The 113,288-nt window shown below is 67.9% G+C and carries 106 protein-coding genes and 4 pseudogenes (2 of these 110 running past the window's edge); 48 read left to right on the top strand and 62 right to left on the bottom strand.

Annotation, left to right across the window (positions count from 1 at the left end):
- Positions 1–234, top strand: partial view of a DUF1772 domain-containing protein gene (locus tag ACM6LR_RS09580; protein WP_414943595.1) — the 3' end only. The gene continues 258 nt to the left of window position 1, outside the view; the window shows 234 of its 492 coding nt (coding positions 259–492); its start codon lies off the left edge, out of view; the stop codon is at positions 232–234.
- Between the two features lie 33 nt (positions 235–267).
- On the opposite strand, the gene ACM6LR_RS09575 is transcribed toward ACM6LR_RS09580, so the two are convergent.
- The 3 genes from ACM6LR_RS09575 to ACM6LR_RS09565 all read right to left on the bottom strand — a co-directional run bounded on the left by ACM6LR_RS09575 (position 268) and on the right by ACM6LR_RS09565 (position 3,111).
- On the bottom strand, positions 268–537 hold the full coding sequence (locus ACM6LR_RS09575; protein ID WP_414943594.1) for a hypothetical protein: 270 nt from the start codon (positions 535–537) through the stop codon (positions 268–270).
- Between the two features lie 211 nt (positions 538–748).
- A complete protein-coding gene (locus tag ACM6LR_RS09570; RefSeq protein ID WP_414939051.1) occupies positions 749–1,981 on the bottom strand; it encodes an RNA polymerase sigma factor in 1,233 nt (410 codons plus the stop codon).
- On the bottom strand, positions 1,978–3,111 hold the full coding sequence (locus tag ACM6LR_RS09565; RefSeq protein ID WP_414939052.1) for a glycosyltransferase: 1,134 nt from the start codon (positions 3,109–3,111) through the stop codon (positions 1,978–1,980). Before ACM6LR_RS09565 ends, ACM6LR_RS09570 begins: the two co-directional genes overlap by 4 nt.
- 83 nt (positions 3,112–3,194) lie before the next feature.
- Here ACM6LR_RS09565 and ACM6LR_RS09560 point away from each other — a divergent pair, with 83 nt between their 5' ends.
- Positions 3,195–4,217 (top strand): hypothetical protein, encoded by a 1,023-nt coding sequence (locus tag ACM6LR_RS09560; RefSeq protein ID WP_414939053.1) that lies wholly within the window; start codon positions 3,195–3,197, stop codon positions 4,215–4,217.
- 221 nt (positions 4,218–4,438) lie between these two features.
- On the opposite strand, the gene ACM6LR_RS09555 is transcribed toward ACM6LR_RS09560, so the two are convergent.
- Positions 4,439–5,200 carry a TetR/AcrR family transcriptional regulator gene (locus ACM6LR_RS09555; protein WP_414939054.1) on the bottom strand — a complete coding sequence of 254 codons (762 nt, stop codon included), beginning with the start codon at positions 5,198–5,200 and terminating at the stop codon, positions 4,439–4,441.
- Positions 5,201–5,269: 69 nt separating this feature from the next.
- Here ACM6LR_RS09555 and ACM6LR_RS09550 point away from each other — a divergent pair, with 69 nt between their 5' ends.
- Together ACM6LR_RS09550 and ACM6LR_RS09545 are read left to right on the top strand one after the other, a co-directional pair.
- The gene (locus tag ACM6LR_RS09550; protein WP_414939055.1) at positions 5,270–7,987 is read left to right on the top strand and encodes a DEAD/DEAH box helicase; all 2,718 of its coding nucleotides are present in this window, start codon (positions 5,270–5,272) and stop codon (positions 7,985–7,987) included.
- The gene (locus ACM6LR_RS09545; RefSeq protein WP_414939056.1) at positions 7,984–9,144 is read left to right on the top strand and encodes an SWIM zinc finger family protein; all 1,161 of its coding nucleotides are present in this window, start codon (positions 7,984–7,986) and stop codon (positions 9,142–9,144) included. The genes ACM6LR_RS09550 and ACM6LR_RS09545 overlap by 4 nt, the downstream gene beginning before the upstream one ends.
- Here ACM6LR_RS09545 and ACM6LR_RS09540 read toward each other — a convergent pair.
- The 6 genes from ACM6LR_RS09540 to ACM6LR_RS09515 all read right to left on the bottom strand — a co-directional run bounded on the left by ACM6LR_RS09540 (position 9,081) and on the right by ACM6LR_RS09515 (position 13,550).
- Entirely contained in the window at positions 9,081–9,728 is a 648-nt protein-coding gene (locus ACM6LR_RS09540) for a DUF4865 family protein (RefSeq protein WP_414939057.1), read from the bottom strand. The genes ACM6LR_RS09545 and ACM6LR_RS09540 overlap by 64 nt on opposite strands.
- 28 nt (positions 9,729–9,756) lie before the next feature.
- Complete coding sequence (locus tag ACM6LR_RS09535) at positions 9,757–10,188, bottom strand: hypothetical protein (protein WP_414939058.1); 432 nt, start codon at positions 10,186–10,188, stop codon at positions 9,757–9,759.
- Between the two features lie 126 nt (positions 10,189–10,314).
- Positions 10,315–11,934, bottom strand: coding sequence for an acyl-CoA dehydrogenase family protein (locus ACM6LR_RS09530; RefSeq protein ID WP_414943593.1), 1,620 nt, complete (start codon positions 11,932–11,934; stop codon positions 10,315–10,317).
- Entirely contained in the window at positions 11,918–12,523 is a 606-nt protein-coding gene (locus tag ACM6LR_RS09525; protein WP_414943592.1) for a TetR/AcrR family transcriptional regulator, read from the bottom strand. The genes ACM6LR_RS09530 and ACM6LR_RS09525 overlap by 17 nt, the downstream gene beginning before the upstream one ends.
- 32 nt (positions 12,524–12,555) lie before the next feature.
- Positions 12,556–12,999, bottom strand: a complete 444-nt coding sequence (locus tag ACM6LR_RS09520) for a peroxiredoxin family protein (RefSeq protein ID WP_414943591.1) — start codon at positions 12,997–12,999, stop codon at positions 12,556–12,558.
- A gap of 17 nt (positions 13,000–13,016) precedes the next feature.
- On the bottom strand, positions 13,017–13,550 hold the full coding sequence (locus tag ACM6LR_RS09515) for an RNA polymerase sigma factor (RefSeq protein ID WP_414939159.1): 534 nt from the start codon (positions 13,548–13,550) through the stop codon (positions 13,017–13,019).
- Between the two features lie 150 nt (positions 13,551–13,700).
- On the opposite strand from ACM6LR_RS09515, the gene ACM6LR_RS09510 reads away from it, so the two are divergent.
- The 4 genes from ACM6LR_RS09510 to ACM6LR_RS09495 are packed head-to-tail and all read left to right on the top strand — an operon-like array spanning position 13,701 to position 16,400.
- The gene (locus ACM6LR_RS09510; RefSeq protein ID WP_414939062.1) at positions 13,701–14,216 is read left to right on the top strand and encodes a DinB family protein; all 516 of its coding nucleotides are present in this window, start codon (positions 13,701–13,703) and stop codon (positions 14,214–14,216) included.
- 9 nt (positions 14,217–14,225) lie between these two features.
- Positions 14,226–14,993 carry an NAD(P)-binding domain-containing protein gene (locus tag ACM6LR_RS09505; protein ID WP_414939063.1) on the top strand — a complete coding sequence of 256 codons (768 nt, stop codon included), beginning with the start codon at positions 14,226–14,228 and terminating at the stop codon, positions 14,991–14,993.
- Positions 14,990–15,748, top strand: coding sequence for a putative protein N(5)-glutamine methyltransferase (locus ACM6LR_RS09500; protein ID WP_414939064.1), 759 nt, complete (start codon positions 14,990–14,992; stop codon positions 15,746–15,748). Before ACM6LR_RS09505 ends, ACM6LR_RS09500 begins: the two co-directional genes overlap by 4 nt.
- A 10-nt stretch (positions 15,749–15,758) precedes the next feature.
- Positions 15,759–16,400, top strand: a complete 642-nt coding sequence (locus tag ACM6LR_RS09495) for a class I SAM-dependent DNA methyltransferase (RefSeq protein ID WP_414939065.1) — start codon at positions 15,759–15,761, stop codon at positions 16,398–16,400.
- 1 nt (position 16,401) lies between these two features.
- On the opposite strand, the gene ACM6LR_RS09490 is transcribed toward ACM6LR_RS09495, so the two are convergent.
- The gene (locus ACM6LR_RS09490; protein ID WP_414939066.1) at positions 16,402–17,232 is read right to left on the bottom strand and encodes a class I SAM-dependent methyltransferase; all 831 of its coding nucleotides are present in this window, start codon (positions 17,230–17,232) and stop codon (positions 16,402–16,404) included.
- 610 nt (positions 17,233–17,842) lie between these two features.
- Here ACM6LR_RS09490 and ACM6LR_RS09485 point away from each other — a divergent pair.
- Positions 17,843–18,823 carry a tyrosine-type recombinase/integrase gene (locus tag ACM6LR_RS09485; protein ID WP_414939067.1) on the top strand — a complete coding sequence of 327 codons (981 nt, stop codon included), beginning with the start codon at positions 17,843–17,845 and terminating at the stop codon, positions 18,821–18,823.
- Position 18,824: 1 nt separating this feature from the next.
- Here ACM6LR_RS09485 and ACM6LR_RS09480 read toward each other — a convergent pair whose 3' ends face one another.
- On the bottom strand, positions 18,825–19,208 hold the full coding sequence (locus ACM6LR_RS09480) for a hypothetical protein (RefSeq protein ID WP_414943590.1): 384 nt from the start codon (positions 19,206–19,208) through the stop codon (positions 18,825–18,827).
- 66 nt (positions 19,209–19,274) lie between these two features.
- On the opposite strand from ACM6LR_RS09480, the gene ACM6LR_RS09475 reads away from it, so the two are divergent.
- On the top strand, positions 19,275–20,054 hold the full coding sequence (locus ACM6LR_RS09475) for a glycerophosphodiester phosphodiesterase (RefSeq protein WP_414939069.1): 780 nt from the start codon (positions 19,275–19,277) through the stop codon (positions 20,052–20,054).
- A 71-nt stretch (positions 20,055–20,125) separates the two neighbouring features.
- Here ACM6LR_RS09475 and ACM6LR_RS09470 read toward each other — a convergent pair whose 3' ends face one another.
- Entirely contained in the window at positions 20,126–20,797 is a 672-nt protein-coding gene (locus ACM6LR_RS09470) for a transglycosylase family protein (protein WP_414943589.1), read from the bottom strand.
- Positions 20,798–21,067: 270 nt separating this feature from the next.
- Here ACM6LR_RS09470 and ACM6LR_RS09465 point away from each other — a divergent pair, with 270 nt between their 5' ends.
- The 3 genes from ACM6LR_RS09465 to ACM6LR_RS09455 all read left to right on the top strand — a co-directional run bounded on the left by ACM6LR_RS09465 (position 21,068) and on the right by ACM6LR_RS09455 (position 23,831).
- Positions 21,068–22,468 carry an MFS transporter gene (locus ACM6LR_RS09465; protein WP_414939071.1) on the top strand — a complete coding sequence of 467 codons (1,401 nt, stop codon included), beginning with the start codon at positions 21,068–21,070 and terminating at the stop codon, positions 22,466–22,468.
- Between the two features lie 30 nt (positions 22,469–22,498).
- The gene (locus ACM6LR_RS09460; protein ID WP_414939072.1) at positions 22,499–23,257 is read left to right on the top strand and encodes a thymidine kinase; all 759 of its coding nucleotides are present in this window, start codon (positions 22,499–22,501) and stop codon (positions 23,255–23,257) included.
- A gap of 226 nt (positions 23,258–23,483) precedes the next feature.
- Complete coding sequence (locus ACM6LR_RS09455) at positions 23,484–23,831, top strand: RNA polymerase-binding protein RbpA (RefSeq protein WP_005151365.1); 348 nt, start codon at positions 23,484–23,486, stop codon at positions 23,829–23,831.
- A 119-nt stretch (positions 23,832–23,950) separates the two neighbouring features.
- On the opposite strand, the gene ACM6LR_RS09450 is transcribed toward ACM6LR_RS09455, so the two are convergent.
- From ACM6LR_RS09450 to ACM6LR_RS09440, 3 genes are read right to left on the bottom strand one after another with little or no spacing between them, the layout of a single operon-like run.
- Positions 23,951–24,646 (bottom strand): SDR family NAD(P)-dependent oxidoreductase, encoded by a 696-nt coding sequence (locus ACM6LR_RS09450; protein ID WP_414943799.1) that lies wholly within the window; start codon positions 24,644–24,646, stop codon positions 23,951–23,953.
- A 24-nt stretch (positions 24,647–24,670) separates the two neighbouring features.
- Positions 24,671–25,441: a sigma-70 family RNA polymerase sigma factor gene (locus ACM6LR_RS09445; RefSeq protein WP_414939073.1), complete on the bottom strand. Its 771-nt coding sequence runs from the start codon at positions 25,439–25,441 to the stop codon at positions 24,671–24,673.
- 44 nt (positions 25,442–25,485) lie between these two features.
- The gene (locus ACM6LR_RS09440; protein ID WP_244197414.1) at positions 25,486–25,860 is read right to left on the bottom strand and encodes a DUF4406 domain-containing protein; all 375 of its coding nucleotides are present in this window, start codon (positions 25,858–25,860) and stop codon (positions 25,486–25,488) included.
- A 51-nt stretch (positions 25,861–25,911) separates the two neighbouring features.
- Here ACM6LR_RS09440 and ACM6LR_RS09435 point away from each other — a divergent pair, with 51 nt between their 5' ends.
- A complete protein-coding gene (locus ACM6LR_RS09435) occupies positions 25,912–26,676 on the top strand; it encodes a DeoR/GlpR family DNA-binding transcription regulator (protein ID WP_414939161.1) in 765 nt (254 codons plus the stop codon).
- On the opposite strand, the gene ACM6LR_RS09430 is transcribed toward ACM6LR_RS09435, so the two are convergent.
- From ACM6LR_RS09430 to ACM6LR_RS09420, 3 genes are read right to left on the bottom strand one after another with little or no spacing between them, the layout of a single operon-like run.
- On the bottom strand, positions 26,663–27,430 hold the full coding sequence (locus tag ACM6LR_RS09430; RefSeq protein ID WP_414939074.1) for a polyprenol monophosphomannose synthase: 768 nt from the start codon (positions 27,428–27,430) through the stop codon (positions 26,663–26,665). The two genes, ACM6LR_RS09435 and ACM6LR_RS09430, sit on opposite strands and share 14 nt — an antisense overlap.
- A 25-nt stretch (positions 27,431–27,455) precedes the next feature.
- The gene (gene lnt / locus ACM6LR_RS09425) at positions 27,456–29,048 is read right to left on the bottom strand and encodes an apolipoprotein N-acyltransferase (protein ID WP_414939075.1); all 1,593 of its coding nucleotides are present in this window, start codon (positions 29,046–29,048) and stop codon (positions 27,456–27,458) included.
- Between the two features lie 9 nt (positions 29,049–29,057).
- Positions 29,058–30,668, bottom strand: coding sequence for an amidohydrolase (locus ACM6LR_RS09420; RefSeq protein ID WP_414939076.1), 1,611 nt, complete (start codon positions 30,666–30,668; stop codon positions 29,058–29,060).
- Positions 30,669–30,912: 244 nt separating this feature from the next.
- Between ACM6LR_RS09420 and ACM6LR_RS09415 the strand changes: the two genes are divergently transcribed.
- From ACM6LR_RS09415 to ACM6LR_RS09405, 3 genes are all read left to right on the top strand, one after another.
- Complete coding sequence (locus ACM6LR_RS09415; RefSeq protein ID WP_414939077.1) at positions 30,913–32,319, top strand: KamA family radical SAM protein; 1,407 nt, start codon at positions 30,913–30,915, stop codon at positions 32,317–32,319.
- A 1,110-nt stretch (positions 32,320–33,429) separates the two neighbouring features.
- Complete coding sequence (locus ACM6LR_RS09410; RefSeq protein ID WP_414943588.1) at positions 33,430–34,152, top strand: sensor histidine kinase; 723 nt, start codon at positions 33,430–33,432, stop codon at positions 34,150–34,152.
- On the top strand, positions 34,146–34,826 hold the full coding sequence (locus ACM6LR_RS09405) for a response regulator (protein ID WP_414939079.1): 681 nt from the start codon (positions 34,146–34,148) through the stop codon (positions 34,824–34,826). Before ACM6LR_RS09410 ends, ACM6LR_RS09405 begins: the two co-directional genes overlap by 7 nt.
- Before the next feature lie 9 nt (positions 34,827–34,835).
- On the opposite strand, the gene ACM6LR_RS09400 is transcribed toward ACM6LR_RS09405, so the two are convergent.
- The 4 genes from ACM6LR_RS09400 to ACM6LR_RS09385 all read right to left on the bottom strand — a co-directional run bounded on the left by ACM6LR_RS09400 (position 34,836) and on the right by ACM6LR_RS09385 (position 38,184).
- A complete protein-coding gene (locus tag ACM6LR_RS09400; protein ID WP_414939080.1) occupies positions 34,836–35,456 on the bottom strand; it encodes a hypothetical protein in 621 nt (206 codons plus the stop codon).
- Positions 35,453–36,190, bottom strand: a complete 738-nt coding sequence (locus ACM6LR_RS09395; protein WP_414939081.1) for an ABC transporter permease — start codon at positions 36,188–36,190, stop codon at positions 35,453–35,455. The genes ACM6LR_RS09400 and ACM6LR_RS09395 overlap by 4 nt, the downstream gene beginning before the upstream one ends.
- The gene (locus tag ACM6LR_RS09390; RefSeq protein ID WP_414939082.1) at positions 36,187–36,891 is read right to left on the bottom strand and encodes an ABC transporter ATP-binding protein; all 705 of its coding nucleotides are present in this window, start codon (positions 36,889–36,891) and stop codon (positions 36,187–36,189) included. The genes ACM6LR_RS09395 and ACM6LR_RS09390 overlap by 4 nt, the downstream gene beginning before the upstream one ends.
- A gap of 342 nt (positions 36,892–37,233) precedes the next feature.
- Positions 37,234–38,184, bottom strand: coding sequence for a helix-turn-helix domain-containing protein (locus ACM6LR_RS09385; RefSeq protein WP_414943587.1), 951 nt, complete (start codon positions 38,182–38,184; stop codon positions 37,234–37,236).
- A 70-nt stretch (positions 38,185–38,254) separates the two neighbouring features.
- Here ACM6LR_RS09385 and ACM6LR_RS09380 point away from each other — a divergent pair, with 70 nt between their 5' ends.
- From ACM6LR_RS09380 to ACM6LR_RS09370, 3 genes are all read left to right on the top strand, one after another.
- On the top strand, positions 38,255–39,070 hold the full coding sequence (locus tag ACM6LR_RS09380; RefSeq protein WP_414939084.1) for an alpha/beta fold hydrolase: 816 nt from the start codon (positions 38,255–38,257) through the stop codon (positions 39,068–39,070).
- Positions 39,071–40,257: 1,187 nt separating this feature from the next.
- Positions 40,258–41,097 (top strand): NAD(P)H-binding protein, encoded by an 840-nt coding sequence (locus ACM6LR_RS09375; protein ID WP_414943586.1) that lies wholly within the window; start codon positions 40,258–40,260, stop codon positions 41,095–41,097.
- Positions 41,098–41,359: 262 nt separating this feature from the next.
- Positions 41,360–42,634, top strand: a complete 1,275-nt coding sequence (locus tag ACM6LR_RS09370) for an amidase family protein (RefSeq protein ID WP_414939086.1) — start codon at positions 41,360–41,362, stop codon at positions 42,632–42,634.
- Positions 42,635–42,714: 80 nt separating this feature from the next.
- Here ACM6LR_RS09370 and ACM6LR_RS09365 read toward each other — a convergent pair whose 3' ends face one another.
- On the bottom strand, positions 42,715–43,104 hold the full coding sequence (locus ACM6LR_RS09365; RefSeq protein WP_414939087.1) for an iron chelate uptake ABC transporter family permease subunit: 390 nt from the start codon (positions 43,102–43,104) through the stop codon (positions 42,715–42,717).
- A gap of 35 nt (positions 43,105–43,139) precedes the next feature.
- Positions 43,140–43,841 carry a DUF1524 domain-containing protein gene (locus ACM6LR_RS09360; RefSeq protein ID WP_414939088.1) on the bottom strand — a complete coding sequence of 234 codons (702 nt, stop codon included), beginning with the start codon at positions 43,839–43,841 and terminating at the stop codon, positions 43,140–43,142.
- Between the two features lie 202 nt (positions 43,842–44,043).
- On the opposite strand from ACM6LR_RS09360, the gene ACM6LR_RS09355 reads away from it, so the two are divergent.
- The 4 genes from ACM6LR_RS09355 (at position 44,044) to ACM6LR_RS09340 (ending at position 46,186) form a co-directional block, all read left to right on the top strand.
- Positions 44,044–44,403, top strand: coding sequence for a response regulator transcription factor (locus tag ACM6LR_RS09355; RefSeq protein ID WP_414939089.1), 360 nt, complete (start codon positions 44,044–44,046; stop codon positions 44,401–44,403).
- A gap of 86 nt (positions 44,404–44,489) precedes the next feature.
- On the top strand, positions 44,490–45,008 hold the full coding sequence (locus ACM6LR_RS09350; RefSeq protein ID WP_414943585.1) for a hypothetical protein: 519 nt from the start codon (positions 44,490–44,492) through the stop codon (positions 45,006–45,008).
- Positions 45,009–45,456: 448 nt separating this feature from the next.
- Complete coding sequence (locus tag ACM6LR_RS09345; protein ID WP_414939091.1) at positions 45,457–46,056, top strand: DUF1707 SHOCT-like domain-containing protein; 600 nt, start codon at positions 45,457–45,459, stop codon at positions 46,054–46,056.
- Positions 46,057–46,060: 4 nt separating this feature from the next.
- On the top strand, positions 46,061–46,186 hold the full coding sequence (locus ACM6LR_RS09340; protein WP_414939092.1) for a hypothetical protein: 126 nt from the start codon (positions 46,061–46,063) through the stop codon (positions 46,184–46,186).
- 30 nt (positions 46,187–46,216) lie between these two features.
- On the opposite strand, the gene ACM6LR_RS09335 is transcribed toward ACM6LR_RS09340, so the two are convergent.
- The 3 genes from ACM6LR_RS09335 to ACM6LR_RS09325 all read right to left on the bottom strand — a co-directional run bounded on the left by ACM6LR_RS09335 (position 46,217) and on the right by ACM6LR_RS09325 (position 48,766).
- Positions 46,217–47,464: an acetyl-CoA hydrolase/transferase family protein gene (locus ACM6LR_RS09335; protein ID WP_414939093.1), complete on the bottom strand. Its 1,248-nt coding sequence runs from the start codon at positions 47,462–47,464 to the stop codon at positions 46,217–46,219.
- Positions 47,465–47,751: 287 nt separating this feature from the next.
- On the bottom strand, positions 47,752–47,991 hold the full coding sequence (locus tag ACM6LR_RS09330) for a DUF4073 domain-containing protein (RefSeq protein WP_414939094.1): 240 nt from the start codon (positions 47,989–47,991) through the stop codon (positions 47,752–47,754).
- Positions 47,888–48,766 (bottom strand): metallophosphoesterase family protein, encoded by an 879-nt coding sequence (locus tag ACM6LR_RS09325; RefSeq protein WP_414943584.1) that lies wholly within the window; start codon positions 48,764–48,766, stop codon positions 47,888–47,890. The genes ACM6LR_RS09330 and ACM6LR_RS09325 overlap by 104 nt, the downstream gene beginning before the upstream one ends.
- Before the next feature lie 195 nt (positions 48,767–48,961).
- Here ACM6LR_RS09325 and ACM6LR_RS09320 point away from each other — a divergent pair, with 195 nt between their 5' ends.
- Positions 48,962–49,798, top strand: coding sequence for an MBL fold metallo-hydrolase (locus tag ACM6LR_RS09320; protein ID WP_414943798.1), 837 nt, complete (start codon positions 48,962–48,964; stop codon positions 49,796–49,798).
- Positions 49,799–49,823: 25 nt separating this feature from the next.
- Positions 49,824–50,234: a hypothetical protein gene (locus tag ACM6LR_RS09315; RefSeq protein ID WP_414943583.1), complete on the top strand. Its 411-nt coding sequence runs from the start codon at positions 49,824–49,826 to the stop codon at positions 50,232–50,234.
- A 41-nt stretch (positions 50,235–50,275) separates the two neighbouring features.
- Here the strand turns inward: ACM6LR_RS09315 and ACM6LR_RS09310 are convergent, their stop codons facing one another.
- The 3 genes from ACM6LR_RS09310 to ACM6LR_RS09300 form a co-directional block, all read right to left on the bottom strand.
- On the bottom strand, positions 50,276–55,141 hold the full coding sequence (locus ACM6LR_RS09310) for a DUF6531 domain-containing protein (RefSeq protein WP_414943582.1): 4,866 nt from the start codon (positions 55,139–55,141) through the stop codon (positions 50,276–50,278).
- A gap of 46 nt (positions 55,142–55,187) precedes the next feature.
- Positions 55,188–56,798, bottom strand: a complete 1,611-nt coding sequence (locus ACM6LR_RS09305; RefSeq protein WP_414939099.1) for a carboxylesterase/lipase family protein — start codon at positions 56,796–56,798, stop codon at positions 55,188–55,190.
- A 153-nt stretch (positions 56,799–56,951) separates the two neighbouring features.
- Positions 56,952–57,770: a serine hydrolase gene (locus ACM6LR_RS09300; RefSeq protein WP_414939100.1), complete on the bottom strand. Its 819-nt coding sequence runs from the start codon at positions 57,768–57,770 to the stop codon at positions 56,952–56,954.
- Between the two features lie 82 nt (positions 57,771–57,852).
- Between ACM6LR_RS09300 and ACM6LR_RS09295 the strand changes: the two genes are divergently transcribed.
- Positions 57,853–57,987, top strand: a complete 135-nt coding sequence (locus tag ACM6LR_RS09295; protein ID WP_414943581.1) for a hypothetical protein — start codon at positions 57,853–57,855, stop codon at positions 57,985–57,987.
- 26 nt (positions 57,988–58,013) lie between these two features.
- On the opposite strand, the gene ACM6LR_RS09290 is transcribed toward ACM6LR_RS09295, so the two are convergent.
- The 11 genes and pseudogenes from ACM6LR_RS09290 to ACM6LR_RS09240 form a co-directional block, all read right to left on the bottom strand.
- Positions 58,014–58,226 (bottom strand): hypothetical protein, encoded by a 213-nt coding sequence (locus ACM6LR_RS09290; RefSeq protein ID WP_414939102.1) that lies wholly within the window; start codon positions 58,224–58,226, stop codon positions 58,014–58,016.
- A gap of 26 nt (positions 58,227–58,252) precedes the next feature.
- Positions 58,253–58,819, bottom strand: coding sequence for a dihydrofolate reductase family protein (locus ACM6LR_RS09285; RefSeq protein WP_414939103.1), 567 nt, complete (start codon positions 58,817–58,819; stop codon positions 58,253–58,255).
- 154 nt (positions 58,820–58,973) lie between these two features.
- A pseudogene (locus ACM6LR_RS09280) lies at positions 58,974–59,120 on the bottom strand (hypothetical protein); the annotation flags it as partial.
- A gap of 20 nt (positions 59,121–59,140) precedes the next feature.
- Positions 59,141–59,194: pseudogene (locus ACM6LR_RS09275) on the bottom strand (hypothetical protein); the annotation flags it as partial.
- 211 nt (positions 59,195–59,405) lie between these two features.
- Positions 59,406–59,975, bottom strand: a complete 570-nt coding sequence (locus ACM6LR_RS09270) for a PadR family transcriptional regulator (RefSeq protein ID WP_414939104.1) — start codon at positions 59,973–59,975, stop codon at positions 59,406–59,408.
- 40 nt (positions 59,976–60,015) lie between these two features.
- Positions 60,016–60,891: an alpha/beta fold hydrolase gene (locus ACM6LR_RS09265; protein ID WP_414943580.1), complete on the bottom strand. Its 876-nt coding sequence runs from the start codon at positions 60,889–60,891 to the stop codon at positions 60,016–60,018.
- Positions 60,892–60,916: 25 nt separating this feature from the next.
- Positions 60,917–62,290, bottom strand: a complete 1,374-nt coding sequence (locus tag ACM6LR_RS09260; RefSeq protein WP_414943579.1) for an NAD(P)/FAD-dependent oxidoreductase — start codon at positions 62,288–62,290, stop codon at positions 60,917–60,919.
- A 67-nt stretch (positions 62,291–62,357) separates the two neighbouring features.
- Positions 62,358–62,543, bottom strand: a complete 186-nt coding sequence (locus ACM6LR_RS09255; protein WP_414943578.1) for a hypothetical protein — start codon at positions 62,541–62,543, stop codon at positions 62,358–62,360.
- Between the two features lie 482 nt (positions 62,544–63,025).
- Entirely contained in the window at positions 63,026–64,396 is a 1,371-nt protein-coding gene (locus ACM6LR_RS09250) for a diaminobutyrate--2-oxoglutarate transaminase family protein (protein ID WP_414939108.1), read from the bottom strand.
- Positions 64,393–68,457 (bottom strand): Pls/PosA family non-ribosomal peptide synthetase, encoded by a 4,065-nt coding sequence (locus ACM6LR_RS09245; protein ID WP_414943577.1) that lies wholly within the window; start codon positions 68,455–68,457, stop codon positions 64,393–64,395. Before ACM6LR_RS09245 ends, ACM6LR_RS09250 begins: the two co-directional genes overlap by 4 nt.
- Positions 68,454–69,722: an aspartate kinase gene (locus ACM6LR_RS09240; RefSeq protein WP_414939110.1), complete on the bottom strand. Its 1,269-nt coding sequence runs from the start codon at positions 69,720–69,722 to the stop codon at positions 68,454–68,456. Before ACM6LR_RS09240 ends, ACM6LR_RS09245 begins: the two co-directional genes overlap by 4 nt.
- 484 nt (positions 69,723–70,206) lie before the next feature.
- Here ACM6LR_RS09240 and ACM6LR_RS09235 point away from each other — a divergent pair, with 484 nt between their 5' ends.
- Entirely contained in the window at positions 70,207–70,713 is a 507-nt protein-coding gene (locus ACM6LR_RS09235; RefSeq protein WP_414943576.1) for a PadR family transcriptional regulator, read from the top strand.
- Between the two features lie 589 nt (positions 70,714–71,302).
- Here ACM6LR_RS09235 and ACM6LR_RS09230 read toward each other — a convergent pair.
- The 5 genes from ACM6LR_RS09230 to ACM6LR_RS09210 form a co-directional block, all read right to left on the bottom strand.
- Complete coding sequence (locus tag ACM6LR_RS09230; protein ID WP_414943575.1) at positions 71,303–72,754, bottom strand: amidase; 1,452 nt, start codon at positions 72,752–72,754, stop codon at positions 71,303–71,305.
- A gap of 407 nt (positions 72,755–73,161) precedes the next feature.
- Complete coding sequence (locus tag ACM6LR_RS09225) at positions 73,162–74,031, bottom strand: aminoglycoside phosphotransferase family protein (protein ID WP_414939113.1); 870 nt, start codon at positions 74,029–74,031, stop codon at positions 73,162–73,164.
- A gap of 634 nt (positions 74,032–74,665) precedes the next feature.
- Positions 74,666–75,088 carry a hypothetical protein gene (locus ACM6LR_RS09220; RefSeq protein WP_414939114.1) on the bottom strand — a complete coding sequence of 141 codons (423 nt, stop codon included), beginning with the start codon at positions 75,086–75,088 and terminating at the stop codon, positions 74,666–74,668.
- A gap of 305 nt (positions 75,089–75,393) precedes the next feature.
- Complete coding sequence (locus ACM6LR_RS09215) at positions 75,394–75,549, bottom strand: hypothetical protein (protein ID WP_414939115.1); 156 nt, start codon at positions 75,547–75,549, stop codon at positions 75,394–75,396.
- A 199-nt stretch (positions 75,550–75,748) separates the two neighbouring features.
- The gene (locus ACM6LR_RS09210) at positions 75,749–76,630 is read right to left on the bottom strand and encodes an FG-GAP repeat domain-containing protein (protein WP_414939116.1); all 882 of its coding nucleotides are present in this window, start codon (positions 76,628–76,630) and stop codon (positions 75,749–75,751) included.
- Here ACM6LR_RS09210 and ACM6LR_RS09205 point away from each other — a divergent pair.
- Positions 76,564–77,376, top strand: a complete 813-nt coding sequence (locus ACM6LR_RS09205) for a helix-turn-helix domain-containing protein (RefSeq protein WP_414943574.1) — start codon at positions 76,564–76,566, stop codon at positions 77,374–77,376. The two genes, ACM6LR_RS09210 and ACM6LR_RS09205, sit on opposite strands and share 67 nt — an antisense overlap.
- Positions 77,377–77,474: 98 nt before the next feature.
- On the opposite strand, the gene ACM6LR_RS09200 is transcribed toward ACM6LR_RS09205, so the two are convergent.
- Positions 77,475–78,440 carry a GlxA family transcriptional regulator gene (locus ACM6LR_RS09200; protein ID WP_414939118.1) on the bottom strand — a complete coding sequence of 322 codons (966 nt, stop codon included), beginning with the start codon at positions 78,438–78,440 and terminating at the stop codon, positions 77,475–77,477.
- A 46-nt stretch (positions 78,441–78,486) separates the two neighbouring features.
- Between ACM6LR_RS09200 and ACM6LR_RS09195 the strand changes: the two genes are divergently transcribed.
- Complete coding sequence (locus ACM6LR_RS09195) at positions 78,487–79,329, top strand: dienelactone hydrolase family protein (protein WP_414939119.1); 843 nt, start codon at positions 78,487–78,489, stop codon at positions 79,327–79,329.
- On the opposite strand, the gene ACM6LR_RS09190 is transcribed toward ACM6LR_RS09195, so the two are convergent.
- Positions 79,301–80,002, bottom strand: coding sequence for a class I SAM-dependent methyltransferase (locus tag ACM6LR_RS09190; RefSeq protein ID WP_414939120.1), 702 nt, complete (start codon positions 80,000–80,002; stop codon positions 79,301–79,303). The genes ACM6LR_RS09195 and ACM6LR_RS09190 overlap by 29 nt on opposite strands.
- 61 nt (positions 80,003–80,063) lie before the next feature.
- Between ACM6LR_RS09190 and ACM6LR_RS09185 the strand changes: the two are divergent.
- The 3 genes and pseudogenes from ACM6LR_RS09185 to ACM6LR_RS09175 all read left to right on the top strand — a co-directional run.
- A pseudogene (locus tag ACM6LR_RS09185) lies at positions 80,064–80,688 on the top strand (transcriptional regulator); the annotation flags it as partial.
- A 542-nt stretch (positions 80,689–81,230) separates the two neighbouring features.
- Complete coding sequence (locus ACM6LR_RS09180) at positions 81,231–81,632, top strand: hypothetical protein (RefSeq protein WP_414943573.1); 402 nt, start codon at positions 81,231–81,233, stop codon at positions 81,630–81,632.
- Positions 81,633–81,997: 365 nt separating this feature from the next.
- On the top strand, positions 81,998–83,473 hold the full coding sequence (locus ACM6LR_RS09175; RefSeq protein WP_414943572.1) for a trypsin-like serine protease: 1,476 nt from the start codon (positions 81,998–82,000) through the stop codon (positions 83,471–83,473).
- Positions 83,474–83,799: 326 nt separating this feature from the next.
- On the opposite strand, the gene ACM6LR_RS09170 is transcribed toward ACM6LR_RS09175, so the two are convergent.
- Positions 83,800–84,288: a hypothetical protein gene (locus ACM6LR_RS09170; protein WP_414939123.1), complete on the bottom strand. Its 489-nt coding sequence runs from the start codon at positions 84,286–84,288 to the stop codon at positions 83,800–83,802.
- 333 nt (positions 84,289–84,621) lie between these two features.
- Between ACM6LR_RS09170 and ACM6LR_RS09165 the strand changes: the two genes are divergently transcribed.
- From ACM6LR_RS09165 to ligA, 3 genes are all read left to right on the top strand, one after another.
- Complete coding sequence (locus tag ACM6LR_RS09165) at positions 84,622–84,852, top strand: hypothetical protein (protein WP_414939124.1); 231 nt, start codon at positions 84,622–84,624, stop codon at positions 84,850–84,852.
- A 155-nt stretch (positions 84,853–85,007) separates the two neighbouring features.
- Positions 85,008–86,105, top strand: a complete 1,098-nt coding sequence (locus ACM6LR_RS09160; RefSeq protein ID WP_414943797.1) for a calcium:proton antiporter — start codon at positions 85,008–85,010, stop codon at positions 86,103–86,105.
- Positions 86,106–86,159: 54 nt separating this feature from the next.
- Positions 86,160–88,151 (top strand): NAD-dependent DNA ligase LigA, encoded by a 1,992-nt coding sequence (gene ligA, locus ACM6LR_RS09155; protein ID WP_414943571.1) that lies wholly within the window; start codon positions 86,160–86,162, stop codon positions 88,149–88,151.
- A gap of 93 nt (positions 88,152–88,244) precedes the next feature.
- On the opposite strand, the pseudogene ACM6LR_RS09150 reads toward ligA, so the two are convergent.
- From ACM6LR_RS09150 to ACM6LR_RS09135, 4 genes and pseudogenes are all read right to left on the bottom strand, one after another.
- Positions 88,245–88,538: pseudogene (locus ACM6LR_RS09150) on the bottom strand (terpene synthase); the annotation flags it as partial.
- 111 nt (positions 88,539–88,649) lie between these two features.
- On the bottom strand, positions 88,650–90,038 hold the full coding sequence (locus ACM6LR_RS09145; protein WP_414939126.1) for a family 2B encapsulin nanocompartment shell protein: 1,389 nt from the start codon (positions 90,036–90,038) through the stop codon (positions 88,650–88,652).
- On the bottom strand, positions 90,035–91,456 hold the full coding sequence (locus ACM6LR_RS09140) for a family 2B encapsulin nanocompartment shell protein (protein ID WP_414943796.1): 1,422 nt from the start codon (positions 91,454–91,456) through the stop codon (positions 90,035–90,037). Before ACM6LR_RS09140 ends, ACM6LR_RS09145 begins: the two co-directional genes overlap by 4 nt.
- 408 nt (positions 91,457–91,864) lie before the next feature.
- Positions 91,865–92,002 carry a LuxR C-terminal-related transcriptional regulator gene (locus tag ACM6LR_RS09135; RefSeq protein ID WP_414943795.1) on the bottom strand — a complete coding sequence of 46 codons (138 nt, stop codon included), beginning with the start codon at positions 92,000–92,002 and terminating at the stop codon, positions 91,865–91,867.
- 263 nt (positions 92,003–92,265) lie between these two features.
- On the opposite strand from ACM6LR_RS09135, the gene cmtR reads away from it, so the two are divergent.
- The 4 genes from cmtR to ACM6LR_RS09115 are packed head-to-tail and all read left to right on the top strand — an operon-like array spanning position 92,266 to position 94,363.
- Positions 92,266–92,607, top strand: a complete 342-nt coding sequence (cmtR, locus tag ACM6LR_RS09130; RefSeq protein ID WP_414943570.1) for a Cd(II)/Pb(II)-sensing metalloregulatory transcriptional regulator CmtR — start codon at positions 92,266–92,268, stop codon at positions 92,605–92,607.
- Entirely contained in the window at positions 92,604–93,266 is a 663-nt protein-coding gene (locus ACM6LR_RS09125; RefSeq protein WP_414939129.1) for a cation transporter, read from the top strand. Before cmtR ends, ACM6LR_RS09125 begins: the two co-directional genes overlap by 4 nt.
- Before the next feature lie 10 nt (positions 93,267–93,276).
- Complete coding sequence (locus ACM6LR_RS09120; RefSeq protein WP_414943569.1) at positions 93,277–93,888, top strand: class I SAM-dependent methyltransferase; 612 nt, start codon at positions 93,277–93,279, stop codon at positions 93,886–93,888.
- A gap of 43 nt (positions 93,889–93,931) precedes the next feature.
- Positions 93,932–94,363: a hypothetical protein gene (locus ACM6LR_RS09115; protein ID WP_414943568.1), complete on the top strand. Its 432-nt coding sequence runs from the start codon at positions 93,932–93,934 to the stop codon at positions 94,361–94,363.
- Positions 94,364–94,544: 181 nt separating this feature from the next.
- Here the strand turns inward: ACM6LR_RS09115 and ACM6LR_RS09110 are convergent, their stop codons facing one another.
- The gene (locus tag ACM6LR_RS09110; RefSeq protein WP_414943567.1) at positions 94,545–95,126 is read right to left on the bottom strand and encodes a TetR/AcrR family transcriptional regulator; all 582 of its coding nucleotides are present in this window, start codon (positions 95,124–95,126) and stop codon (positions 94,545–94,547) included.
- 69 nt (positions 95,127–95,195) lie between these two features.
- Between ACM6LR_RS09110 and ACM6LR_RS09105 the strand changes: the two genes are divergently transcribed.
- Positions 95,196–96,089 (top strand): NADP-dependent oxidoreductase, encoded by an 894-nt coding sequence (locus ACM6LR_RS09105; protein WP_414943566.1) that lies wholly within the window; start codon positions 95,196–95,198, stop codon positions 96,087–96,089.
- A 6-nt stretch (positions 96,090–96,095) separates the two neighbouring features.
- Here the strand turns inward: ACM6LR_RS09105 and rraA are convergent, their stop codons facing one another.
- A complete protein-coding gene (gene rraA, locus ACM6LR_RS09100) occupies positions 96,096–96,581 on the bottom strand; it encodes a ribonuclease E activity regulator RraA (protein ID WP_414943565.1) in 486 nt (161 codons plus the stop codon).
- Positions 96,582–96,741: 160 nt separating this feature from the next.
- Complete coding sequence (locus ACM6LR_RS09095; protein WP_414939135.1) at positions 96,742–97,341, bottom strand: TetR/AcrR family transcriptional regulator; 600 nt, start codon at positions 97,339–97,341, stop codon at positions 96,742–96,744.
- 61 nt (positions 97,342–97,402) lie between these two features.
- Here ACM6LR_RS09095 and ACM6LR_RS09090 point away from each other — a divergent pair, with 61 nt between their 5' ends.
- The gene (locus tag ACM6LR_RS09090) at positions 97,403–97,642 is read left to right on the top strand and encodes a hypothetical protein (protein ID WP_414939136.1); all 240 of its coding nucleotides are present in this window, start codon (positions 97,403–97,405) and stop codon (positions 97,640–97,642) included.
- Here the strand turns inward: ACM6LR_RS09090 and ACM6LR_RS09085 are convergent.
- Both ACM6LR_RS09085 and ACM6LR_RS09080 read right to left on the bottom strand, forming a co-directional pair.
- A complete protein-coding gene (locus ACM6LR_RS09085; protein WP_414939137.1) occupies positions 97,626–98,246 on the bottom strand; it encodes an NAD(P)-dependent oxidoreductase in 621 nt (206 codons plus the stop codon). The two genes, ACM6LR_RS09090 and ACM6LR_RS09085, sit on opposite strands and share 17 nt — an antisense overlap.
- Positions 98,243–99,145 (bottom strand): EamA family transporter, encoded by a 903-nt coding sequence (locus ACM6LR_RS09080; protein WP_414939138.1) that lies wholly within the window; start codon positions 99,143–99,145, stop codon positions 98,243–98,245. Before ACM6LR_RS09080 ends, ACM6LR_RS09085 begins: the two co-directional genes overlap by 4 nt.
- A gap of 79 nt (positions 99,146–99,224) precedes the next feature.
- Here ACM6LR_RS09080 and ACM6LR_RS09075 point away from each other — a divergent pair, with 79 nt between their 5' ends.
- Entirely contained in the window at positions 99,225–100,109 is an 885-nt protein-coding gene (locus ACM6LR_RS09075; RefSeq protein WP_414939139.1) for a LysR family transcriptional regulator, read from the top strand.
- A gap of 580 nt (positions 100,110–100,689) precedes the next feature.
- Here the strand turns inward: ACM6LR_RS09075 and ACM6LR_RS09070 are convergent.
- Positions 100,690–101,550 (bottom strand): NAD(P)-dependent oxidoreductase, encoded by an 861-nt coding sequence (locus tag ACM6LR_RS09070; RefSeq protein ID WP_414942430.1) that lies wholly within the window; start codon positions 101,548–101,550, stop codon positions 100,690–100,692.
- Positions 101,551–101,560: 10 nt separating this feature from the next.
- On the bottom strand, positions 101,561–102,436 hold the full coding sequence (locus tag ACM6LR_RS09065; protein WP_414943564.1) for an NAD(P)-dependent oxidoreductase: 876 nt from the start codon (positions 102,434–102,436) through the stop codon (positions 101,561–101,563).
- Between the two features lie 83 nt (positions 102,437–102,519).
- On the opposite strand from ACM6LR_RS09065, the gene ACM6LR_RS09060 reads away from it, so the two are divergent.
- The 4 genes from ACM6LR_RS09060 (at position 102,520) to ACM6LR_RS09045 (ending at position 109,780) form a co-directional block, all read left to right on the top strand.
- A complete protein-coding gene (locus ACM6LR_RS09060; RefSeq protein WP_414942432.1) occupies positions 102,520–105,708 on the top strand; it encodes a BTAD domain-containing putative transcriptional regulator in 3,189 nt (1,062 codons plus the stop codon).
- Between the two features lie 148 nt (positions 105,709–105,856).
- A complete protein-coding gene (locus ACM6LR_RS09055) occupies positions 105,857–108,433 on the top strand; it encodes an ABC transporter permease (protein WP_414943794.1) in 2,577 nt (858 codons plus the stop codon).
- Complete coding sequence (locus tag ACM6LR_RS09050) at positions 108,426–109,118, top strand: ABC transporter ATP-binding protein (protein WP_414943563.1); 693 nt, start codon at positions 108,426–108,428, stop codon at positions 109,116–109,118. The genes ACM6LR_RS09055 and ACM6LR_RS09050 overlap by 8 nt, the downstream gene beginning before the upstream one ends.
- Positions 109,118–109,780, top strand: a complete 663-nt coding sequence (locus ACM6LR_RS09045; protein ID WP_414943562.1) for an ABC transporter ATP-binding protein — start codon at positions 109,118–109,120, stop codon at positions 109,778–109,780. The genes ACM6LR_RS09050 and ACM6LR_RS09045 overlap by 1 nt, the downstream gene beginning before the upstream one ends.
- Before the next feature lie 454 nt (positions 109,781–110,234).
- Here ACM6LR_RS09045 and ACM6LR_RS09040 read toward each other — a convergent pair whose 3' ends face one another.
- Positions 110,235–111,878 (bottom strand): tannase/feruloyl esterase family alpha/beta hydrolase, encoded by a 1,644-nt coding sequence (locus ACM6LR_RS09040; RefSeq protein ID WP_414943561.1) that lies wholly within the window; start codon positions 111,876–111,878, stop codon positions 110,235–110,237.
- A 238-nt stretch (positions 111,879–112,116) separates the two neighbouring features.
- Here ACM6LR_RS09040 and ACM6LR_RS09035 point away from each other — a divergent pair, with 238 nt between their 5' ends.
- On the top strand, positions 112,117–113,288 hold the 5' end (the start) of the coding sequence (locus ACM6LR_RS09035) for a GH92 family glycosyl hydrolase (protein WP_414943560.1). Its footprint extends 3,121 nt past the window's final position; the window shows 1,172 of its 4,293 coding nt (coding positions 1–1,172); it begins with the start codon at positions 112,117–112,119; the stop codon falls past the right edge of the window.

Raw genomic sequence — 113,288 nt, 5'->3', positions numbered from 1 at the left:
TGGCTCATCGCGGGGTTCGTGCTGCTGCTGGTGATGCTGATCGTGACCATGGCGATCAACGTGCCGCTGAACAACGCGCTCGAAGCGGGCTTCGACGGGAACAACACCGACTTCGAGGCGCTGCGGGCAAAGTTCGAGGGCGTCTGGGAACGGTGGAACCTGGTCCGGACCCTGGCCGCGATCGGCGGCTTCGGTGCTCTGGTGGGCGGGTTGATCGTGCACGTCCGCGCCTGATCCGCCACCGCGCGTGTGATGAACGGACCTTTCCTAACAAAAATGTGTCAGGAAAGGTCCGTTCATAGTCGGCGGCGAAACCGCCATGGTCACCGGGGAAGTAGGTTGGCTCACCCCGAGAAGACCGGCGGCCAGGACAGCGGCCTCGTGCACGAGCTGCGCGGCCGAGGTCTCCCCGACACCGACGACAATCCGCGTCCTCGACGCCTTCAGCGCTCGTAGTCCGGGGGTGAAACTCCCGATCGCCTTCATCAGATGCACGATGAAGAACTCGAAGTTCTTCGCCATCTCCGGCCGGGACACCGCCTTCCGGCCGCTCGAAACCGGCGGTTCCTCGCTCCCGCTGCCGAGCAGGCGCTGCGGGAGATCCCGCGCGGGTCGTAGGTGATCACCGTGTGGTGCTCGGCGAGCGGGGCGAACATGCCGGAATCGGCTGCACCGCCGGGAACGCACGGCAGCACCGGACCGCTGCCGGTAACGGTTTTCGGGACTTGTCGCCCACCCACGAACGGCGTCAGGAGATTTCGGCGAGTTTCCCCGACAGGTAGGCGCGCTCGGCGTCGGTGCCGGTGAGCGCGAGCGCCTCGCGGTAGGCCTCGGCGGCGTCGGCGAACCGGTCGAGACGCCGGAGGAAGTCCGCGCGGGTCGCGGGAAGCAGGTGATAGCCGGGGAGGTTGCCGTCCGCAGTGAGCTTGTCGACCAGTTCCAGCCCGGCCTCGGGACCTTCGGCCATGGCGACGGCGACCGCGCGGTTCAGTTCGACGACCGGCGAGGGCACGAAACGCAGCAACTCCCCGTAGAGGGCCGCGATCTGGGCCCAGTCGGTGTCGGAGGCGCGGGCCGCCGTCGCGTGACAGGCGGCGATGGCGGCTTGGATCTGGTACTGCCCCGGCACTCCGCGACGGAGCGCGGTCTCCAGCAGTTCGGCGCCCTCGCCGATCTCGGCGGCGTTCCAGCCGCCACGGTCCTGGTCTTCGAGCGAAACAAGGGTGCCCTCGCCGTCGACCCGGGTGGCCCGGCGGGCGTCGTGCAGGAGCAGCAGCGCCAGCAGCCCGAGGACTTCCGGTTCGCCGGACATGAGGTCGGCGAGGACCCTGGCCAGGCGGATGGCCTCCGCGGACAGGTCGGGCCGCAGCAGATCGGTGCCCGCACTGGCCGAGTAACCCTCGTTGAACAGCAGGTACAGCATTCCCAGCACGGCGGACGTGCGTTCGGGCAGCAGATTCGACGGCGGAACGCGGTACGGGATGCCCGCGGTGCGGATCTTCCGTTTCACCCGGACCAGGCGCTGCGACATCGTCGCCTCGGAGACTAGGAACGCGCGGGCGATCTCGGCGGTGGTGAGCCCGGCCAGGGTCCGCAGCGCGAGCGCGACCTGGCCTTCCATCGGCAGGGCGGGGTGGCAGCAGGTGAAGATCAGGCGGAGCCTGTCGTCGCGGACGCCGCTCTCGTCCCACTCCGGCTCGGCGGCCGCGGTCAGTTCGGCGGCTTCTCGCAGCTTCTCCGCGCCGACGGCCTCCCGCCGGATCCGGTCGGTGGCGCGATTGCGGGCGGTGGTGGTCAGCCAGGCACCGGGTTTCGCCGGGATGCCGTCGCGGGGCCAGGTGCGCAGCGCGAGCGCGAACGCCTCCTGGACACACTCCTCGGCCAGATCCCAGTCGCCGGTGACCCGGATCAGGGTGGCGATCACCTGCCCCGACTCCTCCCGGAACGCCTGGGTGATCGCGGCGTCGAGTTCGGCGGTCATCGGAGCAGCCCTTCGAGCAGCGGAACGGTCTTCTCCGGTGGTGGGTACGCGGCGACCTCATCCCGCAGTCGCCTGGCCGTCTCCCGGTAGGCCGGTTCCCGCAGTACGGAGGACACGGCGTCCCGGATGTCGCCCGGTGTCGCCTCGATGACGTCGAGGACCACGCCGAGCCCGAGTTCGGTGACGCGGTCGCCGTTGTGGGGCTGGTCGGCGCCCATCGGCAGCAGGACCATCGGCAGTCCGTGCGCGATCGCGCCGAGCAGGCTGCCCGAGCCGCCGTGGGTGAGGACCGCGTCGCAGTACGGGAGGACGTCGTCCTGCGGCAGGTACTTCGCGAGGTGGATGTGGTCCGGCTGAGGGCCGAACTCCGCCGGGTCGATGAGATTCCCGACGGTCACCACGCAGGTCGCGTCGACCTCCCGCAGGCCGGCCAGCACCCGGCCGAACAGATCGCCGGACTCGGTGTTGAAAATCGTGCCGAGGGTGAAATAGAGCGTCGGCCGTCCCTCGACGTGCCAGCCCGGCACCGGGCCGCGGCCGGGAACGGGTGCGTGGAAGGACTGCGCGGTCGGTGGCAACGGGAAGCGGGGATCGCGGAAGCTCGCGGGGAACGGGGAGAGCACGAGATGGCGGTAGGCCATCTCCAGGTTCCGTTGCGGGGGAAGCCCGTGGTCGGCACGGACCTCGTTGAGCGCGGCGTCGACCAGATCGGGGCGGATGAGGGCACCGGCGGCGGTGACCAGGACGGTCGCGTGGGGAAGACCGAGCTTCTCCGCGACGATCATCGAGCCGTGGTCGGCTTCGTCGCACACGAGCAGATCCGGTGCCCAGTCCTCGCAGAGTGTCGAGATGTCCTCCGCGCGCCGGGGCGCGGTGCGGCGGACGAAACCGTCGCGGAGGTCGGCGTCCTCACGCTCCCGGTCGACGGGGAGCAGCGGGTGCCGGTCGCCCTCGCCGCCGAGGTTGGGGCCCGACGGGAAGGCGGTGAATCCGGCCGCCTCGACGATGGGGACCATCAGCGGCTCGCCGGTGAACGCGATCGTGTGACCCGCGGCGGCGAGCGCGCGGGCGATCGGGAGAAGCGGCCGGAAGTGGCCGTTGCCGCCGGCGAAGCTGAACAGGATACGCACGTGGTCGACCCTATCGGCGGGACCTACGGTTCTTCCCGGCGTTGCCCGCTTCCCACCCCACGGGGCAGCGCTACCCTGCTGCGGTGATCGATACGGACGCCGACGAAGTCCGGCTGTGCGCGTTGGAAGGCTGCGAGAATCCCTTGCCCCCGCCCGCGGTGGACGCCGAGGGGAAACGCAAGGGCGGCCGGCCTTCGGCCTACTGCGGTAAGACGCACGCCGACGCCGCGTCGCGGGCCCGGCGGGCGGCCGCGGTGGCGAGTGTGGCCGATCCGCTGCTCGAGGTCCGCCGGATCGCCGACGAGTTCACCCCGGCGGCGGCGTCGCTCGTGGAGCTGCTGGACACGATGCGCGCCCGGTTCGACGACGCCGCCGGGGCGGCGCTGGGCCGGGTCACCGAAGCCGAGACCGAGGCGGCCACAGCACGGCGCGAGGCCGAGGACGCCCAGCAGGCTGCGGCGAAGGCCGACGCCGCCCGTGCGACGGCGCTGGCCGCGTCCCGGGACGACAAGATGGCCAAGGCCAAAGCGGAACGCACCGCCGAACAGGCCTTGAAGGACGCGGAGGAGACCCGCCAGCGTTCGTGGACCGAGGTCGCCGCCCACGAACGAGCCCGAGGCGCCGCGGAAGCCGCGACCGTCGCGGCCGAACGCGCCCGCGACGCGCTGGTCTCCGATCTCCGGACGCTGCGGGAGGACTTCGCGGCCGTCCGGGACGACAAAACGCGGCTGACCGCGGATCTGGGCGAACGGGACACGGCGCTGGCACGCGCGGTGGCCGAACTCGAAGCCTTGCTGGACCGGCTCGACGAGGCGAAAGCCCGGGTGACGGTGTCCGAAAAGGACTGCGCCGCCGCACGGGAGGAATCCGCCGGCCTCCGGGGCGAGCTGGATCGCGTCCGGGGCGAGCTGGCGCGGGAGCACACCGTCCGCAGCCTGGCCGAGGCGCGGGCGGCGGCGCTGGGTGAGGAACTGGAGCGCGCGCAGGCCCGTGCGGTCGCGGATCAAGCGCGGTACGACGACGTCGTGCGGCAGCTGGCCGAACTCGCCCGCCCGGCGGCCGTCGTGGAGGAAGCTCCTGTGGCCGAGGAGCCGCCGGCCTCGTAAGTGGCGATTCGGGTCAGAGCCAATCGTGTCTCGAATACCTGCCGTCGGGCGGCACGTGTGCTCGAAGGGACGACTCGCGGCGGGACCGGCTGCGTCCGCGTGTCGTCCGTCCAGTCACGCGTGTCGTCCGTCTGATCACACGTGTCGTCCCCTCAGTCACGCGAAACCACCAACTCGCTGCCCTCATGAGTGGCGATCCGGCCGGGAACCTGAATCGCCGCTCATGAGGGCAGCAGCTGCTCGACCCCGTCCAGGATCCGTGCCAGCCCGAACCGGAAGGTGTGCAGGGGCGCGCTCGCGGCACCGTGCGCCGCCCCGGCCGCCTGGCCGATCCGTGCCGCCAGCGGGAACAGTCCCGCGTCGGCCTCCGGGATCTCCGCGAGCACCGGGGCGCTGGCCGTCCACCACTCCAGGTCCGTCAGCCCGGACCGCCGCACGAGGCTCGCCGATTCGACCGATCCGCGTGCGATGCCCTGGACGAACCCGTTGACCATCGCCACCACGGCGTCCATCTCCAGATCGGTGAGCCCGATCGCGTCGACGGCGCCCAGTTCGCGTTCGTGTTTGGCGAAAGTGTTCGGGCCGAGGGGGAGGCGGCTGGTGGTGAGCTGGAGCAGCCACGGATGCCGGTGGTACATCTCCCAGGCGTCCTCGGCGAGGATCGTCACGGTGACCCGCCAGTCGTGGCTCGGCGGCGGGTCGGTCAGCTCGCCGTGTACCCGGTCCATCATCAGGTCGAGGAGTTCGGCACGGCTGGGGATGTAGGTGTAGATGGCCATGGGGGAGACCCCGAGCCGTTCCGCGCCGCGGCGCACCGACAGCGCGGCGATCCCCTCCGCGTCCGCGAGTTCGATCGCGGCGGTGACGATCCCCTCGACCGTGAGCTTCGGCTTGGGGCCGCGGCGAGGCTTTTCCCGCACACCCCAGAGCAGTTCGATGGTCCGCCGTGGATCGCCCGTCCCGGTGTGGTCCGCGTCGCTCATCCCGCTTCTCTCTACAGTGTACAGAATTGTGTTATCCTGAAATGTACACCGTACAGAGATTGGGGCTGAGTGACGTCTCACGACGGTTTCGACAGTGTCGTGTTCGAACCAAAGAATCCAGCGCGGACCAGCGGATTCGTCTTCTGGAACGCCGACGGGCACATACCGGCCGCCGAGGAGGTGACGGTCGCCCTGCCGGAGATCCGGACGGTGCCGTGCGTCCGGCTCCCGATGGCCGAGGCGCTCCCCGCGCTCCTGCGGCTGCGCACGAGTGACGACCCTTCCGCGTGCTTCTGGAGCACAGCGGCCACGGCGGCTTTGAAGCTCGCCGAGGCGGGCAGGCTGCTTCCCGGCATCACGGAGTCCGATGTGGACGCCTGGCGCGCGGGGCCCTTGGAGCCCGCCGATGCCTACTGGCTGCGCGAGCTGTCCGAGGCGATGCCACCCACGGCACGAGCGATCCCGGGCGAGGGAAATCTGTTGCCCGCACGGTATCCGCTGCTGCGCGCGTTCCTCGACGCCGTGGCCGACACCCTTCCCCGGACACCCGCGGCCGCGCAGGCGGCCGGCGTCAAGCCCTTCGCCGCCCCGCCCTCGCACCGCGTCCCGCAGCTGCGGGACTGGGCGGCCGAGGTCGCGGCCGGGCTGGACTCCGGCGTCCGGGTCTCAGTGCGGATCGAGGCACCCGGAGACGACTTCACCAGCGGCCGGTTCAGCGGGGTCGTCCAGGTGCACAGCCTCGCCGATCCGGGTGTCCTGATCGACGCCGCCGCGTTGTGGTCGGGTGACGACCGTTTCGGCCCGCGGGCGCGGATCGACGTGATGCTGGCTCTGCGCCGCGCCGCCCAGCTCTGGCCACCGCTGGAACCCCTGCTCGGCGCGGCTGTCCCCGACGAGGTCGGACTCCGCGACACCGACGTCACCGAACTGCTCACCACCGCCGCGCCGCTGCTGGCCACCGCGGGCATCGACGTCCATTGGCCCGCAGAGCTCGCCCGTGACCTGAGTGCGAAAGCCGTCATCGGCGGCGGTGCCGCGCCACCGGACAACCTCCCGGCGTTCTTCTCCGGCGGCAAACTGCTGCAGTTCGACTGGCAGCTGGCACTCGGCGGTGCACCGCTCACCGCCGCCGAGATGGATACCCTGGCCGAGGCTCACCGTCCCGTCGTGCGGTTGCGCGATCAGTGGGTACTCGTCGACCCCGCACTGGCGGCGAAGGCACGGGACCGTGCCCTGAAACCGCTGACACCGATCGACGCGCTCGGCGCCGCCCTGAGCGGGACGGCCGAGGTCGACGGCGAACGCGTCGACGTCCTCACCGACGGCTGGCTCACCGCACTACGGGAACGGCTGCTCGCGCCACCCGAACCGCAGGCGCCACCGCCGGGTCTGGCCGCGACCCTGCGTGACTACCAGATGCGTGGCCTGCAGTGGCTCACCGCGATGACGTCGATCGGGCTCGGCGGCTGCCTCGCCGACGACATGGGGCTTGGCAAGACGATCACGCTGATCTCGCTCCACCTGCATCGCGCCGAAGGCCCGACGCTGGTCGTCTGCCCCGCCTCCCTGCTGGGCAACTGGGAACGCGAGATCACCCGGTTCGCCCCCGGCGTCCCGGTCCGGCGGTTCCACGGCACCGAACGCTCGCTCGACGAACTCGGCGACGGCTTCGTCCTCACCACCTACGGCACCTTGCGCGTCGACCCGGAACCACTGGGAGGCATCCACTGGGGACTGCTGGTCGCCGACGAGGCCCAGCACGTCAAGAATCACCGCTCCGGCACGGCGAAGGCGTTGCGGACGCTGACGTCGTCGGCCCGGGTGGCGCTGACGGGCACACCGGTGGAGAACAACCTCGCCGAGCTGTGGGCGATCCTCGACTGGACCACCCCCGGACTCCTCGGCACGATGGCCGATTTCCGCCGGGTGTGGGCGAAACCGGTCGAGTCCGGAAAGGACCCCGACGCCGCGGAGCGCTTGTCCCGGCTGGTCCGCCCCTTCCTGTTGCGGCGGCGCAAGTCCGATCCGGGGATCGCGCCGGAACTGCCCGCCAAGACCGAGACGGACAGGCCGGTCACGCTCACCACCGAGCAGGCTGCCCTGTACGAGGCGACCGTGCGCGAACTGATGGCCGAGATCGCCGTCAGCGACGGCATCGCGCGCCGCGGCCGGATCGTCAAGCTGCTCACCGGGCTCAAACAGATCTGCAACCACCCGGCGCAGTACCTCAAGGAACCGTCGGAAGCGGTGCTGGACGGCCGGTCCGGCAAGCTCGAACTGCTCGACGAACTCCTGGGCACGATCCTCGCCGAAGACGGCGCGGTCCTGGTGTTCACGCAGTACGTCGCCATGGCGCGGCTGCTCGAACGCCATCTCGCGCAGCGCGGGATCACCACGCTGCTGCTGCACGGCGGCACCCCGGTGCCCAAGCGTGAGGACCTCGTGCGCCGGTTCCAGGCCGGTGAGGTGCCGGTGTTCCTGCTGTCGCTCAAGGCGGCGGGGACCGGGCTCAACCTGACCCGCGCCGATCACGTCGTGCACTACGACCGCTGGTGGAATCCCGCGGTGGAGGACCAGGCGACCGACCGCGCGTACCGGATCGGGCAGACCCGCCCGGTGCAGGTGCACCGGCTCATCGCCGAGGGCACGGTCGAGGACCGGATAGCGGCGATGCTGCGGGAGAAGCGCGCGCTCGCCGACGCGGTGCTCGCCGGTGGCGAGGCCGCCCTGACCGAACTGACCGACGCGGAACTGGCCGATCTGGTCGAGTTGAGGAGCCGCCGATGAGTACGCCCGACGATCGCGTCCGCGGCTTCCCCGCCTTCGGGGCCCAAGGCGCGCGAGGCCAGTTCGCTCGCTCGTGGTGGGGCCGCGCGTGGGTCAGCGCGATGGAGGACACCGCACTGGACCTGCGGCAGCTCAAACAGGGCCGTAAGTACGCCGCGGCGGGCCGGGTCGGCCCGATCACGGTCAGCCCCGGCCGTATCGCCGCCGTGGTCGACGACCAGGATGGCCAGTACCGCACCGAGGTCCGGCTCGCGGAGCTGACCGGTATCGAATGGGACCGTTTCCTCGACCGGGTCGCCTCCCGTGCCGGGCATCTCGCCGCCCTGCTGGACCGGGACATGCCGCACGACCTCGTCGAGGCCGCCGATGACGCCGGGGTGCACCTGCTGCCAGGGATCGGCGACCTGGACCCGGACTGCGACTGCCCCGGCTGGGAACTGCCGTGCCGCCACGCCGCGGCGCTGTCGTTCCAGGCATCGTGGCTGCTCGACGCGGATCCCTTCGTGCTGCTTCTGATGCGGGGCAAGGGAGAGCGGGAACTCCTCGACGAGTTGCAGCGGCGCAACGCGCCTCGGTTCGTGCGCACCGGTGACGACGACACCCCGGCCGAGCAGGCCTACGCCGACGAACCGGGCCCGTTGCCGGATCTCGCCGGGTTCGTACCCGCCGGGGGCCCGACCGTGCCGGACGCACCCGGTATCCCGGCGGAGACCTTCGCCCTGCTGGCCGCCAACGCGAGCCAGGCTGCCGAGGCACTCCTGACGTCGCAGCCGAAGCTCACCCGCAAGCAGGACGCCGTCCGTCTCGCCGCGACCCGGCCGGAGACCGCCGACAGGCTGCGCCCGGCGGAGAGCGGGGAGAACTTCGACCGCGCGGTACAGGCGTGGCGGCACGGCGGCCGAGCCGGTCTCGAGGTCCTGGAGACCGTGTGGACGCCGCCGTCGCAGGCGATGGGCCGGGCACGAGCCGCCTTCACCGAAGTGATGGACGATCCCGGCGAGGGCCTGGACGTCGAACGCAACCACTGCAGCGTCCACGGGACAGGCGTGCAGGTGCGGCTGGGCAAGGACGGGCTGTGGTACCCGTACCGGGATCAGTGGCCCGACGGCCCGCCCGAAGCCGATCCCGCCGCGCTGTTCGCCGCGCTGCTCGGCTGATCCCACTGCCGTCCTCGCCGCAGTTCAGACAGTTGCGGCGAGGACAGGTGGAGGATCCGGTACCGGATCTCGTCCGACTCCGGCGCCTCGTCACGCCACAGGCTGTAGCGCACTATTTCCCACCCACGTGGATCGACGGCCAGCGCACCGGAATGCGCGCCGTCCTGCCGCAGGTGCTCGCGAAGCCCGTCGAGCGCTTCGCCCAGGAAGGCGACAGGGTCGGTCTCGGCGGGGATCCGCTCGACGTGTTTTCCCGCCGCCACGGGGGGAGTGCCGAACGCCGGTCCCTCCTCGAATCCGAGCACGGTCCAGTGCTGCACCGCGGGACGCCCGAACGAGTCGATGATGCCGCTGAACGGCCCTCCGAACAGGAAGGCGTTCATCCCGTCCTGGTCGTGCCACAGGTAGAAGGGCGCGTACTGGTTCAGCGTCGAGCCGTCGACGCCGCGCTCACGGATCCCGTACACCTTCAGTCCCAGGCCGCCGAAGTCGTCGAGCAGATGCCCGCGCGTGGTGACGCGTTCGCGGATGATGCCCATGTCGTAGTCGGCGGGGAGGGTGATCTCGTACTGCATCGCATGCATGCCGTACATACTAGTAGGTACAGAACTGTCATTTCCTGCTGAGCCGGACGATTCCTTCCCCACCCTGCACCGCGACGACGACGATCACCTGCCGGTTGATCTGGTGCGCCATCCCCGGCGGACCGGACACCGCCCCGCCCATCCCACCGGACGCGGGGGCCAGACCCACCTTCCCCGCCTGGACCGTGACCGCCAGCGGCCCGGCCCCGCCGTCGTTGGGAATCTGCTCACCGGTCCGCACCAGCACCTCACACTCCCCGTCGGAGCAAGCTCTCAGATTCCGCCCGTCCGCCGCGACGAACGGCGCACCGGACGGGGCCGCGACCCCGTCCAACGGCCCGTTCTCCACCGGCGGGCTCGAACTCACCGCGGCGAAGATCGGCGTCGGCTGGGCCGTCGCACAACCGGCGGCGAACAGCGCCAGGGGAACCAGGGCCAGGCATCTTCGGCGATCGACCATGACCGACGAACGTAGCCGACGAACGCGTCGCTGGATGCACCCGAATTCCGCAATCCAGCGGCCGTTTGCACTGTTCAGCGGCCCGGCCGGAGCACCACGTGGTCAGCCGAGCACCGAGTGTCGAACTCAGACCTCCGCACGGGCGATGATTGCCCGCGTGTCCACACCGGACGGAAGCGTCCCGAACGCGACACCCCAGTCGCCGCCCAGCCGTGACGCGCAGAACGCGTCCGCCACCGCCGTCGTCCCGTGCCGCACCAACAACGAGCCCTGCAACACCAGCGCCATCGACTCGACCAGCCGCCGTGCCCGGTACTCGATGTCCGACAGATCGGACAACTCCTTGCGCAGCCTGCCCACCGCGTCGTCCAGCCGCGCGTCGGCACCGGACGCCTGCTCGACCTCCGTGAAGTACGCCGCCACCGTCTCCGGCTGCTTCGCCATCGCCCGCAACGCGTCCAGCGCCGCGACGTTGCCCGAACCCTCCCAGATCGACATCAGCGGAGCCTCACGGTAGAGCCGCGGCATCCCCGACTCCTCGACGTAACCGTTGCCACCCAGGCACTCCAGCGCCTCCACCGCGTGCGACGGACCACGCTTGCACACCCAGTACTTCGTCACCGCCAGCCCCAGCCGCCGGAACGCCTGCTCCTGCTCGTCACCCGGCTGGTCGGTCGCCGCCGCCAGCCGCATCCCGACCGTCGTCGCCGCCTCGGACTCCACGACCAGGTCCGCCAGCACGTTGCCCATCAGCGGCTGATCCACCAGGTTCGCCCCGAACGCCTGACGATGCCGCGCGTGGTGAATGGCCCGCACGGCGCCGTACCGCATCCCCGACGCACTCCCGACCGCACAGTCCAGCCGGGTGTTGTTCACCATCTCGATGATGGTGCGCACGCCGCGGCCCTCGTCGCCGACCAGCCAGCCGATCGCGTCGTCGTACTCGATCTCCGACGACGCGTTGGACCGGTTGCCCAGCTTGTCCTTCAGCCGCTGCAACCGGATCCCGTTACGCGAGCCGTCCGGCAGGACACGGGGGAGGAGGAAACACGACAGCCCACCCGGTGCCTGGGCCAACGTCAGGAACATGTCCGACATCGGCGCCGAGGTGAACCACTTGTGCCCGACGATCACATAGCTGCCGTCACCCAGCGGCCGCGCCGTCGTCGTGTTCGTCCGGACGTCCGACCCGCCCTGCTTCTCCGTCATCGACATCCCGGCGATCAGCCCGCGCTTCGTACTCGGCTCGCGCAACCCGAAGTCGTACTCCGTCGACGCCAGCAACGGCTCGTACCGCTCGGACAGCTCGGGATTCAACCGCAACGCCGGCACCGCCGCGTACGTCATCGAAATCGGGCAGGTGTGGCCTGCGTCGACCTGACCCCAGACGTACATCTTCGCCGCCCGCGCCGCGTGCGCACCCGGCCGGGAATCCCGCCACGGCGCCGCGTGCAGCCCATAGGACACCGCGACGTCCATCAGGTCGTGCCAGTGCGGGTGGTACTCGACCTCGTCGATCCGATTCCCGACCCGGTCGTGCGTCCGCAGCACCGGCTCGTTCTCGTTGACCAGCCTGCCCCAATCCTGAACGTGTTCACTCCCGGCCAGCCTGCCGAGGGCGTGCACCTCCGCCACCGCCCAGCCGGCGCCCGCCCGCTCCAGCCCCTCCAGCAGAGCCGGATCAGCGGCGACGTCGTACTCCGCCAACGGCGGCACCTGGTTGGTGACCTCATGAGTGACCGGCATCGGAACCTCCCAAAGAACGCAGGACGAAAGTGCGCAGCCCGGACACCTCGTCCGCACTGCCGGTGGTCAACGGGCCGATCAGCACCTCGGCCGCCGCCCCGACGAGCGCCGCCGCGGTGACCTCCGCGTCCTGAGCCGGGAGCACCCCGGCACGGACGCCATCAGCCACGTGCTGGGCCACCACATCGCGGAACGCGCGCCGGAACACCAGCCGCTCGGCCTCGATCGGCGCGTCGACAGGCTCGGCCAGCAACGCGTACGCCATCCGCGGGGTCTTCAGCGCACGGCTCGCGAAGGTGTCGAAGACCGCCACGACCCGCTCCGCCGGTGTGCCAGGCCGCTCCGACACCGCGCGTACCGCCTCGACCTCACGCGTGACGACCTTCCGGAACAACTCCACGACCAGTGCGGCCTTGGTGGGGAAGTGGCGGTACACACTCCCCACCGCCACCCCCGCCCGCTCCGCGACCGCCGACACCGAACACCCCGCGTAGCCACGCTCGGCCAACTGCTCCATGGCGGCGGCGAGGACGGCGTCGCGCTGGGCGTCCAGTCGCTCCTGGACCTTCGGGGTTCGGCGGTACGGCACTCAAGAAGTGAAGCATTGATTCACACCTTCAGTCAACGAGTCCGCACGAGGTCCTCCAGAGCACCGGCGATGCCCTTCCGGTCATAAGCGCCGGTGGGCATGGTCGCGGAGTGGGCGTGCCGGACCACTCCATCCCGGTCGACCAGCAGGCTGCCGGACTGCTGCAAGGAACCGAACACCTTCTTCGTCAACCCGACAGCCTCATGCGGGGAACCACTCCGACCTGTCACTACCTGCAGCGACAGCCCACGCTTCGCCCGCCAAGCCGCAGCTTCCACCCGGCCCTCGGGAACGGCGACCAGGACCCGCACACCAGCGAGCTTCGCGAGGTCCCTCACATGGCTGTTGCAGACAGGACACGTGGTCGAGCGCATGAAATACAGCAGCAGATTGTCCGTGCCGCGGTGATCCGAGAGACGCACGACCTGCCCGGCAGTGTCCTCCAGGGCAGGGACCGTGGAACCGATTTCGAACATGACGACTCCTCGAGAGATCAGGGAACGGGGTTGCCGAGAAGGTCACGGACCGCCGCCCGCGCCCGATGCAGCCGGGACTTCATCGCGGCCGTACTCAAGCCGAGCGCGTCGGCGACCGCCCGGCCCGAATACCCCTGGATGTCACGCATGATCAACACGCGACGCTGGTCAGCGGGCAACTCGGCGATCACCGCCGCCACCCGCCGCGCCTCCAGCCGCCGCAGGACGTCGTCCTCCGCCGAGACCACCGCGTCCGACCACCCCAAGTCGTCCCCACGCAACGCCCGCCTCGCCCGGCGCAGGCATTCGTTGCGCACGATCCGGAACATCCACGACGCCAGCGCACCGGAAGCCCGCAAGGTGCCGATCCTGCGATACAGGATGATCAGCGCCTCCTGCGCGGAATCCTCCGCGTCCTCCGGCGAGGCACAGAGCGAGCGCGCGAAACGCTGCACATGCGGATGAGACCCCGAGACCAAAGCAGCGATGGCGGCCTCGTCCCCGCCCTGCGCGGCCACGATCAAAGACTCCCTCGGCCACTCGGCCTGCACGGCGACCTCCTCAAGCACCGGGCTTGTCCCGACCCCTACAAGAGCAGCCATCCAGGCCAAAGGATTCAGCCGTACACACGTGACCCCGCTCACGCCCCCAACACGCGACTCACCACCAGCCCGACGCCACCCGATGGCATGATCGCCGCTATGACATGGACCGCCCCCGAGGTGACCCGCCCGTCCGGCGACACCGCCGCCGACGAGCGCATTCTCCTGCCATCGCTCCTGGCCTGGCACCGCAACACCTTCCTCGGCAAACTCGCCGGCCTCACCGGAGAACAACTCGCCCAGGCGTCGGTCCCGCCCTCGAACCTCACCCTCCTCGGCCTCATCCGCCACCTCGCCAAGGTCGAACGCACCTGGTTCCGCCTGCGCTACGCCGCACAGGACATCGAACCCCTCTACGACCCCTCCCTCGGCAAGGACCACGACTTCGAGGTCATCGACGCCACCAAAGCCGAAGAGGCCTACAACACCCTCCTCGAGGAAATCCGCCTCGCTGACGAAGCCGCCGCCAACGGATCCCTCGACGACACCCTCGACCTCGACGGAAACCCGTTCTCGCTCCGCATGCTCTACGTCCACATGATCGGCGAATACGCCCGCCACAACGGCCACGCCGACCTCATCCGCGAACGCATCGACGGCACCACCGGCGCCTAGGAAGTGACCATGGAATACGGATTCATCGGCGCGGGTGAGATCACCGCCGCCATCGTCGAAGGCCTCAGCAAGGACATCGCCGACCCGCCCTCGATCTACCTCTCGCCACGCAGCCGCAGCGTCGGACAAGAACTCTCGGCACGCTTCGCCAACGTCAAAGTCTGTGACAACAACCAAGCCGTCGTCGACAGCTCCACCACGATCATCCTCGCCGTCCGCGCGCCGATCGGCGAAGAAGTCCTCCGGGACCTCACCTTCCGGCCCGAGCACGTCCTGATCAGCGCACTCGCCGGCGTCCGTCTCGACCAGCTTCGCGACTGGGCCGCACCAGCAGGCGACGTCGTCCGCAGCATCCCACTGCCCCCGGCCGCCCGCCGCCAAAGCCTCACGGCCATATACCCCGACAACACCGAAGCCCGAGCCCTCTTCGACAGCATCGGCGGCAGCGTCGTCCCCGACGCGGAAAAAGACCTCGAGATCTTCAGCGCCGCCACGGCCACCTTCGCCGCCCACCTCGACTACCTCGGCACCATCGCCGCCTGGATGACCGACCAGGGCATCGAAGACACCACCGCGACCACCTTCACCAGCCACATCTTCGGACAACTCGGCCAATCCCTGCTCTCGCAGACCGGCTCCCTCGAAACCCTCACCGGCAAACACATGACCCCCGGCGGGCTCAACGAACACTTCCTCACCGACCTGCGCACCCACGGCGTCCCCGACACCGTCCGGAACGCCCTCGACGGGATCCTCACCAGACTGCGCGACAAATGACGATCGTCGACAGACTCCGCGCAGCCGGATGCGTCTTCGCCGAAGACGAAGCCCGGCTCCTCAGCACCGAAGCCCGCACACCCGCCGAACTCGACGCCATGGTCCAACGCCGCACCGACGGCGAACCCCTCGAAGTCATCCTTGGCTGGGCCGAATTCCACGGACTCCGCATCGCCGTCGAACCCGGCGTCTTCGTGCCACGCCAACGATCCGAACTCCTCGTCCGCCACGCCGTCACCCTCGCCGGCCCCGGAGCGGTCGTCCTCGACCTCTGCTGCGGCACCGGCGCACTCGGCGCCGCCATCGCCGCCGAACTCGGCGAAATCCGGCTCTACGCGGCTGACATCGAACCCGCCGCCGTCCGCTGCGCCCGCGCCAACGTCGCCAAAGCCAGGGGAGAGGTTTTCGAAGGCGACCTCTACGAACCCCTCCCCGCGTCGCTACGAGGCCACGTCGACCTCCTCGTCGTCAACGCCCCGTACGTCCCCACCGACGCCATCGCGATGATGCCGCCCGAAGCACGCGACCACGAACCCCGCATCGCACTCGACGGCGGGCAAGACGGCGTCGACGTCCATCGCCGTGTCGCCGCCGAAGCTCCACAATGGCTCGCACCGGGCGGGCACCTGCTGATCGAAACCGGGGAGAGCCAGGCCTCGAACACAGCGGAAGCCATGGCACACAACGGATTGACCCCCGAAGTGATCACCGACGACGAGCTGTACGCGACGATTGTTGTCGGTGCCGGGGGATAGGGTCCCCGCCATGACCGACTACGTCCACATGACCCGCACCGCCTACGACACGGTCGCGGCCGACTACGCCGAACTCCTCCGCGGCCACCTCGCCGGATCCATCTGGGACCGAGCCGTCCTCGGCGCGTACACGGAACTCGTCCAAACCGCGGGCGGCGGACGCGTCGCCGAGATCGGCTGTGGACCCGGCCGCATCACCGAACACCTCCACGGACTGGGGCTCGACATCCACGGCGTCGACCTCTCGCCGGAGATGATCGCCGTCGCCCGGAAGTCGTACCCCCACCTGGACTTCCAAGTCGGGGAGATGCCCGGTTTGTCCATCGAGGACGGTGCGCTGGCCGGCGTCGTCGCCTGGTACTCGATCATCCACACCCCACAAGAGCGGCTGCCGGAGATCTTCGCCGACTTCCACCGGATCCTCGCCCCGGGAGGCCATCTGATGCTGGCGTTCCAGGTCGGCGACGAGATCCGCCACATCGAGCACGCATACGGACACGACATCTCGTGCGACGCCTACCGGCTGGCACCGGACAAGATCGCCGGACAGCTGGGGGAGGCGGGGTTCACCATGATCTCCCAACTCGTCCGTGAACCATCCGAAGAGTTCGAAAGCACACCGCAGGCGTACCTCATCGCCCGCAAGCAGTAGGTCATGGACGCCGAGCCTCGACGAGCCAGGCCGCCGAGTCGTAAAAGACGCCTCGGCCGGTCTGGTGCTCGGCGAGATCGGCACGCAAGGCCTCGATAGCCTTCGCACGCGGGGCCTCGTCCAGATCGCTCAACCGCCCGCCGTGCTGCTCGATGACGAACTCGGCCGCGTCATCGACGTCCCGGCCGAAATACATCGGCTTGTTCACCGCGGTCGACCGGACATCGGTGTACCCGGCGGAGGTCAGCAGTTCTTCGGTTTCGAGCGGGTCGCTGAGCGCGAGATTCGAGGACGGCGGCACCTCACGACCGGCCGCGAAGATCGTCCGGAAAGTGGTGATCCATTCGTTGAGCCCCAACGGTTGCCAAATCAGCAGTACGAGACGGCCGCCAGGACGCGTCGAACGGGCCAGGTTGGCGAACGCGGCCAGGGGAGTACCGAAGAACATCGATCCATGCCTGCTGATCACCACATCGAAGCCCGCCTCAGGGAACGGATGGACCTGAGCGTCCAGCTGTTCGAAGGCGACGTTGGGAACACCTTCCTGATCGGCGAGCCGACGAGCGAGGCCCAGCATCTCGCTGGAGAGGTCCACACCGAGCGCCGAACCGGCAGAGGCTTGCCGCGCCACGTCCCGCGTCGTCTGCCCGGCGCCACAGCCGACGTCGAGAATCTTGTCGGTCGGCTGGATCCCAGCCGCGGCGAAGAAGGCGTCACGGTAAGCGGCGACGCCGTCGTTGATTCGCTGAGCGCGCTTCGCCCACAGCGCGCCGTCCTCACCGTCCCACGCCTTCAGCATCCGCTCGTTGGACGGATCGACGTACACAGACATTTCGGCTACCCCCAAGTTTGATCTCGGGGAAGACCCTAGCGCAGCCCGTCCTGACACTTACTTGACATAATGTACATTATCGGCACTTTGGTCGGCCTGGACAATGAGCCTCAAGAGGGGTCTCTGGCAGGGTGCTGAAGGGGCCTTTCGTCGCATGTCATGAGGGGAAAGCTCCCTTCGTCGCGTGACATGCGGGCATGGTTCCCTTCAGCTCTCCCTGGACCAGCGGCCCCTTAGCCTCCCGAAGCGGCCAGGACGCCCCCGGCGACCCGAAACAGATGGTCCGATCACCCAAGCTTATTATGTCACCGTGACGAATCAATCCAGGCGTTCTTGGTCGTTGATAATCAATGGAGGCTTTCAGCTGCAGTGTGCCTTGTTTGCTCGCCTGGTCAGACGGCCCACCTTAAGTCCGAGGTCTTCCGCTGGCCCGTGCGTTACGAAAGGGTCATTCAGGACAAACGTCAGAAGAACCCATTTCTGACACTTCGGGAACCTTCGAGCGGACCAGGATCCCCCGCGAGAAGCTTCCGGGCCCATCACTCCGTTTCATGCATAATCGCTATTATGCATGAAACAGGATATAACTTAGTGTAAGACTGTCGGTGCCATGCGGTACAAGATCCTTATGAGGGTTTCCGAGGCACAGCAAGCCTTTTTCGCCGCACGTCGTCCCCGTAAGGATTCTCCTCACACCACTGACGCCTACCGCCGCGACCTCGCCGGCATCACCAGTCTTCTGCTCCGCGAGTCGGGCCGCTCCCCCGACGACCTCACCGTCGAGATGCTCACGGCACAGTCGCTCCGGAACGCCTTCGGTGCCTTCGCGGACACTCACGCCAAGAGTTCGGTCCTGCGTGCGTGGTCGACCTGGAACCAGTTCCTCACCTTCTGTGTGTCCGACGGGCTGCTCGCGGGCAACCCGATGGGTGCGGTCGCCCGGCCTAAGGCACCGCCGCTGACGCCGAAACCGTTGCGGGGTGAGGAAACCCCGGAACAGTTGCTCGCGGCCGCCGCTGATGGTTCGCGCCGGACGCGGGATCCGTGGCCGGAGCGGGACGTACTGGTGATCGCGCTCGGCCTGGTCGCCGGACTGCGTGCCGCGGAGATGCGAGCGCTGACGGCGCGGTCGCTGGTCGGACGTCAGGGTGAGATGCGGTTGCACGTCCACGGCAAGGGAAGCCGCGATCGATCGATTCCGGTGCAGCCGATCATGGAGAAGATCATCGAGGAGTACTTGGCTTCCTGCCGCCGTCGCTTCCCACAGCAGCGGTTCGGGCCCTCCACTCCCCTCCTGCGGGATCGTGCCGGCGAGCCGATCGGCCGCGGTGCGCTGGAGTACCTCGTCAAGTCCTGCTATCGGTGGGCGGGTTTGCACGACCGCGTGCCGGTCGGGGCGAACCTCCACGCGTTGCGGCACACCTTCGCGACTCGGCTGGCCGAGGATGGCGCGACGGCGTCGGAGATCATGGCGCTGCTGGGGCACGCAAGCCTGGCGACCAGTCAGAACTACATCGAGGCGACGGGACGGGAGCAGCGGGCGGCCGCCGCGAGCAATCGGACGTATCGGGCGCTCGATGGGATCGTGTAGGTCAGCGGAGCTGTTCGAGGTCCTTGGCCGCTTGGGCGACTTCGTCGGCGAGGCCGCGGAGTTCGGCCAAGGACGCTCCATCGTCGGCCGCGGTGACGATGTCTTCGGCGGCGCAGCGGAGTTGGAAGAGCCGGTCCTGCAGGACGGCGATCTCGGTGTCGGAGAGGACGACGGCGTCTTCGGGGAGGCCGCTGCGCTGGAGTGCGGTGCGGCGTTCGTAGGCTCGCTGGCGACAGGATTGCCCACAGTAACGGCGGCGCCTGCCGACGTTACCGCCCTGTTCGAGCCGGCGGCCGCACCATCCGCAGTGTTTGGGTGCCCCCGCGCGGCGTAGCTCGGACACCTCTTCGGCGGACGTCTTCGGGTGCTCGGCCACTTCCCTCACGGTTCAGACCCTAGCTGGCCACTGGACGATCATGCCGGGGCCACGACCGAAGTGCACACTAGTGGGGTGCCGACACATTTTCCGTACCTCGCCGACCCACTACCGCGTGCCTTCGCCCATCGGGGCTGGCACCTCGGTGACCTGGAAGGACTGGAGAACTCTCTGCCGGCTTTCCAGCAGGCGGTGACGGAGGGTTATCGCTATCTGGAGACGGATGTGCACGCGACGTCGGACGGTGTGGTGGTCGTGCATCACGACGAGTCTTTGGACCGGGCGACTGACGGCGCGGGGTTGATCTCCCGGCAGACGTGGGCGCAGCTGCGGAACGTCAAGGTGGGCGGCCGTGCGCCGTTGTCGCGGTTGGAGGACGTCCTGGAGGCGCTGCCGGAGGCGCGGTTCAACATCGATGTGAAGTCGAACCAGGCGGTGGTGCCCTTCGTGCGGACGATCGAGCGGAGCGGGGCGCGCGATCGGGTCGCGGCGGCGTCGTTCTCCGATGCGCGGCTGGCGCGGATCCGGAAGCTGGCGGGTCCGAAGCTGGTGACGGCGATGGGGCCGCGTTCGGTGGCGGTGATGTGGGCGAACGGGTTTTTGCCGCTGGTGCCGTTGCGGGCGTTGGCGCGGGGTGCGATGGCGCAGGTGCCGGTGCGGCAGGGGCGATTGAAGGTGGTGGACCGGGCGTTCCTGCGGCAGGCGACGCGGGCGGGTTTCGAGGTGCACACGTGGACGGTGGACGATCCGGCGGAGATGCGGTTGCTGCTGGATCTGGGGGTGCACGGGATCGTGACGGATCGGCCGGATCTGCTGCGTGAGGTGCTTCAGGAGCGGGGCGCCTGGCCGTCCTGATCCCCGCGTTTAGTCCTCTAGTTGCGGTTTGACTCGCAACTTAGAGGACTAAACGCGATGGGTTGGACGGGCTACCGGGGTGGTTTGCCGTTCCAGGCGGCGTCCCAAGTCTTGGGTCCGAGGCGGCCGGAGTCGTTGATGCCGTTGGCCCGCTGGAGGGCGAGGACGGCTTCGCGGGTCTTGTCGTAGTAGCAGCCGGTGCCGGTGAAGCCGTAGCCGTAGGCGTTCATTCGCAGTTGGAACACCTTGAGTGGTGGCGCGCAGTCGCCGTAGGCGTAGACGACGCCGGGCCAGGCAGGCTTGGGGCCGCCGGGCGGTGCGGGCGTCGGCTTCGGTTTGGGCGGGGGTGGCGGGGCGGGCTGTCCTCCCCCGCCGATGTAGGCCGAGTCGTCGTAGGACGGGACGCGTTTGCTGCGGGCGTCGCCGTCGTTGCGGAAGCCGAGTTTGCCGGCGCATTCCCAGGGTTGCCAGCCGCGCATGCGGTAGAGGTAGAGGGCCCGGTAGTCCTGTTCGCGGGGGCTGGCCTGGTCGGGTCTCCCCTGGCCGCCGACGCTGCGCCAGGTGGGCAGGTCGAACTGGTAGGCGCCGTAGTAGCCGTTGCCGGTGTTGATGTTGTAGCGCCCGCTCGATTCACACATGCGGAGCTTGGCCCAGTGGGAGCCGTGGGGATCCGCGGCGGCGGATCCGGTGGTGGCGATCTGCAGGCCCGTCACGGCGAGGGCGAGCAGGAGCGTTCTCGCCACTACGCGGTGTGCTGTGCGAAGGCGATGGGTCCTCATGAGCGGAACAGTAAGTACCGGTCACTTGCTTCACAAGCGTCACAACTTGCCCACCAGCCTCACATGAAACACACGTGGTTCGTGTCAGCGACACGCCGACGAAGGTCTGGGAGGTTGCCGGGAAGGGTTCGTCTCGCGTCGAAACGAACACGGTCCGGACTCGTGCCGGACATGTGGCTGTGATCACCAGTAGTCTCCCGCTGACCTCGACGTTCTCGACTTCAGGAGCAGTGCATGACGGTGGCCGTGACCCGTGAACGCAGGCGGGTGTGGCGGGCTTGGTACCTCTACGACTGGGCCAATTCGCCGTTCTATTCGTCGGTCATCACGGTGTTCGGAGCGCTCTATTTGAGCGAGATCGCGTCCGCGGATGCCAAGGCAAATTTCACCCTTAATGGGGACAGAGCGTGCACCGATTCGAGTGGAGCTTCGAGCACTCTGCAGAACTGCGACGTCTCGTTGTTCGGGCTGCATTTCCCGGCGGGGTCGCTGTGGGGGTATCTGCTGTCCATCGCGACGGTGACGCAGGTGCTGGTGCTGCCGATCGCCGGCGCGATCGCGGACCGGAGCAGGCATAAGCGGCGGATCCTCGGCGGGTTCGCGTTCCTGGGCGCGGTGGCGTCGGCGCTGATGTTCTTCATCTCGGGGACGAACTGGGAGGTCGGGGTTTGGACGTTCATTCTGGCCAACATCGGTTACGGCGGTGCGCTGGTCGTCTACTACTCGTTCCTGGTGGACATCGCGGAGCCTGATGAGCGGGACGCGGTGTCGTCGAAGGGGTGGGCGTTCGGGTATCTCGGCGGTGGCCTGGCGCTGGCGCTGCAGCTGGGGTTCTTCATGGGCCACGAGACCTTCGGGGTGAGCGAGGGGCTGGCCATCCGTATCTGCTTCCTGACGTCGGGGATTTGGTGGGCGGTGTTCACGTTCCCGGCGGTGCGGGCCCTCCCCCGGACTCATGTGCCGAAGTCGGCGGAGCGGGGCCTGTCGGTACTGACGGCCGGGTTCAAGGAGTTGAAGCGGACGATCGGCGAGGCGAAGGCCTATCCGCTGACGCTGGCGTTCCTGGGGAGCTATCTGGTCTTCACCGACGGGATCACGACGGTGGTGGCGGTGTCGGCGCAGTACGGCAAGGACGAGTTGAAGTACAGCACTCAGGTGCTGATCGTCACGATCCTGGTGATCCAGTTCCTGGCGTACGCCGGGGCGATGATCCATGGGGCGATCGCGGCCCGGATCGGGGCGAAGAAGACGATCCTGGGCAGTTTGGTGGCCTGGGTGGTGGTGTTGTGCTTCGCGTTCTTCATCGAGGCGGGGCAGCCGTTGCAATTCTACGCGGTGGCGGTCGGGATCGGGCTGGTGCTCGGTGGAACGAACGCGTTGTCGCGGTCGTTGTTCGGGCAGATGATCCCCGAGGGGAAGGACGCGCAGTACTTCTCGTTGTACGTGGTCGGCGAGCGGGGGACGTCGTGGCTCGGCCCCCTGTTGTTCGCCGCGGTCGGGCAGATCACCGGTTCGTTCCGGTACGCGATCATCGCGCTGGTGATCTTCTTCGTGCTCGGTTTCGTGTTCGTGTGGCTGGTCCCGGTGCGCCGGGCGATCGAGGCGGCGGGCAACCGACCACCGGCGGTGCTGTGAGGCGGGAGCGTGCCGATAGGGTCGAGCGTCGTGACCGTACTGAAGGAGAGTGGCCCGGATCCCACGGACGCGTTGTCGTCGGTGCCGGTGGCGGGTTCACGGCGGGGTGTGCCGGTCGTCGGGAAGTTGAAGTTCTGTTACGGGCCGATGGACTGCGGGAAGTCGACGCTGGCGTTGCAGATCGACCACAACCATGCGCGGCAGGGTCGCCGCGGGATGGTGCTGGTGCGGCATGACCGGTCCGGTGAGCCGCAGATCACCAGCCGGATCGGGCTGACACGTAAGGCGACCGAGGTGGGAAGTGAGACCGATCTGCGGTTGCTGGTGCGTGAGCAGTGGGCGGCGGGGCGGCACGTGGACTACTTGATCGTCGACGAGGCGCAGTTCTTGTCGCCCGATCAGGTGGATCAGCTGGCTGAACTGGCCGATGACGTTCAGATCGACGTGTACTGCTTCGGGATCGCGACGGATTTCCGGAGCGTGTTGTTCCCGGGTGCGGCGCGGTTGTTCGAGCTGGCGGACGAGCTGCAGCCGGTCCAGGTCGAGGTGTTGTGCTGGTGCGGGCAGACGGGACGGTTCAACGCGAGGGTGTCCGACGGTGAGGTGTTGCGCGCCGGGGACACCGTTGTGGTGGCGGATACCGAGCAGTTGCTAGTTGAATCTTCACCAGTATCACGTTCCGAGGGTGAGATGAACACGGTCCGTTATCAGGTATTGTGCCGTCGACACTTCCGACTGGGTGACCTGGGGCCCACCTCGGCTCAACACGGTCAGTTACGGTTGACGTGACAGGCGTACTACTAGCCCATCTGGGGGATATCCGCACCAAGATGGCCGTATTGACGTCACGCCAGAGCGCGAAATCACTCCTACTAGGAGAAGCTGTTGCCACCGGGTGATGCAGCTCATCGTGAGCAAGGACATGGTGTCCAGGGAATCTCCTGGCCTCCTTCGTCGTTGCATAGGGTGAGCATCACCCTGGCTCCACCCGGAGCTGACTGAAAGGACCCCCATCATGGCCGACCGTGTTCTCCGTGGAAGCCGGCTGGGAGCGGTCAGCTACGAGACCGACCGCAACCACGACCTCGCGCCTCGGCGCACCGTGCGCTACGCCTGCCCCAAGAACCACGAGTTCGAGGTGCCTTTCTCCGACGACGCCGAGATCCCTTCGGTGTGGGAGTGCAGGCTGCACGGCAGCGAGTCCGAGATCGTGGACGGCGGACAGCCGGAGCAGAAAAAGGTCAAGCCCCCGAGGACGCACTGGGACATGCTCCTGGAGCGCCGCTCGATTCCGGAGCTCGAAGATCTGCTCAACGAACGTCTCGCCGAGCTGAAGGGACGCAGGACCACCCGGTCCGCCTGACGCACGGCCAAGTAGCTAGCCCCACCTCGAACACAGCGAAGCCCCCGCGACCTCCCTTCGCGGGGGCTTCGCTGTGTCCGGGGACCAGCCGGGCGGTGCCGGCGGAACTCCACGCTTGATCAGCTCGGGTACATGCTGGTCACGTTGACGAACGTGCCGGTGATCCCCATGGCGTCGTCGGAAGCGAAGAATGCCAGCGTGGAGGCGACCTCGGCGAGACGCGGTGAGCGTTTGGTCATCCGGGCCTCCGTGAGGCCGGCGAGAATGTTCCCCATCATCTCCGGGCTCGCCGGCAGCTGGTTGTTGACGGCGGCGAGCTTCTCGGGAGTGAAGGTCTCCGGGATATCCGCGACCCAGATGCCGAGCGCGCGGACGCCGTGCGGTCCGATCTCGACGGCGAGATTGCGGATGTAGGTGTCCAGCGCGGCGTCGATCGAGCCGGTCGCGCCCATCATCGGGCTGCCGTAGGCGGATCCACTGTCGAGGGCGAGGATGACGCCGGACCCTGGGGTGATCATGTGCCGGGCGGCCGCGCGGGCGGTGATGAAGTTGGTCGTGACACCGGTGGTGATCGGGCGGACGTAGTCCTCGACCGACATCTCCACGAGCGGGATGCCCTGGACGTCGCCGCGTGGAACGAGGTTGAGGGAGATGTCGAGGCTGCCGGCCTCGGCCACGACGGACGCCGCGTGCTTCTCGACCGCGGTCTCGTCCAAGCCGTCGACGACGGCGACTTCGGCCAGTCCCCCGGTCTCCTTGATCTCGTCGGCTAGCTTCGTCAGTGCGCTGGTGACCGAAGCGACGGTGGTTTCCAGCAGGTCGGCGGTCTCCTCGGCCCTTCAGCCGAGAACGTCGTTGAGGATCACCACGGCCCGCTGCTTCGGTGGGAGGTGCTGGATGGCGGCGAGGAAAACCAGCTCCATCGTTTCCTTGGTTTCCGCGATCTCGCCGGGTTCGGCCTCCGCCGAGGCGAGCTGGCTGTCCGGGAAGGGTTGCAGCCAGGGCATGAACTGGGGCGGTTCGCCGTGCTGGTCGACGCCGGGCAGCTGGTCGTAGGGGCGAGGGACCCGTTTGTTGCGCCGCAGGAAATCGAGACAGGTGTTGGTGGCGATCCGGTAGAGCCAGGCACGGAAACTCGACCGGCCCTCGAATTCTTCACGGCCACGCCAGGCCCGCAGGAAGGTCTCCTGAACCAGGTCTTCCGCGTCGTCGTAGGACCCGACCATGCGATAGCAGTGGACGCGCAGCTCTCGCTGGTGCTGCTCGATCTTTCCGGCGAAAGCGACCTCGTCCAGCGTTTCCGTCACGGAGTCCGTCGTGACGTTCTCCTCCCTCCCCCGCAGGGTGAGCTGGGCGATCCGCCGTAACCTGCCGACGTCCGAAGTGAGGGCGGTGAGGTCGGCGAAGAAGGTGTCCGGCGGCTGAGGTGCCAGGCGTTTCGCGACGCGGCCGACCTCGGCGATGAGGGCTTCCACGTCGGGGGCGGGGTCGTGCCGTGACCGGTAGGCCCGCTGGCGGCACGCGGCCGAGCAATAGACGGCCGCACGCCCGCGCGAACCCGCCTTCGATGGCAGCGGGCCTTCGCACATTCCGCAGACCTTCCCGGTCACGGCTCACCCTCCCCCGAAGACGTCACACTCGGCCGAGTTACGCATTATGCGGCTTGGTAGCCCGGGATGTCCTCGACGCGGTGATAGACGGCGAGTCCGCGGGACAGCGCGATCGCGACGTCCTGGTCGGCGCCGGTGGAGTCCCCCGGCAAGCGCAGGACGGCGTCGCAGTGGTGCAGGAGCCGGTCGGCCGTCGGGTACATGACCTCCTTGGCGACCGGGTCGGCCACGGTCTTCCCGCCCGCGCCGCGTAGCACCGGCAGCGCGACCCATTCGCCGATCATCGGCACGTGCCCGCTGCGGAAGATCGGCCAGGCGGCCTCTTCGAGCCGGGCGAGGTTGCGGGCGAGAAGTTCGGGGTCGTCGCCGGTGCCGGAGCGGAACGGGCCGGCGATGAGGATCATCAGAGGTTTGGTCATACGACGAAGCCTAGTGTGCAACAATCGGCAAGAACAAGGAGGATCGTGCAGATGTTGGCTGCGCAGCGTCGAGACCTGTTGCTTACCCGTTTGAAGACCGAAGGCCGGATCGTGGCCAAGGACCTCGCCGCCGAACTCGGCGTGTCAGAGGACAGTATCCGCCGTGACCTGCGAGACCTTGCGGAGTCCGGGCTCTGTCAGCGGGTCTACGGCGGAGCACTACCCATCTCCCCCGCCACTGCGGACTACGCGACCCGCATGGCGGTCAGCGTCGCGGGCAAGCAACGGATAGCGAAACGTGCAACAGCGTTGATCCGGCTGGGGTCGACCGTCATCCTCGACGGCGGCACGACCGCGCTCGCGCTGGCGAAGGCGCTTCCGGCCGACCTCGAAGCGACGATCGTCACCCACAGCCCCACGGTCGCGGCCGCACTCGTCACGCATCCGAAGGTCGAGGTCTTCCTGATCGGCGGCCGGCTCTTCAAGCACTCCGCCGTCACCTGCGGCGCGGCCGCGGCGGAGGCGGCGATGAGGATCAACGCCGATTTGTTCTTCCTCGGCGTCACCGGTGTGCACCCCGGGACCGGGCTCACCACCGGTGATTCGGACGAGGCCGCGATGAAACGCACCCTCGCCAAACGGGCCGCCGACACCTACGTGCTGGCCAGCTCGGAGAAGATCGGCGCGGCCTCGCCGTTCACCGTGCTCCCCCTTTCCGACGTCGCCGGCGTGATCACCGACGCGGCGCCGGACGAACCGACGGTGAAGGAACTGGGGAAGCTCGGGGTGAGTGTGCTGGGGGTCAGTCCTTCTTGACCAGCCCGCGAAGCTGCTGCCAGCGACGCTTGATCCCCCACATACCGACCATGACGATCGCCTCGCGTACGACCGAACCGCTCATCTTCGACTGGCCGATCTCACGTTCGGTGAAGGTGATCGGCACCTCGACCACCTCGAACCCGGCGAGCTTCGTCCGGAACGCCAGGTCGATCTGGAAGCAGTAGCCGCGCGAGGCGATCTCGTCGAGCGCGAGCTTCTCCAGCACCGTCCGCCGGTACGCGCGGAAGCCGGCGGTGATGTCGTTGATCTTCATGCCGAGCGCGACCTTCGCGTAGAAGTTCGCCACCCAGGACAGCGCCTTGCGCTGGAACGGCCAGTTCACCGTGCTGCCGCCGGGGACGTAGCGAGAGCCGATGGACAGGTCCGCGTCCTCGAGTGCCGCCAGCACGCGGGGCAGATCCTCCGGCGCGTGCGAGCCGTCCGCGTCCATCTCGACGATGGTGGCGTAGTCGCGGGCGAGACCCCAGCGGAACCCGGCGACGTACGCGGCGCCGAGGCCGGCCTTCTCGGTCCGGTGCATGACCTGGATCCGCGAGTCGACCTTCGCGAGTTCGTCGGCGATGTCGCCGGTCCCGTCCGGGCTGCCGTCGTCGACGACGAGGGCGTTCACGTCCGGGAGAGCCTTGAGCAGGCGTTCCAGGATCGGGCCGATGTTGTCCCGCTCGTTGTACGTCGGGACCACCACCAGCACCGGCTCGATTTCCTGGGCCCCCCGTGGCGCCTGCGCCATCCGCTTTCCTCCGTGTTCCGGCGGGTCAGCCCGCCGCTTCCCTCGTTGCCTTGGCGGCGCTCGCGCGCCGGGTGCGAAAACGGAGTATGTACCCACCGGTAACCCCGGCGACCGCCAGTGCCAGCAGTCCGTACTCCGTCGTTACACCGAGTAGATCCGACAGCGTAGTCTGCTGCCTCAGCGGCACGCGCCCCACCAGGGAATCTGCGGTGAAAAGGCTGGTGGAGGCCGTGATCGAACCGTCGGGCGCGACGATCGCGCTGACCCCGCTGGTAGCGGAAACGACCACGGCGCGGCCGTGCTCGACCGCCCGCAGCCGCGACATCGCCAGCTGCTGGTAGCTCATCTCCCCCGGTCCGTACCAGGCGTTGTTGGTCGGCACGACGAGCAGTTCCGCGCCGTCGGCGACCGATTCGCGGGCGGGGTAGTCGAACGCGGTTTCGTAACAGATGAAGACGCCGACCTTGGTTCCCGCGACCGACAGCGCGGCGTTGGCGCCGTCACCCGGTGTCATGTTCGCCACGCTGTCGACGAACGGCGTCACCAGCTTCGCGACCTCACGGGCGGGGACGTACTCGCCGAACGGGACGAGCTGCTGCTTGGCGTAGCGCTGACCCGGGCCGGTGACCGGATCCCAGGCGAGCGCGGAGTTCTGGGCCGAGCCGTCCGGCAGCCGGACCAGCGCGCCGATGATCGCCTGCGTGCCGTAGTCGCGGACCATCTGGTCGACACCCGCGTCACCGGTGCGCATCGCCATCGCGGTCTCGGGCCAGATCAGCAGATCGACCTTGATGTCGCCCGCCTTCAGCTTTTCGAGCAGCCGGGCGCTCTCGGCGAGGTGGTTGCCGCGGAGTTCGTCGCGGCGGCCTTCCAGCGCCAGGCCGATGTCGGGGGCGTTGCCCTGCACCGTGGCGACGGTGAGTTCGCCGTCCTGGGCCTCGGTGCCGATCGTCGGCCACACCGCGAGTCCCGCCACCACCGGCACCAACGTCAGCGCGGACGCGGCCACGACGGAACGCCGGGGATCGGAACCCTTGAACCGCAAGCAAAGGGCCGCGATACCGAACCCGGTCAGCACGACGGCGAGACCGACCAGCGGAGCACCGCCGATCGAAGCCAGCGAGACGAACGCGCCCTCGGGCTGGCTGAACGCCACACGACCCCACGGGAACCCGCCGAACGGGAACCAGGCACGCGGCGTTTCCAGCGCGATGACCACCAGCGCCGCCCACAGGGGCCCGAGCGGCAAGTTCCACACGACGGTGGCGAAAGCCCCGCCGAAACCGAGATACACCGACAGCGCCATCGCCAGCCCGAGCCACGGCCACGGCCCGAAGTCCGGTCCGAGGAAGTCCAGCAGCCAGGTCAGCAGTGGCAGGAAGAACCCCATCCCGAACACGAACGCGTAGCCGAACGCGCCACGGAACCGGCGTCCGTGCACCACCAGCGCGAAGCCGGTGAACGCCAGCGGCGCGAGCCACCACAGCGGACGCGGCGCGAAACTCAGGTACAGCGTGAAACCCGACGCCGCGGCGATGAGGAAACGCAGGAGCCAGGCGCGGAAGAAGCGCTTGCGCGGCGCCGCTTCGGGGTCCGGGCTGGTCACGGTCGAGGACACCCCTGAACCCTAGGTCGTCCGGGTGAACACATCGTGGATGACCTGCCCGTCGCGGACCGTGCGCAGGCAGCGGGGCAGCGTCGCCCCTTCTTCCAGGTTCGGCAGCGGCGGCACACCCGCCCGCGGGTCGGTCGACCAGCGCTGTACCCGCGAGTCCGGTGTGGCGACGACCAGATCCGTGGCGTCCCAGATCGCGTAGTGCGCGGGAGCGCCCGGGACGAGGCTGCCGGTGACGCCGTCGTTGACCCCGGCGGCGCGATGCCCCGCGCGGGTGTGGGCGGTGAAGGACGCGCGAGCGGACAGCCCCGCGCCCGGGGTGCGGTGGTAGGTGCCGGCGCGGACGGTGGCCCACGGATCGACAGGCGTGACCGGCGCGTCGGAACCGAAGGCGAGCAGGAGCCCTTCGGCGGCCATGGCGGCGAAGGGATTGAGCTTCGCCGCTCGCTCGGCGCCGAGGCGGTCGACGTACATCCCGTGCGCGCCACCCCATTCCGCGTCGAACTGCGGCTGGACCGACGCGACCACGCCCCAGCCCGCGAGAGCGCGGGCCTGCTCGACGTCGATCATCTCGACGTGTTCGAGCCGGTGGTACCTGGCGGCCAGCGCCCGACGGCCGACGGTCTTCTCCGCGAGCCGGAATCCTTCGGCGACCTCGGCGACCGCGGCGTCGCCGATCACGTGGAAACCGGCCTGCAGTCCCGCTTCGGTGCAGGCGGAGACGTGCGCACCGATGGCGGCGGCGTCGAGGTAGAGCGTCCCGGAGGTGCCGTGCGCGTCGGAGTACGGCTCGTGCAGGGCGGCGGTACGGGAGCCGAGGGCGCCGTCGACGAACAGGTCGCCCGCCACTCCCCTGGCACCCAGCGCGCGGGCCGTGTCGCCTCCGCCGCGTTCGCCCCAGTAGCCGACGACCTCCGGCAATCCCGGTTCGGTGGCGAGCGCGAGCAGATCGGTGAGGTCTTCGGCGCCGGAGATGTCCGGGCCGGCGCATTCGTGGACGCTGACGATCCCCCTCGCGGCGGCCTCGGCGAGGAACGCGCGCTGGGCCTCGCGTCGCTGACCGGGCGTGATCGCCTCGCGCATCGCGGCGCGGACACGGTGGTGCGCGTCGCGGGTCAGTGGCCCGTCGGCCGACCAGCCCGCCGCGTCCCGCACACCGGGTGCCAGGGCGACGAGGGCGCTGGAGACGAGGGCGGAGTGGACGTCGACCCGGCTCAGGTACACCGGAGTCCCGTTCGCGGCCTCGTCGAGTTCGGCGCGGCTGGGCAGCCTGCCGTCGGTCCACCGGGACTCGTCCCAGCCGTGCGCGACCAGCACCTGGCCGGGCCTGGCGGTGTCACGGACCGCGGCAAGCAGTTCTCCGGCGCCGCGGATGTTGGCGAGGTTCAACCCGGTGAGGTGCAGGCCGGTAGCGGTGGCGTGGACGTGCGCGTCGACGAACGCGGGGGCGACGAACGCGCCGTCGAGGTCGATCACCTCGGCGTCGGGATGCAATGCCTTGGCCGGGCCGTCCTGTCCCACCCAGACGACAGTGCCGTCCGTGATCGCCATGGCGGTGGCGTCGGGGGCCGAGGGGCTGTAGATGCGCCCGCCGAGCAGGAGCGTGGTTCGTGCGTTCGTCACCTCCCGAGTTTGCAGCTTGCGGATGAGCACGGCGTGGTCAGGGCCGATGAAATGAGCCGGGGAGCCGATCGCGCTGTCGTGCCCATGCTCGGCGCCGCGACGATGCCGCCGTGTTCGAGTACCTGCGCACCGGTCGAACGCGGAGTCAATGTCCGCCTGACACACCGCGCACGACAGGAATATTTACGTCATCGGAACGATGTGACAGGATATTTTCACGCGTTTCCGACGATGAGGAGTATAAGTGACTGCGATCCAGGAGCCGACCTCGCCGGTAGCCGCCTACGATCAGCCCTACGACTACACCCGAGTCGAGCTGATCGAACCCGACTGGCGCCGCTTCCCCGGCTGGCATGACGTGACCGAGGCAGAGTGGCGCGACGCGCAGTGGCAGCGAGTGCACTGCATCCGCAACGCCAAGCAGCTGCGTGCCCTGATGGGCGACCAGCTCGAGGAGCGCTTCTACGAGGACATGCTCGCCGACCAGCGCGAGATGGCCACGATGTCGATGCTGCTGCCGCCACAGATGATCAACACCATGGCGCCCAACGCGGGCACCGACCCGACGAAGGTGACCGAGGCCTGGTACACCGACCCCATCCGCCGCTACATGCTCCCGGTGCGCAGCGACCGCGACACCGAGTGGCCGAGCCACCCGCACTCCGAACGGGACTCACTGCACGAAGCCGAGATGTGGGTCGTGGAGGGGCTGACCCACCGCTATCCGACCAAGGTCCTCGCCGAGATGATCTCCACCTGCCCCCAGTACTGCGGGCACTGCACCCGGATGGACCTCGTCGGCAACTCCACCGAGCAGGTCGAGAAGCACAAGCTCTCGCTCAAACCGGTCGACCGCCAGGACGCGATGATCGAGTACCTGAAGAAGACCCCCGGCGTGCGCGACGTGGTGGTGTCGGGCGGCGACGTCGCCAACGTGCCGTGGCCGCAGCTGGAGTCGTTCCTCATGCGACTGATGGACATCGACACCGTCCGCGACATCCGGCTCGCGACCAAGGCGCTCGCCGCCCTGCCACAGCACTGGATCCAGCCGAAGGTCGTCGAAGGCCTCGAGCGCGTCGCCGTCACCGCACAGCGTCGCGGCGTCAACCTCGCGATCCACACCCACGTCAACCACGCACAGTCGGTCACCCCGCTGGTCGCCGAAGCCGCCCGGACCGCGCTCGACGTCGGCGTCCGCGACGTGCGCAACCAGGGCGTGCTGATGAAGGGCGTCAACGCGACCCCCGCCGAACTACTGGACCTGTGCTTCGCACTACAGGGCGAAGCGAACATCCTGCCCTATTACTTCTACATGTGCGACATGATCCCGAACGCCGAACATTGGCGGGTTTCCGTGCACGAGGCACAAGAATTGCAGCACGCGATCATGGGCTACCTGCCCGGCTACGCCACCCCGCGCATCGTCTGCGACGTTCCCTACGTAGGAAAGCGCTGGGTGCACCAGCTCGCCGAGTACGACCGCGAGTTGGGCATCTCGTACTGGACCAAGAACTACCTGACCAGCGTAGACAGGGAAAACGTCGCCAACGCCGACGAGGCCCTGCAGCAGCGCTACCCCTACTACGACCCGATCTCCACCCTCCCCGAAGCCGGCCAGCGCTGGTGGCGCGACCAGCCTCCGATGGCCTGACCGGCCGACCCGTCAGGCAGGTCGCCGAGGGGGCGTTGAGGCTCATGAGCGAGCTTCAAACGCCCCCTCCGTCGTACCGGCTGTTTGTGCTGGTCAGTACCGGTTGCTACCGGTTGCGACCGGACATCAAACGGCCCGGAAACGGCCCAGAAATTCCACAGTAGACAGTCAGGCGGCCCGGAGGTTGAAACAGAGTGAGTCACTCGACGGCATGCCGTCCAGGCATATCCGGACCCTTTCTCGTCGCGTTCTTCATGGAAGTCCACGAGGAAACATCGGGGGCTGTGATTTAACGCTGCGAATTCCTCTCATTATGGGACAAGTGTATGGTGTGAATGCAAGTCTCACTCCGATCAGCAATTCGCGGGTATCATCCACATTTTGTGGTGATCGAGAATCGGCGCTTCCATGCGTAGGTGTCCAGGTTCTCGCGTTCCGAGACGGAACTTCGCCCGTCGATGCTGCGTAGGTACTCCGACAAAACCATCAGCTACTACCGCGCTCGCCTCGCGCACTACCAGCACTGGTGCCACACCCGCGGCTACCAGACCGGCACGAACACGATCACGACCAAGACACCGACGACTACCCCAAATACCGGCCCGACACCATCCGCCAGACCATTAGCGCCCTGGTCTTCTGGGCCGAACGCAGCACCGGCCACGCACCCGACGACCGCGCCGCCAAACAAACTCTCCGCCGCTTCACCGACACCTCCAACCACACCCCACCCACCAGCCTGGCGGGTCGCCGGACGACGATCACCACGACCACAACGCCCCACCATCCCGCGTCCGCTCGACGACGGCCGCGAGCGGACACCTCCAACAGCCAGCCCCGTACACAGCCAACCCTCTCCTCCCGTCGGCCGTCCTCCTGCTTTCGACGGCGGTGGCGCACGCCGCCTGATGACCGGAAGCGGCTTCCGCGAGAAGTAATCACGGCCCCGCCCGTCGGGTAATACGATGGCCGGTGATGACACCACCGGATCGTCCAGAGTGGCGATCGCGTGCATGGCTGGCCGCCTCCGCGGTGCTGGTCGTAGCCGCGGTCGCGTTGCTGGCTGTCGGAGCGAATGGACCAAGCGCGGTTGTAGTGCCGATTCTCGTCGTGGCCACGGCCATCGGAGTGACGACGTGGACGCTGGTTCGCGCGCGCAAGCGGCGCCTCGACTACGAAGCACGCCTCACGGGTTGGGCGGCAGAGCACGCCACGCACCATGAGCGGCTCCGGATCGCCCGGGAACTCCACGACATCGTTTCCCACGGCCTCGGCGTGATCACCCTGCGAGCCAGTGCGGCGAGGCGGGTCCAAGGAGACGTGCGGGAAGCCGAACACGAGCAGGCGCTCGTCGACATCGAGCAGGCGAGCCGGGACGCGGTCACCGAACTCAGACGTATGCTGGCCGTGCTTCGCGACCCTGCCGAGTACGACGCACCGTTGCGGCCCGTGCGGAAGCTGTCGGATCTTCCGGCCATCGTCGAGGCCGCCCGCTCGCTGGGTCTGGCGCCGCGGCTGGACGTCGGCGAACTCGGGGACGTTTCCCCTGGGGTGCAGGCGACAGTCTGTGAGATCGTCCGCGAAGCCGTCGCGAACACCGCGCGATACGCCGGACCGACGATCGCTCACATCGGTCTACGGCGTGACGGCGACACGATCGTCGTGACCGTCGAGGACGACGGGCCGCGAGGCGACTGGTCCCCCAACCGCGGTGCAGGCCACGGCCTGGCGGGACTTCGAGAACGCGCCGAGGTGCTCGGCGGCGGCCTGCACGCGGCACCGGCCGGGACCGGCTTCCGGCTCACCGCACGGCTACCCGACGGAGCATGGTGACGAATCCCGAACAGCCACCGATCCGGGTCCTGCTCGCCGACGACCAACGGCTGCTGCGGCACAGCCTGGCGATCATCATCGGCACCTCCCCGGACATGGTCGTCGTCGGACAGGCCGAGAACGGACCGCAGGCGGTGGAGATGGCGCGGCGGCTGAGCCCGGACGTCGTGCTGATGGACATCCGCATGCCCGGCCAGGACGGCATCGTGGCCACCAAGGAGATCAGCGCCTGCCCCGACCTGGCCGGGACCAGAATCCTCGTGCTGAGCATGTTCGAACTGGACGAGTACGTCTACGGTGCGCTTCGCGCGGGGGCGAGCGGTTTTCTGCTCAAGGACACCGAACCCGACGAGCTCATCGCCGCCGTCCGCCGGACGCAAGCCGGCGAATCCCTGTTCGCGCCCGGCATCCTCACGCGGTTGATAGAGCATTACGTCGCGGCGCCGCCGCACCGGAGCCCGCGTCCGCCTGCCGGGCTGACCCAGCGTGAGATCGAGATCCTCACGTTCGTCGGTCGCGGGCTGTCCAACACCGAGATCGCCGAGACGCTGACCATCTCCATCAAGACGGTGAAGACGCACATCAGCCGGTTGTTGAGCAAGCTGTCGGCCCGGGACCGCGCTCAGCTGGTGATCACGGCGTACGACCAGGGACTGGTGGTTCCGCGAAGCTGAGGCACGCGGTCAAGCGTCCCGCCGATGGAACGTGGTCGCGGAGAACCCCACCGCGACGAGCACCCAGCCCAGCACGACGGTCGAACCGCCGAACGCGACGAGGTCGTGACTTGCGGCGTCCGGCAGGTATGCCGCGAACGTGACTCGATCCCGGAGAAGCGGGCCCACGATGAAGTAGTACCCGAGCAGCCCGGTCACCGCCGGAACACTCCACCGCAAGACCGTCGCGACGGCGGCGGACAGCGCAGTGGTCAGCGCGAGATAGGCACTCGCTCCCACCGCGGCGGACCATGGTCCGCCGGCCACCAGGAGGCCGACCAGCACGGTGAAGATGGCCGCGGGGACGCTCACGATCAGCAGGGCGGCCATTTTGGCCAGATGCTGGGCGATCCGGCGTGGCATGGCGATGAGAGTCAGGTGAATCTGGCCGTCGCTGTACTCCGACGTCGCGGCGATGACGCCGAGGACGATGAACCCGGCCTGCGTGTAGCCGACGGGTGAGACGCCCTGCCGCGAAAACGCGATCGCGAGGACTGCCGAAACGCCGATTGTGCCCAGCACGGTGCAGTACGTCGCCGGCAGGCTGAGCAGTTTGAGTGTCTCGGCGCGGATCGCCCGGCCGCCCGTCATGCGTCCCTCCCGCGGAAGACCAGGAAGCCCGCGGCGAGCAACGCCGCGACCCAGGCCGTCATCACCAGGCCGCCGGTGACCGGCGCGAGCTGGACGGGCAGATCCACTCGCTTGATGAACATACGGATCCCGGCCAGGTCAGGGAAGAACACGGCCAGCGGCGTGAGTTTCGCGAGCAGGTAGGTGACCGTGACCACCGACGTGTTCAGGATCAGCACGGTGAGCGGCAGGATTCCGTTGCGCGTCAGCAATGTCAGACCGGACGCGAGCAGTGCCGTCAGTACCCAGTAGAGGACGACTCCGGGCAGACGCCCAAGGCCGCTGACGCCGGCTCCCTCACCCAGCAGTGCTTCGACTGTCATCAGGGTGATGGCCGAGGAGACCGCCGCCAGAGTGGCGATCACGGTGATCACCGCCGTCAGCTTCGCGATCAGCAACCGCCGCCGCGACGGCACGGCCGTGAGGCTCGTGGTGATCTGGCGTCCGCCACCGGCGCTCCTCCCCTCTGTGGTGTATTCGCTGCTCACCGCGACGACGCCAAGGATCACCGCCCCCACCACGCCGAACGCGAGTTCCTGGAACCCGATGTCTACGTTGCCGCCGCGACCGGCCGCGACCGCCGACTTCGCGTTGAGGATCGTGAGGGTGGCCGGGACCAGCACGCCGACCGCGACCGCGGCCCAGACCGACGGCAGGAAGACGAGCTTGCGCAGTTCGCCCCGATAAGCCCTCATCGCACGGCCCCCGAGGTGAGCGCGAAGAAGGCGTTCTCCAGGCTCCGGTGCCCGCCGACGACTTCAGCGAGCGTTCCCTGCGCGACGATCCTGCCGCCGTCGATGACCACGACGTCGTCGACCGTCTCGGACAGTTCTCCCATGAGATGGCTCGACAGCAGGACGGTACGTCCGTCCCGGGCGCGTTCGCGGAGGAAGCCGCGGATCCAGCGGATTCCTTCCGGATCGAGGCCGTTGACCGGTTCGTCGAGGACCAGTACCTCAGGGTCACCGAGCAGCGCCGCCGCCAGGGCCAGCCGTCGCCCCATCCCGAGCGAGTAGCCGCCGACGCGTTTGCCCGCGGCCTCGGACAAGCCGACCTCCGCCAGGGCCTCGTCCACCCTGCTACGGGGGATGCCGCCCGCCGCGGCGATCCACCTCAGATGCGCCCGTCCGGTGCGCGCACGATGCGCCCCCGAGCTGTCCAGTACGGCGCCGACCTTGCGCAGGGGATCCCGCAGCTCGGCGAAGGGAACGCCGTCGACCAGCGCGGTTCCCGAGGTCGGCCGGTCGAGTCCGAGCAGGATCCGCAGGGTGGACGACTTCCCGGCGCCGTTGGGCCCGAGGAATCCGGTCACCCTGCCAGGGCATGCTTCGAAACTGACGTCGGAGAGGATCGTCGCCGCTCCTCGTCGCTTGGTGAGCTGGTCGAACTTGAGCATCAGGTCTTCTTCCCGTCGGGTGCGATCACGTTGCCCGCCAGTCAATTCCAGCGGGACACCCGCGCGCGTCGGACCGGGGACCGATCATGTCCGAAGTCTCTGGGCCCTGGGTCTTACAGCCGCGACCTTCGGGTCATCTGAAGATGTGCCCGTGTTCCTCCGCTGCCGGATACTTGGGCGCTGATCGTCGGGATCTGACCGGCGAGCGACATTGTGCGATGTGGACGGGTGCGGCAGCGAGATCGTCGACGATGCCGGGAAATATCGTGACGCACCACCGTTCGTTTGACAGCCCGGACTGGTGACCAGAAACCCCATCGGGGGGCGGGATTCGCTTGTTACCTATCGGGTTTCGCCGAAGGTCCGTCGGTAGGCGCCGGGTGTGGTGCCGAGGTGCGCCCGGAAGCGGCGGCGCAGGTTGACCGCCGAGGCGAGTCCGACCCGGGTGGCGATGGCTTCCACCGGGAGGTTGGTCTGTTCCAGCAGTACCCGTGTCGCGTCGAGGCGCTGGCTGAGCAGCCACTGTCCCGCGCTGGTGCCGAGCTGTTCGGTGAACCGCCGGGCGAGAGTTCGGCTCGACAGTCCGGCGCGTTCGGCGAGCCGGCCGACGGTCAGGGTGTCGAGCTGGGTGGTGGCCCACTCCAGCAGTGGCGCCAAGGACTCCTCCGTCCTGGCCGGGGCAGGCGGGGTGGCGTACTGGAGTTGGCTGCCCTCCCGATGTGGGGGCAGCACCATGTTCCTGGCGATCTGGGCGGCGTGGGCCGCGCCGTGGTCGGAACGTACGAGGTGCAGGCACAGGTCGATGCCCGCGCCGGTGCCGGCGCTGGTCGCCACGTCGCCGTGGTCCACGTAGAGCACGTCCGGGTCCACCTGCACCTCGGGGAAGGTGGCAGCGAGTTGGGCGGTGTGGCGCCAGTGGGTGGTGGCGCGGCGGTCGTCGAGCAGTCCGGCCTGAGCGAGGACGAACGCTCCCGTGCAGATGGCGACGATCCGCGCCCCGCGCTGGTGGGCAGCCTGCAACGCCTCGATGACGGTCGGCGGCGCCGGTGTCTCGGGCGGCTGCCAGCCGGGGATGACCACGGTGTCTGCCTCCTGCAGGCCGCCCAGTCCAGCGTCGACGAGCATCGTGTAGCCGACGGTGGTCCGCAGGGGGCCGGGGCGTTCGGCGCAGATCCGGAAGTCGTAGTGGACCGGCACGTCCGGCCGGACGGTGCCGAAGACCTCGGCGGCACAGGCGAGCTCGAAGGGTGACCGGGGTGGGTTGAGCAGAGCCACCACCCGATGACGGTCCATGGCACGAATGTACCCACGAATGTCTTTCTGGACTCTCGGCCAGGAGGTGAACCCCGGTCACAGTGGTCTTATGAGTGTGCTGAGGACCGCGGTCCAGGTCGACGGCGAAACGGCCAGCTACCTGACCACGGGACAGGACGGACCGGCCGTGTTGCTGCTGCACGGAACGTATTGGAGCCGGGTGTGGCTGCCGGTGCTGGGCCACCTCGCGGAGGTGGGGCTGAGGCCCATCGCGGTCGACTTCCCCGGGCTGGGGCACTCGGGAGGCGAGCTCACCCTGGAAACGGCCACGGTCCCGGCCCTTGCGGACTGGGTGGTGCGATTCGCGTCCGTGCTGAAGCTCTCCGGGCCGATCGCCGTGGCAGGTCATGACATCGGCGGCGCCGTCGCCCAGCATCTCCTCGCGCACGATCGGCTGGCGATGTCCAGGCTGGCCTTGGTCAATTCGGTCACCTACGACTCCTGGCCAGCGCCTCACGTGGCCCGGCTCCTGGACGCCGCGCCGACGACCACCGCGGATGAGTTTCTCGCCGCTCGCCAGCAGGCCGTGACAACGGATCTGGCTGGTGCCGCCACCGAGCAGCGGATCGCTGACTATCTGGAGCCGTGCACCGAGCCGCGGGTCCGCCGCTCCTGGCTGGCCATGGCGGGCGCGGCCGAAAGCCGCTACACCCTTGATCTCGTTCCGGCACTGCGGCGGTCCACAACGCCCAAGTTGCTGATCTGGGGCGAGGACGACAGCTTCGAAAAGCTGGAGTACGCCGAGAAGTTCGCCTTGGAGATCCCGCAGACCACGCTCATCCGTATCCCAGAAGCGAAACACATCCCCACCGAGAACTCCCCCGGCCAGATTGCCCGCGCCCTGATCGATTTCTTCACGGCGTAGAGGTCCCACTGTTCTGTACGAGCGATCTGCGCTGTGTCGTCGTATATCTGCACGGCGAGCCTCGGGATGAGTCACTCGAAGACGAACCGCCGCAGGTGCTGAGAGTGCGGCGACCGCGCTGGAGACGCCGCATAGTCGCCGTGTCCGATCTGTCCCTCGCGTTGGAGGGGTGCAGGCCAGGTCGTTTCACCCCGGCGATTGGTGCCGATGCCAACGTGGATAGAGCACGTCACGAACATGTCCGCTACGCTGATCATCAGGTCATAAGCGCCTTCGCACGAGTGCGGCCGGAAAGGTCCAAGATCTTCAGGAATGGGCGCACGAGGACCCTTCCTCGGCTCAGTGGGCCGTCCGCAACCCCATCCGCCGCGCCGACACCGCGGGCGGGGCGAGGTCGGCGAGACATTCACCCACGCCGGCCGCGAACCAGCGCATCGTCCCGGTCGCCTACAGCAAGGCCTACTACCGCGACCAGCCTCCACCGTTGATGGTCCTCGACCTGGCCGCTGAGGAGCGCGTCGACGTCGTCAAGCTCGAGCAAGAGCGTTCATGGCCTGGGCGGCGATCGAGGTGCTGCGCCACACGGGCGTCCGGGGTGAGGAACTGCTGGAGATCACCCACCTCGCGCTGCCACGAGGGCGAGAACTTGACGATAGCTTATCCGGGCCCCGGACGCCCTCGCGGACCGGACATCATGAAGGCCCGTCGAGGGGGCGTTCGGCTCATGTGGGAGCTTCGAACGCCCCCTTCGTTGTGACCACGGTCGTGCTGGTCAGAACCGGTTGCGACCGGACCTCGAACGGCCCGAAAACGGCACGGCATGCCGCCCAACCATATCCCGACCCTTTCTCGTCGCATTCTTCACGCGAAGCCATAAGACGACATCTTGAGTTTACCGCGATTCGACAAGCGAATTCCTTTCATGATCTATGAAGATAAAATGGATCTATTGCAAGCTGGGCCGGGTTGGTCGCATGCCTGGCGGCATTCCCGGGGATGGATGACAGGACCGGTTCCGGCGCGCCGGTTGAGCGATCAGGAGAACCGGCGTTGCGGGAAGATCGTGCGGGCTCGCCGATTCGCTTCGCAGACGGTGCGCAAGCAGCAGGCTTCAGGACTTGGCCTCCACCTTGATGGAGGTTGCATCGTAGCGTCCAGTAAGTCAGCCACGATGCGAGGAGCGAATCATGATTTTGGTGACTGGAGCCACCGGGCGAGTCGGCGGCAGTGTGGTGTCCCAGCTGCTGGATAAAGGTCTGTCGGTACGCGCGCTGGTCCGGGATCCGCAGCGAGCCCTGCTGCCCGACGGCGTGCACGTCGTGCGTGGCGACCTGGCTGATCCGGGCAGCCTCGGTCTCGCCCTGGAAGGGGTCGACTCGGTGTTTCTGGTCTGGCCCACCATGGAGGCGGACCATGCCGCGTCGCAGACCATCGCCGAGATCGCCAGACGGGTGCGGCACATTGTCTATCTGTCCAGCAACGGCGTATCCGAGGACACGACCGAGGGGATCCTGGGCTCCCACGCCAAGTTGGAGCGCTTGATCGAGGACTCCGGCGTGGAATGGACGTTCCTGCGTCCGGGCGGATTCGCCGCCAACACGCTGGCCTGGGCGGAACAGATCCAGGCGGAGGGTGTGGTGCGGTGGGTTCACGGCGCCGCCCGGCGGGCGTTGATCCACGAGCGAGACATCGCGGCGGTGGGAGTTGTGGCGCTCACCGAGGAGGGACTCAAGGGAGCCAGGCCCACGATCACCGGGCCGGAGGCGATCACACAGTTCGAGCAGGCTCAGGCGATCGGCGCGGCGATCGGGCGCCCGGTGCGGTTCGAGGAGGTAACCCCGGAGGATGCCAGGCAGGAACTGTTCGCCGGTCTTCCGCCGGCATTGGTTGACGGCATCCTGGCCGCACACGCGGCCATGGTGACCCAGCCCGAGATGGTCACCGATACGGTGGAACAACTTACCGGGACTTCGGCGCGCACCTTCGGCGAATGGGCGGCTGACCACGCCGCCGACTTCAAGTCGTGATGGAGCACGCAAGTTCGGCGAGCGGGCCATCGTGCCGGGCGCCGACGGAGTGATCGACACGGTGTGGCCGTCCGGGCTCGCCGGAGCAGGAGGGCAGTCGGCCGTCACACAACTCGGGCAAGGCAGAGGGAACAGTGGTCGAGCGCACGCCATGGGGGTGGTTGTGCCGGCACGTCACCGACCGTGGTCACACCCGGTGTCCGGACGAGACGATCGTCCTTGTCACGCTAAGCTGGCCGCCCGCGATCTGGAGGTGCCGCCGGTGAAGGGAACTCGGAGTGCCGCCGAATGCCGTACGCGGGCGGAAGAAGTCCAGGACCTCCACGCGATCAGCCACCTCGCGCCGGAGCCGATCGGGCCGAGCACCGGCTTTCCGGTGGTCGTCAAGGACAACATCCACGTCGCGGGCATGCCGAACACCGCGGGCACCCCGGCTTTGGCGCGCCATGTTCCGAGTGAGCACGCGGGCGTGGTCCGCCGCCTGCTCGACGCGGGCGCCACCGTCATCGGCAAGGCGACCATGCACGAACTCGCGTTCGGCATCACCTGCGACACGACTCCCCTGGGTCCGGTGCGTAACGCCCGTGACCCGTCCCGCTTCGCCGGGGGCAGCAGCGGCGGAACCGCGGTGGCCGTCGCGGCGGGCATCGTCCCGGCAGGTCTGGGCACCGACACCGGGGGTTCGGTGCGCGTGCCCGCCGCGCTGAACGGGGTCTGCGGTTTCCGGCCCACCACGGGCCGCTACCCGTCCGACGGCATCACGCCGTTGAGCAGCACCCGGGACACGGTGGGGCCGATCGCCCGCACGGTCACCGATCTCGCGTTCCTCGACGCCGTACTCGCGGCGGAGAAACCGGAACCCCTGTTCGGACTCGCGCCGATCCGGCTGGGCGTGCCGCACGGTTTCCTGACCGGCGACCTGGCCGACGACGTCGAAGAACTGTGGACGGCCGCGCTGATCCGTCTGCGCGCGGCCGGGGTCACTCTGGTGCCGGTCGACGACACACCCCTCGCCGAACTCGTCGCCGATCAGGGCATGCCGCTGGTGATCCACGAAGCCGGCACCGGGCTACGGGCGTACCTCGCCAAGTACGTGCCGGAGATTTCGTTCGAGCAACTCGTCGACGAAGTCGCCGCGGCCGATGTCCGGGCGATCTTCGCCGAGTCAGTCGTGCCCGGCATCGAGCCGGCCGTCTACGAGGCCGCCCTCGCCAACCGCTCGGCCTTACGCCACGCCTACGCGAGGATCTTCGACCAGACCGGCATCGACGCACTGGGATTCCCCACCACACCAGCGACAGCCCAGGACTTTTCCTCCATCGAAGAGTTCATCCACCGTGGGCGCGCGGTCCCGACCTTCCCGACCTTCATCCGAAACTGCCAGCCCGGCAGCATCGCGGGTGTTCCCGGCCTGACCCTCCCGATGGGACAAGGCCGCGGTGGCCTACCCGCCGGGCTGGCGCTCGACGGCGCCGTCGGCGGTGACCGGAAACTGTTGGCGGCCGGGGCGTTCGTCGAACGGGTCCTGACGGTCTAGCCGGGCTCACTTTCGTCCGAACTGGACGATACCTTCAAAGCGGCCGCCCCTTCGTGCCTGGATGTGACCGCGGGCCGGCCTCATCCAGCTGTCTTCCCCGCACCGCCTCGGGTTCGTTGATGAGCGCCGCGTGTCTTGTCACCGTCCGTCCTGCCGCCCGATGATCGGCGCGACCACCCTGTTCGACCTCGAGCCAACGCGTTCGACCGGTGGCCGAGGGACAACGCCAGCGCTACGCCCACGGCCCGGAAAGGCAGCAGCTGGACAATGACCGCCAACCCCGGTCTGGCGACGTCGCCGACGATCCAGAACCGATACCCGTCGAACGACTTCGGTTCCAGGAACGCGACTCTCTCGGCGCAGGCCACGAGCGCGGCGCCAACGGCGGTGCCCGCCAGTGCCAGTACCAGACCGGTCGCGCGCCGCACGTGAACGGCACCCGTTCGTCGTCGTGCAGACCCGGAGTTCATAAGCGCGGGACAACTAGTTCACAGCGACCGCGGCCTCAGCAGCGGTCGAGCATGCTCGACAACGCGTTCCGCTCCGGGACCGTGATCGTGAGTCCATACGCGCGTTTGACCACGATCCAGGCTGTCGCATAGGTGCACCAGTAGGTCACCAACGGCGGCTTCCACTGATCGGGGGCCTTGTCGCTCTTCTGCTTGTTGACGTTGTCGGTCACCACCCGCAGCTGCGGTCCGGTCAGGTCGTTGGCGAACTGCTCGCGCCTGGACTGTTCCCACGACTTCGCGCCACTGGCCCACGCCTGAGCCAGCGGCACCACGTGGTCCACGTCCACGTCGGCCGCCTTCCGCCACGTCTCACCGTCATAAGGGCTACGCCACGACCCGGACACGGCAGTGCATTCCGCGTTGACCTCGACGTTCACGCCGTCGCGTTTCAGCAACTCCTCACGGACATCGCACTTGCCGGACACGGTCTTCCAATGCGGAAACTTGGCCCGGTCATAGCCGTCCAGGCCGCCGCGAACCGCGACCGACAGCTCCCCGAGACGCTTCCGCGCCTCGGCCACCGAAACCACCGGTGCCTTGCTGGAAGCCGCGCCGCTGGTCTCCGAACTTTCCGGAGCACCAGTCGGAATCTGACACCCCGCCAGCAACGACACTCCGATTACTGCCCATGCTGTCGCCTCGCCACTACGCCGAATCCCACCGCGCACGGTGCCCGCCTCCTCGTCGACGACCATGTCGCACACGGTCCTGACCAGTAAACGGGAACAGCGACGGCCACCGTGACCGGCGAACAGCGCAACTCGCCTCTGTCGTTCCCGACAAGGGAAGCAGTCATGCGAACCCTCCGGCCTTTTGGTGGATTGCCCTTCCAGGCTCGTTCCTGATGTGCTGCGAGTTCGTCCAAGGGGGGAAGGAACGGCGTGATCGACGCTGACCATGCGCGAGATCGCCGGCCTGCTGCATCTGTCCCACCGCACGGTCGAACGGCACGTGTCGAGCCTGATCGCCAAGACAGGACTGCCGGGCCGCATCGAACTCGGACGGTTCGCGGCCACCGCGGGCATCCTCCGGATCACCCCAGCAACCGGCTCGAGTGCCGACAGCGCACGACGGTCGATCTTCCCGTTGACCGTCAGCGGCAGCGTCTCCCGGTGGACGCAACGCCGGGGCACCATATGCGGTGGGACCTGGGTGCGGCAGCCACCGGCGCACGGTGGACGCGCCCGGATCCGGACCGGTGTAGTACCCGGTCAGCTCGTTGTCGGCGCCGGAAGGTCGCCGAACTGCTGGAACTGACCACCGGCGACTTCCCAGGCCCGAGGCTACTTCCCCTGCTGGCCACGGAGAATCGCACCCGGTTGTCCGCAAGGACCCGTCAGTCGGTGGTACGGGATCAGGACTATCAGGTCGCTCTGCTCGACCACACCGCCGACCCGGCGCGGCCGCGAGTCGCGCTCAGCGCGGACGCCGTGGTCTCCGAACGCGACGGGCGCGTCCTCGTGCGGCTGCCCGACGGACAGGAGTTCGACGTCCTGGAGGTGTTCTCCCAGGGGCTGACGCGGCTGGTGATGGACGCCTTCCAACCCGTCCCCGAGCTACCCCACACCCCGCGGACCACAGTGAACCATCTGGTCGTGGCACGGGAGAACCGGTTGCCCCGCTTCGTCTTCGCCGTGTCGTCAGCCGAACCGAGGCCGCTCTACGTCGACTTCGACAGCCCGGTCTACGTTCAGATCCTGGCGAAAGCCATCCGGCGGCTGACCAGGAAGGACCCGGACGCGACCCTCACCCTCACCCTCACCGAAATGCTGCCCACTCCCGAACAGACGTGGCTGGCAGACGGCCACGGCGACACCTACACCGCCGAACTCCGCCTCGTCGCGGTGGATCAGCGACCCTGACCCCGCACCGCACCGCATCGAACGAAGCCGGTCACTGTCGGACAGCCGGGAACCCGTGCCGGGCGGCGATCGCCACGGCGCAGGCCAGCGCGGCCAATGCCACCGTGATCCACGGCAGCGGGGTCGCGGTTCCGGCCCGGTCGAGCACCGAACCACCCAGGTGCGCCCCGCCCGCGATCGCGAGGTTGAGGACCGGGAAGCGATCGATGCCTACCTGGAGCAGACTCGGCCACGTCCGCGCGGGCCGGAGGATCCGGCGGTGACGGCCTGAGCGACATGCACCAGGGCGGCGCGGTGCGGAAATCCAACGCGGTCGCTCCCATCCCTGCCTGTATTTGTCATGCTCGTCATCCCGCCTCTGCGGCACCCGCTCACCTCCGTCAAGGTCATCGGACGAGTTTTTCGCCGCCCAACAGGAAAAGGGGCTCTGGACCCTACAATCGCGGCCATGTCTGAAGTGGAGCGATCGGCGAGGCGAGTGGCTGATTCCGACCGCGAAAGGGTGGCTCAGCTGCTGTACGAGGCCATGGGGGCGGGCCAGATCACCACCGCCGAACTGGAGACGAGACTGGACGCCGTCTACTCGGCGAAGACCTTCGCGGACTTCGAACCCGTCGTCGCGGATCTCTCTCCGGTGAGCACCGACACCGAGGACGCACGAGGCGGACGGTCCTCCACCGCCGTTATGTCGGGCACTCGACGACGGTTCGACGGGCCGCTGCCACCGAAACATGTCAGCCGCGCCTTCTGGGGTGGCGTGCGACTCGATCTGCGGCACGCCGAAGTCGTCACCGATCCTTGCACGATCAGGGCCGTGGCGATCATGGGCGGCGTCAAGATCGTGGTCCCGGAGGACTTCGTCGTCGACGTCCGGGGAATCGGGCTCATGGGCGGATTCGGGACCGGCCGCGGTTCGGCGCCGCAGCGGCCGGCGGTCGGTGCGCCGGTGCTGCGCATCACCGGTTTCGCCTGGTGGGGTTCGGTGAAGGTGATCAGGAAGGCCCGCGAATCCCGGCGCAAGGTGATCATTCGCGGCCGGAGACGGTGAGCAGGTGACCACGCCGATCAGCGCGAGCGGGCGGGAACTGCCCGGCACCCACTTGGTCCTGACCGTCCTCGGCGGGCACGTGGTGTCCGAAGTGGACTGTGACCGCGTCCAGCGATCTTCGCCGAACTGAGGTCCGATATGGACCCGCAGCACGCTCTGGCTACCGCAGGCCACTCGCCAGTGTGAATCCGAGCTCCCTGCCCCGCGTCACGAGTTCTTCCCTGGCCGCCGGATGCGCGACGTGGTCGACTATCTGCTGCGCCTGCTCGCTCGCGTCGTTACCCCAGATGGTCGCGACGCCGTGTTCGCTGACCAGGAAACTGTGCTGGAACGACGTCACCGGCCCGGCCAGCCGGGGCACGACCGTCGAGACGTCGGCCTTCGGATGCCAGGACGGCAGCGCGATGATCGCCCGGCCACCGGGTGAATGCAAAGCCCCGACCACGAAGTCGGTCTGCCCGCCGAATCCCGAGTAGATCGCCCCTCGCACACGGCTCGCGTTGGCCTGCGCGAACAGGTCCACCTCGAGGGCGCTGTTCACCGAAACGAGACCTCGCTGCCGGGCGATCACGGCGGGGTCGTTCGTCTTTTCCGTGCGCAGCAAGCGGATCCGCGGATTGCGGTCGAGCCACCGATACAGCTCGACACTGCCGAACACGAACGACGCCGTCACCGGTTCCGCCGGATCGAGTGCCCCGGCGCGGTCGAGCGCGAGCACACCGTCGCTGAACATCTCCGACCAGATCGCGAGTCCGCGCCGTCCGGTCACCGCGGCCAGCGTCGCGTCCGGGATCCCGCCGATACCCAGTTGCAGGGTCGCGCCGTCCGCGACCAGCCCGGCCACCCGCTCACCGATGGTCCGCGCCGTGTCCCCCACCGGCCGCGGGACCGGCGACAGGAGCGGCTCGTCCGCATCGAGGGCGTAGTCGATCTCGCCGACCGGCAGAACGCCGTCGCCGTAGGTGAACGGCATGTTCGGGTTGAGCTGCGCGATCACCAGGCCCCCTCGGGCCCGCACCGCCTCGACGGCGGCGGGCAGAATGTTCACCTCCGTGCCCAGCGACACCACACCGTCCATCGGAACCGAGGTGTGCAGCAGGACGACGTCCGGCGGCAGCGCGTGCTTGAGCAGCTGCGGCACCAGCGACAGCCGGGACGGGAAGTACCGCAGCCCGGCGCGGCCACGCATCCCCGCACCCACGAACGGCGTCTCCAGCAGCACGCCCTCGCGGTCGGGCATCCCGGCCTGCGCGTTCAACGCGAACAACCGATACTCCGCCAGTGCCGCGTCCAGCACGTTCAGCGCCCGCATCGGGGTGGCGAAGTTCCCGCTCACCACCACCCGGGGCCGCGGTGCGGGGACGCCTGCCAGGACGGCACCGAGTTGACTCTCCGACAAGACGCGCATGAGCCGATCATGCCCGAGGAACCGTGCGGCGGCCCTGTACCGAGGCGGACGACACGCGTGACTGGATGCCGATCTCGCGTGCTTGGGCGCGGACAACACCACAGCCGGATTCCGCCACGAGTCACGTGTCCAGCCACGCGAGCAAGGAGGATTTCCGATGCTTGAGAACTTCAGCGGCCCGGTCGATCGCTGGGTCGACTCGGCGAGCGAGGTCAAATCGGTGATCGCGGCCCGGCCTCGCACCCAACCCCTCGTGCCGACGATCAACGCCACCACGATCGTGACAATCAGAGGCTGTCTCGCAGCGGCACGGTGATCTGCTTGAGCCAGGTGCCGGTGGTGAAGTCGCGAGCTTTGATCACGACGGCGCGGTGGGACACCTCGACCTGGAGGCCCTGGTTGAAGCTGCCGCCCAGGGACGCCTCACCGCCCTTGCCGTCGTCCACCCAGCCGGTCTGCACGGCGCCGGTGTTGACCACGGTGAAGCCTTCGAGGTTGCCGCTGCCCGGAACGACCCGGCGGGTCACCCAGTCCGACAGGGTGAGGTCCCAGTGGGTGTGCCCGGAGAACAGGAACACGTCCCGGTATCTGCCGAGCACCGCGAGCAGCCGGTCGGCCTGGAGGTAGTCGTTGAGGTAGAGCTTGTTGCGGGTGCCGGACACGGTGTTCGGCAGTGGGGTGATGGGTCAGCACCATCACCGGCTTGCGCCACCGGTCCCAGTACGCCAGCCGCTGTTCCAGCCAGGTGAACTGCCGGTCGCTGATCCACACCTCGTCCCACAGCTTGGGGTCGTGGTACTTGGCGTAGCGCTCGGTGCCAAGGCACAGCACCGGCACCCCGTCGAACGAGGTTTCCGAGTAGACCGTGTTGCGCCCGGCGAAGTTGTAGAAGCTGCGGAACAGCGAGTCTTCGGTGGTGCCGTTGGGCCAGGTCTCCTGCGCGAGAGTGTCCGGGTCCCGCCACTTCGGCACATAGAACTCGTGGTTGCCGATGGCCCACGCCACTTTTCTCGGATGCGGGTGCTTGTCCAGCGTCGACCGCACCTGGGCGTACTCGAAGTCGTAGCCGCGCGGGGTGATGTCTCCCGCCACGCCGAGCCCGGCGCTACGGGGGTTGATGGCGTTGATGTCGTCCAGGGCCTTGCCGAAATCGGCCAGGTCGCCCTGGATATCGCTGATGATGTTGAACCGGACGGCCATGCCGAACGGGTCCCGGCCGGGAGTGGCCTCCGCCGGGACGCCGAGTGCGGTGGTCGCGGCCACCGCACCACCCGTGGCCAGCATGAACGACCTGCGATCCATCAGACACCCACATTTCAGCTACCTCGACACCGACAGCGCAAAGGTAGGATGTCTGAGCTGATCATCGGTGTCGTCGCGCCAGCCGGGGCGTGTACGCGAAGATAACTTCGGGTTCCGCCCGAGTGCTTGCAATCTGCCACCACTCGGCGCTACCTTTCCGACAAGTGGTTGCACTTTGCAAGCGGAAGGGTCACGATGCTGAGACAGGTCGCGGAGGGCGTGCTGGTCCACCGGAGCGAGTTGCTCCAGAACAACACGGTTGTCGTGCAGGGCCAGGTCGGCGTGCTGGTCATCGACGCCGGGATACAAGACTCCGACATGGCTTGCCTCGCGAACGACCTTCGCGAGTTGGGCCAGCCCGTCGTGGCAGGCTTCTCGACGCATCCCGATTGGGATCACGTGCTCTGGCACGCCGAACTCGGCGAAGCACCCCGTTACGGCACGGCCCGCTGCGCGGCCCGTATGCGAAGCGTGCGGTCGAACACCGACTGGCGGACCCTCGTCGCCGAGGGACTACCCTCGGAAATCGCCGACGACATGTCACTCGACCTCTTCGGCCTCATTACCGATCTGCCTGCCGAAACCACGCACATTCCTTGGGATGGCCCTCAAATCCGGGTTATCGAGCATCCGGCTCACTCCCCGGGCCATGCGGCGCTGCTGATCGAAGAACGCGGGGTTCTCGTCGCGGGCGACATGCTCTCCGATGTCTTCATCCCGATGCTCGACGACTTCACCGACACCAATGACCCCATTGAGGAGTACCTCGTCGGGCTGCGACTGCTCGAGCCCGTGGTGAACGACGCTACTGTTCTCATCCCCGGCCACGGATCCGTCGGCAGGGCCGATCAGTTACGCGCACGGCTCGAACAAGATCGCGCGTACGTACATGCCTTGCGTGACGGCCAAGCACCCGATGACCCACGCATCGGCCCATCGGCGAAGCCCGGCTGGGAGTGGGTGAGTGACATCCACGAAGGGCAAGCTCAGAGCCTCGCCCGGAGGAACGAGCGCGACGGGACGCCCGGCTGACGCACGGTAGCGCTACCGTGCGTTCGTGACCCCAGCCGATGCCCGCGAAGCCCTCCAGTTCCACGCCTGCGTGCACCCCGACGTGGACGATCCGCGCTGGCAGAGGGGTTTTCTTGGCTCTCTGCGGCCCTTCACCGGCTTGCGCGAGGAGAACTTCCACGAGGTGATGTCGGCGTTGCGAGTCTTTGCCGAGCCACTACAGGCCGACATGGTGCCACGCGAGGTGATCTCCACCCTGGTCGGAATCTGTCACTTCGCGCGAGCCTGGGGCGTCGAGCCCGAGGGCATGCTCCGTCGAAACGATCTGATCGGCGACACGGACGTGGCTCGTCTCGACGAGTGGATCTCGACCATTTCCTACGCGCTGACCATGATCATGGACGGCGATGTCGCGGAGGCCTTCGACGAGTACGACCGTGCTCGTCGCCGACCCTGATCAAGGCACTTGCCCGAGTCACCACCGCAGAAGTTCCCCCGCTACAGGTACTGACTGAGGTCGTGGCCCTTCGGGTTCTTGATCCACTCGGTGCCGTCGGGTGTGGTGAACTTGCCACTGATGGTGTCGAACTTGGTGCCCAGCGGGGGCAGATCCGGCAGCGGGACGTCCATCTTGCTGTTCATCAGCCGTTGCGCGATGTCGGGGGTGATCCCGGTGTACTGGGTGTTGATCTCGACGTGGTCGCGGATCCCGCGTTCGAAGTCGTTCTCCGATTTGGGAAACTTCACCTCGTCACTGGGCTTGACCCGGAAGTCGATGCCGATGTCGGAGGCGTCCCGATTGGCGAGGGTGTTCTTCAGGTCGACGTAGGTTTGCAGACTCGATTCGAGTTTCTTGTAGTTCATGTTCGCGGTATGCGTCAGCGGGATCATGTTGTCGGCGGTGCCCGGCCCGCCCATGTCGCCGTTCTCGAGGTGCCCGCGGATCCACTTCTCATCGGCGCTCAGGAACTGGCTCTCCCCCGGCTTGGGATTCTTCTTCGGAGTGTTCTCCAGGGTCTCCACCAGCTTTTCACTCAGTTTGTTCTCCCCGTAGACGTCTCCGTTCTTGTCCACCTTGTTGCTGATGACCGAGTTCTTGTTCAGCGCGTCGACGTCGGTGACCTGCTTGGTGTCCGGCGTGTTGACGAAGTCCTTCCCCCTGGTGGAGTTCTTGTCGTAGGTGGCCCGGACTTCTTCGGTGGTGCCCGCCTGGTTCTTGCTGCGGCCACCGCGGTTGGCGTTGTCGTTCTCGGCACGCGGACGTTTCGAGCTGCCACCGGTGTTACCCGCGTTGTGCCCGGTGCCGGAGGTGTCCGGGCCGTCGACGAACTTGCGTTTCTTGTCGCACCACACCAGGCCCAGCGGATCCGAGCCCGCGGTCGGGTCGTGCGGGTAACCGGCCGGATCGGGCCCGGCGGGGAGTCCGAGCGGATCCTGGCTGAGGTAGCGCGCGGTGGCCGGGTCGAAATAGCGGTGCAGGTTGTAGTGCAGCCCGCTTTCCGCGTCCAGATACTGGCCGGGGAACCGCAGCGGCGTGCCCGGCGCACCGGCCAACGGCCTGCCCCACAGCGTCCAGCGGCCGGTCCAGCTCAGTACGCCCGCCGGGTCCAGCAGGTCGGTCGGCGTGCCGATGGAGTCGGTCACGAAAGCCCGGAACCGCATCTGCCCGGCGCCGTGCTCGGTCTGGGTGACCGGTTCCTCGGTGTCGGGCCGCCGGTCCCAGGTGGTGACGGCGACGCCCGCCGGACCGGTGTGCGTCTGTTCGATCAGTGAATTGCCGTCCCAGACGAAACGCACCTGTTCGAGTACCCGGCCGTCGGGGCCGAGCAGTTCCTTCGCCGTGCGCCTGCCGAGCGGATCGTAGCGATATCGCCAGCGGCGGCCGTCCGGCGTGGTGAGACCGGTCAGCCGGTTGCGCGCGTCCCAGTCGTAGCGCCAGATCCGGTCACCTTCATGCCGGGCGGTACGACGGCCGCTCGCGTCGTGCTCGTAACGGACCACTCCCGCGCTGGTGACCGTGTTGCGCTCGTACGCGCGCGGTCCGGTTTCGGGGTACGCGGTGTTCGTCGTCACCCATTGCACGACCTTGCCCGCCCGATCGTAGGCGATGTCCTCACGCACCCCGTCGACCAGGTGGGTGGTGATCCGTCCGGCCGCGTCGCGTCCGAACGACTCACCCCCGGCGGCGTCCCGAATCGCGGTCAGCTCACCGTCGTCTGACCTGGCGAACTCCCGGTGCCGCAGCACGGTGCCGGTCGCGTCGGTGAAAGTCTGGCCGACGATCCGGTCGTCGGCGTCGAACTGCTGCCGCAGCTGGGCGCCTCGGTCGACGCGCCGTCCGATCGGGCGGCCCTCGGCGTCGTAGGCGTAGTCGACGCTGTGGTCGGCGGTCGACAGCACGCTCGGCCGCTCTGCCTTGTCGAAGGACCACACGCTGGTCGCACCGGAGGGGGTACGCCTGCTGATGGTGCTCCGCGCGGGGTCGTACTCGAAGACCACTTCCTGCCCATCGGTGACGGTGCGGACCATCCGGCCGTTCTCGTCCCGATCGAATTCCACCACGGACTCGCCGTCGTCGGCACGGACCAGCTCGCCGACCGCGTCGTAGGCGTAGGTGGTCTCCGTGTCTTCGGTACGGATCCGGACCAGGTTGCCGATCAGGTCATAGTCGTAGTCCGTGGCCCGGCCGGCGGGGTCGACGGACCGGATCAGCTGGCCCGCCGCGTCGTAGGCATAGGTGTGCGCACGGCCGTCGAAGTCGGTCTGCCGGACGAGGCGGCCGGCCGGATCGTATTCGTAGGTCCAGGTCAGTCCGTTGGGATTGGTCACCACGGACGGTCGCAGCTCGGTGTCATAGGTGTACTGGGTCCGCCCGCCAGCCGGATCGATCTCCGCGGTCAGCATGTCGAACGGGCCGTACTCACGCCGAGTCGCGCGACCCGCCGGATCGACGTGTTCGACCTCGTTGCCCTCACTGTCGTAGCGCCAGCTCTGCCGCTCGCTCAGCGAGCCGACCCGCCAGGCCCGCAGCCCCTCCACGGTCCAGCCGATCCGGGCCCGTCCCCTGCCGTGCGGGACCGAGCGTGGCCGTCCGAACAGATCGTTGTCCTCGGCCTCGGTGTCGTCGGGATTCGAGCCGGTGTCGAGGTTGATCGAGGCGGACACGCCGACCGGGTCCTGCCGCGGATCCGGTCCCCGACCGTCCGGGTAGGCCCGGTAGCGGGTGTGGTCACCCTCGTCCGCCAGCAGCCCGTCGACCACGCCGTCCTCGGACCGGTTCACCAGCACCACGCTGCCGTCGGGCCGGGTGACCTTCGAGATCTCGCCTTCGGCGTTGTAGGTGAAACTCGTCGTCCGGCCGAGCGGGTCGGTCTTCGACCGCATCCGGTCCCGGTCGTCCCAAGCGAAAACGGTGGTCGCACCGAGTGGATCGGTTTCGCGCACCACGTGGTGCGCCGTGTCGAGCTCGAACACCGTGACGTTGCCAAGGGAATCGGTATAGCGGGTCCGCTTCGGCTCGTAGTCGAAAGTGCAGTCGAGGAACCCGCGATCGCCCACGGTGCGCACACAGCGCCCGGCCGCGTCGTAGACGTAGCGGTACCAAATCCCATTGCGGTCCTGCCAGCCCGCCAGACGGCCGTCCGGGTCGTAGTCGAACCGCAGGGCCCGGCCGGAGGAGTTGGTCACCTCGGTGAGGTTTCCCGCGTCGTCGTACCCGTAGCGCATGACGACCACGTTCTGGCCCTGCAACGGATCGGTCATCCGCAGCGCACGCACCCGGCCGCGGTCACGGTCGATCTCCAGTACCCGCCCGTCGGAGTGCCGCCAGCGCACCCCCGAACCCTCCCCGTCGTGGTCGACCTCGATTCTCGGCCCGTCCTCGCCGAGCTCGAACGCGGTCAGCGGCAGCACCCTGGCCGGGGCACCCGCGACCGGCGCGAAACACAGCGTGATCCCGGAGTCCCAGGTCAGCAGCCGGTAAACGCCCGTCTCGTCCACCATCAGCACTCGCGACGGCCCGGCGAGAGAGTCCATCGGCCGTCCCGGCTCCGGCAGCGGGAACGTCAGGACCGTGCCGTCGTCGGAGAAGAAGCGGGCGTGTTCGGCGGTGAACTCCAGCCGTAGGTCGGCGGTCGACGACCAGGATCGGCCGAAGCCGGTGCCCTCCCGGTAGCTCGACATATGCGTGCGGCGGATCCGGATGGGCAGCGGTCCGGCCAGCGAAAGGTCGTCCTGCACCATCACGACCTCTCCGGTGGCGATGTCGATCGGGTCGCCACAGAGGTTCAGTTCGTCCGGCGCGGAGTGCTTGGGCGGAGGCTCGGTACGGGCCGGGGGCGGGCTTCCCTTGGTTCCACCGCCGGAACCACCCTTTGCACCCGAAGGAGTGACGTTCTCGCCGGGCGGGTTGGGGTTGCCGTTCTTGTCCCCGCCGCCGGAGCCACCTTTGTCGCCGCCGGGGTTGCCCTTGTCCCCGGACGGGCCGGAATGGTCGCCGGAAGGACCGGTGTGATCTCCTGACGGACTGGTGCCGTCGTCCTTGGGGTCGGGTTTGGGGTCGGGCGCTTTGGTCTTGATGTCCTTGGGCTTGCCGGCGGGTTTGACCGTCCCGCCTTTGAGGTTCTTCAACGCCTTCCCAGCGTCGTCGAACAGATCCCCGGCCTTCTTCAACAGCGGGATCAGGCCTTTGAGCGCCTTCACCAGCTTCGTGGTGAGTCCGGCGATCTTCGACGCCGTCTTCGCCACCGCGGCCACCACCTGCGGCACCACCCACGTCAGCCCGATCCCGAGCGTGAACACCACCTGCAACGCCCACGAAATCAGGTGCCCGATGAGTTCGGCGATGATGTCGCGGACCAGCGTCCGGACCGCGGCTACGACCTCCCCCGCCGTCTTGACCCCGCTGGCCGCGCCTTCGGTCCCTTTCTGAGCGCTCTCCATCAGCGTCGACGTGTTCTTCGCCTGCTTCCGGTACGCGTCGGCCGCTTCCCCCGTCCAGCTACCGAGGTCCTTCTGGACCAGGTCCACCAGCTCGACCGCGACGTCCCCGATCTCCTTGGCGACGTTCGTCCACGTCTCCGCCTGCGCCGCGATCTCGTCCGCGTTGCCGGTGAGAGCGTCGAGAGCCTCCTTCAGCGGGCCGACGTGCTCGATCAGCCAGCCGACCCCGGCGGCGAAAACCGCCCCGATCGGGTCCATCACCGCGGTCAGCGCGTCCAGCGCGGTCCCCACCGCACCCAACGCGACCGAAGCCCAGTCGCCGCTCTCGATCGCCGACTTCAGGTCGAGGGCGCCCTCCAACAGCGGCACACCCGACACCGCCGTCGTCGAGTCCTTCACCGGCGCGACCAACGGATTGCTCATGACTCAAGATTCAAGCACGCCACGTTCGGCCGACTCCGAAGCGTAGCTAGGGTGTCAGCGAATTCCAGAGTTCGTCACAGTGGTGTTGACGAGAGATCTCGGTAGTGAGCTGGCTGTCCCCCGCGGCGTGGAGCGACATGACGACGGGATTGTCCTCGGTGTAGGGCTCCCAGCGTGGCGTGCCGTCCACGGTGGGGTTGCCGGTGCGGGCGAAACCTGTCCACTGCGCGACGAGCTGGTCGGACAGTACTTGCAGGTTGGGGTTGAGCTTGACGCCGTCCGGGAGCAACAGGAGCCACTCGGCGATGTGGTAGGCGCCGTTCGGTTTGGTGGGGTCGAGGAAGAACTGCGGCGGCACGTCCGTGGCGTCCATCTGGTAGGCGTAGACCGGGATGTGCCGCGCCAGCCGTTCGTTGTTCAGCATGGCGGGGCAAACCGAGTTGGAGTCGGCCACGATGGTCCGGAAGGCCAGGAACGGGGCGGGCGAGGGGAACCGCGTCAGCGGATACGTCCGCCGGACAGCGGGAGCGTGCTCGCCGTACTGCTCGCGCACCAGGCGGTCGTAGTCGGCCGGGGTCGACGCGGAAGGCAATTGGGTCTCGTCGCGTGCCACGCCGTGGATCAGGGCCACGTCGTTGACGTGCCCGGTGGCGAAGGCCTCTCCCGGCGACATCGGCAGTGTCGTGCCGTTCACGATCGGCGCGATCGTTCCGTTGTCGGGTTCCCTTCCGTGATCAGCTTGTTCGAGCAGGGCTGCGGCCGGTAGCCCGCGAAGGCATGCTCCGGCCTCGGCCGCGTTGCCGCAACCGAGGGCGGCAGCGAACCGCGCACCGGCACGCTGGGCCTGCTGTTCCGTTGGCAGTTTCGCGTTGCAGTCCTGCGCCTGCCACACGGTGTTCACGCCGAGCAGCGAGTTGTACTCCCCGCTTTCGCTGATACCGCGCTGGAACAGCCCCGCTGAGGCAGGTGAGGCGGTGTGGGCGCAGACGCTCGACCCGCCCGCGGAGGCGCCGTAGATCGTGACGTTGTGCGGGTCACCGCCGAACCGCGCGATGTTGCGCCGCACCCAGCGCAACGCGGCCTGCTGGTCCTGCAGCCCGTAGTTGCCGGCATGACGGCCGAACGCCTCGTGCGCGAGGAAACCGAAGATCCCGAGGCGGTAGTTGACCTCCACGCTGATGACCTGGCCCGTCGTCACCAGACGGCTCGCGTCCTGCGGCTTCCACAGCAGGAACCCGCCGCCGTGGATTTGCACCATCACCGCCAACGGACCAGGTCCCACCTTGGCGGGCACGCGGACAGTCAGGTTGAGGCAGTCCTCGTTGTCCGAACCCGGACCGGCACCGGATGGTTGCGGGCACTGGTTGCCCTCCGTCGTGGCGGCGAACGGCTCGGTCCACGGGGCGGGCCGCCGTGGCGGCTTCCAGCGCAGGTTCCCTGTCGGCGGTGCGCCGTAGCGGATCCCTTGCCATGAACGGACATCGGCTCCCGCGATACCGCACACCGGCCCGTCGTCGGTCACCACCGTGGTGCCCGCCGAGCAGGCCGGTGCGGCTCGCTGCCCCATCTTCAGATCGCCTGCCATGGACGCCGAAGCGGTCAGCGACAGCGCCATCAGCACGACGACGGCCACGGCGAGCTTTCGGTCGAGTCTCATCCGTCCTCCACGTACCGAACAAAGGTCTGCCGAATTGGACGCGATAACCTCCAGTCTGGCCATCGCCCAGCAGGGCACAACCTCCGTTCGGTGGCGCCGGAATTGTCAAATTCCGGGCCACCATGGGCTTTCGCGGAGATCCGGATTCAGCGATCAGTGCCCGAAGTACCCCTTGAACAGGATCTCGCTGATCCTGGTGGTGGTCTCCTTTCCGGTTTCGAAACCGTTCTGGATGACCTTCGTGTTGTTCATCAGGGCGAGGGTGTACCGCTCGTTCGGTCCGACGAAACCGACCGAGTTCATGATCCAGGAGCCGTCGTCGTTGTCGTCGGACCAGCCGTCCTTGTTCCCCGGCCGCGCGGCGGAACCGGCTCCCCAGACACCCCACTGCTGGTTGACGTCGACGGTCCTCATCTCGCGGACGATGTAGTCACGGTGCTGCCGGGGCAGCCGCGTCAGGACGTAGTTGACCAGCCGGTCCAAGTCGTTCGCGGTGGTCAGGATCCAGCCCCAGTGGTGCGGGTGCTGATCGGTGAACCGCATGTCGGTCATACCGTAGGCAGGGAACCGCTTGGCGAACTCGGCCTCCCCGCCGTACCGGGTCCACAGCGTGTGGGCGGCGGCGTCGTCACTGGAGTTGAGCATCCGGTGGATCAGGTCCCGGTCCTCGGCGGTCAACCGGACGGCCCCGGAGTCGTTGCGCAGCAACAGGTCGACGACCATCGCCAGCTTCGGCGTGGAACAGGCCCAGATCAGGGTCCCGGCGGCCGCGCTCCGGTAGACGGCACCGGTCCACCGGTCACGGAGGACGATCCCGGTCTCGCCGGGCCTGCTGTCGGCATAGGCCTGAGCACGCGTGATCCGCGCTTGGAGTTCCCGGTCGAAGCGGGTGGTCGCCCCGGCGGGCGCGGCGGAGGTCAACACCACAACGGCCAGCACCACGGCCAAAATGGCGGAAAGTCTCTTCTTCATGTGTTCCCCAGAGTTAGGCGGCGGTCTTTCCTGTGTTTTCAGGCGTTCGGGAGCCACTGAGGTTGCCACAAACTGAGCTATAGTGACGGCGGTCACTTCGCGGCCCGATGCGCTCGGCGGCGGGCGGATGCGGCCGTACCGGATCGAAGACGCCACCGTGTCGGAATCCCTGGCCCTTGCGCGTGCCATGACGGTGCAGGCCAAGCCGCCGGGCTGAACCTGAGTGGTGGCTGGAGCATCGTTTCAGAACGACTCCTGGCCCACAGACGGGTGATCACCGCGTTCGAGGGCGCTCGCCGCGGAGACCGGCACGCTTTGCGCGCCGGACTTCTGCGTGAACTCGGGTGGCGTGATCTTCCTTCGAAGCAGGTTCTCGGCCAGGAGATCGGGAACGTGATCACCGATCTCCTGGCGCGCACGGAAAGTCGCGGTATCACGACCACGCAGGTGCCCCATGACCTGGCAACAGACGCGGCTCGAGGCTACTTCTTGATCTCGTAGCGCAGCAGTGTCAGGCCATTTTCGAACAACGTGGCCTCGACCGGCTTCAGGTCCTGTCGATCCTGGAAGACGCGCGTCCCCTTGCCGCGTGACACCGGGCAGACCAGCAGCCGGATCTCGTCGACATGGCCGGCGTCCAGCAGCGAGTGCATGAGTTTCAAGCTCCCCCACAACCAGATGTCCTTGCCGTGCTGCTCCTGGAGCCCCTGGATGGTGGCGGCCGGGTCGCGCGTCACGGTCGCGGCGGGGAAGTCACCCCAGGGCGCGTCGTCCAGCTTCGACGAGGCGACGAACTTGGTGAGGTTGTTGAGCTTCTTGCCGTATTCGCCCTGGTCCTCGGCGTGCGGCCAGTAGTCCTTGGACTGAGCGTAGGTGTTCGCGCCGAGAATCAGCGTGTCGAGCGAGTCGATGAACCCCATCACGCTCGCCTTGAACGCGGGGTCGCTCTTCTCGGAAAAGGGCTCCACTGACACGAAGCCGAGCCCGCCGTCTTCCTCCGCGGCGATGTTGTCGACGGTGACCCACTGCTGGACTATGAGCTTGCGCATGGTTGCCCTTCCGGTCTGTGCGCGGCCACGTCGGCCGCTTCTGCCTCTGGGACGGAGCCGCCACGCCGGTCTCGACATCCCGGTCACGGCGGACGATGCCGAGTGAGCCGCCCCAGCGCTCGCAGGCGTTCGCGAGACCGGCGTCGGTGTACTCCACGACGATCACGTTGCCGCCGAACGCCGGGACGTACTCATCGCAACTGTCCTGCTCACCGCATTCCTCGGCGACGGCGAAGTCGAGTCCGTTGGCTGCCGGTTCCCGGCCTGCGTTTCCCTCTCGGCCAGCAGGCCCTTGGAACACGTGAAGCTGTCATAGTTGTCCGGCTCGATCGCCTGGTAGCCCTTGGCCGCGCAGTCGTCGGTCCACGCGTTCACCTTCGCCACCACCCGCCCGCGCTTGTCCTCGGTCCGCAGATCGAGCAGGGCTTCACCACAGGCGGCTATTCGTCGCAGGGGCACACCAGTTGCGGAGCTTGATGAACAAGGGTTCGGGGACTCCGACCTGATCGGAACGGCGCAGCAGATCCTCAAGGCGGCAGGGTCGCCGCAAGGCTCGACGGGGCGACCCGCAGGCCGCACGAATCCGTCAAGCCCGGGGAGGTCGCCCTTCGGCGCGTTGCAGCCGTTCGATGGTTTCGTCGATCCAGTCGACCCAGGTCTGCGCCATCATCTCGCCGGCGCGGCGGACCGAGTCCCAGATCAGGGGATCGAGTTCGTCACCATCGGCGAGGTCGGTGGCCGCGGCGATCTGCTGAGGAAGCTCCTCGGCGAGCCTGTCGCGATCCTTGACGTGGAGATCACGCATCACCCGGAGCTGGGTCACCGTGTCCTCGGTGGAGCGGGACCCGGAGAAGAAGAACCGGACCAGGAACGGCACCCGGATCGGGTCCCGTTCGGTGACCAGTTCGCCGAGCCAGGCGTCGAAGGCCTCTCGACCGGCGTCGGTGGCCGAATACACCCGCCGGTCGGGCCTGCTCTGCTGCGGCTCCACTTCGGACACCACCAGGCCGCCGTCCTCGAGCTGGCCCAGTGTCCGGTAGATCTGGCTGAGCTGGGCGGGCCACACGAAGTGGATGCTGGCGCGGATCGCGGTGGCCAGGTCGTAGCCCGTCATCGGTTGCCGCAGCAGGAAACCCAGTAGGGCGAATCTGAGCATGGGGCTCCTTCCGGCGGCGACCGGAAGAGTATCAACCGGATCAGGCCTGGTCCGCGTGCCGGGCGAACCACGTTTCGAGCAACTCGGTGACCTGCTGAGGTTCTTCGCGGTGTGGCCAGTGCCGCGTTTCGAGCCAGTGCAGTTCGGACTCCTCGCACCGGGCGGCGCTGGGTTCGGCGAGATGCTTGCCGAGCGCGCCGTCACGGCGTCCCCAGATGATCTGGGTCGGAACGCGGACCGACAGGTCGGGCTTGGGACCCGTGGTGCGGAGGGACGGCAGCATTGACCGGAACATCGCGCGGTACCAGAACAGTGGCCGCTGGATCGCGCCTGGATGACGCCAGACGACGCGGTGCCGGTCCACGTCGGCGTCGCTCAGAACGGCTCCGTGCTTGAGCATCGAAGCGACGACCGCGCCACCACGGGCGCCGAGGATCGCCTCGGCGAGACCGGGGATCTGGAACGCCACCATGTACCAGCTCCGCAGGAGCTGAGAAGGCCGTCGGGTCAGTGCTTCGGCGAAGACCTCCGGATGCGGGCAGTTGACGATGGTCAGGGATCGGACCAGATCCGGCCGTTCGATCGCCACCATCCAGGCGACCGCCCCGCCCCAGTCGTGCCCGACCAGATGGACCGGCGCGACCTCCTGCCGTTCGATGAGCAGCACGATGTCCTTGACCAGTTCGGGCATCCGGTAGTCGGCGACCGTCGCGGGCTTGGACGACAGGCCGTAGCCACGCTGATCCGGCGCGAGCACCCGATAGCCCCGCCCGGCCAGCGCGGTCATTTGTGGCTCGAAAGTGAACCAGAGATCGGGCCAGCCGTGAAGGAACAGTGCGGCGGGCCCGTTTTCGGGACCATCGGTCTCGACGTGGAGCAAGACGTCGTCGACATCCACGAACCGCGGCTGGAACATGGGGGCTCCTCGTTCGGGGAAAGGTTCAGGCGGCTCCGAGCACGGCGGCGACGGTCGCGGAGAGGGTGCCGGGATCGCGATCCCGCAAGGGGCGCAGCACCCGCCGGGCGATCCGCGGCGCGCCGAGCGACGAGACCGGCCGATGAAGATTGAGCACGTCGTTGAACGCCGCCGCCACTTCGGGGTCCAGCGCCGCCGCTCGTTCCAGCCGGTCACGGTAGCCCGCGCCGACCCTGGCCGTCCAGGGTGATCGGACCCCTTCGGCGCGGCAGCCGTAGCGGAGGTCTTCCCCCACGGCGAGGCGCCAGGCCTCGGCAGAGGTCGCGGCCACGGCGCGCGCGACGCGGCGCTCGAACCCCGGCCGCGATGCGCCGCCCTCGGCGATGAGCATCCGGCCGAGGGCGGTCGCGGAGAGTGCTGCGACGCTCATGCCCTGGCCGTAGATCGGGTTCGCCGCGCTGGCGGCGTCGCCGAGCACGACCACGCCGGACGGCATCTCGCGGCTTCGGTCGTAGTGGTGCCGGGTGTTGTCGCGGACGCGGAAGGTACGGATCGGGCCGACCGGCGTCGACCGGCGGAGCGCCTCGGCCACCACCGGCGCGGTCAGCCGGTCGGCGAAGTCACGCAGTTCCGCTATCTCGGTGGGCACCGGCGCGTTCCGGCCGATCGAGCCGAACGAGATGTGCAGCCTGCCGTGTTCGACGCGAAGCACCACACCGCCGACCGACGAACCGGATACCCCTTGGCCACCGAGGATGATCAGCCACTCGGGATCGAAGGACGGATCGGGTTCGGTGACCACGCTGGCATACCGGACGTCGGAGTGGACGATCGAGACCGGCGGGGGCCGGTAACCGATCCGTTCGAGCCACTCCGGCAGTCGCGAGCCGCGGCCGGACGCGTCGACGACCAGATCGGCGCCGAGACCGCCATCGGCGGTCCGGACCCCGGTGACCCGGCTGCGGGTCCGGTCGGTCAGCAGTCCGGCGGCGAGTACCCCGTCTCGGATCACGACGTTCGGCAACGCCCGCACGCGAGCCCGGATCGTGTGCTCGAGCAGGATCCGGCTGGCACCGAAGCCACCACTCCACCAGGCGGGTATCCGGATGGTGGCCCCGCCGCGGACCAGGAAGATCGACCGGTCCCCCATCGCGGGATCGCCGGAGCCCGGCGTCAGCGCGCCTGCCGCGTCCAATTCGGCGGACAGGCCGGGGAACAGGCCGGCCAGTACCCGGCGACCGGACCCCAGCAGGCCGTGCGCGTGATGCGACTGGGGAACGAATCGCCGATGGGCCGGCCCGTCCGGAAGCTCGTCACGCTCGACCACGACCACCTCGTCGTAGTGCTCGGACAGGACTCGCGCGGCCACGAGACCGGCCGTCCCCGCACCGAGTACCACCGCTCGACCTTGTCCGGCATATGGCATCATTCATATATAACTTGTTGAGTATTCCCCGTCAACTGTCCTAGCCGAGTTCCGCCGAGGACGGGACGACGACGGCATAGAGGTCACCGATCGTGGCGAGAGCGGCGCGATGCTGTTCCGCGGCGGCCTGCGCGGTGAACGTGACACAACTGTGAGTCATGAATCCGGCAGCGTCGACCAGTTCTCCCAGCCGAGTGCCGACGAACGAGTTCGGTGCGGTCTTCACCACACCACACCGCCCCGGTGGTCAAGCCCAGTTCATCGAATTCCCGGTACCGGCCCCGAATGGGGACCCACTCACCGAGGTGCTGAACTGGTCTCGGTCCCATTTGGACAGACCGCAGAACATCGACCGGCTCGCCGCGCAGGCGTACATGAGCCGGAGCACCTTCACCCGCGCGTTCCGCCCGAACCGGGACCACCGTCCACAACTGGCTTGTCACACAACGTCTCGCCCGGACCCGGTACCTTCTCGAAACGACCACCCTTACCATCGTCTTCGCGGCGCAGACCGGTTTCGATACAGCCGCGCCCCTCCGCGAGCACCTCGCCACCACACCGACCCGCTACCGAGTGATGAGTTATAGCCAGGGGTCAGGATCGCGGTCCGTGAAGGCCCCCTTGAGGGACTCTGGGTCCCTCAAGGGGGCCTTCACGGACCTGGAACGCCGCCAGTCTCCGTGAGTGAGCAAAAGCGCGACAGGACGACTACTGGACGGGACCACAATGCTCGATGGCGTCGAGCAGAATGGAGCCGGCGAGCTCGACCACCTCGGCGGTCACGGTGAGCGGGGGCATCAGCCGGATCACGCTGTCGTCGCGACCGCCGAGTTCGACGATCAGTCCTCGCCGCAGCGCGTACGCCTGGACGGCGCGGGCATAGCCGACGGCCGGTCGGCCGTCGTGGGGGTCGGCCAGCTCGATCCCCCACATCAGGCCGAGGCCACGGACCTCGCGGACCCACGGGTGGTCGCGCACGGAGCGGAGCCGCTCTTCGAGCTGGTGCCCGCGGTGCCGGACATTGCCCAGCACGTCGTCGCGCCGGACGACGTGGACGGCCGCGGTGCCTGCCGCGAACGCGGCCTGGTTGCCGCGGAACGTCCCCGAGTGCGCGCCGGGCGCCCAGCTGTCCAGTCGCTGGTCGTAGAAGATGACCGCCACCGGCAGGCCCATGCCGCTCAACGCCTTCGAAGCGACGATCACGTCGGGCTCGATGTCGTACTGCTCGAACGCGAACCACGTTCCGGTACGGCCGCAGCCGGTCTGTACCTCGTCGACCACGAGCGGGATGTCCAGCTCCGCCGTGAGCGCGCGGACACGCCGGACGAAGTCGCGGTCGGCCGGGATGACCCCGCCCTCGCCCTGCACGATCTCCAGGATCACCGCGGCGGGCAGGGGAATCCCGCCATTGGGGTCGCGCAGGGACCGCTCCAGCAAGCCCACGCAGTTGGTCGCGCAGGTGTCCCGGGAGAGCCCCACGGGGCAACGGGCGCAGTAGGAGTACGGGAAGAAGTGCACACCGGGCACGCCGTTGGCGATCGGCCGTTTCTGGGCGACGAGACCGGTCAACGCCATCGCGGCATGGCTGGAACCATGGAATCCGCCCTGGAAGGACACCAGCTCGCCACGTCCGGTCGCGGTTTTGCAGAGTTTGATCGCGGCGTCCACCGCGTTGGCCCCGCCAGGGCCGCAGAAGTGCATCCGCATCCGCGAGCGCAGACCGGGCGGCAGCATGGACAACTGGGCGTCGATGAACTCGCGTTTGGCCGGCGTCGGGAAATCCAGGCCGTGGGTGAGCACGTAGAGCTGTTCCGTGGCCGCGTGCACCACCTCGGGATGGTTGTGGCCCAAGGAAAGCACACCCGCCCCGGCGAGGAAGTCGATGAAGACGTTCCCGTCCACGTCCCACAGGTAGCTGCCCTCCCCGCCGGCTATCGCGATCGGCAGGTTGCGCGGGTAGGCCCGCGCGTTGGATTCCCAGCGTCGCTGGTGTTCGAGGTACTCGGCCGAGCGAGGCCCTGGCAGATCGCCGTCGACCCGCGGCGCCAGCTCGGGTTTCGCCGTGGGGGTGTAGGTCATGGCAGGCTCCTTGCCGCGGTGATCTCTTCCGCCGTGTCGAGTTCGACCGCCGGATTGGCGTGCCAGCGGGTCCGCGCCGGGACCGCGGTGCCCTTCATCAGGAACGCGTCCGCTTCGGCGATCGCCCCCTCTTCCATCGTCACTCCGTAGTGGACGAACGCGCCGGTGCCGATCGTGCACGCGGCGCCGATGACGATGTGGTCGGATTTGAACGTGCCGTCCTCCAGCGAATGCGCCTGCAGGACGGTGTGCAGGTTGAGCACGCAATCGTCGCCGATGCTCACCAGGGACTTTTCCGGGATGGCGGCGCCGTCGTCGAAGACGCGGCGCCCGATGCGGACCCCGAGGCAGCGCCAGAGGAGGGTCTTGAACGGCGTCCCGTCGAACAGGTTGAGGTAGCGGCCGGGGCTGAGCTTCCAGAACCGTTCGTGCCGCCAGAAGACGGGATCGTAGATCGAACAGAACCGCGGCCGCAAAGCGCGGAAACCCTGCACGCAGAGTTCGGCCAGTACGAGGAACGACACCGAGAACAGCAGCGTGGCCACGATCCCACCGCCGACCGCGAGGGCACCGAACCGATCGTGCAGGGCACCGGCGGTCGTCCCGATCAGCATCACGCCGAGCAGCTGAAGCCAGTGCACCAGCAGGTAGACGAACATGGTGCCGGTGTTGTGCCGGTTCTTCGCCCTCAGGCCACGGCGCAACGCGTCTCCTTTGCCGAGGTGCTCGAACCCGGTGTCACGGCGGACGGTCCTGGGGATCTCGAACGCGGGAGACCCGAGCAGGCCGACGTTCTCCCGGACCGGGCCGTCCAGGGGAACCAGGACCTTGGTGGCCAGCAGGCAGTTCCGGCCCACGCGCGCGTCGGGCGGATAGCCGATCTCGTTGCCCAGGAACGCCTGCGGCGGGACGGAGGTCCGGCGCAGGCGGAACGACGAAGCGGAGAAGTCCGCGTTGAACAGCGAAAGGCCGTCCGAGACCATCGTCCCGGTGCCCACCGTGCTGAGGAACGGCGTCTCGTGCCTGAGTTCGACCCCGAAGTTGGATCCGGTCTGCTCGACCTTCGACAGGTCGTACCCCAGCAGGCGCAGGTAATGCACGATGTAGCTGCTGTCACCGAACAAATAGGTGAACGAGCGCAGGTTGGTCAGCCGCGCGATCACCCGCTGGATAGCGAAGTGCCTGCCGTAGAGCGGGTAGACCCTGTCCGGCTCGAGGAACCGGTTGAGCAGGCGCGGGATCGTGAGGACGACCGCCAGCCCGGCGAGCAACGCCCCGAAGTACAGCAGGGCGGAATTGGCGAGCTGGCCGCGGTAGAACGCCCAGCTCGTGAAGTCCACCGCCGTCGTGAACCAGCGATCGGCAAGCAAGTCCGCACCACCCAAGGTCACGGGAAGCGTCAGCAGCAGCAGGACCAATAGGCTGGACACGCAGAAGGCGAACGGCCTGAGCCTGCCGCGGGCGACAGTTCCCAGCGCCCGGTAGTCCACTGTGGAGGGGCGGGCGGGCGATCCGTGCCAGCGTTCGCCGTCGGGCACGGTCTGCCCGGCGTTCAGTGACGACGAGTGGCCGAGCTGTGCGTCGTCGCCGATCGTGGTGCCGATGTCGAGCACGGTCATCTCACCGACGAACGCGTTCTCGCCGAGGGTGACCCTGCCGGTCTGGATCCGGCCCGCCCTGGCGCGGTAACACGGGAAGAACGCGTCCTTCCGGACGACCGCCCCGGCACCGACGCTGAGCAGATCGGTGCAGACCGGCGGGTTCCTGGACAGGATCACGGCGCCCTTGCCGATGTCCGCGCCGAGTGCCCGCAAGTAGAAGGAATACAACGGCGTGCCGATGAACAGCATCAGCGGACTGAACCTGATCAACGTCTTGACCGTCCAGAAGCGCAGATAGCCGGGACTCCAGAGCGGGATCTCCCCCGGTTTCCACCGTCCGACGAGCACCCACTTCGCCAGGATCGGCACCGTGGAGAGGACGGCGAAGACGATGAGCCCGAGCCCGACCGCGCGCGCATAGCCGTCGACGAGTCCGGTCGCCGCGGTGATCCAGGCGAAACCCCTGTCCAGGAGCCAGCCGGAGCCGGCGGCATAGGCGAGGAACGCCAGGAGCTGAACCAGTCCACAGAGGACATAAGACACGGTACCGGCGCGGTATGGCTCCTCGGCCCGTGCCGCCGTGGACTGGACCGAGGAAGGAAGCGACTCGGCGAGACCGCGAACAGTGGGATTGAGGTACACGTCCCTCGCCGACAACGGCGCGAGATCGCCGCGTTCCCGGACCAGCGCGCAGAACTTGGCCAACAGCAGCGAGTCGGCCCCGTAGTCGGCGAAAACGTCTCCCGTCACCGAGATCCGCTCGACGCCGAGGACACGGCCCAACGCGTCCGCGAGGTGCTGTTCGGTCTCGGTGGCCGGTGCCACGTAGTCGGTGAGGCCTGCCGCAGCTCGCGGGCTGCTCGGTGCCGGGAGGTGTTTGCGGTCGGCTTTGCCCGCCGGTGTCAGGGGGATGTGGTCGAGCTGTTCGAGATAGGCGGGCACCATGTAGCCGGGAAGCAACTCCCCCAGCCGTCGCCGCAGTTCACCGGCGTCGACGCTCGCTCTGTCGCGGCGCAGGCTGTAGTAGGCGACCAGTTCGGTTCTACCGGCTTCCGGATGGTGGGTGTCGACCACCGCCTGCGCGATTCCGGGGATCCGCAGCAGGACCGATTCGATCTCCGTGAGTTCGACGCGGTAACCGCGGATCTTCACCTGCGTATCGGCGCGGCCGTGGTACTCGATCTCCCCTTCCGGGGTGATCCGGCCCAGGTCACCGGTGCGGTAGATGCGGTGGGACGGGTTGTGCCCGATGCCGACGAAATCCGGGATGAACGCGCGCTCGGTCAGGTCGGGACGGTTCAGGTAGCCACCGGCGAGCCCGACCCCGGCGATACCGATTTCCCCCAGTTCGCCCGCGGCCAGCGCCCGCGGCTCGTCGGGATCGAGGATGACGACCGAGTAGGTGGGCAGCGGGACGCCGATGGTCACCGGCTGGTCCGGTCGCAGCACCGCCCAGGTCGCGGTGACCGTCGCCTCGGTCGGGCCGTAGACGTTGAGGAACCGCCGGTCCGGCCGATACCAGCGACGGACGAGGTCTTCGGGGCAGGCCTCACCGGAGACCAGGAGGAACCGCAGACGCGGCAGGTCCTCGTCGAGGCTGGCCAGCAGGGTCGGGACGCAGCACAACGCGGTTACGCCGTTGTCCCGCAGGAATTCGTGCAGTTCGTGGCCCACGAGACTCGTGCCACCGGGTTTCGGCACGAGGGTCGCGCCGGACAGCAGCGGGACCCAGATCTCCTCGACCGAGAAGTCGAACGCGATCGTCATCCCCTGGTAGACCCGATCGGTGCCGTGGATGCCGTAGACGTCGGCGGCGACCCGGACGAAGTTGCAGATCGAGGCGTGGTCGATCGTCACGCCTTTGGGCTGCCCGGTCGAACCGGACGTGTAGACGACATAGCAGAGTTCGTCTGCCGGGACGCCCTTCTCGGCCGCGCTGAGCCGGTCACCCGGCAAGGCGGCGATCCGGTCTTCGTCCTCGTCGAGACAGAGCAGAGCGACACTGCCCGGCTCGAAGCGGTCACGCAGCCCCGAGATCGTCACCACCAGCCGGACACCGGCGTCCCGGACGATGTAGCCCAGCCGCTCGTCCGGAAAACCCGTGTCCAGCGGCACATACGCCGCGTTGATCTTGAGGACGGCCAGCATCGCGACATAGGGATGCACCGGTTCGTCGAACAGCAACCCGATCCGGTCACCGGGCCGCACCCCGTGCCCTCGCAAATGACGGGCGAGGCGATTGGCCTGCTCGTCCAACCCGGCGAACGTGAGTTTCGTGCCCGCCGCGTCCACCGCGAGGCGATCACCGAGACCTTCTGCGCGCAAGCGATCGCAGAGCCCCTCGTACAACTGTTCCAGCCGCTGACCGCTGCTCCACCGGATCCGCTGTTCGTACCCGTCGCACGTCAGGACCAGGCTGTCGGTGGTGAACAGGCCGGCAGGCTGTCCGTACGGGCTCATGTCCGGTCCTCCGCCAAGCCGAACGAGTCGTGCAGCGCCCGGACGGTGGTGTCGACAGCCTCGACGGGAATCACGACGGTGAGCCGCGACTGCGAGGTCGTCATCGCCGGCACCGTGACGCGGTGGTCGGCGAGGACCCGCAGCAACTCGGGCAGGCAGCCGGGCGGATCCAGCAGCGCCGTACCGACCACGGAGACCGAGCCGAGGTCCTCGAGAACCGTGGAACGGGCGCCCAGCTTCATCGCGAGCTCGGCGATCGGTTCATTGAGCGGCTCCGAACCCCGCACGGTGAACCGCAGTTCGCCGGGATCGGGCCAGCTCAGGTTGTCCGGCTTCACCCCGCACCGGGCGAGAATCGTGAGTACGCGGGCGTAATGGTCCGCGTCGGAGGCCGAAACCTCGACCCTTACCAGCCGCACGTCGCGATCATGTGCGATGCCGATGACACGAGTGGCGTCCTCCAGGGACGATTCCGCCGCCGTGACGACGGTGGAAGGTCCAGGACTCGAAGAATGCTTCACGCGCACCGCCACCCCATGACGGCGGGCGAGCTCCACGGATCTGGGGTGCAGCACGCGGGCACCGAGACCGGCGAGCTCGACCATGGCGTCGTAGGAAATCGTCCTGACCGGCCGGGTGTCCGGCACTATCCGGGGGTCGGCGGTGCGGACACCGTGGACGTCGGTGCAGATCTCGCACTCGGAACCGCCGAGCGCGGCCGCGAGCGCCACCGCAGTGGTGTCGGAACCGCCTCTGCCCAGCGTCAGCAGCTCGCCGTTCGCGTCCCGTCCCTGGAACCCGGCGACCACGACGACCTGTTCGTCGCGCAGCCGCGCGATGATCCTCGCGGGGTCGACCCGCGCGATCGTTCCCGCTCCCGGTTCGCCGCTCACCTCGATCCCCGCCTGGTCACCGGTCAGTGACACGGCCTTGACGCCACGCTCGGCCAGTGCCAAGGCGAGCACCGCCGCGGAGACCTGTTCGCCCGTCGCCATCAACTGGTCGAGCTCTCGAGGAACCGGTGGCTCGCCGAATTCTCCGGCCAGCGCGATCAGCCGGTCGGTGGTATCGCCCATGGCCGACACGACCAGGATCACCCGGTTCCCCGCTTCGACGAGCGTGGCCACGTCGGCAGCCACCTCGCTCACCATTCGCGGCGTGGCCAGCGACGAGCCCCCATATTTTCGTATGACCAGTTTCTCGCTTCGCGTCGACCGAGAGGGTGGAACCAAACCGACATCGAGACCTTGGGTACGATTCACCATTTTCCTTAATAGATCGCCGACCTGGCCGGGTATGCGAAGCGACCACACTGCCACAGAAGTGCTTGCCTGCCAGAGCCTTCCCAAGCGTTGGACTCAGTCGCCGCGCGGCGGCGTCACAGCATTGAAAAGTAGTGCGAGAAACTTTTGGCGGGTACCTCCATCCGTACGAAAGACCGGAAGGCAGATCCCTCGGGGTCATAACCCGGCGGCATCACACAATGACATGCGCTTGAACAGCCCAGTTCGATGGAATTAGGTCATATGAATGACGAATTCCGATCCGCTTCGAAATTCGGGTGAACGGCCGAACGTCAATGCGAAATGGATTTCCATGCAGTGCCGAAATGTACGAGATCCTCTAGCGGGCCGAAATCCGTCAAAACGGCGATAGTTCGCTCGATGGCCGAAACCTCTCGTGCTCCGAGGTGCTCCGGGCCTGGTCCGACCGCCTTGCACTTGGACGTATACGTCTATGATTGAGCCGGTGCCCTTGGACGCTTCACAGAACAGCCTGGTGCTGCCGCTGCTCGGACTCCTCGTAGAGCAGCCCTCGCACGCTTACGAACTGACCTCGCGCCTGCGTGAGCGATACGGGCACCTGCCGGTCACCCGCAGCACCGTCACGTCCCTGCTGAAGGCGCTGACGCGGACCGGGATGGTCGCCTCCCGCGTCCCGGAGCGGGTGGGCAACCGGCCGCCGCGCACGGCCTTCGAATTGACCGAAGCAGGTATGGCGGATTTCCGCGGGAAGATCGAGGCGGGACTGCGTAAGAGCCAGGTCGCCTCCGTGGATTTCACCTTGGCCGTCGCCTACGCCGGGGCACTTCCCGCCGATCACGCGTTGTCCATTCTGGACGCTCGCGCTGACCGGCTCGACCAAGAACTCGTCACCCTGCAAGAAGAACCCGACGGCGTGGCCGAGGTGCACATGCTCGAGGTCGCTACTGGCGCACCATCATCGCCACCGAAACCGGTTGGATCAGGAAGCTGACTTCGCGGATCCGATCACACGACATCGACTGGTCGGGAACGCGACCCGACGGGCACAGGAGGACCGAAGGGTGAAGTTCGGCATCTACCCAGGCGGGCGCGCGGGTACCGTCTGCTCACACCCGCCCGACCTCTCCGCGATCCGGGACCTCGCCGAAGACCTCGCGGGCTACCAACCCTTCGTAATCCGGGAATACGTGCACTTCTTCGGCGACACGACACCACCGTCGCACCGACGGCGGCTCGACCGAATTACTCGATCGCGCCGCCGCCGACTTCCGCCAGGTCGTTGCCGAGCAGCCACGAACTCACGCCGGAGCCGGTCGCCTCGGGCGGCCACATTGGCTACAGCGTCGCGAACCCGTGGCGGGGCCAAGGGCACGGAACGCGGATCCTGACGGCTCGGGCCGCGCCGGGTCATCCTGGCCAACGGCGGCTTCCCGGATGGTCGAGTCAACGACGAGGACCGATTCTGGATAGCGAGATCCCCAGCGGGCGAGCACCCATAACCCGCCTGCGGATTTTGAACGAGGCGCGCGTGTCGGCCAGGGATCGGAGTTCTCGGCGACGTCTGTCCCGGCCGGTGCGCCCTACTTCGGTGGCTGGAAGCCGCCGATCTTCTGTTCGAGGAGTTCAGCCAGCCGCAGCGGGGTGCGGTCCTCGAACATCGGGCCGATGAGCTGCACTCCGACCGGCAGGCCTTCGGGGGACCGGCCCGCGGGTATGGCGGTGGCAGGCAGGCCGGGCATGGTGGCCAGACCTGCCCAGACGAGCTGGTCGAAGTACGGGTATTCGACGCCGTCGATGTCGATACGCCGTTCCAGCGGATTGGGATTGTGGTCATGCGGGAACGCGGGTGTCGGCGTGATCGGGCACACCACGGCGTCGAACTCGGTGAACAGCTGGCGCCAGCCGTGGCGGTGGAGTTCGCGGCGGTTGTTCGCCTCGATCCAGTCATGGTGGCTGAACACCATGGCGCGCAGCCGCACGGCGTCGAGACTCTGATCGTCCGAGTTCAGTCCGGCGGCGCGGATCCGCAGCTGCGCGTGCGATTCGATGGGGAAACGTGCGACGGAGCCCGAGATCAGCAACTGCGTGTAGAGCGTCGCGGCTTCGGCCAGGTCGGGCAGCAGCGGACTGTGCCGTTCGACGTGGGCGCCGCCGTCGGCGAGCGCGGCGGCCACCCGGTTCACGCCCGCCCGCACGGCGGACCCGGTCGGGAGGAGCGGATGCTCGTCGAGGACCAAGACCCGGAAATCGCGGAGCCGCTCGTGGCGCGCGGGTGGCAGCGTCACGTCGTAGGCGACGCCGAGCGTCAGCGGGTCCGGCCCGGCCATGACGTCGAGCAGGAGCGTGAGGTCGTGGGCGGTGCGTGCCATCGGACCGACGACGGCGAGGTCGAGTTCGACCGGCAACGCCGGCTCGGGTGGCGCGACCATGCCGCGGTTCGCCACCAGCCCGAGTGTCGGCTTGTGCGCGTATACGCCGCAGAAATGCGCGGGGGTGCGCAGTGAACCGGCGATGTCGGAGCCGATGGACAGCGCGCCGAACCCGGACGCCAGTGCCGCCGCCGACCCGCCGGAGGATCCACCCGCCGTGCGGCCGTGCTCCCACGGGTTGTTGGTGGTGCCGTAGATGTCGTTGAAGCTTTGGATATCCTGCAGCCCCAACGGCACATTGGTCTTACCGAGCACCACCGCGCCCGCGGCTTTGAGCCGCGACACCTGTACCGCGTCCTCGGCGGGCATGAAGTTCCGGTGCGGCGGCATGCCCCAGGTCGTCGGCAGTCCGGCGATGTTGTAACACTCTTTGACTGTCACCGGAATGCCGAGCAGCGGCCGGTCCTCACCACGCGCGCGTGCCTGATCGGCGCGGCGCGCGGCGGCCCGCGCTCGGTCGAAGTCCGGCACACAGATCGCGTTGATCGCCTTGTCGTCACGCTCGATACCGGAAATCACTTCGTCGGTCAGTTCCGTCGAGGTCACATCACCGGCACGCAACGCGGCAACGAGTTTCTCGGCCGTCTGAAAGTTCCACTCCATGAATTCGAAGCTATCGGCCCGCCCCCGAAGACACAAAATTACGGTTGGCGCAACGAGGAAACCGAACGGGTCACCATCACCCACGGATTCCACCACTGAAGATGACAAACCGCAGGTCACAGTGCCGAAGGCGACCCAACCTCACCCGTGCAGGCCATGAAACGCCGCATCCCGCAACAGGATCGATGTCTCAATTTTGCCCCGCTGACCATTGCACTTTCCGGCCGCCATGCGTCGACGGGCAATCATTGTCATTTCTTATCAACGACCACTCTTGCCGCTTACCGATCATTCTCGTGAACGCACGGATATACCAATGGGCGGACCAGTGCCGGTACGATCAGGGCGAGATAGTCGAAGATGGTCTGTTCGCGGATATCCTGATCTCATGGGCTCGCCAGAGATGTTCAGCCCGCGAGGGCCTGCGTGATTTGGCGGGTGGTCTGTGCGGCAACACGCGGGTTGATGGCGGCGTAGGAAATGTAAGCGTTCAAACCGGTGGCCAGGGCCCAGCCGCGACCACGGGTCCAGGTGGCATCGTCCACATCGAGCGCGGCGCGGAAGGTGGCTCGCGTGTCAGGCGACATGAGGGTGAAGGCAATGATCAGGTCGCGGGCCGGGTCGCCCGTTCCAAGCTCACCGAAGTCGATGACCGCGCTGAGGCGACCCTTGGTCATCAACAGGTTGCCGGTGTGGAAGTCGCCGTGGAACCAGACCGGTGGACGATCCCAACCGGGGGCAGCGAGCGCGGCGTCCCATAACTCGCCCATCACCGCGGTGTCGAACGAGTCTTCAACTTTCGTGATGGCGGATCGCGTCGCCTTGTCCCGTGTGGCCAGCGGCTGACCGGTGAGGTCCTCGGTCGTTTCGGAGTCCAACCGGTGAAGTGCGGTCAGGAACTCGGCCAGCGCGCCGGCGGCGTCGTGCGAGCCGGACAGGGCATCGACGGTCGCCACCTCACCGTCCAGCCAGCGCGACACCGCCCATGGCCACGGATAGCCGAAGTCCGGTTCTCCCACCTCCACCGGTTCGGGGACGGCCAGGGGCAGGTGCGGGGCGAGGCGAGGCAGCCACTTTGCTTCTTTTCTCGCCTGCGTGATCGCGCCGGCGTGGCGAGGGAGCCGAACGGACAGTTCCTCGCCCAGCCGGTAGATCACATGGTCCGAGCCTGCCGGGGCGAACTGAAGCAGCGGCAACTCGGCCCACTGAGGGAACTGTGTATCGACCAGACACCTCGCCAGTGCGGCGTCGATCGCAGGGGTTGTCTCGACGGTCAAGAACAGCTCCTGCAAGTAGGCCGTAGCAGTGCTTCCACGAGAATGCCCCTATCAGTTGTCGGTAGGGTGTCATGGCCTCGGAGTGTGTTCAACCAGGTTTGCCCGGGGACGCATCGCGGACCAAAGCGCCGCTCAGCGCCAAGCCGAGCGGTCGGGCCTCTCCGAGCAGCGTGTCCCCTGGTACTGACCTACAGCTCTGGCCTCGATGCCCGGACGGTTCGACGGGTGGCAGGTGGAAACGAGTTGTTCCAGCCATCGGGTCGTCTCGGCGTGGCCCGGTGCGGACCGCGATGACTCGGAATTGAGCCAGCACTGAGTCAGCAGCGGGAGAACTCACGGGCGAAACCGTCGAGGTTGGAAAGCAGGCCCCGCCGATAACGAACACAAGAAAGTCATCGTCGCGGCTGCTCATGATCCGAGCATGGCTCGACACTGAAGTCCGCTCACGCCGGTGAGCGATCGTCGGCCGACACCATTCCGCTTCGACCCGACGGATGAAGGTGTCGGCGTTCGAGGCACTGGCCTTCGGCGAGCCGTGCGGTGACCTTTGTCGCCGCCCATGCTGCGCTGGACGGCGGTCCGCCGACGGATGAATAGCAGGACCACGCTTTCGCTCCGCAGCGCCGCCTCGCGGTCAGCTACCGACCTCGTAGTCGGGTCGCTCGTTGAACGGCAACTTGTGGAGTCCCTCTTTCTCGATGCGCTTGCTCTGATTCGACTCTCCGGCGGCTGTGGACCGTCCGCTGTACCGGTAGAGGCCATCGCCCGCGTTGGCGATGAAGACGGTGCAGTCGTAACCGTCATCGACGAGCGGGTAGCCGTCGACATCACTGTTCCAGGATGTCAGCTTGCCGACGTACGCGTGGGGGTACTTGCGCCTATAGGCGTTGAGGTAGGTGTCTAGTTGGACGTAGGCCTTGCCAGGCGCATAATATTGATCGCCGTCGGATTTGATCTCACCAACATAAATCCACATTTCGCCGAGGCCGTCGTCTTCTCGCTCATCCTTGACCGCGACGAGATCCGCCCGAAGCATTCCACCGAGGGGGTTGTCCACCTCGGCCTCGATGACGAGTTCGTAGTTGTCCGCCAGGTGGCTTTCGAGAAACGCGCCCTGGACCAGCCGGGTAGATCGTTTCCGATATCGGTGGCGATCTTGCTATCGTTACGCACGCCGGAAACCGTTGCCACTTTGTTCCCTTCCGCCTGTGGAACCACCTTTAGAGCTGCGCCCCTGAAAATGATCAGGATTGATTCTGGCAGCGCGGATGTGTCCCGGCATACGCCCAAAGGAGCGAAGATTGATCGTTCCCACGTTCGCCGATGCCTTGGTGGCCGCAGGGTGCCATTTCCCCACACCGATCAGGTCATGCTCTCGGCCGGCTCACGCCACTGTTGCCAAGTGTCGAGCCGCTGCTGGTGGACGTTCTCGGCGATCGGGTGCGGGTCGACCAGTCCGAGAATGATCTCCGCGGTGTCCGATGGCCTGCCTGATCGGGGCCGCCAGGCCCACACCATCGCCGGAGCCGAGGATCAGGTGATCATCGGTTACCAGCCGGAGCCCGGCAGCGCTTCGGTCGACGCTCTGACCAGGCTGTTTTGGTCAGAGGGTGTACTGGCGAGACGACGGTGTCACCATCATGATCGGCGACACCGTCGCCCGCCAGTCCACTTTCAAGAGATCAGTACGGTGTCAAGGACCGACATTCTTCGCCGATCAGACCGGGATATCGCCTGGTGTCCCCCACTGGGTGGTGAACAGGCCGAGGCCGTACCAGTTCCCGTTCGCCGGACGCCAGACCACGAAGTCGGCCCGCGGGTCGCCACCGAAATTCCCTGCCAGGGGAACATCGCCCGCGGTACCCCACTGCTGGGTCGCGATGCCGAGTACGTACCAGTAGCCGGTGTTCGGCCGCCACACGGCGAAGTCGGCACGACCGTCCGCGTTGAAGTCACCGGCCACCGGAACGTCACCGGCAGTGCCCCATTGCTGGGTAGCGATGTCCCGCACGTACCAGTAGCCGGTGTTCGGTCGCCAGACGGTGAAGTCGGCACGACCGTCCGCGTTGAAATCGCCGGACACGGGAACGTCACCGGCAGTGCCCCACTGCACGGTGGCGATACCGAACACATACCAATAGCCGTTACTCGGTCGCCAAACGGTGAAGTCCGAGCGGCCGTCGCCGTTGAAGTCGCCGGTCAACGGGACGTCTCCGGGGGTACCCCACTGCCGGGTCACCACGGTGCCGGTGCTGCTCTGGATGATGTACCAAACACCGTTGCTCGGCCGCCACACGGCGAAATCGGCCCGGCGGTCGCCGTCGTAGTCCGCGGCCACCGGTACGTCACCTGAGACACCCCACTGCTGAGTCGCCACGCTGCCGTTGCTGCTGCGGATCACGTACCAGCCGCCATTACCGGGACGCCACACCGCCTTGTCGGCGAACCCGTCCCCGTCGAAGTCAGCGGCGGGCTTTTGCGAGGCGGGCGAACCGAGGATGCCGACGTCGGCGGCGTCCGCGCTCGCGACCGATGGCACGACGAGCAGACCCGCGAACAGACCCGCTATCGCCATCCCCGTCCGAATGGTTCTTCGCATTTTCCGGAACCCTTTCCACTCTATGGATGTACGCTTCCCAGTTCGCTCCCATTGACCGAAGATACGCACCGGAATGCCTACAGGCTGGCGCGGAAACGTGCCCCTGTCAGCAAAGGTTCCGTCCAGTGGACCACGTGAGGGGGATTTCGATGGAGACCGGAAAAAGACCCAGAAGCGTCCTCGGCGGCGCTTTCACCCTATTGGATGCCTTGGTACGACATAAAGGTGAAGCTGGATTGACCCAGCTGGCCAATTCCTGCTCGATGCCGAAATCCACCGCACACCGATTGCTCGAGCAATTGACCGCACTGGAGGTTGTCCAGCGCAGCGAAAACCGCTACCGCGTCGGCGCGCAGGCATTCCGGCTCGGCCAATCGTGGCAGCCCTATCCACGATTGCTGGAGCTCGCCCGCGGTCAGCTCCGGTGGCTGTTCGCGGCCACCCGAGCCAGCTCGGTGTTCGCCGTCCCGTGTGACGGCGACATCCTGATCGCCGCCAGCCTCACCCTGCCGGAGCACGACCTCCTCCTGCGGCCAGGGACGACCGTGCCGCAGCACACCGGCCACTTTTCGCCAGGCTGGCAAGCCAAACACGGTCTCGTTGTCGCCGAAGCACCCGTCAGGCTGCCGACCGGCGAGACACTTGGTTCGATCGCGGCCGCGATCGCCGTGCGGCAGCCTGCCCGAGCGGTGTCCGACGCTGTCGCCCGCACCGCCCGCACCCTCAGCGCGGCACTGGTGCACTGACACAAACTTCGATTGCCGCGATGAAACAGGAGAAGGTAGCTGCGGCGAAGAATGGCTGCCCGAAAGGCAGCGACTCCGGCGTCGCGAAAATACGGTTCTCAGTCGGCGCCACGGCGGAAGGCCGCACGATAGGCCCTTGGCCGTCGTCCTGTGTGCTTGGCGAAGAGCGCGGCGAAGGTCCCGGGGTCCCGGTAACCGACCGTGGAACAGATTCCGGCGACAGTGCGGTCCGTCGTTTCGAGGAGGTGACGGGCACGCCGGACGCGCGCGGAATGCAGGTATTCGAGCGGGCTCTGCTCGGCCTCCTCCGCGAAGCGCCTCAGCAATGTCCGCGTGCTGACATTGAAAGTGCGGGCCAAAGCGGCCAGATCGTATCGGGCGGCAAGGTTCTGATCGAGCCATCGCATGACCCGGCGGGAGAATTCGTTGCCAGGCCGCGGAAGGAGTCGCGCGTCGACGTAGGGAGTCTGGGACGACCGCGCGTCGTCGACCAGTGCCACCCGCGCCGTCGTCCGTGCCACGTCAGCACCGCTGTGTTCGCGAATCAGTTCGAGCGCGAAGTCGTACATGGCGCCGAAGGCCGCTGTCGTGGTCACTCCCTTGTCAGTGACGACGAGGTGCTCGGGCTGGACATCGGCCTCAGGGCAGCGTTGAGCGAGTTCGTCCGCGAAGAGCCATGACGTGGTGGCGCGGCGATGGTTGAGAAGTCCTGCCTCGGCGAGCAGAAACGCCCCGACACAGATCGAGACGACGGCTTTGCCCGCGGCGGCGTGCGAGCGGATCGCCGCGACTTCACCGGAGAGACCCGTGACTTTCGCGTCGATGTCAAGGCCCGGCACGAGCTCGAAACCCGGCACGAGGAGAACGTCGACTTCACGCAGCGGAAAGACGGTCAACGTCATACCGCCCGATGCGACGACTCGGCGGCGAGGCGAGACGACGGACACCTCGTATCCGGCGCGGTCCGGGCCCGCCACGTGCGCGGCCATCGTGAGGAGATCGGGGACGCCGAACACTTCGGATGCGAAGCAGCCTGGATAGGCCAGGACGCCGACTCTCAGCATGTGGCGAGATTACCCCTGAAGATGGCGATCTGGCCTATCACCGCCGATGGGCGCGTTGGTCCAGGCTGTCGGTGTGCAAGGACATCTCGACGACGCGATCACCGACTTCTCCCGCCGCACTCTGGAGGTGGACGGCGTGACGAAGACGGTCTACGTCGCGGGTTCCGGACCTGCCGTGGTGCTGATGCCCGAGATGCCCGGCATCAGCCCCGACGTACTTCGGTTCGCGCGATGGGTGCGGGGCGCGGGATTCACCGTCTTCGTTCCCTCGCTCTTCGGGACCGACGGCGCCTATCCCACCGCCGAGGCCGGCCAGCAGGTGGCCCGCCGCGCGTGCGTAAGTGCCGAGTTCCGGGCGTTCGCCGGCGGCGGCACCAGCCCCGTCTCGACGTGGCTGCGCGGGCTCGCACGGCTCGCCCACGCCGAATGCGGCGGTCCCGGGGTCGGCACGATCGGCCTGTGCTTCACCGGCAACTTCGCCCTCACCATGGCACTCGAGCCCGCCGTCATCGCGCCCGTGGTCAACCACCCGTCCCTGCCGCTGGACGACCCGGGCGGGCTGGAACTCGGCGACGAAGACGCGCTCGCGATCCGGGACCGCGTCCTGCGCGATGGCCTGACGGTTCTCGCCTACCGCTTTGAGGGCGACCGCTGGTGCACCGGCCAACGTTTCGCCGCTTACCAAGCCCTCCTCGGTGCCGCCTTCGACGGCCGTGTCCTGCCGAGCAGTGCCGCGAACACCGACCCGCCCCCGTTCTTCCGGGACGTGGTCGGCACCCCGCACAGCGTCGTCACCGCTCACTTCGTCGACGCCGAGGGGCATCCGACGGTGCGAGCCAGGGACGAGATCCTCGCCTACCTCAGCGACCGCCTGCGTCCTGTGCCGTGATGGAGGCGATCTCCCACAACCCCAGCGACTTGTCCGCGTAGGCGCCGTTCTCTTCCGTGCAGCCTTCAACCAGCACCGCCAGCGGCTCCGGGAACCCGAACGGTTCCCGGCACAGGTTCAGCGGCCGCCAGTCGCCCGTCGCGATGTCGATGTTGGTGCCCAGTTCGGTGAACGTCGTGGTGAGCAGGTACCGGGAGCCGCTCCGCCGAAGGTTGCGCAGCGCCCGCTCGATGTCGGCGAAGCTCAAGTGGACAAGGCAATCCCGGCACAGCACCAAATCGGCCTTCGGCAGCGGATCGCCGGTCAGATCGAGTACCCGGAACTCCCGCATCGGATCGTCCCGGAAGCGCTCGGCGTTCATTTCGACCAGCTCGGTGACGATGTCGGCCCCGATGTACCGCTTCAGATCGAGATCGACCGCACTGAGCCAGCCGAAGTCCCCGCACGGCAGGTCGAGCAGGGTGCGCACGCCGAAACGGTCGAGAACGTCCGGCAGCTGATCGCGCAGCTGCTGTGTCTGCACCGACTCGGACCCGGGCCCGGAAACCGACGAGGAACTCCACAACCGGGATCGGAAGATGTAGGTGAACCGATCCTGGTTCTCCATGCGTTCGAGCTCGTCGGCGACTCGTCGGAAGTTGCGCTGCGCGGTGGTGATCGGCCGTTCGTCCACGCTCCCATCGTAGGGCGACCCGACCGAGGTGCGCGACTGAGTCCACTGTGGACGGTGTGAACTCCGCCGTGCACTGGATCTCGACCCCGACGCGCGCGATCACCTGTTCCGGCTGGCCGGGGCGACACCGGACAGCACACCCGCCCCGTCGCCCCGGGCCGTGAGCCCCGAACTGCGGCAACTCATGGACGGCTACCCGCACACTCCCGCTTTCGTGCTGAACCGCGTCTTGGACGTATTGGCCACCAATGCCCTCGCCGACGCGCTGCTCTCGCCCTTCCGGGTCGCGGGCAACCTCGCCCGATGACGTTCCTCGACCCCGCTGGACGGCAGTTCTACGCACGGTGGGACTGGACCGCGCAGGCCACCGTGGCGAACCTGCGGATGGCCGCGGGCTTCGACCCGCACGACGCCGGCCTGCGAAGCCTGGTGGCGGAACTCAGCGAAAGCAGTGCGCACGTCCGCGACCTGTGGGAGACCCACCACGTGCGCGGCAAGACCCGCGAGCCCAAACACCTCGTGCACCCCGACGTCGGCCCGCTGGTCCTCACCTATCAGGCATTCGACGTGCGCAGCGCCCCGGCCAGCAACTGTTCATCTACCACGCCGAACCCGCCACTCCCACCGCTCACGCCCTCGCACTGTTGAGCAGTCTTCGTGCCCGCGAAAACATGTTCGGAGTGTGACCACCCGAACAGAGCAGTCACTCGCTGTTCGTGAGCCGAGCGGGGCGATAACGGGGGACGAACTGCCCGATCGAGTGAACTCAACGTGAGCGGGGATGCTCGAAGCTCGCCGATTTTGGCCGAAGTTGGCGGTAATCCGCACTTGCGATCAGCATCTTTCATACTCGCGAAGGCTCCGCACACGGTGTCCTCGATGAAGCTTCCGACCTGCGGAGATCAGTGCTTCGACGCACATCGTGGTGGCCTGGCACGATCCCGGAAACGCAAGCCGGTGGACTGTCGAGCCCGCCTGACGGTGCTCGTCCGTTCGGCGCCTCTGACTACTTTGGGTAGTCTTCGGTGTCACCCAGACCGTTGAGCGACGCGTGCATACCGTTCAGCGCGACACACGCAGTACTACTGAACGGTCACATTCTGCTTTCGCCAAGATGTTCTCAGCCGGACCGAGTGAAGAGCCGGTAACGCACGCGTGGCCCCCTGCTGTCACAGGAGGCCACGCGGATGTCCATTCGCCCGCTCGCTAGAACAAGGACAGGACAGTCGTGACCCTACAGCCTGATAATGCGAAGACACCAGACAACGGCCCGCCCCAACGGGTCAAAGTCGTCATCGAGCACATCGAAGAGCCGCCTCGCCGGGTCGCCACTTCCGCGGAAATGATCCGCGCGGCGCGGCCTCTGCTGAGGACCCCGGGCCGCCATCGCAAAGTGCAGACCCGCGACAGCTGGCTCTGCCTGGCGATGGCGGTTCTCGTCGGCTGGGCCCCGACCTTGCGGATGTGCCTGCTGCTGACGATCGGCGGCGGGATCATCGTCGGCGTCGTGAAGATCAGCACTCCGGAGTTCGGTGCGTCGGCCGGGACCTGCCTCGGTCTCCTGACCCTCTTCGGCGCCTGGATCGTCAAAGCCCGTCAAGGAAAACAGCGGCGGGAGCCGAGCCTGTAACCCGGACTTCGCCTCGCGCCGGCCGAGTCGCTGGCGCGGGGCAACCGATTTCGGCCGACCGAGGTCCGCAGGTCCGTGAAGGTCCCCTTGCACCTACTGTCCTACGTCGAAAGTTCGTGCGTCCAGCGGGAACCTGGATCAATCCCCGCACTCACGTGCTCAGAGCCGTATTTCGCGTGTTTGGAGACCGCACACGCGAGATCCGCCTCCAAGCACGCGAGTTACGTCTCTGATGTACTTCACGCGCGCGGGGACGCCAGTACAGATTTCAAGGGACGAAAAGGCTCTTTGTCGAAAACTCTTCACACTCACCAGGCGCTCTCCGGTTAACTGATCGCGAAGTCCCTGACATGTGAGGAGATCTCGTGCGGAGAGCTGGAAGACTGGGGGCCCTGGCCGTTTCGGTGCTGGCGGCGACCGCAGCACTGGGCAGCCCGGCGTTGGCCGAAACCGTGCGGTCGTTCCACACCGCGCTCGACCCCGCTTCGGTGCGGGAGTCGGTGCACTACCTGGTCCGGACCTACCAGGTGAACGAGCAGGAGGCGTTGCGCCGTCTGGAATTGCAGACCGACGGCATCAAGCTGGACGAGCTGCTGCGACGCGATCGCAGCGCCGAGTACGGCGGCATGTGGCTCGACCAGGTCAAGGGCCAGCTGGTTGTGGCCATGACCAAACCCGCGGCGGCGGAGCCGTATCTGAAGGCGATGCCCGTCCAGGCCGATGTCCGCACGCAACAGGTCCAACACTCGTTGCAGCAGCTCACGGCGGCGAAGGAACGCGTCGCGGCCAAGGTCGGCGCTGGGCCGGGAGCGGTCTACCTGCCGTCGGTGAGTGAGTCCGAAAACCGCGTCGTGCTGTGGGAACGTGACTGGGTGGCGCGGGAGAAGGTCTCCATGCGCGCCACCGGCGACGTCGTGACCGTCGAAGTGAACACCGCCCGCCAGGCCGCGGCGGCGGAACCGGGAATGGTCGTCTCCCGCGTCCTGAAGAACCCGAACGCGCTGTCCACGCCGAACGTGGATCTCGGTTTCTGTCATCCGCTCTACTGCACCAACTATGGTCCGATGCGCGGCGGCCTCCGGCTGGACATGAAGCGGGACGACGGCACCTGGGGCGGCTGCACCAGTGCCTTCAACCTGCGGTCCACCGGCGGCGGTTTCCCCGGCAAGGGCTGGGTCCTGACCGCTGGCCACTGCATGCGGACCAAGACCAACAACACGCCGACCCAGCACAACGGCAACGCGGTCGTGCAGCAGCACGGCATCGAGAAGAGTTCGTACCCGTACGACTACGCGGCCTTGCCGTATGTCGACGACGCTGCGGCCACGAAATGGCTCGAGGGCCAGGCCGGTCGCAACCGGGTGCTGAAGTACTGCCGCAACGGTGGCATGGACAGCAATGCCGACACCCCGTGCGGTACACAGGCCACCTCGGTGGACGAGTACATCACCGGCACCCGCAAGCTCGCCGATATCAAGGCGGGCTATGTCGTCTGCGCCAGCGGGACCGCGTCGAGCGCGGTGAACTACCCCGATTCCGTCGACAGTGGCGCGGGCGCCGGCTACCTCGTCGGGACCCGCTGTGGTCGTGTCTTGTCGACGGACGTCGGCATCAACACCGATCTGTGCGCTCGTCCGGGCGACAGCGGCGGACCGCTGTTCAGCCAGGCCGATCACGCCGCGCTGGGCATCCTGATCGGCAACCAGCAGTCCCGGTCGGGTCCCTGCCAGGCCGGTGAGCTGAACAACTACGCGCCGATCGAGACGATCACCACCGATCTCAGCGAGCGGATCGCCGGCAAGGGTTCGAAGTTCGCGGTCATCACGACTCCGAACGGCTGATCTCGAAGTACATGAAGGCCCCCTTCACTGCGTCCGGCGCCCCGGCAAAGTCGAGGTCTTGCAAGTCAGGCGGCTATTGATCAACAGAGGTTGAGGGACATGCCCCCCTCGGGTACACGCCGAGCGGGGAGGATTTCGGACGTTGAACGTCCCGAATCCTCCCCGCTCGGCCCCTTGCGGGCAGTAGCGATGCCAAGCCCGGATTACCACCAGCAGCTCTGCGACTTCGCCGAGCCCCTGACCCTCAAGGTAGGGAAGGAGGCCTTTACCGACTTACGCGAGCCCCCGAAGGCTTCGCGCGCACTGATGTTCAGGACATCGCCCGGTCAGGCACTCAGCAAAGGGCCCTCGTACCGCAACGCGTCGTCCTCGCCGTACACCCGGACCGTCAGCTCCGGTCGATCCCACGGCGCGAAAACCTCGTCGACCGTCTGAGGCGTCGGCCCCAGGTCGACATCGACGGCGAAGGTGTGGGCCACGATGTCGGCCGGGACGACGACACCGTCCGCGTCGGCCACCTCCAACCGGCGTACCCCGGCGTCGACCGCTCCGAGCACTCCAGGCCGCGAACTCCACACCGCGAACCCTCGCTCGGTGGTGTCGTTCCCATATCCACCGCTCATGATGTTGAACAGCGGACGCTCTCCCTCCCGGAAGACGCACTCCGCCTCGGCACCCGAATCGTTGTAGGCCAGCAGCCGCCCGCTCGCGGCGCTCGTCCCGAGCCGGGCCCCGGCGTGCCAGCCCGCGTGCGAGACGGCCTCCGTCGAACCCGCTGCCTCCGCCGCCCGGTAGAGCTCGGTGAAGGCCGTCAACTCCGCTGTCCACTGCGTGGTTTCTTCATCCCTTGGTGGAGCCACTACGCGTGTACTCTCCTCTCCGCACTGTCCACAATGGTCACTGCCGAGGTTGCCATACGCCGATGTCGATCGCATCGGGGTTTTCCCGGAGATCACTACTGGCCGCTGCACCGTTCCGTGCAACCCACGTCCGGCGACCACGGAACGTGGGTACTCGGATCCCAGGAGTACGGCAGGTTGCGCCGAGTAGAGCAATCTCGCGGGTTTCCCGTCATGGGGTTTCCCATCGCCCGTCGGAGTGTCACCGGGGCAAACCCGGTGACACTCCGACGTAAAGGGGTCAGGCTGATGACCGCGCAGAGCACGATCACGGACGAGATCGGCGAAATCGGTGTCTGGCTGATGGGCGAGTTCGGCGGCCGCGTGCCCGCGACCGTGATCAGCCGGGTGCTCAACGCGAGCAGGCGCGACCTCGAAGGTCGCATCGACCCCGAGGAACTGGGCGAAATGTTCCACACCCTCTGCCGGTTCCGGCTTCAGCGGATCACGGTCAAGATCCCTGACACTCGCGTTCCGTGAGCGGCACGGTGACGGTCTTGAGCCAGACGTATTGAGCGAGGCCGACGCCGCTGGCCTTGAATCCGCCGAAGGGGCCAGCGAATGACGACCAGCACCTGACCAACTGCGCCTCATATGGAGCGGCGATGTCACGCACGGTGTGCGAGGGTGGCCTTATGGCCGCTTCGCGCAGACGATTCCCCGTGTCCTGGACCACCGTGACACCGGTCCTCGCCATCGTCGTCCTGGCCCTGAGCTGGGGCCGTGATCTCGGCCCGGTGCCGGTGGCCATCGTCGCGCTCGCCCTCGGCGCGACCGTGCTGGCCGCGGTGCATCACGCCGAAGTGGTCGCGCATCGTGTCGGAGAACCCTTCGGCTCACTGGTGCTGGCGATCGCGGTCACCATCATCGAGGTCGCGCTGATCGTCACGATGATGTCCTCCGGCGGCCCCGAGGCAGGGACGCTGGCCCGCGACACGGTGTTCGCCGCCGTGATGATCACCATGAACGGCATCGCCGGCATCTCGCTGATGGTCGGTGCCCGTCGCTACGGCGAGACGCACTTCAACCCGGAAGGCAGCGGCGGCGCCCTCGCCACCGTGGCGACCCTCGCCACCGTCAGTCTCGTGCTGCCGACGTTCACCACCAGCACCCCCGGCCCGGCCTTCAACGGCACGCAACTCGCGTTCGCCGCGATCGCTTCCCTGCTGCTCTACGGCCTCTTCGTGCTCACCCAGACCGTGCGCCACCGCGACTTCTTCCTGCCGGTCGACACCGACGGCTCGGTCAAGGAGGAAGAACACGCCGAACCACCGACCAACAAAGACGCGCTGACCAGCCTGGGGCTTCTCCTCGTCGCGCTGGTCGCCGTGGTCGGCCTTGCCAAGGTGGAGTCACCCGCGATCGAAGCGGGGGTCAGCGCGGCAGGCTTCCCGCAGTCGTTCGTCGGTGTCGTGATCGCCCTGCTGGTCCTGCTGCCCGAAACCCTGGCCGCGACGCGGGCCGCCCGGCGCGACCGGATGCAGACCAGCCTCAACCTCGCCTACGGTTCGGCGATCGCGAGCATCGGACTCACCATCCCGACCATCGCGCTGGCGTCGATCTGGCTGGACGGGCCGCTGCTGCTGGGCCTTGGCGCGACCCACATCGTGCTACTCGCGTTGACGATCGCGGTCAGCGTGCTCACCGTGGTCCCCGGCCGGGCGACCCGGCTGCAGGGCGGCGTGCACCTGGTGCTGCTGGCCTCCTTCCTGGTGCTCGCCGTCAACCCGTGACCCGAGTCCTCTTCGGACGGTGTTCTGTCGGTGGTCACGGGTAATCTCTGCCTCGTGAACGCTCGGGATCGCATCCAGGAACTCGCCGATCAGATCGTCGTCCTTCGCGACGCCTACTACCGGGGCTCGCCGAAAGTGGCCGACGCCGACTACGACGCGATCGAAGACGAGTTGCGGGGGCTCGTCGAGGCCAACCCCGAGCTGACGCCGGACCCGAACCCGCTGGACCAGGTCGGCGCGCCCGCCGTGCTGCACGCGCCCATCCGGCACTCGCGTCCGATGCTCTCGCTGGAGAAGGCGACCAAACCCGAGCAGGTCGCGGCGTTCTTCACCCGCTTCCCAGGGCAGTCGGTGGTCGTCATGCCGAAGCTGGACGGCCTGTCGCTGGCACTGGTCTACGAGAACGGCAGGCTCGCCCGAGCGGTGACCCGTGGCGACGGGACCACCGGTGACGACGTGACCATGCTGGTGCGGGCGCTGACCGACGGCGTCCCGGAGAAGGTCGAGGCGCCCGGACGGGTCGAGGTGCGCGGCGAGGCGGTCATGCTGCGCTCCACCTTCGCCGCGTACAACAAGGTGCACTCGGACAAACCGCTGATCAACCCGCGCAACGCCGCCGCCGGCACCCTGCGGGCCAAGGACCCGGCCACCGTCGCCGAACGGCGCCTGCGGTTCTTCGCCTTCGACCTGTCCACCGAACCCGACAGCGCGGAAACCGATCTCGACGGCGCACTGCGGACGCTCGGGTTCACCGCCGCCGACATGCGCCACTGTGAAGACGCCGAAGCGGCGCAAGCCGTCATCACTACCATCGAGCAGCAACGCCACGACCTCGACTACGACCTCGATGGTGCCGTGCTGCGCCTGGCGGATCGAGATGCCTACGCCGCCGCCGGAACCCGGTCCAGTTCGCCCCGCGGCGCGCTGGCGTTCAAATTCGCCGCCGAAGAGAAGACCACCTTGCTTGCCGACGTGGTCTGGGATGTCGGCAAGACCGGCAAGATCGCACCCGTCGCCTGGCTGGAGCCAGTTTTCGTCGGCGGGACCACCGTCACCCGGGCGACGCTGGCCAACCAGGAGGTCATCCGCGCTCGCGGCATCAAGATCGGCGACACCGTGCTGGTACGCCGCGCCGGTGACGTGATCCCGTTCGTGGCGGGTGTCCTGGACGTCTCCAAGCGCACCGGCGAGGAGCGGGAGATCGTGCCGCCGTCGGTGTGCCCGTCGTGCGAAGAGCCCTTGACCGAACAGGGCAACAGCCGGGAACTGTTCTGCACCAACGTCGCCTGTCCCGCCCAGACCGTCCGGCGGCTGATCCATTGGGCCTCACGGGCGGCCGCGGACATCGACGCGATCGGCGGGGTCTGGATCGAGCGGCTCGCCGAGGCCGGGATCCTCGAACACCCGTCGGACTTCTACCGGCTCACCAAGGAAACGCTGCTGGAATTCGACCGCATCGGCGACGTCTCCGCCACTCGCATGATCGAGTCGATCGACGTGAGCCGCGCCGTCGGCCTGCGCCGGGCGCTGATCGGGCTGGCGATCCCGATGGCCTCCGAAGGCACCGCCGCACGGCTGTGCCGGGCGGGTTTCGGTTCGCTGGAGGACGTCGCCGACGCGGGCGAAGAGGGCCTCGTCGCCGTGGAGGACATCGGCCCGAAGGTCGCCGCGTCCCTGATCGAGCACCTCACCCGGCTGCGCCCCGAACTCGAGCGGCTGCGGGAGGTCGGTGTCTCGCTGGACGTGCGTGAAGAGGACCTCCCGCCGGTCGTCGTGGCCGGTGCGCCGTTGGAAGGAAAGACGGTCGTGGTCACCGGGTCGATCAGCGACCCCCGCTCCGGTGAGAAGGTCCCGCGCCCGACCTTCCAGCGGTTGTGCGAGAAGGCGGGCGCGACCACCGCGTCATCGGTCTCGGCGAACACCGACATGCTCATCACCGGCGCCGACGTCGGGGCAAGCAAGATCACCAAGGCCGAAAAGCTCGAAGTCGAGGTCGTGGACCAAGGGGTGATCTGGCAGCAGTTGATCGCGGCAGGCGTCGTCTAGCCTTCGCTGCGTTTCGTCCTCTAGTTGCGATACTTGCACGCGCAACCACCGCAACTAGAGGACTAATTGCGGGGCTTCGGCTTGTACCACGGACAAGGACGGCACTGGGTCCATCGCGACCATGCTTAGTGCGAGCTGCGGTGGCAGCTCCGCCGGGACCGCTCTGAGCGAGGTGTCGTCGGCGTAGCGATCGTCGGCCGCCCACCAGGCGGCGTTGAGCTTCGCCGAGATCAACAGGCGGTCAGGATCCTCGCAGTCCGGGTGCGCGAGCATGACAAGCCCGCCTTCCCGATCTGCTCGCACTCCTCTTCGGCGAACCCGCACTCCCCCGCCCACGCCCATCAGCCGCCGGTCGACCTCCTCACCGAGTAAATCTTTGATCCGTTCAGCCGGGTTCCTCCGCCACAGAGGAACCACGATGGAAGCGGGAGTGCGGGCAATGGTCCCTTGGGTGTTCCCTTTCCCTGGCATTCGATGGCGTTGCGGCGCGTCGAGAGGTCAGCGCGCGACCTCGACGTTCTCCAGAACGCCGAGCGCGTCGGGCACGAGCACGGCGGCCGAGTAGTACGCGCTGACCAGATAGGTGGCCACGGCCTGTTCGGTGATGCCGTCGAAGCGCACGTTCAGACCCGGCTCGTACTCGTCGGGCAGGCCGGTCTGGTGCAGCCCGATCACGCCGTTGTCCTCCATCCCGGTCCGCATGGCGAGGATCGAGGACGTTCCCGCTTCGGTGATCGGGATTTTGTCGCAGGGCAGTAGCGGCACCCCGCGCCACGCGGCGACCACCTTGCCGTCGACCGTGGTGCCCTCCGGGTACAACCTGCGCCGCGTGCATTCCCGGCCGAACGCGGCGATCGCGCGCGGATGGGCGAGGAAGAACTTCGTCTTGCGGCGGCGGCTGACGAGTTCGTCCATGTCATCGGGTGTCGGCGGGCCGGACCGGGTCTGGAACCGCGACTTGAGGTCCGCGTTGTGCAGCAGTCCGAATTCGCGGTTGTTGATCAGGTCGTGTTCCTGCCGCTCCCTCAGCGCCGCCACGGTCAGCCGGAGCTGCTCGTCGAACTGGTTCATCGGCCCGTTGTAGAGATCGGTCACCCGAGTGTGCACGCGTAACGCCGTCTGGGCGACGGCCAGGTCGTACTCACGCGGTGAGATCTCGTAGTCGACGAACGTGCCCGGCAGCGGCGGCTCGCCGTCGTGCCCGGACGACATCTCGATCTCCGCCTCACCCCTGGCGTTCTGGGGTTTCATCTCCCGCGCCAGCAGGTCCTGCACGTGCCGGCGCATGGCCTCGGACCGGCCGTTGAGGTCGGCGAAGTCGTCGGCGCGCAGGGTCAGCACGATCACCGGGGTGATCGCCTTGACGGTGAACGGCCAGTTCCGGTCGATCCCGGCGAGCATCTCGTCACCGAAGTGGTCGCCGTCGGCCATGCTGCCGACGACGGCCTCGTTGCCGTACGCGCCCGGCGCCACCTTGGCGACCTTGCCGTGGGCGACCAGCACGACCTCGTCGAGCGGGGAGCCGTGGCTGACGATGATTTCGCCGGGCTGGTACTCGTGCTGCACGAACCTGTCGGCGAGCGCGGTGAGCGTGTCCTCATCGTCGAAACCGCGCAGTAGTGCCAACTCCGCAAGTTCTTGCGGAACGACCCGAACGTCGGTGCCGACGTTGGTGAAGCTCACCCGCCCGTCGCCGACCGCGTACGTGAGCCGCCGGTTGACCCGGAACGTGCCACCGGTCGCCTCGACCCAGGGCAGCATCTTCAGCAGCCACCGCGGCGTGATGCTCTGCATCTGCGGTCGCGTCTTGGTGGTCGTGGCCAGATTCCGCGCGGCCGCGGGGCCGAGACTGAGCCGCCGGTCGGCATCCGGCGTCATGGCGGTCATCCTTCGCGACCGAGTTCGGCGGCTTCGAGCACGGCCAGCGCGTCGGGCACGAGCACGGCGGCGGAATAGTACGTGCTGACGAGGTAGGAGATGATGGCCTGTTCCGAGATTCCCATGAAGCGGACGTTCAGCCCGGGCTCGTACTCGTCGGGCAAGCCGATCTGACGCAGGCCGACCACGCCCTGGATCTTCTCGCCAGTGCGCATCAGGAGCACGGAACTGGTGCTGGTCTTGCTGACCGGGATCTTGTTGCAGGGCAGGATCGGGACTCCGCGCCAGGACGGTACCTTGTGCCCGCCGAGATCGACGCCGGTCGGGTAGATGCCCCGTTTGCTGCACTCGCGGCTGAACGCGGCGATCGTGCGCGGATGGGCGAGGAAGAAGCCAGGTTCCTTCCACACGAGGGAAAGCAGGTCGTCGAAGTCGTCAGGAGTCGGCGGCCCGGTGCGCGTCGCGATGCGCTGGGAGAAGTCAGCGTTGTGCAGCAGACCGAAATCGCTGTTGTTGATCATCTCGTGTTCTTGCCGCTCACGCAGTGCCTCGATGGTCAGGCGGAGCTGCTGCTCGGTCTGGTCCATCGGATGGTTGTAGAGGTCGGAGACGCGGCTGTGGATCCGCAGCACGGTCTGGGCGACGCTCAGCTCGTATTCGCGCGGCTCGGTCTCGTAGTCGACGAATGTTCCCGGCAGCAGCGGTTCGCCGTCATGCCCGGAGGAGATGTCGATCTCCGCCTCGCCGAAGTCGTTGGAGCGCCCGGTGTCCTGCGACGTCTGTTCGATCTGTGCCCGCAGTGATTCGGATTGGTCCAGCACCCGCTCGAAGGCCTGCCGGGACAGCGTCAGCACGGTGCAGGCCGTGGCCGCCTTCGCGGTGAACTCCCAGATGCCGTCGTCGCCGATGAGCGCCTGCGCGCCGAAGTAATCGCCGTCCTTGACCACGCCCAGCGCGGTCTCTTCGCCGTAGGGACCGGGGCCGCTCTTGGTGATCTTGCCATGCGCGATGAGGTAGACGCGGTCGGCCCGGTGCCCGAATTCGACGAGTACATCGCCTGCCGAGACTTCCTGCTGTTCGAAGCGGCGGGAAAGCTCTTCAAGGACCTCTTCGTCGTCGTAACCCTTGAGAGGCTTCAATTCACCCAGCTCCGCCGGGATCACGCTCACCTCGGTGCCGACCTTCGAGAACGTCACCCGTCCGTCGCCGACCGCATAGTTGAGCCGGCGGTTGACCCGGTAGGCGCCACCGTTGACCTGAACCCAGTCGAGCATCTTCAGCAGCCACCGGGACGAAATGCCCTGCATCTGCGGAACGGATTTGGTCGTGGTCGCCAGGTTGCGCGCGGCGGCCCGGCCCAAACTCAGCTGCGGATTTCCCGCCCCCTGGACACCTTCGGCGGAAGTGTCCGATTCGGTCACGGTCACAGCAAGGTCCACCCTTCGATAGTCACGTGAACAAACAAGGTCCACAAAGGAACCGCGGTGTGCCGGTTATTTCCCGAGGTGACGGCCCCGCAGGGATCAACATAGCAAGGTGTTTTGGCCGAACAAGCGCACTTTCGGGTACTGAGAGAAGGCCACCCGAATGCCGAATTCGCGTTCTCGGCCTAATCATTCGTTAGCGTGACCCGACCGTTGAGCAGCGCCACGCGCTTGGGCCAGCGAATGTTCTCAAGTGTTACGCGAGGCCGCCGCAGGACTCCTGGATGTGCCGACGATACGGCCGTTGGAGTGAGCCCGGCCGACACTTTCGGGTCGCCTGACCGCGCGGGTTCGAGGATGGCTTGACAGACAGCGACGAAACAGAGGGTCGCGCCCGGACACTCCGTCGTGTCAGTCGTCCCAGGTGACCAATCCGAACTTGTGCGCCTGGATCACCGCTTGCACCCGGGTGGAGACCCGGAGCTTGGCCAGGATCCGTTCCACATGGACCTTTACGGTGCCCGCGGCGATGCCGAACTCTTCGGCGATGTCGGCGTTGGCGAGGCCGCGCGGAACTTCGGTCTCGCGGAGGGAGAGAGAAGCGCCAGCTCCGGTAACGGCACAGTGCGCGGTGCCGACCGCCCCGGTGGAGTGGATCGATCGGGCGGGCCGGCCACCGGTATCGACGTGATGCGGGTCCCGGCGAAGGATCCGGCACGGTGGTGGCCTACCTCGTCAACCCTCAGACCGGTCCGCCCGAACCCGAGGTGCCACTCACTCAATATGTCAGCGTGTGCTGTACTGTTCTGCATGTGCTGACATCTGAGACCCAGGGCGCCGCGCTCGCCCGGCTGGGACGCGCGCTCGCCGACCCGAACCGGTGCAAGATCCTGGTCGGCCTGCTCGACGGTGTGAGCTATCCCGGCCAGTTGGCCGAAGAACTCGGCTTGAGTCGTTCCAACGTGTCCAACCACCTCGCTTGCCTGCGAGGCTGCGGCCTGGTCGTGGCCACCTACGAAGGCCGCCAGGTCCGCTACACCCTCGCCGACGCCCATCTCGCCCGAGCGCTGCGTGAACTGGTGCAGGTCGTGCTCGCCGTCGACACCGCGGAACCTTGTGTGGACGACGAATCCAGCCTTCGGGTACTCCCTTGAGCGACACCTGCGCGGACGACTGTTGCGCGGCGAAGTCCACAGTGGATCCATCGGACACAGTGGACTCGGATCGCCGAGCCGTGCTGTCGCGCCGCGTGCGGCTCCTGGTCGCCGCGACCATCGGCTACAACGTCATCGAAGCGGTCGTCGCCATTTCCGCGGGCACCATCGCCTCCTCGACCGCGTTGGTCGGCTTCGGCCTGGATTCGGTCATCGAAGTCGCCTCCGCCACAGCCGTCGCTTGGCAATTCTCCGGCAAGGACCCCGAAGCCCGCGAACGCACCGCGCTCAAGGTCATCGCGGTGTCGTTCTTCGCACTGGCCGCCTATGTCGCCGTCGAGTCCGTCCGCACCCTGTTCGGCGCCGAACCCGCCGAGCACTCCACGGTCGGCATCGTGCTGGCGGCGGTCTCGCTCCTCGTGATGCCGTTCCTGTCGCACGCCCAGCGTCGCGCGGGGCGCGAACTCGGCTCCGCGAGCGCCGTCGCCGACTCGAAACAGACCTTGCTCTGCACCTATCTTTCCGGTGTGCTGCTCGTCGGGTTGCTGCTCAACAGTCTCTTCGGCTGGTACTGGGCCGATCCGCTGGTCGCGCTCGTCATCGCCGCCCTCGCGGTCAAGGAAGGCCGCGAAGCCTGGCGCGGGAAGCACTGCTGTTGAAAGGAGCGTCATGACCCGGCCCGCGCGGTGGAACCGTTACTGGGACGGCAAATCCCGGAACTACGACCGGGAGATGCAGTTCCTTGATCGGAAGCTGTTCGGCGACTCCCGGGCGTGGGCCTGCGGGCAAGCGACCGGTGAAGTTCTCGAGGTCGCCGTCGGCACCGGCCTGAACCTGCCGCTCTACCCCGGCGGCGTCACGCTCACCGGTATCGACCTCAGTGACGGCATGCTCGACATCGCCCGCGGTCGCGCCGAAAGCCTCGGACATCCGGTGACCCTGCGCCGGGCCGACGCTCACGACCTGCCCTTCGACGCGGGTTCGTTCGACACCGTGGTCTGCACCCTCGGGCTCTGTGCCATCCCCGACCACGGCAAGGCGTTGCAGGAAATGGCCCGTGTTCTGCGGCCTGGTGGCCGCCTGGTCCTGCTCGACCACATCGCCAGTTCGTCGCGTGTCGTCCGCGGCCTGCAATGGCTCACCGAAAAGATCACCGTGCCGATGGCGGGCGAGCACTTCCTCCGGCGCCCGTTCGACGAGATCGGCGGCCTCGGCCTGACCGTCGAGCGCCGCGAGCGGTTCAAACTCGGGCTGGTGGAACGGCTCGTCGCCCGCAAATGAACCGTGTCATCGGAATTTCATCGCCGCCGCCGATCCTGGTGCGGTGACCTACCCTCAGCAGCCGCCGCCCATCTGGCCGCAGTACCCCGTCGCGCCGCCGAAGAAGTCCACGAAGACGGGGCTGATCGTCGGTCTCGCGGCCGCCGGACTGCTCGTCACGGGCGGAGCGATCGCGGTGACCGTGGCGATCGTCGGCGGTGGAAGCACCCCCGCGGTCGACCCCGACCCCTTCTCCGCGCAAGCCGGGGATTGCCTCTCGGCCGACGAAGACGCCGGGAGCAACGGTGAGTTCAGCGGCAGCGCCGTCCGGGTCCACTGTTCGGACAGCGCCGCCAACTACACGGTGATCGCCCAACTCGCTTCGGGTTCCGGCTCCGACTGCAACTCCGTCCACGGCTACGAGTACGGCAATCCCGTCGTCTACGCCTTCAAGACGGCACAGCCCAGGGAACTCTGCGTCATGCCGAAGGACTGAACCCTCAGGTCAGCGATCCCAGAACGGCCTGCGCCATCGCCGGCCGCGCAGAGTCACTGACGCGGTGGCTTTTGGACGCAGTCGGCGCCCTGGCGGAGCCCGATCCGGAGATCGTCGCACCCCGTGACCGCGCTACCGGCCGGAGTCCGGGCCGCCATCGGCCTCGTGGCCCCGTCCAACCTCATTCAGAACGACAGGTGACTTCCCAGGCCGCGTCGATCATCCGGAAGATCTCGTCCACCACGGCCTCCGGATCGGCCGCCTCGCGCCCCAGCGAATAGGCGTCGATCACGAACCTCGCGATCGTCCGGCAAGCCGTCTCGGTCTGAGACAGACCGGGATCGGCGGCGATGGCCGCCGCCAGCGACTCCGCGTGGCGCAGCCGCATCGAATCCTCGTACTCCCGCAGGGCGGGCGTCTCATCGATCATGCGCCAGATCGGCGCGACACCGTCCGCCGTGCAATGCCGCACCATCGTGTGGACCTCGCGACGCAGGGCGGGCATGAGCGGCTCGTGTGGAGCCCGGCCGGTGACCGCCTGCGTGAGGCCCTGTTCGAAGTTCGCGTCCTGCCCGAACACCAAGGCCTCTTTCGAGGCGAAGTGGGAGAAGAGCGTGGTGACGGCCACGTCGGCCTCCGCGGCCACTTCACGGATGCCCACCGCGTCGTACCCGCGTTCCAGGAAGAGCCGCAGGGCGGTGTCGACGATCTTCTGCCGGGTCGCGGCCTTCTTGCGCTCACGACGTCCGGGCGGCTCGGTCATGCTGCGACGCTATCAGATGCAAAACTGAAGTTGTTTCAAAAGGCTAACCGTTAGTGTTACGGTCGGGTCATGAAGAAAGTGATGTTCGCCGAGTTCGGCGGTCCGGATGTCCTGCAACTCATCGACGCCGAGGAGCCTCACGCGGGCCCTGGTCAGATACGCATCGCGGTGCGGGCGGCCGGGGTGAACCCGGTCGACTGGAGAGTCCGTGAAGGCCAGGTCCTGGGAGCACACCCGACCGTGCTGCCCTCGGGGGTCGGGCTGGATGCCTCGGGGACAGTGGACGAAGTCGGCGAGGGCGTCGAAGGTGTCGAGATCGGCGACTCGGTCTTCGGCGAAGGTTCGAGCACCTATGCCGAGTTCGCCGTGCTGTCGGTTTGGGGCAGGATGCCCGAGGGCCTGACGTTCGAAGAGGCGGCCGGATACCCCTCCGTGGTGGAGACCGCGCTGCGCCTCATCCGTGAAGTCGGTGTGCGACCCGGGCAGACCTTGCTGGTCAGCGGCGCGTCCGGCGGAGTCGGCTCGGCGGTACTGCAGATCGCCCGCGAACGCGGCATCACGGTGATCGGCACGGCCGGGGCCGCGAACCAGGAGTATCTGCGCGGCCTCGGTGCCATCGCCACAACCTACGGCGATGGCTGGGCCGAGCGGGTGCGGCAGCTCGGCAAGGTCGACGCGGCACTGGACCTGGCGGGCTCAGGCGTGCTCCGCGAGCTCGTCGACCTGACCGGGGATCCGCACAAGGTGCTCAGCATCGCCGATCTCGGCGCGCCGGAGTTCGGCGTCCGATTCTCGGGAGTGGCCGGGAGCGTGCCGGACGCGCTCGGCGAGGCCGCGCAGCTCATCTCGCAGGGAAAGCTCCACATCCCGGTCGAGAAGTCGTACACGCTCGCCGAAGCCGCGGCGGCGCACATCGACAGCCACGCCGGTCATACCCGTGGGCGCCGGGTCATCGTCGTCTGAGCGGGTTCAGGCGGTGATCGCGGGAAGGACCACGACACCGTCTTCGTCGGAGTAGAGCGTGTCGCCTGGGGTGAAGGTCACTCCCCCGAACCCGACCGGGACGTCGACAGCGCCGGCACCGGCCTTGTAGCTCTTGCGCGGGTTGGTGCCGAGCGCTTTCACGCCGAGTGGGAGTTCGGCCAGCTCGGCGCTGTCGCGGACGGCTCCGTTGACGACCACTCCGGCCCAGCCGTTGTCGGCGGCGGACTTCGCGATCATGTCGCCGGTGAGGGCGCTGTGCAGGGAACCACCGCCGTCGATCACCAGGACAGCGCCTTCGCCCGGAGTGGCCAGCAGCTTCTTGACCAGTCCGTTGTCCTCGTGGCAGGAGACCGTCCGGATCGGGCCGGAAAACTTCCGGTGCCCGCCGAACTGGTGGAACTGGGTGTCGCAGACGTGTAGCCGGTCGCCGTGTTCGTCGACGAGGTCGGCGGTGGTGAAGGAATCGATCACGGCGTCTGAGTGTAGGTGTTCGCCACATTCGCGGCGTCGGCGATCGCCCGAAGGTCCGGCACCGGAGGAGCCCACGCGCCTCGGAGTTCGTTCTTGCAACAGATACAGCTGCTTGGGATTCTCCCGCACATCGTCATCGGGGGTACGTCGGCCGAGTCCGTCACGTTGCGTCGGGCGGGAACACCGAGTCCAGCACGTGGGTGAGGATGGCGGCGGGGTCGGCCGCCGGGGCGACCGTCTGACGCAGGGCGAGCCCGATACCCAAGGCACCCAGCATCACGACGGCCTGGTGGAGCGGCATCGCGGGTTCGAGGCCCAACCGCTTCGAATGCTCGACGAGCAGCGCGACGACCTCATCGTCGTGACGCCGCTGAATGGCGGCGACGAGGTCGGCGGTTTCGGGCTGCTGCGCCGTCGCCGCGAGCACTTCCGCGGCCGCCGCGCTCCACTTCGCTGCGTCCTTGTCCGCGACATCGGCGGGGTGCAGCGCGGCGATCACCTCGTCGCGGGTGGTGGCGCGAGTAAGGGCTTCCCGCAGACCGTGGAGGTGGCCGTCCACACTGGCTTCGATGATCGCCAGCCACAGTCCTTCCTTGCCGCCGAAATGTTTGTAGACGGCGCCGCGGGTGTAGCCGGCGTCGGCGGCGATCTCCTCGACCGTCGCCGCCAGAAAGCCGCGCCGCAAGAACACCTGGCGCCCGGCCTCCAGTAGGTGTTCGTGGGTTCGTCGCTGCTGCTCGGCCCGTGTCAGCCTGGTCATCGCCCGCCAATTCAGTAACAGGACGTTTCTGGAAACACGACGCTACTGTATCGTCCGGTGCATGGAGTTCCTGGCACCCGTGGCCGCGTTTCTCAGCCTTCCGCTCTTCCTGGCCGGATTCGCTTGGTACGCCGCGCGTGCCCGCAGCCGCGGCGTCGGCGGTTCACTGCTGGCGCCGATCGAGGAGATCTGGGACCCGATCTCCCATAAGACGAACATCGAGATCCAGATCGAGGCCGAGCGAAGCCCGGAGACCCCCTCCCCAGGCGACCCGCCCCGCTTCTTCAATATCCGACGGTGAAATGCCGGTCCCGGCCCGGATTCTCGAGTTCGTCGACGATGGCGATCGCGAGATCCTCGGCCGAGATCCGGGACGAGCCGCCGGCCGCGGTGAGGATCGTGGTCGTCCCTCGCCGGTAGGCCCCGGTCCGGACGCCAGGCTCGAGGATCGCGGGAGGGCTGAGGTACACCCAGTCGCCCGCGTGCGCTTCGCAGGCCCGAAGCTGCGTGGTGCTGGCCGACGCGATGGTCCGCCACTCCGTTGGCACGAACGCCGGATCATCGATGACCAGTCCCCCGGACGGCGAGCGCAGTGGCCCGGCGCCGCCGACGACCAGGACGCGAGTGCCCGCCGCGGCGTCGAGCAGGCCCGTGACGAGAGCGGCGACGGTGCCTTCCGCGCCGGGCGCGGGTCTCGTCGCGCCCACGATGGCGTCGGCATCGGCGAACAGGCCGGTCATGTGGTCGACATCGGTCACGTCGGCGAGGACCACTTCGACGTCCGGGTACAGCGATTCCGTCGGGGTACCACGGAGGACGGCGGTGACCTGGTGTCCGCGGGCGACGGCTTCGGCGACGACGCGGGAGCCCACCATGCCCGATGCTCCGACAACGGCGATCTTCATCGGACGACGCCTTCCATCTTGGTCTTCGGGGTGATCTGGCCGGCGACGATCGAGGCCAGTGCGAGGGCGAAACCGGCGAGCTGGATCGGGCCGAGGCTCTGACCGAGCAGGACGGCGCCGAGGACCGCGGCGACCATCGGCGAGAGCAGGCCGAGGACGGCGACCGAGGTGACCGGCAGGGAGGTGATGCCGCGGAACCACAGGACGTACGCGAGCAGGCCGCCGATCAGGCCGAGCCAGAGGTATCCGAGAGCCGCGTTCAGGTCGATGGCGGGTGGCGCGCCTTCGAACAGGAAGGTCACCGGCACCAGGAACAGCCCGCCCGCGGTGAGCAGCCACGAGGCGAACGCCGTCGGCCCCACGTCCGCCGGGCGTCCCCACCGTTTGGTGAGGGTGACGCCCAGCGCCATGGTCGCGGCGCCGCCGAGGCCGGCGAGGACCCCGACGAGGTCGAAGCCCGCCGCAGGGCCGATCACGACCAACCCGACGCCCACGATCCCGACGATTCCCCAGGCGAACCGCCACGCGGACGGACTCTGCCGCAGAACGGCCACGGCGAGGATCGCGACGAGGAGCGGCTGGGCGGCGCCGAGGGTGGCGGCGACTCCGCCGGGCAGGCGTTCGGCGGCGAGGAACAACAGGGGGAAGAACATCCCGATGTTGAGGACGCCGAGCGCGGCCGCCTTCAGCCACCAGGTGCCGCGCGGGAGGGTGCGGGTGATGGCCAGCGCGATCAGACCCGCGGGCAGGGCACGGATGAGTCCGGCGAACAGCGGGTGCCCGGCCGGGAGGAGTTCGGTGGTGACCACGTAGGTCGTCCCCCAGACCAGGGGGGCGAAGGCGGTCAGCGCGGTGCCGGTGAGTCCGGCGGTGAGCGATGTGGTCGACAGCGTTTTCACGCTTCTCAGCTTCGGCGCTGACGATCAATGAGTCCAACACATGTTTGTCACATGATCCATCTTGATTCATGATAGATTCATGGAGCTTCAACAGATGCGCTACGTCGTGGCGGTGGCGGAGACGAACAGCTTCACGCGCGCGGCGGAACGGTGCCTCGTCGTGCAGTCGGCGCTGAGTCATCAGATCGCGCGGCTGGAGCGGGAACTCGGCGCACGCCTGTTCGAGCGCACGAGCCGCCGGGTGCGGCTCACCGCCGCGGGCGAGGCGTTCCTGCCCGCCGCGCGTCAATGTCTCGGCGCGGCCGAAAGGGCGGGCTCGGCGGTCGCCGCGGCCGTCGGCGAGATCCGCGGGCGGCTGACCGTCGGCGTCATCCCGACCGTCGCGGCGGTCGATGTCCCTGCCGCGTTGCAGACGTTCCACCGGCGGTATCCGCACGTTCGGATCGGGCTCCGGGTCGGCGCGAGCGAGCACCTGGTGGAACAGGTCAAGGACAACGCGATCGAAGTCGCGTTCCTCGGGCTCCCGATGTCGGCCCGGCCGGAAGGTGTCGGGAGCCGCGAACTGGCGCGTGACGATCTGGTCGCCGTGGTGGCGCCCGGTCATCCACTCGCCAATGAGTCCGAAGTGGACTTGAGCAGGCTTTCTTCGGAGGTGTTCGTGGACTTCCCGGCGGGGACCGCGGGACGCGCCCAGACGGACCAGGCGTTCGCCGCAGTGCGGGTGAGCAGGGAGGTCGCCTTCGAGGTGACGGCCGCCGACTTCATGGCGCGGCTCATCCACCAAGGGCTGGGGGTGGCGCTGCTGCCGTCGAAGTACGTGCCGAACCTGACCGGCGTGGTCACCGTGCCGGTGACGGACGCTCCCGCGCGGATCGAGCATCTCGTCTGGAACCGGTTCACGGTGACGCCTGCGGCGAATGCGTTCCTGGAGGTGCTGGGGGTCGTCGTCGACGATCGCAAGTAGTCCTCTAGTTGCGATCGTGGGTGGCCCTGGCGGTCTGGCGCGGGAAAGGGGCGAGTGGGGAGGATCTGTCCGCCCGGACCGCTCACCAGACCTGACTCAGGGGGCGCAAGGTCAGGATCCCGGCAAAGTCGAGGTTTGCAGGTCGGGCGGTACTCGTCGCTAGTGTCGCGTGATCCTGCTTGCTTGACGTTGGGTTTCGTTCCTCGGACGGCGATCTCGCGTGATCAGACGGCGGTTACGCGTGATCAGACGGCGATCTCCGGAGATCGCCGTCTGATCACGGGTAAGACCTGCAGGATCACGCGACACTAGGCGGAGCCGATGATGTAGGAATTGGGACGTTGAGTGTCCCAGTTCCTACATCGTCGCGGGGTCATACCGGTCGCGGAGCTTGATCAACAGGGGTTCAGGGACATGCCTCCCCGCTCGGCCCCTGGCAGGCACTAGCGATGCCAAGCCCGGATTACCAGCAGCAGCGCCGAACAGCAGTTCTGCGACTTTGAAGGCCCCTTTTCTTTGCGCTAGACGCAAGGAAAAGGGGCCTTCCTGTACTGCGGAGGATACCGCCGCGAACAGAGGACTACTTGCGGTCGTCCTTGATGACCTCGAAGAGGCTGGTCCACGAGCTACGCCCGTGCCCTGCGGCGATCGCCCGGTCGTAGTGCGATTTGATCGCCTCCGGCAGGACGACGTCGATCCCGGCGTCCCGGCTCGCCTGCACGATGTGGTCGGCGGTCGCTCCCATCATCGTCACGTCGGCCTCGTCGCCGGGATGATCACCCTTCTCGACCTGCTCCGCCGCGGCGTCCAGGTAGAAGCCCATCGTCGCGAAGTTGTCCTTGGCGTACGGGAGGAACTTCTCGACGGGTACCCCGGCCGAGCGAACGAGCGCGCTCGCGTGCAGGAACACCGAAAGCGAGTTCAGGAAGATGTCCAGCTGCGCCTGGTAGAACAGCTGCGCCAGCCGGACGTCCTCGCCGAGGAAGTCCGCCCGCCCGATCAGCGCCAGGACCTCGCGGTGCTTCTCGAACACCGCCGTGGGGCCGCTGTAGAAGACGTACGCCTCCTCCTTGCCCACCAACTGGGCCGGGACCATCAAGCCGCCCGCGATGAACTGCCCGCCGCGGGCCTTGACCCAGTCGGCTGCTTCGCGGGTCTTCTCCGGGGTGTCCGAGCTGAGGTTGACGATCACCTTGCCCGCCAACGTTTCCTCGGCCTTGCCGAGGATGTCGTACATCGCCGCGTAGTCGGTGAGGCTCAGCAGCACCAGCTCTGATGCCGACACCGCGTCCGCCGGCGTCTCGGCGCGCACGGCACCGGCCGCCACCACGTCGTCCGCCCTGGCGGCGGTGCGGTTCCAGACCGTGACTCCGTGGCCGTTCTCCAGGAGTACGCGGACCATGGCCTGTCCCATCGGGCCGAGCCCGATCAGTGTGATCATTGTGTTTCCCTTACTTCTTCAGAGTTTCGATTACGCCGATCAGGTCATCGGCGCCGTGCCCGGCCGCGACCCGTTTGTCCATCAAGGGCTGGAGCGGCGCGAGCAACTCGCCGCTGACGCCCTGTTCTTCCGCGGTCTTCACCAGGTTCGGGAAGGCCGCGGCCTGCATCGCGAGGTTCGACACGACGTCAGTCACGTAGTCGCCGTCGTCGATCTGCTCGGCCGCGCGCTCCAGGAAGCCGCTCATCGCGTCCATCCAGCCGCGAAGCAGCGGAGCGAACTCCCTCGCTTTGGCTCCGGCGGAGCCGACGAGGGCGAAGGCCTGGATGACGCCGATGAAGTGCCCGTACATCCCGCTGAGCAGCGCGATGTCGTAGAGCGGCGCCAGTCCGGGATCGGCCCCGAGGTAGTTGACACCGCCGAAGGTGTCGAGCGCGGTGCGGGCCTGGCCGAAGACGGTGCCCGAGCCGCTGTAGAAGATGAACGCCGCGGGCGAGCCGATCATCGGCGGGACGGCCATGATCCCGCCGTCCAGGTACGCCGCGTCCAGGCCCTCGGCCCAGGCGCTCATCTCGCGTGCCTGGCCAGGGGTGCCGTTGGTCAGGTTGATCAGCTGTCGTCCCGCGAGCCCGGTCGCGGCCGGGTCCAGGACTTCGTGCACCGAGTCGTAGTCGAGCAGGCAGGCGATCACGATCTTGTTCGCCGCGAGAGCCTCGGCCACGGTCGAAGCGACCGAAGCTCCCTTCGCCGCCACGCCCTCGGCGCGGCTCGCGGTCCGGTTCCACGCGGTGACCGGATGTCCCGCGGCCAGTAGTGCCTCTACGAGCGCGGTTCCCATCGCGCCCAGCCCCAGTACCGTCACCGGGGTCTTGCCGTGTTCGGTCATGGGACCACCGTGACGCGGCCCGCGCACGGATCGCTGCGGGTCCGCGCACGAGATTGTCGGTGGTTCGCGCTAACGTCGGTTTCGTGCGTTTCGGAGTGCTGGGCCCACTCGCCGTGTGGACGACCGCGGGCGAGCCCGTCGTCGTGCCCGAGGCGAAGGTCCGCCTGATGCTCGCTGGGCTGCTGAGCAGGGAAGGCCGGGCGGCGTCGGTGTCGTCGCTGACCGACGACCTGTGGGGCGAGCATCCGCCGGGCAATCCGGGTAACACCCTGCAGACCAAGGTCTCCCAGCTGCGCCGCACGCTCGAACGAGCCGAGCCGGGCGCCCGCGAAATCGTGACGCGCCAACCCGCCGGATACGCCCTCACCGTCGAGCCCGGCGACCTGGACGTCCACCGGTTCCGCACGCTCACCGCCCGCGCCCGCGACACCGTCGATCCACGTGCACGCGCCGCACTGTTGGCGGACGCGCTGGCGTTGTGGCGAGGGCCCGCGTACGCCGGGTTCGAGGACGAGCCGTTCGCCGTGGCCGCGGCGCAGCGGCTGGAAGAGGAACGGCTGCTCGCCGAGGAAGAGCGAGCCGAAGCCAGGCTGGCGCTCGGCGAACACGGCGTCCTCACCGGGGAGCTGGCGGGCTTGGTCTCGCGGCATCCGCTCCGGGAGCGGCTCCGCGGCCTGCTGATGCGGGCGTTCTACGCCGCCGGGCGGCACAGCGAGGCGCTCGAAACCTACGCCGAACTGCGGGCCCGGCTACGGGACGAGTCCGGCCTCGAACCGGGACCGGCCCTCGCGGCCCTGCACCAGGCGATCCTGACTCGCAGCCCGGATCTCGAACCCGTCCGTGCCGCCGGGCCGGTACGCGGGAACCTGCCCGAGGCGCTGACCGAACTGGTCGGCCGGACGACCGCGGTCAAGGAGGTCGGCTCGCTCGTCACCGACGCGCGGCTGGTCACTCTCACCGGGCCCGGCGGGGTGGGCAAGACCCGGCTGGCCGTCGAGGCCGCGTCGAAGCTCGCGATGGCCGACGGCACCTGGCTGGTCGAACTGGCGGGCCTGGACAACGTCGAATGCCCGACCTGCCCGCCGGAAGACCTGGTCGCCGTCGTTCTGACGGCCGCACTGGACCTCCGCGAGGAGGCCACCTCGGCGAAGTCACCGACCCAGTCGTTGGCCGATGCCTTGCGTGACAAGGAGATTCTGGTCGTCCTGGACAACTGTGAGCAGGTCGTCGAGCCGGTCGCGGCGCTGGTGGAGCGGCTGCTGTCGGCGGCGCCGCGCCTGCGTGTGCTCGCCACCAGCCAGGAGCCGCTCGGGCTGCCCGGCGAGACCGTCTGGGTGGTCCCGCCGCTCGACTTGCCCGAGCAGGCCGATTTCGCCGCCGTGCGGGAATCGAGTGCCGTCCGGCTGTTCGCCGCCCGGGCCGCGGCGGCCGCCCCGGGGTTCGCGCTCGACGCGGATACCGCGGCCGTGGTCGCCAGGATCTGCCGCACGCTCGACGGGATCCCGCTGGCGCTCGAACTCGCCGCCACCCGGGTCCGGACGCTCGGCGTGCGCGAACTCCTCGCCCGCCTCGACGACCGGTTCGGCCTGCTGTCCTCTGGCAGGCGGGGCGGGCCACGCCGTCAGCAGACCCTTCGAGCGATGATCGACTGGAGCTGGAGTCTGCTGAGCGAGGCCGAGCAGATCGTGCTGCGCAGGCTCGCCGTCCATGCCGAAGGCTGTGGGCTCGACGCCGCCGAGTCGGTCTGCGCAGGTGGCGAGATCGCTTCCGGTGACGTCCTGGACCTGTTGTCCCGGCTCGTCGACAGGTCTCTGGTGGTCAGCAGGCCAGGAGGGACAGGCGAACCGCGGTTCCGCCTGCTGGAGTCGGTTTCGGCGTACGCACTGGAACACGCCGGAGAAGCGGGTGAACTCGACGATCTGTACCTGCGGCACGCCCGATTCCACGTCGAGCTGGCCGAACGCGGCGACGCGGGGCTGCGTGGCAAGGAACAACGGCGCTGGCTCGACAGGCTCGACGCCGAAGGCGCCAACACCCGGCGTGCGCTGGAAACTCTGCTGAGGCAAGGCGAACACCGGCTCGCGTTGCGGCTGGTGAACGCGACGACCTGGTTCTGGTTCCTCCGCGGACGGCTCACCGAAGCCCGGCGCTGTCTGAACCTGGTGCTCGACACCGAGATCGACGACGGCGACGAGCGCGCACGGGCTCTCGGCTGGTGCACGGGCATCGCCGTGCTCGACGGCACCTGCACCGAGGGCGCGGCGGAGAAAACCGTGTGGGACATCGTCGATCCCGTCGCGCGGGCGCGGTCGCTGTGGTTCCTCGGCTACGCGTGGTCCACGATCGGCGACCTGTGCCGGGCGGAGAAACTCACGCTCGGCGCGCTCGAAGCCGCCCGTGACATCGGCGACGACTGGAGTGCCGCGGCCGCGCTGAGCGACCGCGCGAGCCACCTGATCTCCGGGGGTGACCTCACCGGCGGCGGCCGGATCGCCGCGCAGAGCGCCGGGATCTTCGACAGGCTTGGCGAACGCTGGGGCTGGCTGCAGGCGTCGTTCGTCATCGGCGTGCTGGCCTCGATCGCCGGGGACTACGACCACGCCGCCCGGGTCCACCGGGAAAGCCTTCGCCGTGCGGAGGAGCTGGAGCTGTGGCCGGAGGTCGCCTACAAACTGTCCTGGCTCGGCCGGACAGCGTTGCTCACCGGCGATTTCGACGGGGCGAAGGAGTTCCACGAGCGGGCCAAGTCGTTGGCCGTCGAGCACAGCTTCAAACCCGGCGAGATCTACGCCGAGACCGGACTCGCGCTCGGCGCGCGGCGTCAAGGGTTGTTCGACGAGGCCGAACGGCGGCTGTTGTCCATTCTGGACTGGCATCGCCGGGTGGAGTCCGAAGCGGGCAGCACCCTGATCCTCGCCGAGCTCGGATTCATCGCCGAGCAGCGCGGAGACGCGGTGAAGGCGAAGCGGCTCCAGCGGGACGGCCTCGCGATCGCTCGCCTCGGCGGGGATCCGCGCGCGATCGCGCTCGGCCTCGAGGGTCTGGCCGGGGCGGAATCCGCCGCCGGCTCGTATCGCCTTGCCGCGCGGTTGCTGGGCGCCGCGGCGGCCTCTCGGGAATCGGCGGGTGCTCCCCTGCCGAAGGCCGAACGCGAAGACGTCGACAGGATCACCGGCGTTCTCGTCGCGGCCCTCGGAGAAACCGTTTTCTCCGGGGAGGTCGCGACCGGCGCGACGACACCGATCGATCGCCTGGTGACAGACAGTCAATAGCAGGGCACCCGTGTCACCACAATGGACCATGCCCTTACTTCACGTCGGCAACAAACAGTGATTTCTTTCTGTCGCGCAGACGCCTTGACAGGTAGCGTGCGTATTCATGCGGGTGAGGTGGGGGGCTACCGGCGGGCCCAGGGTGACGATGCCGTGGCGAGCGGCTCCGCGGGCGGCTTTGAGCAGCCCGCTGACCTTGATCATCGCGGCGGTGACCGCGTTGCTGGCCTGTTTCCTCGGTACCGCCGCCATCCTGCAGGCTTCGGCCGCGGGGGGCGCGGCCGTCGCGTACCAGTCCGGTCTCGCGTGCCCGGATTACTACGGGCCCGTGTTCAGCAAGGACAACGTCCCCGTCGCGGTCGCTCCGCAGGTCGCCGACTCCGTCCGCCGTCATGCTCCGGCGCACGGTTTCGGCACGCCGGTCACCTCCCGCTACACGCCGTACCTCTTCGGCACCGAGTTCAACGGCGACCCCAATTACAAGGTCACCATCGCCCACCGGGACCAGGGGGTTCCCGGCCACCTCGAGCTGGCGGACGGATCAGTGGGCGCCGGGCTCTTGCTCGGCACCGTCGTGGCCAAGGCCGAAGGGATCAAAACCGGGGTCACGCCGAGCATCAATGGCACGCCGCTCCCTCCGGTGACCGGGCTGTACCGCGACCTCGCCGACCCGGCACCTCGCTGGTGGTGCTCCCAGCAGCGGAACGCCGTCGTGAGCAGGCTCGCCAACGACCCGCTCGACTCGGTCATGTTCGCCCCCGACGGGAAGACGTTCGACGACGCGGTCCGCGCCTCGGGCATCCCGGCGATCGCCACCCTGCACATGTCGTTCTACGAGGCTCCTCCCAAGACCGTGAGCGAGGCCGAGGACCTGCTGGAACGTTCGAAGGCGCTCATCGCCGACGTCAAGGCGGATCTGGGCAGCCACGGCCTCGGTGACGCGATCATCGGGTCGGAGCCGTTCGAGCGCTCGGTGGCGATCAGCAACCAGGCGGAGTCGAACGTCCTGATCTCGATCCTGCCGCTCGCGGCCATCAGCATTTTGGTCGGCTGCGCCGGTATCGGCACTGTCGCGTTGCAGTGGTATCAACGACGGCACCCGCAGCTGAGGCTGCTGTCCGCCCGCGGCAGCGCGCCGGGGGCGCTCGGGTCGCTCGCGGTCGCCGAACTCGGACTGCCCATCGTCGTCGGTGGCGCGGCGGGCGCGGTACTTGCGCGCCTGTTGCTCGGGGTCTACGGACCACCGGGTGAACTGGACGACGGGGCACTGCTGCAAGGGTCTCTCGCCGCGGCCGCGATCCTGCTCGTTTCGCTCGCCCTGCTGGCAGGCGTGATCGCCGTCCGCACACATCGGGAGTTCGAACTCGGCCGGGTCCGGTCCGGCCGAGCCAAGGGCGTGAAGCTCTTGGCGATCTTCCCGTGGGAACTGGCCACCGCCGGAGTGGCACTGCTCGGCTGGAACCGGCTCGTCGACTACGGCAAGGGGTCCAGGATCGGCAATCCGCTCCCCCAGGTCGACCCGATCGCCCTCACCTATCCGGTGTTCGTCGTGCTCACCGTCGGCCTGCTCGCCGCGCGTCTGGGCTGGCTCGCCCTGCACGCGTCGCATCGCGCGCGGCTGTGGTCACGGCCCGCGCTGCAAATGGCGATCCGGCGGCTGGCCAGCGCCCGCGCGCCGGTCACCGGCGTACTCGTGATCGGCACGTTGGCCGTCGGCACCCTGGCGACCGGCATCGGGATCGCGCGCGGACAAGAGGAGGCGCTGCACACGAAGTCGGCGATCTTCGTCGGCGCCGAGACCAGGGTCGACACCGAAAGCGTCATCGGCACCGGCAAGGTCCAGCTGCCGCCCCAGCTCGGCGGCAACACCACGATCGTCGGCGAGCTGACCGGTACCGGCAGTGTCGTGCTGGTCGTGGATCCGCGGACCTTCCGGCACGCCGCCACACTCGGCCCGCTCGACGGCGCCGAGGTCGACCGGCTCCTGGGACAGTTGTCGAGTTCCGGCACCGGTGTCCCGGCGATCCGGGTCGGGAACGACCCCGCCCAGAAACCCACGCTGGGCGCCGGTCTCGCGGACGCCAGGACGATCGGCGAAACGCCGATGTTCCCGATCATCGGCACCAAGGCCGGGTACGTGATCTCCCGAGAGTCGCTCAGCCCCGCGCAACTGCGCGTCGTGCCCAAGTGGAGTGTGCTGTCCAGCGCCCCGCTGACGCAGGTGACCGAGGCGCTGACCTCTGTGGGGGTGGCCACCGCGGTCAACCGCGTCACCCGTGAGTCCGCCCTCGACGCGCTCCCGTTCTACCTCGTGTCCTGGACGTTCTCGTTCATGGCCCTGCTCGGAGCGGTACTCGGTGCGGTGGCGGTGCTGTCGCTGCTGGTCGCGGTCGAGGTCCGCCGTCGCCAGAACGCACTGGCCGGGGCTCTGGTCCTGCGGATGGGGATGCGGCCGCGTGCCCTGCTCGCGAGCCACCTGATGGAACTGGGCACGCTCAGCGGACTCGCCGTGGTCATCGGTGTCGCCTGCGGGATCTCGGTCGCGGGCCTTTCGGTGCCGCGCTTCGATCCGGCGACCTTCCTCGCGCCGAGGTCGGCGCTGCCGAACCCGACCCCGTTCGCCCTGACCGTGCTGGCCGTCGGCGTGCTCGTCGTGGCGCTGGCAGGCTGGATCGCGATGCGCTCGGTGCGCACCGCCCGGACCGCGGAGCTGATCCGTGCCTGAGAAACCGATTTTCCGGCTCGACGGTATCGGCGTCGACTACCCGACGCCGGCGGGCACCGTCACCGGTGTCGACGACGTCACCATCGACATTCCCGCACGCGGGATCACCGTGCTGGCCGGGCCGTCCGGTTCCGGCAAGTCCACCCTGCTGCGGACGCTCGGCCTGTTCGAGCAGCCCGTGCGGGGCACGATTTCCTTCCAGGGAACCGAAACCGGCAAGCTGCGGCATCGCGAGCGACGGGTGTTGCGGCGAAACCACCTCGGTCTGGTGTTCCAGAACCCGACCGACAACCTGCTCGCGTACCTGAGCGTCGCCGACAATCTCCGCGCGGCGGCGGAGTCGGCGGGGACGGAATGCCTGGCGGACGACATCCTCGATCAGCTGGGGCTGGGCGGGACCGGTGGCTGGCGGATCTCCGCGCTGTCGGGCGGGCAGCAGCAACGGCTCGCGTTCGGCTGCACCCTCGCGCGCCGCTCGACCGTCGTCCTCGCCGACGAGCCGACGTCCCAATTGGACGAAGGGTCGGCCGACCTGGTGCTCGGCACGCTGAAATACCTGGCGGATCAGGATTTCGCCGTCATCGTCGCCTCGCACGACGACCGCCTCATCGAACTCGGCAGCCGCGTCGCGCGGATGCACAAAGGCAGCCTCGAAAGCATCGAAGAACGGGAGGTCGTGCCGTAATGGCGGAACCCGCCCTCGAGGCCGTCGGGTTGCGCCGCCGGTTCCCCCATCCCAACGGGGACGTCGAAGTCCTGCGCGGGCTCGAACTGCGTGTGGCCGCGGGTGAACTGGTCACCGTCTCCGGCCGATCCGGTTCCGGCAAAAGCGCGCTGCTGGCCCTGCTGTGCGGCTTCGACTCGCCGGATTCCGGCAGTGTCCTGTTGGACGGCATCCCGATAGCGGGCGCGCCGCCATGGCACACCTGCGCCGTCCTGCCCCAGGCACTCGGCCTCGCGAACGAACTGACGATCGCGGAGAATGTGGCGTTGCCCCTGCGACTCCGGTCCGACATCCCCAAGCCCCGTGCGAAGGACATCCACGCGCGGGTCGCGGAGCTGCTGGAGGAACTCGGGATCGGTGACCTCGGCGACCGCTATCCGCTCGAGGTCTCGTTCGGGCAGCAGCAGCGGGTCGCGCTCGCCAGGGCGGTCAGCGGGCGGCCTCGGGTCCTGCTCACCGACGAGCCGACAGCGCACCTGGACGCCGGGAGCACGCCGCGGGTGCTGCGGGTGCTGCGGCGCTGCGCGGAGGAGGGTGCCGCGGTCATCGTGGCGACGCACGACGACGACGTGCACCGGATCGCGGACCGGCGGGTCCGGCTACTGGACGGCGTTCTTTCTTAGGCGACATCTGCTCAAGTACGTGAAGGCCCCCTTCATCGCGCTAGACGCAAGGGCCCGGCAAGGTCGAGGTTCTGTAGGTCAGGCGGCTCTTCGTCGCGGTCACAACCGGTTGCGGAGTTTGATCAACAGGGGTTCTTGAGGGACATGCCTCCCTCAAGAACCCCGGCAATCGCAGTCACTAGTGTCGCGTGATCCTGCAGGTCTTACCCGTGATCAGACGGCGATCTCCGGAGATCGCCGTCCAATCACGCGTGACCGCCGTCTGATCACGCGAGATCGCCGTCCGACGAACGAAACCCAACATCAAGCAAGCACGATCACGCGACACTAGCGATGTTGAGCCGGATTACCAACAGCAGCGCTGACCAGCAGCTCTGCAACTTTGCCGGGCCCCTTGCGCTAGACGCAATGAAGGGGCCTTCACGTACTGACGTTGCTCACCTGGAACCGCGTGTCAGGGAGCGACCGGGCCGGCCTTCCTGTACAGGTCGTTCCCGGCCCAGTTCACGATGTCCTGCGAAGGCCGCGAAGGCGGAACAGGTACGAAGTTCGAGGCGTCGTCGACGCTTCCGGTGCCGTCGTACTTGGCCTGCAGCGGGTACGGGAACACCGGCCGCGTGCGGAAGACCTTGCCGTCGGCGTCACGGCCGGTGGCGATCGTCCGGTCCGGCGCGGTGCCGCGTTCGACCCAGGAAACCAGTTCCTTCAGCGGGTCGTACTCGGTCAGTTTGTCGCCGGTCGCGCAGTGGTAGAGCCCGGGCACCATGAACAGCCGGGCCCAGTTCTGCGTCGCGGCGAGGCCGCCGTTGGCGCGGGTGAGCCGCTGGTAGTAGTCGACGGTGCCCGCCGCGGGGATCGCCTGGTCCGCCCAGCCGTGCCAGATCACGAGTTTGCCGCCGGAGCGCCGGAATTCACGGAGATCCGGCGACATCGCGTTGTAGCGGACGCCTTCCGGGGTGAGCCGGTTGAAATCTCGGGCGGTGAAGGCGAACTCCTCGACCGACGAATGCGGTGTCTTGATCGGGTACGCCATGTACTTCAGGTAGTTGTCGGCGAGCCCGAACGCGACCGGGATGCCGCCGTATTCCGGCGCCGCGACGGTCCAGCCGTACCAGGACAGTTCGGAGCCGACGGTCTGGCCGCCGGGGTAGAGCTTGCGGCCGCGTTCGTCGGTCGGCGCCGCGTAGATCTTCTTGGTGGCCTCGACCTGTGCCGCGGTGAGGCAGCCGGCGTTGTCGGTGCCCGGCGGGCAGATGATCGTGGCCGGGTCGAAGCGGCAGGTGCGCGGGTCGTCGATGGCGCCGTCGGTGAGCCCGTCGGACCGGTCGCAAGAGGACACCGCGGCGGCATGCAACGCCGGGAGCTTCTCCGCGGTCAGGATCGGTTTGCCGTCGGCGCCGGTGTTCACCTTGGCGAGCCAGGTCTGGTAGACGCCGAGGAGCGGTCCCCAGTATCCGGCGGGCGCGCCGGCGATGATGCCGTCGAAGTCGTGCGGGTAGCGCTGAGCCAGCAGGAGTGCTTCGCGGCCGCCGTCGGAGCAGCCGCTGAAGTAGGACTTCGTGGGCGGAGTGCCGTAGAACGCCGTGATGAGGCGTTTGGACGCCTTCGACACGACGTGTGGCGCGCGGAAGGCGAAGTCGTCGCGCGCGGCCTGGTTGTTCTCGGCCCACTTGCCGTCGTCGAAGACGAGCGGGGTCTTGCCTACGTGACCGTCGTCGGTGGCCGCGACCGCGACGTCGCCGCCGTGCGGCAGTCCGCAGTCGGCGAACGGCGGGGTGGCGACGGCGCCGCAGAAACCGCCGCAGCCGAACTGCAGATAGCGGCCCGCGTACGTCTTGGTCGGCAGCCGCAGTTGGAACTGCACCGCCGGTTCGACGTAGCCGCGGACGTCGCAGTTCTCCGGTTCGGTCGCCGTCGCGGGCACCACGGTCGCCGTTTCGACGTGGGTGACCGCCCCGGAGACGTCGTAGGTCCGCACCAGATCGGCGCAGGTGCGCACCGGGCGGAAAGTCGTTTCGCCGGCGGTGGCCGCCGGTACCGTGAGTATCGAGCCTGCCGTGATGAGCGCTGCCACGCCGAGCATGGACAACCGCCGCATTTCCCCACCCCAGTTTCCCGGATCAGCTTGACATTGCTCCATGCACCCTGGCCCGGCCCCTGGAGGTTGTCCACCCCATTTCAGGGTAGAGAAGCGGGCATCCGGCTTGTCCAGTTCGAGTCAGGTTTGTCCGGGTGTCTTGACGTCGATGTCACACGCGAGTTCTTCTCTCTTGGCGCCACCGGTCCCCGCCCGCGCGGCGCACAGCATGCCCCCGCGAGAAAGCATTGGTGCAACGATGCCCCGAAGCGTCAGACCACTGGTCTGCAGCCTCCTGAGTGCCACGGTCGTGGCGTCCGGGCTGGCAGCCCTCCCGGCCACCGCCGCGGCCGAAGACGCTCCCCCGGACTTCTACTCCTCGTTCGAGGAAGGCGAACCGCAGCCGACGTGGAGCGACACCGTCGACGTCGACCCGTCCGGCAAGCCGAAGGCGTTCGGCGTCGACGGCGCGAACGCCACCACCATCCCCGGTGACATCCGCGGCAAGGTCACCGAGACGTCGGCCAACAGCGAGAACACCCCGAACGAGGGGGTGTCGAACCTGGTCGACGGCTCGACCGACACCAAGTGGCTCGCCTGGACCCCGACCGGCTGGGCGCAGGTCGCGCTGTCGGAGCCGACGTCGATCACGCGGTACGCGCTGTCCTCGGCGAACGACTTCGACAACCGCGACCCGCAGGACTGGACGCTGCAAGGCTCCGCCGACGGTCAGTCCTGGACCGATCTGGACAAGCAGACCGGGCAGAAGTTCTCCGGCCGGTTCCAGTCCAAGCAGTACCGGCTTCCCGCGGCGAGCGCGGCCTACAAGTTCTTCCGGCTCACCATCATCAAGAACAACGGCGGCGACATCATGCAGCTCTCGGAGCTGCTGCTGGCCAACGAGGACCCGGCCCCGCCTGCCCTGCCGAACATGCGCAGCTTCGCCGACAGCGGCCCGACCGGTGGCTACACCAACAAGAACCGCGTCGGCTTCACCGGCACACGCGCGTTCCGCTACTCCGGCAGCCACAAGGCGCAGGGGCACGGCTGGTCTTACAACAAGATCTTCGACGTCGACATCCCGGTGGCGGCGACCTCGGAGCTTTCCTACAAGGTGCAGCCGGAGTTCATCCGCGGTGACCTGAAGTACCCGAGCACCAACGTCGCGGTGGACCTGGCGTTCACCGACGGCACGTACCTGAGCCAGCTCGGCGCTGTCGACCAGTACGGTTTCGGACTCTCCCCGCAGGGCCAGGGCGCGAGCAAGGTGCTCTACACCAACCAGTGGAACCTGGTGCGCTCGCAGATCGGCCTGGTCGCGAAGGGCAAGACGGTCGACCGGATCCTGGTCGGCTACGACAACGCGAACGGCCCCGGTTCACTGCAGGGCTGGCTCGACGACATCAAGGTCTCCGCGACTCCGACACCGCC

Origin of the sequence: Amycolatopsis sp. cmx-11-32 (assembly GCF_047608695.1) — a bacterium.
Classification (GTDB): Bacteria; Actinomycetota; Actinomycetes; order Mycobacteriales; family Pseudonocardiaceae; genus Amycolatopsis.
This window is presented reverse-complemented; position numbering and strand designations above follow the sequence as displayed.

Coding starts and splice junctions, on each gene's coding strand:
- ACM6LR_RS09570 (WP_414939051.1), bottom strand. CDS start 1,981: ATGACCGCCGAACTCGACGCCGCGATCACCCAGGCGTTCCGGGAGGAG.
- ACM6LR_RS09555 (WP_414939054.1), bottom strand. CDS start 5,200: ATGAGCGACGCGGACCACACCGGGACGGGCGATCCACGGCGGACCATC.
- ACM6LR_RS09545 (WP_414939056.1), top strand. CDS start 7,984: ATGAGTACGCCCGACGATCGCGTCCGCGGCTTCCCCGCCTTCGGGGCC.
- ACM6LR_RS09540 (WP_414939057.1), bottom strand. CDS start 9,728: ATGCATGCGATGCAGTACGAGATCACCCTCCCCGCCGACTACGACATG.
- ACM6LR_RS09535 (WP_414939058.1), bottom strand. CDS start 10,188: ATGGTCGATCGCCGAAGATGCCTGGCCCTGGTTCCCCTGGCGCTGTTC.
- ACM6LR_RS09530 (WP_414943593.1), bottom strand. CDS start 11,934: ATGCCGGTCACTCATGAGGTCACCAACCAGGTGCCGCCGTTGGCGGAG.
- ACM6LR_RS09520 (WP_414943591.1), bottom strand. CDS start 12,999: ATGTTCGAAATCGGTTCCACGGTCCCTGCCCTGGAGGACACTGCCGGG.
- ACM6LR_RS09510 (WP_414939062.1), top strand. CDS start 13,701: ATGACATGGACCGCCCCCGAGGTGACCCGCCCGTCCGGCGACACCGCC.
- ACM6LR_RS09505 (WP_414939063.1), top strand. CDS start 14,226: ATGGAATACGGATTCATCGGCGCGGGTGAGATCACCGCCGCCATCGTC.
- ACM6LR_RS09500 (WP_414939064.1), top strand. CDS start 14,990: ATGACGATCGTCGACAGACTCCGCGCAGCCGGATGCGTCTTCGCCGAA.
- ACM6LR_RS09495 (WP_414939065.1), top strand. CDS start 15,759: ATGACCGACTACGTCCACATGACCCGCACCGCCTACGACACGGTCGCG.
- ACM6LR_RS09490 (WP_414939066.1), bottom strand. CDS start 17,232: ATGTCTGTGTACGTCGATCCGTCCAACGAGCGGATGCTGAAGGCGTGG.
- ACM6LR_RS09485 (WP_414939067.1), top strand. CDS start 17,843: ATGCGGTACAAGATCCTTATGAGGGTTTCCGAGGCACAGCAAGCCTTT.
- ACM6LR_RS09465 (WP_414939071.1), top strand. CDS start 21,068: ATGACGGTGGCCGTGACCCGTGAACGCAGGCGGGTGTGGCGGGCTTGG.
- ACM6LR_RS09455 (WP_005151365.1), top strand. CDS start 23,484: ATGGCCGACCGTGTTCTCCGTGGAAGCCGGCTGGGAGCGGTCAGCTAC.
- ACM6LR_RS09440 (WP_244197414.1), bottom strand. CDS start 25,860: ATGACCAAACCTCTGATGATCCTCATCGCCGGCCCGTTCCGCTCCGGC.
- ACM6LR_RS09435 (WP_414939161.1), top strand. CDS start 25,912: ATGTTGGCTGCGCAGCGTCGAGACCTGTTGCTTACCCGTTTGAAGACC.
- ACM6LR_RS09430 (WP_414939074.1), bottom strand. CDS start 27,430: ATGGCGCAGGCGCCACGGGGGGCCCAGGAAATCGAGCCGGTGCTGGTG.
- ACM6LR_RS09405 (WP_414939079.1), top strand. CDS start 34,146: ATGGTGACGAATCCCGAACAGCCACCGATCCGGGTCCTGCTCGCCGAC.
- ACM6LR_RS09400 (WP_414939080.1), bottom strand. CDS start 35,456: ATGACGGGCGGCCGGGCGATCCGCGCCGAGACACTCAAACTGCTCAGC.
- ACM6LR_RS09395 (WP_414939081.1), bottom strand. CDS start 36,190: ATGAGGGCTTATCGGGGCGAACTGCGCAAGCTCGTCTTCCTGCCGTCG.
- ACM6LR_RS09390 (WP_414939082.1), bottom strand. CDS start 36,891: ATGCTCAAGTTCGACCAGCTCACCAAGCGACGAGGAGCGGCGACGATC.
- ACM6LR_RS09385 (WP_414943587.1), bottom strand. CDS start 38,184: ATGGACCGTCATCGGGTGGTGGCTCTGCTCAACCCACCCCGGTCACCC.
- ACM6LR_RS09380 (WP_414939084.1), top strand. CDS start 38,255: ATGAGTGTGCTGAGGACCGCGGTCCAGGTCGACGGCGAAACGGCCAGC.
- ACM6LR_RS09375 (WP_414943586.1), top strand. CDS start 40,258: ATGATTTTGGTGACTGGAGCCACCGGGCGAGTCGGCGGCAGTGTGGTG.
- ACM6LR_RS09365 (WP_414939087.1), bottom strand. CDS start 43,104: ATGAACTCCGGGTCTGCACGACGACGAACGGGTGCCGTTCACGTGCGG.
- ACM6LR_RS09360 (WP_414939088.1), bottom strand. CDS start 43,841: ATGGTCGTCGACGAGGAGGCGGGCACCGTGCGCGGTGGGATTCGGCGT.
- ACM6LR_RS09355 (WP_414939089.1), top strand. CDS start 44,044: ATGCGCGAGATCGCCGGCCTGCTGCATCTGTCCCACCGCACGGTCGAA.
- ACM6LR_RS09345 (WP_414939091.1), top strand. CDS start 45,457: ATGTCTGAAGTGGAGCGATCGGCGAGGCGAGTGGCTGATTCCGACCGC.
- ACM6LR_RS09335 (WP_414939093.1), bottom strand. CDS start 47,464: ATGCGCGTCTTGTCGGAGAGTCAACTCGGTGCCGTCCTGGCAGGCGTC.
- ACM6LR_RS09325 (WP_414943584.1), bottom strand. CDS start 48,766: ATGGATCGCAGGTCGTTCATGCTGGCCACGGGTGGTGCGGTGGCCGCG.
- ACM6LR_RS09320 (WP_414943798.1), top strand. CDS start 48,962: ATGCTGAGACAGGTCGCGGAGGGCGTGCTGGTCCACCGGAGCGAGTTG.
- ACM6LR_RS09310 (WP_414943582.1), bottom strand. CDS start 55,141: ATGAGCAATCCGTTGGTCGCGCCGGTGAAGGACTCGACGACGGCGGTG.
- ACM6LR_RS09305 (WP_414939099.1), bottom strand. CDS start 56,798: ATGAGACTCGACCGAAAGCTCGCCGTGGCCGTCGTCGTGCTGATGGCG.
- ACM6LR_RS09300 (WP_414939100.1), bottom strand. CDS start 57,770: ATGAAGAAGAGACTTTCCGCCATTTTGGCCGTGGTGCTGGCCGTTGTG.
- ACM6LR_RS09290 (WP_414939102.1), bottom strand. CDS start 58,226: ATGGGGCACCTGCGTGGTCGTGATACCGCGACTTTCCGTGCGCGCCAG.
- ACM6LR_RS09285 (WP_414939103.1), bottom strand. CDS start 58,819: ATGCGCAAGCTCATAGTCCAGCAGTGGGTCACCGTCGACAACATCGCC.
- ACM6LR_RS09270 (WP_414939104.1), bottom strand. CDS start 59,975: ATGCTCAGATTCGCCCTACTGGGTTTCCTGCTGCGGCAACCGATGACG.
- ACM6LR_RS09265 (WP_414943580.1), bottom strand. CDS start 60,891: ATGTTCCAGCCGCGGTTCGTGGATGTCGACGACGTCTTGCTCCACGTC.
- ACM6LR_RS09250 (WP_414939108.1), bottom strand. CDS start 64,396: ATGACCTACACCCCCACGGCGAAACCCGAGCTGGCGCCGCGGGTCGAC.
- ACM6LR_RS09245 (WP_414943577.1), bottom strand. CDS start 68,457: ATGAGCCCGTACGGACAGCCTGCCGGCCTGTTCACCACCGACAGCCTG.
- ACM6LR_RS09240 (WP_414939110.1), bottom strand. CDS start 69,722: ATGGTGAATCGTACCCAAGGTCTCGATGTCGGTTTGGTTCCACCCTCT.
- ACM6LR_RS09230 (WP_414943575.1), bottom strand. CDS start 72,754: ATGGAGTGGAACTTTCAGACGGCCGAGAAACTCGTTGCCGCGTTGCGT.
- ACM6LR_RS09215 (WP_414939115.1), bottom strand. CDS start 75,549: ATGGTGTGGGCCTGGCGGCCCCGATCAGGCAGGCCATCGGACACCGCG.
- ACM6LR_RS09205 (WP_414943574.1), top strand. CDS start 76,564: ATGGCACGACGAGCAGACCCGCGAACAGACCCGCTATCGCCATCCCCG.
- ACM6LR_RS09210 (WP_414939116.1), bottom strand. CDS start 76,630: ATGCGAAGAACCATTCGGACGGGGATGGCGATAGCGGGTCTGTTCGCG.
- ACM6LR_RS09200 (WP_414939118.1), bottom strand. CDS start 78,440: ATGCTGAGAGTCGGCGTCCTGGCCTATCCAGGCTGCTTCGCATCCGAA.
- ACM6LR_RS09195 (WP_414939119.1), top strand. CDS start 78,487: ATGGGCGCGTTGGTCCAGGCTGTCGGTGTGCAAGGACATCTCGACGAC.
- ACM6LR_RS09165 (WP_414939124.1), top strand. CDS start 84,622: ATGACCGCGCAGAGCACGATCACGGACGAGATCGGCGAAATCGGTGTC.
- ACM6LR_RS09160 (WP_414943797.1), top strand. CDS start 85,008: ATGGCCGCTTCGCGCAGACGATTCCCCGTGTCCTGGACCACCGTGACA.
- ACM6LR_RS09145 (WP_414939126.1), bottom strand. CDS start 90,038: ATGACCGCCATGACGCCGGATGCCGACCGGCGGCTCAGTCTCGGCCCC.
- ACM6LR_RS09120 (WP_414943569.1), top strand. CDS start 93,277: ATGACCCGGCCCGCGCGGTGGAACCGTTACTGGGACGGCAAATCCCGG.
- ACM6LR_RS09110 (WP_414943567.1), bottom strand. CDS start 95,126: ATGACCGAGCCGCCCGGACGTCGTGAGCGCAAGAAGGCCGCGACCCGG.
- ACM6LR_RS09105 (WP_414943566.1), top strand. CDS start 95,196: ATGAAGAAAGTGATGTTCGCCGAGTTCGGCGGTCCGGATGTCCTGCAA.
- ACM6LR_RS09095 (WP_414939135.1), bottom strand. CDS start 97,341: ATGACCAGGCTGACACGGGCCGAGCAGCAGCGACGAACCCACGAACAC.
- ACM6LR_RS09090 (WP_414939136.1), top strand. CDS start 97,403: ATGGAGTTCCTGGCACCCGTGGCCGCGTTTCTCAGCCTTCCGCTCTTC.
- ACM6LR_RS09085 (WP_414939137.1), bottom strand. CDS start 98,246: ATGAAGATCGCCGTTGTCGGAGCATCGGGCATGGTGGGCTCCCGCGTC.
- ACM6LR_RS09075 (WP_414939139.1), top strand. CDS start 99,225: ATGGAGCTTCAACAGATGCGCTACGTCGTGGCGGTGGCGGAGACGAAC.
- ACM6LR_RS09070 (WP_414942430.1), bottom strand. CDS start 101,550: ATGATCACACTGATCGGGCTCGGCCCGATGGGACAGGCCATGGTCCGC.
- ACM6LR_RS09065 (WP_414943564.1), bottom strand. CDS start 102,436: ATGACCGAACACGGCAAGACCCCGGTGACGGTACTGGGGCTGGGCGCG.
- ACM6LR_RS09055 (WP_414943794.1), top strand. CDS start 105,857: ATGCCGTGGCGAGCGGCTCCGCGGGCGGCTTTGAGCAGCCCGCTGACC.
- ACM6LR_RS09045 (WP_414943562.1), top strand. CDS start 109,118: ATGGCGGAACCCGCCCTCGAGGCCGTCGGGTTGCGCCGCCGGTTCCCC.
- ACM6LR_RS09040 (WP_414943561.1), bottom strand. CDS start 111,878: ATGCGGCGGTTGTCCATGCTCGGCGTGGCAGCGCTCATCACGGCAGGC.